This is a genomic window from Pseudomonas sp. 910_21 (genome assembly GCF_052850735.1).
This window is the reverse complement of the sequence record NZ_VXCY01000003.1, coordinates 227106-338080: the sequence shown is the minus strand read 5'-3', so window position 1 is coordinate 338080 and position 110975 is coordinate 227106. Positions and strand designations below refer to the sequence as shown.

The following is a 110975-nucleotide window of genomic DNA, read 5'->3' as shown; positions in this document are numbered from 1 at the left end:
GATTTGCAGCACCACCTGTTGCCGTCGTCGTGGCGAGGGCGGCAACAGGAAACAATTAAATGACAGAAAGTTTTGCTGGATTGGTTTATCGAGGGTAAGTTGCGCGCCGGTTTTGTTGCTGGGCAGCTCGGAGGCTGTCAGGTAGCGCGGGGCAACTTGGGCCCAACTATTTAAGAGGACCTCCACTTGCCTATTTCTTTATTTCGCAAAGCCATGCTGGTCGCCGCCAGCCTGACGCTGGTGGCTGGCGCGCAGGCTGCACCGACCGTGCATATTTATAACTGGTCCGACTACATCGGTCAGAACACCCTGGCCGAATTTGAAAAAGCCACGGGCATCAAGCCGGTGTACGACGTATTCGATTCCAACGAAACCCTGGAAGGCAAGTTGCTGGCCGGTCGCACCGGTTATGACGTGGTGGTGCCGTCCAACCACTTCCTGGGCAAGCAGATCAAGGCTGGGGCTTTCCAGAAGCTCGACAAGAGCTTGCTGACCCATTATTCGAACCTTGACCCGGCCCTGCTCAAGCGCCTGGAAATGAACGATCCGGGCAACCAGTACGCGGTGCCGTACCTGTGGGGCACCAACGGCATCGGCTACAACGTCGACAAGGTCAAGGCGGTCCTGGGTGTGGACAAGATCGACTCCTGGAGCGTGTTGTTCGAGCCGGAGAACATCAAGAAGCTCAATAGCTGCGGCGTGGCCTTCCTCGATTCTGCCGATGAAATGATGCCCACGGTCCTCAACTACCTGGGGCTGAACGCCAACAGCACCAATCCCCAGGACTACAAGAAGGCCGAAGCCAAGTTGCTGGCGGTGCGTCCTTACGTGACTTACTTCCATTCGTCCAAGTACATCTCGGACCTGGCCAACGGCAATATCTGCGTGGCCATCGGTTTTTCCGGCGACGTGTTCCAGGCCAAGGCCCGGGCCGCCGACGCCGGCAAGGGCGTGAACATCGCCTACGCGATTCCGAAGGAGGGCGGTGCTCTGTGGTTCGACATGCTGGCGATCCCCAAGGATTCGAGCAACGTCAAGGAAGCGCACGCCTTCATCAACTATTTGCTGCAACCTGAGGTGATTGCCCAGGTCAGTGACTACGTCGGTTATGCCAACCCCAATCCCGGGTCGGACAAGCTGATGGAGCAATCCATTCGCACCGACGAAGCGGTTTATCCACCGCAGGCCGTGCTCGAAAAGACTTACGTGTCCACCGAGTTGCCACCCAATATCCAACGCTTGATGACCCGCAGCTGGACCAAGGTCAAGACGGGTAAGTAGTTCCACAGGCTCAAACTATCCAAGGTCCGTCCACGTGGGACGGGCTGCAAATTTTGTTGGGAGTTTCGCAAATGGCAGTTGCCTCCGGCGCCTATAAGAAAGCCCTCGAGGGCGACCAGACACCTAAGCAGGTGCTGGTCAAAATCGACCGGGTCACGAAGAAGTTCGACGAGACGGTTGCCGTGGACGATGTGTCCCTGGAAATCAAGAAAGGCGAGATATTCGCTCTGCTCGGCGGCTCGGGTTCGGGCAAGTCCACCTTGTTGCGGATGCTGGCCGGTTTCGAACGGCCAACGGAGGGGCGAATCTTCCTCGATGGCGTGGACATCACCGACATGCCGCCCTACGAGCGGCCGATCAACATGATGTTCCAGTCCTACGCCCTGTTCCCCCATATGACCGTGGCGCAGAACATTGCCTTCGGCCTCAAGCAGGACAAGATCCCTGCCGCCGAGATCGACGCCCGGGTGGCGGAGATGCTCAAGCTGGTGCAGATGAGCCAGTACGCCAAGCGCAAGCCGCACCAGCTGTCCGGCGGCCAGCGCCAGCGCGTGGCCCTGGCCCGCTCCCTGGCCAAGCGTCCCAAGCTGCTGCTGCTGGACGAACCCATGGGCGCCCTGGACAAGAAGCTGCGCTCGCAGATGCAGCTGGAGCTGGTGGAGATCATCGAGCGCGTAGGCGTGACCTGCGTCATGGTGACCCACGATCAGGAAGAGGCCATGACCATGGCCGAGCGTATCGCCATCATGCACCTGGGCTGGATTGCCCAGATCGGCAGCCCGATCGATATCTACGAGACCCCGGTCAGTCGCCTGGTGTGCGAGTTCATCGGCAACGTCAACATCTTCGAAGGTGAGGTGGTGGACGATGCCGAAGGTCACGCGCTGATCACCTGCAAGGACCTGGACCGCAATATCTATGTCGGCCACGGCATCAGCACCTCGGTCCAGGACAAGTCGGTGACCTACGCGATCCGTCCGGAAAAGCTCCTGGTCACCGCCGAGATGCCGACCTGCGAGTACAACTGGTCCAGCGGCAAGGTCCACGACATTGCCTACCTGGGCGGTCACTCGGTGTTCTACGTCGAGCTGCCGAGCGGCAAGCTGGTGCAGTCCTTCGTGGCCAACGCCGAGCGTCGTGGCGCGCGGCCGACCTGGGGTGATCAGGTCTACGTCTGGTGGGAAGACGACAGCGGCGTGGTACTGCGCTCATGAACATGCGAAAGCTCAAGCGCCGACTCGATCGAATTATTCCCGGTGGCCGTCAACTGGTCATCGGGGTTCCGTTCATCTGGCTGTTTCTGTTCTTCATGCTGCCGTTCTTCATTGTCCTGAAGATCAGCTTCGCCGAAGCGGACGTGGCCATTCCGCCCTACACCGAGATCTACAGCTACGTCGATCAGAAGCTGCAGGTGCTGCTCAACCTTGGCAACTACGCGATGCTGGGGGACGACGAGCTGTACATCGCCGCCTACCTCGGCTCGCTGAAGATGGCGTTCTTCAGCACCATCCTCTGCCTGCTGATCGGCTACCCGATGGCCTATGCCATCGCCAGCGCCCGTAAAGAGCTGCAGACCGTACTGGTGCTGCTGATCATGATGCCGACCTGGACTGCGATCCTGATCCGGGTCTATGCCTGGATGGGCATCCTCAGCAACAACGGCCTGCTCAATGGCTTCCTGATGTCGATGGGCTGGATCAACGAGCCGCTGCAGATCCTCAATACCAACATCGCGGTGTACATCGGCGTGGTCTACTCCTACCTGCCGTTCATGATCCTGCCGCTGTACGCGAACCTGGTGAAACACGACACCAGCCTGCTGGAGGCCGCGGCCGACCTGGGCTCGAGTACGTTCAACAGCTTCTGGAAAATCACTGTACCGCTGTCCAAGAACGGCATCATCGCCGGTTGCATGCTGGTGTTCATCCCGGTGGTGGGCGAGTTCGTGATTCCGGAACTGCTGGGCGGCCCGGAAACCCTGATGATCGGTAAAGTGCTCTGGCAAGAGTTCTTCAACAACCGTGACTGGCCGGTGGCATCCGCCCTGGCAGTGGTGATGCTGGCGATCCTGATTGTGCCGATCATTCTGTTCAACCGCAGTCAGGCCAAAGAAATGGAGGGCAAGGAATGAAGCGCTTCAGTTTCTCGAGCATGATGCTGGTGCTGGGCCTGTTGTTCATCTATCTGCCGATGCTGATCCTGGTGATCTACTCGTTCAACGCCTCGAAACTGGTGACGGTATGGGGCGGCTGGTCGATCAACTGGTATATCGGCCTGCTGGATAACACCCAGCTCATGGGTTCGGTCTTACGTTCCCTGGAGATCGCCTGCTACACCGCCGTTGCCGCGGTGGCCCTGGGCACCTTGGCGGCGTTCGTCCTGACCCGGATCACTCACTTCAAGGGACGCACGCTGTTCGGTGGCCTGGTCACCGCGCCGCTGGTGATGCCTGAAGTGATCACCGGCCTGTCGCTGTTGCTGCTGTTCGTAGCCATGGCCCAAGCCGTCGGCTGGCCTCAGGAACGCGGGATCGTCACCATCTGGATCGCCCACACCACGTTCTGCGCCGCCTATGTGGCGGTGGTGGTGTCGGCTCGCCTGCGCGAGCTGGACCTGTCCATCGAAGAGGCGGCCATGGACCTGGGCGCGCGGCCGTGGAAGGTGTTCTTCCTGATCACCATCCCGATGATCGCGCCGTCCCTGGCAGCGGGGGGCATGATGTCCTTCGCCCTGTCCCTGGATGACCTGGTACTGGCGAGCTTTGTCTCTGGCCCGGGGTCCACCACCTTGCCGATGGAAGTGTTCTCGGCGGTGCGCCTGGGGGTCAAACCGGAGATCAACGCTGTGGCCAGCCTGATCCTGCTGGCGGTGTCCCTGGTGACCTTCCTGGTCTGGTTCTTCAGCCGTCGCGCCGAAGAAGCTCGCAAGCGTGCGATTCAGCAAGCCATCGAAGAGAGTGCTGCCGACTCCTGGAAGCAGCCGGACGTACGTCGGGCTCAGGCGCCGGAAGCTGCCTGACTCCAGGCTCGCGCTACCTTAGGTACGCAACAAAAAAACCTCGCCCCGGTAACCGGGAGCGAGGTTTTTTATTGCCCCACGCCGACTCCCGCCGTAGGAGCCGGCTTGCCGGCGAAGGCGATCCTGAGAGGTATGCCGGGCTTGCGGGCCTCTTCGCTGGCAAGCCAGCTCCTACAATAGGCGCTCAGGGGCGGCGGGCCGGCAGCAGCTTCAGGGTACTGCGGGTGTTGGCGCTGACTTCTTCGTCGCTGAAGTGCGCCTGTTGGTAGACCCCTTCGATGTAGGCCTCGGCCTGGTCGTCGTAGTGCTTGTCGAACAGCACACCGCTCTGGCCCACGGGGTTGATGGTCAGGCTGTGGGCCGGGTCGGCGAAGTCGATGATGCGCCGGGTCGAGGGGCCATACACCACGGACCAGGGCGCCGGGCCGATCTTGGCGGTGAGGTTGTTCGGCACTTCATGGCTGCCCGGGGCATCCAGGGGGCCGACGTTGAATACCCGGTCCAGGGGCTTCTGCATCCCTAGCGGATGAGCGTGGGTCAGGGTATGGGCGGTGCCCCAGCGCCATTGCGCGGGGTTGGCGCCCAGGGTGCGCTTGAGGTGGTCGATACTGGCGCGCCAGGCCACCTTGACCGTGTCGGCTCGGCTTTCACGCTGGGGCGTCGTGCGGTTGTCCCACCAGGGGGAGTCGGGATCGGCCGCCAGCCGGGGCAGGGCGGCATCCACCACCCGGGCTTGGATCAAGGCGTCGAAGTAGGCGTCGCCGAGCTTTTCATGAAAGGTGGCGTCGGCCAGGTCGAACAGGAACTGGTTGAACAGGGTGGCATTGGTGGAGTCCAGGGGGTAGTCGCCCTGCCACTTTGCCAGTTGCTCCAGCAGTTTCAGTTCTTCGGGATCGCTGACCACTTCCCGCAGCACTGGCAGCAAGGGAGCCAGCAGACGCGGGCCGTAGGCGGTGGTGGTGCCCAATTGCAGTTTCTGGGTGTTTTCCAGGTCCCATTTCACGCTTTTGTCACTGAGCTGACGGTCCAGTTGCTGGCCCCGGTCGGCGAGGTTGTAGTAGCCGGGGATCTCCATGCCGGTCGGGGAGACGGGCTGGAAGTTGGCGGAGACGATATAGCCCCGGGCCGGGTTCTCTTCCTGTGGGTTGGCGCTGAAGGGGTAGAAGCCCTCCTTGTCAGCCATGGCGGTGCTGCCATCGAGAATGAACGCCGGTTTGGCCCCGGCCGGACGCTTGGGCAGCAGCGCCGCTGCCCACCAGCCGATATCACCCTTGGCGTTGGCCCAGACAATGTTCAGTCCGGGGGCGTGGACTTTGGCGGAGGCCGCGCGAACCTTGGCCAGGGTATCGGCGCGGTTGAGCTGGTAGAAACCATCGAGGATCGGGTTGGGGGTTTCCAGAAACCCCCACCACATGGCTACGGGGGCCTTGCCCACGGTGGTGCCGAGCATGTCGTTGATGATCGGGCCGTGGGGCGACTGGCGCAGGGTCAAGGTCACCGGCGCCTGGCCCTTGACCGCAATCTGTTGCTCGCTGCTGATCAGGTCGACCCATTTGTCATGGAACCAGACCTGGTTGGGATTCTCCGGGTTGACCTTCTCGGCGATCAGGTCGAGATCGTCGTTCTGGAACATGGTCAGGCTCCAGCCGAAATCCAGGTTGTGACCCAGGAAGGCGAAGGGCACCAGGGCCTGGTGATGGCCGTAGAGTTCGAAACCCGGAGCCGAAAGTTGCGCCTCGTACCACACCGACGGCAGGGAGTAGCGAATGTGTGGGTCGCCGGCCAGCAGTGGGCGTCCGCTCTTGGTCCGAGCGCCGGCCACGGCCCAGGCGTTGCTGCCTTCGAATTGCGGCAGTCCGGCCTCGCTCAGGGCTTGCAGGCTCAGGAGGGCGATCTGCCCCAGGTCCTGCCAGTCGACAGCGGCCAGTGGCAGGGACGGTTGCGGCTTGCCCTTGGCCAGCACGCCCTTGGGCTGCCAGTCGAGGTCGAAGACTTTCAGGTAATCGTTGCCCAACTGGTCGCGGATATAGGTCAGCAGCGGTTCGGTACGAAAGGCCATGGCGAAGCTGTAGGCCATGAAGCCGGCAACGCTGACGGTGTCTTCTGCCGTGAATGACCGCTTGTGGATGCCCAGGACATCGAACTCCATGGGGCTGGCGTGACTGTCCTGATACTGGTTGATGCCGTCCAGATAGGCTTCCAGGGCCTTCCACGCGGGAGACTGACGGTCGAGCCCGGCCACATAGCTGTCGGCGCGCTCGCGGATGCGCAGGCTGCGGAACAGTTTGTCGGTGTCCAGCAGCTTGGGCCCCAGAACCTCTGCCAGTTCGCCCCGGGACAGGCGCCGCAGGACTTCCATCTGGAACAGCCGGTCCTGGGCGTGGACGTAACCCAGGGCGCGATACAGGTCGGCTTCGTTTTCCGCGCGGATATGGGGCACGCCGCGCTCGTCGTAACGCACAGTGACCGAGCCCTGCAGGCCGCGGACTTCCACCTGGCCCTGACGCGTCGGCTGCTTGCTGTAGAGATAGCCGACGACACCCGCCAGCAGGGCGAGGATCAGGACGGCAACGACGGTCAGGCTGCGTTTCATGCGGGCTCCTTGCTGTTGTTTTCAGTGCCGCCTTGGAAGAGCTGCAGAGATTTAGCACAAGTCATGGGCATCGCGCAGGAGGCAGTCCTTGAATAGGCGCGAATGCCTTTAATTGGCAGTGGCTGGCCAGGGACAGTAGCAGCCTACCGCCAGGGTGTGGGTGGCATTGATCTGGCGATGGTTCTCCAGCGCCTGGAGGATGGGCTCGATAAAGCTGTTGCTGGAGTTGCAGGTCAGGCCTTCGCTGTAGGGCCCGAAGTAGGCCAGCTTGCCGTTGCGATCCCAGATCGCCACCGCCGGACTGGCGGGAATCTGTTCGGCACCGGGCAGGCTGTCGAGCGGCTTCAGGCGGCCCAGGGTGGCAGGCAGTTGGCCGTGGCTGCCGGGCTTCTGCACGGAATAGAACTCCACGCCCCGCGGGCCATAGGCTTCGATCAGCTCGGCCAGGTGCTGCTGGTTGCCGACGTTGCAGGGGCAGGCCGGGTCCCAGAAGTGCACCAGGCGGATGGCGCCAGGGCCGGCCAGCTCGGCGGGCAGTTGCAGTGGGTCGCCGGAGAACACCGCCGTGTGTTCACTGAAGGCCCGCAGATAGCGTCCCTGGAACCAGTCGTAGGCGCACCACAGCACCACGGCGCAGATCAGGACGAGCAAGCTGGCAATCAGGGGCGTGCGGTAAGACTGGCGCATTTAGATCGGTCCTCGAAGGTCGCGTAGCTTGCCATGCTTGCCGCGACAGATGAATATCGCAGGCCTAGAAAGCCTGTTTTGTCCTCGGTACCCCCCCGTTTTGGAAAACTCCATGTCCGTGACCTTCGACCCCGACCACCTGCGCGCCAGTCTGCAACCCCTGGTGGCTGGGCAGCCCTTGTCGGTGGAGGCTCAGGCCTATCAGCGCTTCTATGGGCTGGACTTCGCCGGGCGTGCGCTGGTGCCACGCAGTCGCCTGGGGCGCTTTCACGTGGAGGGCTACGAGGTGGTCACGCAGGTGTGGTGGCCGGAACAGCCACAGGCAACGCTGTTTCTGTTCCACGGCTTCTACGACCACATGGGCTTGTACCGGCACGTGATCGAGTGGGCCCTGCAGCGCCGCTTCGTGGTGATTTCCTGTGACCTGCCCGGGCATGGCCTGTCCAGTGGCGAGCGCGCCAGCATCAATGATTTCGCGGTGTATCAACGGGTACTGCAAGGCCTGTTCGCCCAGGCGCGGTCCCTGGACTTGCCCCAGCCCTGGCACTTGTTCGGGCAAAGCACCGGTGGCGCGATCATCATGGATCACCTGCTCAACCAGGGCGCCGAGAGCCCGGCCCAGGGGCAAGTGGTGCTCCTGTCACCCTTGGTGCGACCTCGTGCCTGGGGTTGGTCGATGCTCAGCTATTACCTGCTGCGGCCATTTGTCAGTGGCATTGCCCGGCGCTTCAGCGAGAACTCCAACGATGCGGATTTTCTCGCCTTCCTTCAGGCCGACCCGTTGCAGCCACAACGTTTGCCCACTGCCTGGGTCGGCGCGCTGGCACGTTGGATCAAGCAGTTGGAAGCAGCTCCGCGCAGTTCAAGGCAGCCGCTGATCGTCCAGGGGCAGGCGGACATGACGGTGGATTGGGAGCACAACCTGCAAGTGATTCGCGGCAAGTTCACCGCACCTGAGGTCTTGATGCTGCCGGAGGCGCGGCATCACCTGGCGAATGAAATTCCCTTGTACCGCGATCAGTACTTCGCCTTTCTTACCCAGCACCTTTGATCCGCGTGCCCGGCCGCGCCGCCGTGCAGCCTGAGCCCAGGGGTCAGGGCGTGAGGCTGGAGGTGCTCTGGCCGACCGCCAGGCCGGCGCGAATCGCTGCCAGGGCTGCCTGGTAATAGGCCTTGCCCTCACTGGATTCGGCGAAGGTCGCGAATTCTTCCAGCTCGGTGTCGGACAGGTCCCGATAAACGTACAGCAGGGTGTTGTTCAGGTCGTTGCCGATCTGCTGCATCAATCGCTGGCGCTGACCGTTGAGCATGCCCTGGGCCTGCCCCCCTCCCAGCAGGCCGGGAATCATCTGGCTCAGGCTGTCTGCGGCGACTCCGGCGATCGCCAGGCTGACTTCCGCGCCGGCTTCCTTGGCCGGTAGCGCCTGGGCCAGGTGGCCGATGATCAATTGGCGGTTATCACTGACCTGCATCTTCGGCAGGCCCTGGGCATTCTTGGCCAACTGGTCGCGACGGGTGGCCAGCAATTCGGCGGCGACGATCTTGCGGCCCAGGGGCGACTGGAAGAAGGCCAGGGCGGGAGCGGGATTGGCGAGATGCTGGCGCAGTTGCTCTTCGGCGCGACGGTCCACGGCCTGGGGCGCGAAGCGCTGGTTGCTGTTGTCCACCAGGGCCTGGTAGACCGCTGGCGGCAAGCTGTTCTGGTAGCGCTGCTGGGCGGCGCTCAGGGCATCGTTGAAATGCGCGCGCTGTTCCGGCCAACCGGCGACCTTGTACAACTGGTCGTGGCTGTCTGCCCAGGCAGGCAAGGCGCAGAACATCAACAGTGAGAAAAGCAAACGGCGCATAAGGACTCCTGTCAGCAGGCGACTATTCTCCGGGGCAAGGCGATGGTTGTCGAGAATTCGTATCAGGATCGCCCGCTAAAGTAATGAGTGGAAAGTGCATTGGAAAAAAATGCGTAATCCTCCGCTCTGTGGCTCTGTCAGATTTATCTGATGCTGGATACTATGCGCGCCATGCAAATACCCTCTGATCATCCGCTGTTGTTGCGTATCGTCGACGACCTGGCCGCCTGTGGCTGGTCGCAGCAGAATGTTTTCCTGTCCGAGGGTCTGACCCTCGAACTGGCGGCTGAGTGCCGTAAACGTGCGATAGAAGGTGAGCTGGCGCCTGCGGCGGTAGGACGTGGCCCGGCTCAGGAAATACGCGAGGGTATTCGCGGCGACCATATCCAGTGGCTCGAGCCCGGCCAGGCCGAGGCTGTCGATACCTATCTGGGGTTGATGGACAGCCTGCGCGAGGCCCTCAATCGAGGCTTGTTTCTCGGGCTTGAGGACTTCGAATGCCACTTCGCAATGTACCCGCCGGGGGCATTTTACAAGCGCCACGTGGACCGCTTTCGCGATGATGATCGGCGCATGGTCTCGGCGGTGATCTACCTCAATGAGCAGTGGCTGCCCGATCACGGCGGGCAATTGCGCATGTACCTCAATGACCAGGGGCAATACGATGTGGTCCCTGTCGGGGGGCGGCTGGTGGTGTTTCTTTCCGGTGAAGTCCCCCATGAAGTCCTGCCCGCGACGCGGGATCGCCTGTCCCTGACCGGCTGGTTCCGGCGTCGTGGTAACGAGCCGTTCTGAATATGCACAAGATCCTGGTCAGCCGCTGCCTGTTGGGCCACCGCGTGCGCTACGACGGCGGTGCCAGCGGCCCGTTCGATCAACTGGCCGCCTGGCTGCAAGAGGGGCGGGTGGTTGCGCTGTGCCCGGAGGTGGCCGGCGGCTTGCCGACGCCACGGGCGGCGGCGGAGATTCCTGGTGGGCAAGGCGTCGATGTGCTTGAGGGCCGGGCACCGGTGATGACCACGGAAGGCGAAGATGTCAGCGCCGAATTCCTCTCTGGTGCTCGGCAGGCCCTGGAGTTGGTGGAAAAGCACGGGATCCGCATCGCCGTGCTCAAGGCCAACAGCCCGTCCTGCGGCAATGTGCTCACCTATGACGGCACCTTCAGCGGCATCAAGGTTCAGGGCGAGGGCGTGACTGCGGCGCTATTGCAGCGCCATGGCGTGCAAGTCTTCAGTGAGCTGCAGTTGCCCGAGGCTACTGCTGCCCTGGCCGCCCTGTAGCCGCAGCTTGCGGCGGCTATCGGGCAAGGATTACTGCCCGGCTTCAGCCTTGGGCGGTTTGCTCGCATCCATGCCGAACCACTTCTCCGACAGGGCCATCAGTCGCCCATCTGCCTTGATCCGCTGCAGGGCGCTGTCCAGGCTCGCCTGGAACGCCGGGTTGCCTTTCTGGAAGGGAATCGCCAGGCTCAGGGTCGGGCCCACCTTGGCTCCTTCCTTTACCGGCAGGCGACTGTCGCGAATGGCGTAGGGAATCAGCAGGCGGTCGCTGATGGCCGCGTCGATCTGTTTGTCCGCCACATCCTTGATCGGTTGCTGGGCATCGGCATAGCTGCGCAGGTTGATGCCTTCCACGGTCCGTGCCTGATCAACGAACTGGCTGCCCTGAGCCACGCCCAGCGCTTGCCCACGCAGGGCCTGGAGGGAAAACAGCGGGCGTTGTTCTTCCTTGCGCACGATCAACTGGGCACTGGAATAGCTGTAGGGCTCGCTGAAGTCGAAACGATCCTTGAGTTCCGGGGTCACTGCTATGTGGTTGATGGCCACGTCGAACTTGCCGCTCTCCACACCTGGCAGCAACTCGGCCGCCGCAGTCACCACGAAGTCCGCGCGCACGTCCAGTTCACTGGCCAGCAACTGCCCCAACTCCACCTCGAAACCGGTGAGTTTGCCGTCATCCTTGAAGTTGAAGGGCGGCGTATCGGCTTCCAGGGCGATGCGCAGTTCCCCGCGGTCATTGATGTCGTCCATCAGTTCGGCTTGAGCGTAAGTGCTCACAAGGGGCAGCAAAAGTAACAGGCCAGGCAGGAAACGCATGGTCACTCCTTGAATTTATATGAGCGATGCGCCGTTCAGGCTCGCTTTGCTAAGGTGTTGAGTGCCTTCGACAACGAATCGCCACGAAGTTGTCATAACCGTAAAAGATTTGCGGAAAAACTGGAGAAGATAATGAAAATTTTTATGTCGCGTGCTGCATTGGCCGGTCTGTTGCTGGGAGCTTCGATGCTGGCCGGCGCAGCGGAAATTCCTCGTACTGAGGCACCAGCGGGCGCCAAGGTGTTTATCGTTTCCCCGGCCGATGGGGCCACCGTCGACAAGACCTTCAAGGTCAAGTTCGGCGTTGAAGGCATCGCCCTGGCCCCTGCCGGCGACCAGACCGCCAACACCGGCCACCATCACCTGCTGATCGATGTCGAGCAACTGCCAGCGGAAAACCTGCCAATCCCAATGGATGCCAATCACCTGCATTTCGGCAAGGCGCAGACCGAAACCGAAGTGACCCTGACTCCGGGCAAGCACACCCTGCAGTTGGAGCTGGGTGACAAGAACCACGTGCCGTTCAACCCGGCAATCGTCTCCAAGAAAATCACAGTGACAGTGAAATAATCGTAAACGCGATAAAAAAGGGAGCCCAGAGGGCTCCCTTTTTTGTGCCGCCAAGACTTCTTAGAACAACACGCGGCAACGGATGGTGCCGTTGATGTGCTGCAGCTTCTCTTGCGCCAGGTCCGAGTACTCGGCGTCGACGTCGATCACCACGTAGCCGACCTTTTCGTTGGTCTGCAGGAACTGACCGGAGATGTTGATACCGTTTTCGGCGAAGACCTTGTTGATCTCGCTCATCACGCCCGGGATGTTCTCGTGGATGTGCAGCAGGCGGTGCTTGCCAGGGTGGGCAGGCAGCGCCACTTCCGGGAAGTTGACCGAGGAGACCGAAGTACCGTTGTCGCTGTACTTGACCAGCTTCTCTGCCACTTCCAGGCCGATGTTGGCTTGGGCTTCAGCGGTGGAGCCGCCGATGTGCGGAGTCAGGATCACGTTGTCCAGGCCGCGCAGCGGGCTTTCGAACTCTTCGTCGTTGGAGCGCGGTTCAACCGGGAACACGTCGATGGCTGCGCCGATCAGGTGCTTGTCCTTGATGGCGTCCGCCAGGGCGTCCAGCTCGACCACGGTGCCACGTGCGGCGTTGATCAGGATGCCGCCTTTCTTGATGGCACGGATTTCCTTTTCGCCGATCATCCACTGAGTGGCCGCAGTTTCCGGCACGTGCAGGGTGACGATGTCGGACATGCCCAGCAGCTCGTGCAGGTTGCCCACCTGAGTGGCGTTGCCCAGTGGCAGCTTGGTCACGGTGTCATAGAAGAACACCTGCATGCCCAGACCTTCGGCCAGGACCGACAGCTGAGTACCAATGGAGCCGTAACCGACGATACCCAGCTTCTTGCCGCGGATTTCGAAGGAGTTGGCTGCGCTCTTGATCCAGCCGCCACGGTGGCAGGAAGCGTTTTTCTCAGGGATGCCACGCAGCAGCAGGATGGCCTCGGCCAGTACCAGCTCGGCGACCGAACGGGTGTTGGAGTAAGGCGCGTTGAACACCGCGATGCCGCGCTCGCGAGCGGCGGACAGGTCAACCTGGTTGGTGCCGATGCAGAAGCAACCCACTGCGACCAGTTTCTTCGCGTGGTCGAAGATCTCTTCGGTCAGTTGAGTGCGGGAGCGAATACCGATGAAGTGTGCATCGGCGATCTTTTCCTTGAGCTGGGCTTCCGGCAGAGAACCGGTGAGGTACTCGATGCTGGTGTAGCCGGCGGCCTTGAGGACGTCGACAGCGGATTGGTGGACGCCTTCGAGGAGAAGGAACTTGATCTTGCTCTTATCGAGAGAAGTCTTGCTCATCTGCGTAAACCTGTGTCCCGGAGAAAAATGGCAGGGAAATGGACAGCTTGAGCTGACCTGGACGGCATGAAACCGCCACCGCAGAAAGGCCCTTGGGCACTCTCCTGCGGGGGCGGTATGCTAGCATACGCGCCCCGCTAAACACTCATTCCTGCGACGTGAAGCGTTCTCAGGATGACCATGAATTGTTCGAGAGTTCTGTCGATGACCAATCCTGCCCTGATTGATGAGCTGAAGACCCTGGTTGAGCCTGGCAAGGTGCTGACCGACGCTGACTCCCTGAATGCTTACGGCAAGGATTGGACCAAGCATTTCGCCCCGGCCCCCACGGCCATCGTATTCCCCAAGACCACCGAGCAGGTCCAGGCCATCGTGCGCTGGGCCAATCAGCACAAGGTTGCGCTGGTGCCTTCTGGCGGGCGGACCGGGCTCTCGGCCGCTGCCGTGGCAGCCAACGGCGAAGTGGTGGTGTCCTTCGACTATATGAACCAGATTCTCGACCTGAACCTGACTGACCGCACTGCGGTGTGCCAGCCGGGGGTGGTCACCGAGCAACTGCAGAACCTGGCGGAAGAAAACGGCCTCTACTACCCGGTGGACTTCGCTTCTGCCGGCTCCAGCCAGATTGGCGGCAATATCGGCACCAATGCCGGCGGGATCAAGGTGATTCGCTACGGCATGACCCGCAACTGGGTGGCCGGCATGAAGGTGGTCACCGGCAAGGGCGACCTGCTGGAGTTGAACAAGGATCTGATCAAGAACGCTACTGGCTACGACCTGCGCCAGTTGTTCATCGGTGCGGAAGGCACTCTGGGCTTCGTGGTCGAGGCCACCATGCGCCTGGACCGGGCGCCGAAGAACCTCACCGCCATGGTGCTCGGCACCGCCGACTTCGACTCGATCATGCCGGTGCTGCACGCTTTCCAGAGCAAGCTCGACCTGACTGCCTTCGAATTCTTCTCCGACAAGGCCCTGGCCAAGGTCCTGGCCCGTGGTGATGTGCCGGCTCCATTCGAGTCCGACTGCCCGTTCTACGCCCTGCTGGAATTTGAGGCCACCACTGAAGAAGTGGCCAACCACGCCCTGGAAACCTTCGAGCATTGTGTCGAACAGGGTTGGGTGCTGGACGGGGTGATGAGCCAGAGCGAAACCCAGCTGCAGAACCTGTGGAAGTTGCGGGAATACATTTCCGAGACCATCTCCCACTGGACTCCGTACAAGAACGATATCTCGGTCACCGTTTCGAAAGTGCCGGCTTTCCTCAAGGAAATCGACGCCATCGTCGGCAAACACTACCCGGACTTCGAAATTGTCTGGTTCGGTCACATTGGCGACGGCAACCTGCACCTGAACATTCTCAAACCGGACAACCTGAGCAAGGACGAGTTCTTCGCCAAGTGCGCCACGGTCAACAAGTGGGTGTTCGAAACCGTCGAGAAGTACAACGGTTCGATCTCCGCCGAGCATGGCGTGGGCATGACCAAGCGTGATTACCTGACCTACAGCCGCTCGCCGGTTGAGATCGAGTACATGAAGGCGGTCAAGGCAGTATTCGATCCGAACGGCATCATGAACCCGGGCAAGATCTTCGCTGCTTGAATGCAAGCAGCGCCCTGATGAAGCACAAGAGCAGGAGTCGGTAATGAGCTATCAGCACCAGTATGTCGACGGTACCCGGATTCATTTCCCTCTGGGCAAGGTGGTATGCATCGGTCGTAACTACGCCGAGCATGCCAAGGAGCTGGACAACCCGGTTCCCACTGAGCCCCTGCTGTTTATCAAACCCGGCAGTTGCGTGGTGCCGCTGGAAGGTGGTTTTGCCATTCCCACCGAGCGCGGCTCGGTGCACTACGAGGCGGAAATTGCCGTGCTGATCGGCAAGCCGCTGTCTACCAATCCCAGCCGCGAAGAAGTGCTGGACGCCATCTCAGGCTTCGCCCCGGCACTGGACTTGACCCTGCGGGACAAGCAGGCCGAGCTCAAGGCCAAGGGTCTGCCTTGGGAAATCGCCAAGTCGTTCGATGGTGCGGCGGTCATCGCGCCATTCGTGGTGGGCAGCAGTTTTGCCGACCTGAGCGATATTGGCATTCGCCTGACCATCAATGGTGAGGTGCGCCAGGACGGCAACAGCCGCGATATGCTCAATCCCATAGTGCCGATGATCCAGTACATGGCCGGCTGCTTTTCCCTGCAGGCCGGCGATGTGATTCTCACCGGTACCCCGGTTGGCGTCGGGCCGCTGAATGTCGGTGATGAGCTGGTGCTGGAACTGCCGGGCGTCAGTCGCTTCACCAGCAGCGTCCGTTGATCGGGAACTTTCTGCGAGGGCCCGGGAATCCGGGGCGCCTCGTAGAAAGCTCATGGCCTTTAACCGTTTTTTCACATTCGTTCCGGATAATTCCTAAGTTTATGGTTCGCCGATCTGAAAACTGCGTGCTATTAACTATGGCCGACCTCTGGAACTCTTGTGATGGACGCCGCTCCTCTGACTAAGCCTCTTGGCAATCGTCTGTCGCGTATTCGCCTGCGCATGCGCTGGTATTCCTGGCTGCTGCTGGCGGGGGTGATCTGCTATGGCGTTGCCAGCCTCATGCATTGGGACGACCGGGGAGCGCTCTGGGTGCAGGAGCGGTTTGTCAGTTCTTCCGAGCGCAGCGCCAGCATCTGGCTGCCCGGTTATCGCGTGGTCATCGATGCCAAGGCGCTGCCTGGCATGGAGCGTGATGAAGCCTCCGATCTTTCCTACAACCCACAGACCAAGACCCTGTTCTCAGTGATGGGCAAGCATCCGTTCCTGGCGGAACTGACCCTGCAAGGCGACGTTCTGCGCAAGATCCCCCTAGTGGGCTGGAGCAACCCTGAAGGGGTGGCCGTTCTGGAGAACGGGCTGCTGGCGATTGTCGACGAGCGCGAACATTCGCTGGTGATCGTCAAGGTCGATGCGGATACCAAAGAGCTGAATATCGCGGCTTTCCCCAAATACGACCTGGGCCCTTCGGAAGACCAGAACAAGGCTTTCGAAGCCATCGCCTGGAACCCGCGCAAGCAGCAGCTGCTGTTGGGAGAGGAGCGTCCACCGGCACTGTTCACCTGGAACAGTGATGGCAGTCAGGTGCTCACGGGCAGCAAGCAGAAGCTCTCCAGCGACGAACTCGACCTGCGCAACCTCTCGGCCTTGGGCATCGATCCGCGTACCGGTCATACCCTGGTGCTGTCCGCCGACTCCCATCTGCTGCTGGAGTTGGACGAGCAGGGTGAGCAAGTCAGCTTCATGGCCCTGCTCGGCGGCTTCAACGGCCTGCAGAACACCATTCCCCGGGCCGAAGGCGTGGCCATGGATGAGGCCGGCAACCTGTATATGGTCAGTGAGCCCAATCTGTTCTATCGCTTCGAGAAGCAATGATCTGCTGGTCCGGCGCCTTTGCCGGACCGTCGATTAAGCTTGAATTCAGACGGCTGTGATATTTCATCAGCCTGTCCTGATTTCGAGTTCGCCCGCAATGTTTCGTCTGACCCGCTTGCAACCTCTCTACCTGATCCTCTGCCTGATGGCCGTGCTGCTAGCCGCATTTGCCCATAACCATCGGTTGTGGCAGCGCGCCTGGTTCGATTGGCAATCCTACTGGCAAGTGACGACCCCCCTATCCCTGGGCCTGGGTGACTATCGAGTGGTGCTGGAGGCGCAGCCTATTGAGGGGCTGGATGAGGTTTCGGCGCTGACCTACGATCCGCTGCGCAACAGCCTGTTCACCGTGACCAACAAGAATTCCGAGCTGGTCGAGCTGTCCCTGGACGGGCAGGTCCTGCGGCGTATTGCTCTGCTGGGCTTTGGTGATCCGGAGGCAGTGGAGTTCATCAGCGCCAATACCTACGTGATCAGCGATGAGCGGCAGCACCGGTTGATCAAGATTCAGCTGGACGATGAAACCACCGTGGTGGATGCGGCAGAGGCGGAGCAGATCACGCTCGGCGTGCACCTTTCGGGGAACAAGGGCTTTGAGGGCCTGGCTTACGATTCACAAGGCCAGCGTTTGTTCGTCGCCAAGGAGCGCGACCCGATGCTGATCTATGAGGTGCAGGGCTTTCCCCATCACGATCCGGAAAAGTCCTACGGGGTGCATGTACTTAACAACCCCAAACGGGATGCCGGGCTTTTTGTCCGCGACCTCTCCAGCCTGCAATACGATGAGCGCAGCGGTCATCTGCTGGCCTTGTCGGACGAGTCGCGTCTGGTGGTTGAGCTGGACGTCGAAGGGCGCCCGCTGAGCACCCTGGCATTGGGCAAGGGCCGCCAAGGCCTGAGCAAGGCCGTGCCTCAGGCCGAAGGGATGGCGATGGATGACGACGGCACCCTGTATCTGGTGAGCGAACCGAACCTGTTCTACGTCTTCAAGAAACCGATGTAGGAGCTGGCTGGCCAGCGAAGAGGCTTGCAAAACCGCCTTCGCCCGTCCGCCGGCTCCTTCCCGCAGGGCTGGCTCAGGCCTTGAGGGTTTTTACCCCTTCGGCTGTACCCAGCAGCAGTACATCCGCAGGGCGCGCGGCGAACAGGCCATTGGTGACCACGCCGACAATCCCGTTGATCTGGCTTTCCAGCTCCACCGGGTTGGTGATCTGCATGTTGTGCACGTCGAGGATGATGTTGCCGTTATCGGTGATCACCCCTTCGCGGTACACCGGGTCGCCGCCCAGTTTCACCAGTTCGCGGGCCACGTGACTGCGGGCCATCGGGATCACTTCAACAGGCAGTGGGAAGTTGCCCAGGACCGGTACCAGCTTGCTGGCGTCGGCGATGCAGATAAAGGTCTTGGCCACGGCGGCCACGATCTTTTCCCGGGTCAGGGCTGCGCCGCCACCCTTGATCAGGTTCAGGTGCTCATCGCTCTCGTCGGCACCGTCGATGTAGAACTCCAGGTCGCTGACGGTATTGAGTTCGTACACGGGAATCCCGTGGCCCTTGAGGCGTGCGGCGGTGGCTTCGGAGCTGGCTACGGCGCCGTCGAAGGCGCCCTTGTGCAGGGCCAGGGCATCGATGAAGCAGTTGGCGGTGGAGCCGGTACCGACCCCGACGATGCTCTTGTCATCGAGTTTCGGGAGGATAAGGTCGACGGCGGCCTGGGCGACTGCCTGTTTGAGTTGATCCTGGGTCATGCGGGCTCCGAAGCGGGCAAGGGGGGCACAAAGGCCGGCATTATAGGCGCCGCGGCAGATCAGGTCATTGCCCGTTTGGCTTCTCGGCTCGTTCGGGGCGCGGCTAAAACCTCTGTATTCGTGTGGTCGTGCAGACAAACGCTGGGTTAGACTCCCTGGCCCTGCCCAACCCGCTCAGTGATGCTTTCCGATGCTCGAACAGTACGTCAAGAAGATCCTCACCTCGCGCGTTTATGACGTTGCCGTAGAAACCCCATTGCAGACTGCCCGCCAGCTCTCCGAGCGGCTGGGCAATCAGATCTGGCTCAAGCGTGAAGACTTGCAGCCGGTGTTCTCGTTCAAGATTCGTGGCGCCTACAACAAGCTGACCCAGCTCAGCGATGCCGAGCGCGCGCGCGGCGTGGTCACCGCGTCGGCGGGCAACCATGCCCAAGGCCTGGCCCTGGCGGCCAAGGTGCTGGGGGTCAAGGCCACCATCGTGATGCCCAAGACCACGCCGGAGATCAAGGTCGAAGGCGTGCGTTCCCGTGGCGGCAAGGTGGTGCTGCATGGCGACTCTTTCCCCGAAGCACTGGCCTATTCGCTGAAGCTGGTGGATGAAAAAGGCTACGTCTATATCCATCCTTACGACGATCCCCACACCATTGCCGGGCAGGGCACTGTGGCCATGGAGATCCTGCGTCAGCACCCGGGGCCGCTGGACGCGATTTTCGTGCCGGTGGGCGGTGGCGGGCTGATCGCCGGTATTGCCGCTTACGTGAAGTACCTGCGTCCTGAGATCAAGGTGATCGGTGTCGAGCCGGACGACTCCAACTGCCTGCAAGTGGCCATGGCTGCGGGTGAGCGGGTCGTGCTGCCGACGGTGGGCATCTTCGCCGACGGTGTGGCGGTGGCGCAGATCGGTCAGTACACCTTCGACATCTGCAAGGACTATGTGGATGAAGTGATTACCGTCAGCACCGACGAAATCTGTGCGGCAATCAAGGACATCTACGACGATACCCGCTCGATCACCGAACCTGCCGGCGCTTTGGGCGTGGCGGGGATCAAGAAGTACGTCGAGCAACGCGGTATCACCGGGCAGACCCTGGTGGCCATCGATTCCGGGGCCAACGTCAATTTCGACCGCTTGCGCCACGTCGCCGAGCGCGCCGAGCTGGGCGAGGGCCGTGAAGCCATCATCGCCGTGACCATTCCCGAGAAACCGGGCAGCTTCAAGGCGTTCTGCGAAGCGGTGGGCAAGCGTCAGATCACCGAATTCAACTACCGGTACAACACCGGCAGCGAAGCCCACATCTTTGTCGGCGTTCAGACTCACCCGGAAAACGATCCGCGCAGTGCTCTGGTCGCCAGCCTGACCGATCAGGGTTTCCCGGTGATCGACCTGACCGACAACGAACTGGCCAAACTGCATATCCGTTACATGGTCGGTGGCCATGCGGAGAAGGTCAGCGACGAAGTGGTGCTGCGCTTCGAATTCCCGGAGCGTCCGGGGGCGCTGTTCAACTTCCTCAACAAGCTGGGCGGGCGCTGGAACATCTCCATGTTCCATTACCGTAACCATGGCGCGGCCGATGGCCGAGTGGTCGCCGGCCTGCAAGTACCGGCCGATGAGCGTCATCTGGTGCCGGCGGCCCTGGAGCAGATCGGCTATCCGTACTGGGATGAAAGCGATAACCCGGCTTATCAGCTGTTCCTCGGCTGAACGACTACGCTGAGGATCGGAGCCTTAAGGAAGCGAGAACATGGAAATACTGACCACGCTGAAGACGCTTCATGTGCTGGCTACCGTGCTGCTCTTGGGCAGTGCACTGGGCCTGGCGATCTGGGTCTGGCGCCTGCGCCGCCAAGGTGATGCGACGGTCTACAGCCGCGTGCTGCACCGTCCGGGGTTGTTCGGCTGGTTGCTGCTGGCGGTGGGCTTGCTGACCCTGCCATTCAGCGGCTGGTGGCTGGTGCATCTGGTGGGTTGGCCGCTGGGGCAGACCTGGGTTCTGGGCTCCAGTGTGCTCTACACCCTGGGGGCTCTGGCCTGGCTATGGCTGATGGTGCGCCTCAACCGTCTGCGTCAGGCCAAGGCCGCCAGTGGCCTGACCTTCACCCTGGTGCTGGCGATCTTCAGTGCGGTGTGTTTCGTCACCATTGCCGGTCTCATGGGCGCCAAGCCGGTCTAACCCTTAAGGATTGCCATGAAGGTTGTTCTGGTGGGGGCTACAGGGTTTGTCGGCCGTCATCTGCTGGCGGCGTTGCACGCCGCCGGCCATCAACTCATTGCCACCAGTCGCCATCGGCAAACCCGGAGTCTGCCTGGCGTGCAATGGCGGCAACTGGACCTCGATCGCCTGGGGCTTGAGCCGCAGCCTTTTGACTTGCCTGCTGATACCGACCTGTTGATCAATGCTGCCGGGCTGTTGAGCAATGATGCCCAGGCACTGACTCTGACTCAGGACCTGGGGACCCGTGCGCTGTTCGATCTGGCGGCAGCCCGGGGTGTACGGGTGTTGCAGATTTCCGCCTTGGGCGCCGGCCAGCAGCCGCAAGTGCCGTTTCTGGCGAGCAAGGCGGCTGCGGATGATTACCTGCTGCGCCTGGGTATTCCGGCCGTGGTGTTGCGGCCATCCCTGGTGCTTGGCGCGGGTGGCGCCAGCAGTGGCTGGCTGGCCCGGCTGTCGCCCTGGCCGCTGATTCCATTGTTGTCCGCCAAGGCCCGAATGCAGCCCCTGCATGTGGATGACCTGAGTGCTGCCGTGCTTGCGTTGATCGGGCAATGGCCTGCGCAGTCCATGGTGCTGCCGCTGGTTGGCCCTGAACGGATGACCATGGCGCAGTTGCTGGATCGTCTGCGTGCGGCCCAGGGCTGGGCCCCTGCGCGCTATTTCCAGTTGCCCTCAGTCGTCCTGGCGCTGGTCGCAAGGGTGGGGGAGCGCCTGGGCTGGCGGGCCCTGAACCGGCAGAGCCTGAGCATGGCCCGTTGCGACAACCTGGGGGACCCTGAAGTACTGGCGTCGGTCTGCGGTTATCACGCCGCGCCCCTGGCAGCCCGGCTGCAAGACTGGCCACAGGCCGCACAGAGCACTCAGTTGGCGCTGCGACCGCTGCTGCTGGCGGTAATGGTGCTGATCTGGCTGGGTACTGCGGTGGTGTGTATCGGCCCTGGCTACGACTGGGGCTTGCGGATCATGGCCGAGGCCGGGGTGCAGGGCGCCTGGGCGGCATTGGCGGTGATCGTGGGATCGTTCTGCGACGCGGTGCTGGGTGTCGGTCTGCTGCTGCGGCGTTGGCGCCGGCGGGCTTTGCAGGCGCAGCTCGCACTGATGCTCGGCTATACCCTGATCATCAGTCTGATCCTGCCGCATTTCTGGTTTGACCCTTATGCCGCCGTGGCCAAGAACCTGGTGCTGATGGTGGCGACCCTATGGCTGTTGTGGACTGAACCCCGTCGATGAGCGCTTATCTGCTGTTGAAAACCCTGCATATCCTGTCCTCGACCGTTCTTTTCGGTCTCGGCGCGGGTTCGGCCTATTACGCACTGCGGGCCTGGCGCAGCGGCAAGCTGGAAGTGATTGCCGTGACATTCAAGCACTTGGTGTTCGCCGATTGGGCCTTTACTGCAACTACGGCGGTCTTCCAGCCATTGAGTGGGCTGGGATTGGTGCATCTGGCGGGTTGGCCGATCCAGCAAGCCTGGCTGATGTGGAGCCTGGGGCTCTATGTGTTGGCGGGCGTGTGCTGGTTGCCGGTGGTCTGGCTGCAGATCCGGGTGCACAAGATGGCTGAGCAGGCGCTGCGGGACGGTGTGCCGATGCCCTTGCGGGCAAACCTTTACATGCGCTGGTGGTTCGCCTTGGGCTGGCCGGCGTTTCTGGCCTTTATGGCGATTTTCTATTTGATGGTGGCCAAGCCGGTTTAGGAGCCTTCGCCGGCAAGCCGGCTCCTACGACCGCTTGTGCAGGAGCCGGTTGCCGCGAAGCGCTCAATCTCGCAGGCTGATCACCTGCCAGCCGCGTTTCAGAGCCTCGGCCCGCAGGTTTGGATCAGGGTCGACGGCCACTGGGGTGGCCACTTGCTCGAGCAGCGGCAGATCGTTCATCGAGTCGCTGTAGAAGTAGCTGCCTTCCAGGTCATGACCGGTTTCTTCCAGCCAGCGCTGCAGGCGGATGACCTTGCCTTCACGGAAGCACGGTACGTCGGTGCTGCGTCCGGTGTAGCGGCCGTCCTGCATTTCGCATTCAGTGGCGATCAGGTGTTCCACCCCCAGGCGCTCGGCGATCGGCGCCGTGATGAAACGGTTGGTAGCGGTGATGATCACCAGCTTGTCGCCGGCCTCGCGGTGCTGGGCCAGCAGGGCCTGGGCCTTGGGTAGCAGGATGGGCTCGATGCAGTCGCGCATGTAGTCGCGATGCCATTGTTCGAGCACGGCCATCTCGGTGCGGCCGAGGATTTCCAGGCAGAAGTTCAGGTAGGCGGCGTTGTCGAGTTTGCCGGCCAGGTAGTCCTGGTAGAACTCGTCGTTGCGGGTCTTGTAGGCGACGGCGTCGAGGAAGCCCCGCTCGCACAGGTAGTCGCCCCAGGCGTGGTCGCTGTCGCCGCCCAGAAGCGTGTTGTCCAAGTCGAATAAAGCCAGGCGCATTGCAGTTACTCGCTGAAAAGTCGCGGAAAAAGGTGCCCAGAATACGGTCTTTTCACAAGAGTGCACATAAGGTAAGCAGCCTCGTTGCTGCATTCCCAAGCTTTGTGGAACAATGCGGCGACATGCGTTTGCGAGGTTGTAGCCGTGATCGACCCCGATGGTTTCCGCCCCAATGTCGGGATCATTCTGACCAATGATGCCGGACAGGTGCTATGGGCTCGCCGTATCAATCAAGATGCCTGGCAGTTTCCTCAAGGGGGCATCAACCCCGACGAGACGCCGGAAGACGCCTTGTATCGCGAGTTGAACGAAGAAGTAGGGCTGGAGCGCGAAGATGTGCAAATTCTCGCCTGCACCCGGGGCTGGTTGCGCTATCGTTTGCCGCAGCGTCTGGTCCGGACCCACAGCCAGCCGCTGTGCATCGGCCAGAAACAGAAATGGTTTCTCCTGCGCCTGATCTCCAACGAGCAGCGGGTGCGGATGGATTTGACCGGTAAACCGGAATTCGATGGCTGGCGCTGGGTCAGTTATTGGTATCCGTTGGGCCAGGTGGTGACATTCAAGCGCGAAGTGTATCGCCGCGCTCTCAAAGAGCTTGCCCCGCGCCTTTTAGTGCGCGACTGACGACGGAGTTCGACCCCGAGCCATGCTCAATACGCTGCGCAAGATCGTCCAGGAAGTTAACTCCGCCAAGGATCTCAAGGCGGCGTTGGGGATTATTGTATTGCGCGTCAAAGAGGCCATGGGCAGCCAGGTCTGCTCGGTCTATCTGCTGGACCCGGAAACCAACCGTTTCGTGCTGATGGCCACCGAGGGCTTGAACAAGCGCTCCATCGGCAAGGTCAGCATGGCTCCCAACGAAGGCCTGGTCGGTCTGGTGGGCACTCGGGAAGAACCTCTCAACCTGGAAAACGCCGCCGATCACCCGCGTTATCGCTATTTCGCCGAAACCGGTGAAGAGCGTTACGCCTCGTTCCTCGGCGCCCCGATCATTCACCATCGGCGCGTAGTGGGTGTTCTGGTCATCCAGCAGAAAGAGCGCCGCCAGTTCGACGAGGGCGAAGAAGCCTTCCTGGTGACCATGAGCGCGCAACTGGCCGGGGTGATCGCCCATGCCGAGGCCACCGGTTCGATCCGCGGCCTGGGGCGCCAGGGCAAGGGCATCCAGGAGGCCAAGTTCATTGGCGTGCCGGGCTCCCCCGGTGCCGCGGTGGGCAGCGCGGTGGTGATGTTGCCGCCGGCCGACCTGGACGTGGTGCCGGACAAATACATCACCGACATCGACGCCGAGCTGGGGCTGTTCAAGACCGCCCTGGAAGGGGTGCGCGCCGATATGCGGGCGTTGTCGGAAAAACTCGCGACCCAACTGCGCCCGGAAGAGCGCGCGCTGTTCGACGTCTACCTGATGATGCTCGACGACGCCTCCCTGGGCAGCGAAGTGAAGACCGTGATCAAGACCGGGCAATGGGCCCAGGGTGCGTTGCGCCAAGTGGTCACCGATCACGTCAACCGTTTCGAGTTGATGGACGACGCCTACCTGCGCGAGCGTGCCTCGGACGTCAAGGACCTGGGGCGACGGCTTCTGGCCTATCTGCAGGAAGAGCGTCAGCAGACCCTGGTCTACCCCGACAACACCATCCTGGTCAGTGAAGAACTGACCCCGGCCATGCTCGGCGAAGTGCCGGAAGGCAAGCTGGTGGGGCTGGTGTCGGTGCTGGGGTCGGGCAACTCCCACGTGGCCATCCTGGCCCGGGCCATGGGCATTCCCACGGTGATGGGCCTTGTCGACCTGCCGTACTCCAAGGTCGACGGCATCCAGATGATCGTCGACGGCTACCACGGTGAGGTCTACACCAACCCCAGTGACGTGCTGCGCAAGCAGTTCGCCGATGTGGTGGAAGAAGAGCGGCAACTGGCCCAGGGCCTGGACGCGTTACGCGACCTGCCTTGCATCACCCCTGATGGCCACCGCATGCCGCTGTGGGTCAACACCGGCCTGCTGGCCGATGTGGCCCGGGCGCAGAAGCGCGGTGCCGAGGGCGTAGGCCTGTATCGCACCGAAGTGCCGTTCATGATCAACCAGCGCTTCCCCAGCGAGAAAGAACAGCTGGCGATCTATCGCGAGCAGCTGGCGGCCTTCCATCCGCAGCCGGTGACCATGCGCAGCCTGGACATTGGCGGTGACAAGTCGCTGTCGTATTTCCCGATCAAGGAAGACAACCCCTTCCTTGGTTGGCGCGGCATCCGCGTGACCCTCGACCACCCGGAGATCTTCCTGGTGCAGGCCCGGGCCATGCTCAAGGCCAGCGAGGGCCTGAACAACCTGCGCATTCTGCTGCCGATGATTTCCGGCATCCATGAACTGGAAGAAGCCCTGCACCTGATCCACCGTGCCTGGGGTGAAGTCCGCGATGAAGGCACCGATGTGCCCATGCCTCCGGTGGGGGTGATGATCGAGATTCCGGCGGCGGTCTATCAGACCCGGGAACTGGCGCGCCAGGTGGACTTCCTCTCGGTGGGTTCCAACGACCTGACTCAGTACCTGCTGGCGGTGGACCGCAACAACCCGCGGGTCGCCGACCTCTACGACTACCTGCATCCGGCTGTGCTGCAAGCGCTGCAGAACGTGGTGCGTGACGCCCATGCCGAAGGCAAGCCGGTGAGCATCTGTGGCGAAATGGCCGGTGACCCGGCGGCTGCGGTGCTGCTGATGGCCATGGGTTTCGACAGCCTGTCGATGAACGCCACCAACTTGCCGAAAGTGAAGTGGATGCTGCGTCAGATCAACCTGAGCAAGGCCAAGGAACTGCTGGACGAGATGATGACCATCGACAACCCGCAAGTCATCCACAGCTCGCTGCAATTGGCGCTGAAGAAGCTCGGTCTGGCGCGGATGATCAATCCGGCTTCGAGCAAGACCCTGTAATCGAGGTGTTTTCTTCGCCGGCAAGCCGGCTCCTACGAAGGCCTGTGTAGGAGCCGGCTTGCCGACGAACGCTTCACACCTTCAGCTCGACCTCTCCCAGGTGCCCGCCATAAGGGCCGAAACTGCGTTCCAGCAAATGCCGCGAACCGTCGGCGTTGACGATCAGTGCGGTACTGGCGCGAGTGCCGTAGCTGGGGCTGGCGATGAACACGCTGGACAGCAGGCTTTCAGTGGCCAACCCAACTCCAGTATCCGGCAGCTCGGCGAAGGGCGCGGTTTGCGGATCGCTCAGCAGCGCCAGCAGGGCCTGCGGTTGCGGATTGGGCAGCACTTCCTGCAGCGCGGCCTTGGCCTTGAGCAACTTGGGCCACGGCGTATCGAGTCCGGCATTGGACAGGCCGTAGACGCCGGGCTTGAGCAATTGCGGTTCCACATCCTGGGCGTTGTAGTGCCACAGTTGTTCTGCTGTGCCCAGCAACAGGTTGAAACCGGCGTACTCCACCGAGCGGCCCACCACATCGTGCAGATAGTCTTCCAGGGCCACGTCCCCGGCGAGAAAGCGCGCCACCAGTTCGCCCCGGGAGCGTCGTGCCGGGGGTTGATGAGGGTTGCGGATATTGGTCAGGGCGGCAAAGCGGCCATTGGCACCGACACCAAGCCAGGTGCCTCCCGCCTCCAGGTCGCGTCCGGCGTGGATCTGCGGCGACTCCGGCCATTGCCCCAGAGGCAGGCTGGGCCGGGCGTAGAATTCGTCACGGTTGGCCGCGACGATCAGTGGCTGAGCATGACCCGGCCGCCAGGCGAATACGATCAAGCACATTAAGGTGGCCCCCTGTGTGTTTTTGCCCACTTTACGCACAGATCCAATGGGTATCCATCGCCATCCAGTGGAGGCCGGGGCGGCGCATCCGTTACCATGCCGGTCTTATTTTCGGATGCTCCCATGGAATTTCTGCTCTATCTGCTGTTGGGCGCCTGCGCAGGCGTACTGGCCGGGCTGTTCGGCGTGGGCGGCGGGATCATCATTGTCCCGGTGCTGGTGTTCAGTTTTACCCTGCAAGGCTTCGATGCCTCGGTGCTGACCCATCTGGCGGTCGGTACCTCTCTGGCCAGCATCATCTTCACCTCGGTCAACGCCGTTCGCGAACACCATCGCCGTGGTGCGGTGCGCTGGCCAATCTTTGCGTGGATGGCCCTGGGCATTCTGCTGGGGGCCGGGTTCGGCGCGCTGACCGCCGAAGCGATTTCCGGCCCGCACTTGCAAAAAATCATCGGCGTCTTCGCCCTGGTGGTGGCCTTGCAGATGACCCTGGAGCTCAAGCCCAAGGCCAGTCGCCAGGTGCCCGGCAAGCTGGGTCTGGCGGCGGCCGGCGGGGTGATCGGCTGGGCCTCGGCGATCTTCGGCATTGGCGGCGGTTCGCTGACCGTGCCGTTTCTCACCTGGCGCAGCGTGCCGATGCAGCAGGCGGTGGCCACTTCATCGGCCTGCGGCTTGCCCATTGCCCTGGCCAGTGCCTTAAGTTTCATGATTCTGGGCTGGCATGATCCGCAGCTTCCGGCTCATAGTCTCGGCTACGTTTATTTACCGGCGCTGCTGGGCATCGCCCTGACCAGCATGGTGTTCGCCCGGATCGGTGCGCGCATGGCCCACACACTGTCGCCGCGACTGTTGAAGCGAATGTTTGCCGCGCTGCTGTTCTGCGTGGGGATCAGCTTCCTGTTCTGAACGGTGACGCAATCCTGGCTTAATCCTGGAGTGGCAGTTTCGCCCGGGAATCTAGAGTTCTAACCCTTACGAGGAGTCGCAATGCTGCCTTACCCGCAGATTGATCCGGTAGCGCTGGCCATCGGCCCGCTGAAAATCCACTGGTACGGCCTGATGTACCTGATCGGCATTGGCGGTGCCTGGTTGCTGGCGTCGCGCCGGCTGAACCGTTTCGATCCGACCTGGAGCAAGGAAAAGCTCTCGGACATGGTGTTCTGGATGTCCATGGGGGTGATCGTCGGTGGGCGGCTGGGTTACGTGCTGTTCTACGACCTCAGTGCCTACCTGGCCAACCCAACCCTGATCTTCGAGGTATGGAAGGGCGGCATGTCGTTCCACGGCGGTTTCATCGGGGTAATGCTGGCGGCCTGGTGGTTCGGCAAGCGCAACAACAAGAGCTTCTTCGAGCTAATGGACTTCGTCGCGCCCATGGTGCCGATTGGCCTGGGGGCCGGGCGTATTGGCAATTTCATCAACGCCGAGCTGTGGGGCAAACCCACCGACGTGCCTTGGGCGATGATCTTCCCGCCGTTCAGCGATCCGGCGCAGTTGCCGCGGCATCCGTCGCAGTTGTATCAGTTCGCCCTGGAGGGCGTGGCGTTGTTCCTGATCCTGTGGCTGTTCTCGCGCAAACCTCGGCCGACCATGGCGGTTTCCGGTATGTTCGCCCTGTTCTACGGTATTTTCCGCTTTGTCGTCGAGTTCGTCCGGGTCCCGGATGCCCAGCTCGGCTACCTGGCTTTTGGCTGGCTGACCATGGGTCAGGTTCTCTGCGTACCGATGATTCTCGGCGGCCTGGGCCTGATCTGGCTGGCTTATCATCGCGCTCCGGCCCAGAGCGCGGCGCAATAAATTCGAACCCCGGGGCGCCAGCCCCGGGTTCAAGGATGCAGGTAATTCATGAAGCAATATCTTGATCTGGTGGCCCACGTCATCAACAACGGCACCAAGCAGGCCAACCGCACCGGTGTGAACACCATCAGTTTCCCCGGGGCCATGCTGCGCTACGACCTCAAGGAAGGTTTTCCGGCCATCACCACCCGCAAGATGGCCTTCAAGTCGGCCATCGGCGAAATGGTCGGCTTCCTGCGCGGGGTGAACAACGCCGCCGAGTTCCGTGCCCTGGGCTGCAAGGTCTGGGATCAGAACGCCAACGAAAACGCCCAGTGGCTGGCCAACCCGTTCCGCCAGGGTGATGACGATCTGGGCGAGATCTATGGCGTGCAGTGGCGCAAGTGGCCGGCCTACAAGCAGATCAAGACCAGCAACCAGGCCGCCATCGACCTGGCGCTTAGCCAGGGCTACCGGCAGATCGCCGCAGGCGAGGAAGAGGGCCAGGGTTACGTGGTGCTGTACAAGGCCATCGATCAGGTCCGCCAGTGCGTTGACACCATCATCAACGACCCGGGCAGCCGGCGAATCCTGTTCCACGGCTGGAACTGCGCGCAGCTGGATGAAATGGCCTTGCCGCCGTGCCACTTGCTGTATCAGTTCCACCCCAATGTCGAGACCCGGGAAATCTCCCTGACCCTCTACATCCGCTCCAACGACCTGGGGCTGGGGACGCCGTTCAACCTCACCGAGGGCGCCGCGCTGCTGAGCCTGATCGGTCGCCTGACCGGCTACACGCCGCGCTGGTTCACCTATTTCATCGGTGATGCCCACGTCTACGAAAACCACCTGGACATGCTCAATGAGCAGCTCAAGCGCGAGCCGTTCCCGATGCCCAAGCTGGTGATTTCCGAGCGCGTGCCGGAGTTCGCCAAGACCGGCGTCTACCAGCCGGAATGGCTGGAGCTGATCGAACCGAGCGATTTCTCTCTGGAAGGCTATGAGCACCATGCGCCGATGACCGCGCCGATGGCGGTTTAAGTCTTTTAGCGCCTGCAACCAGGGGCCCCGAGGCCCCTGTCGATTTTTCCCGATGCCTTTATCGACCTTTGCCCGGGAGGTATTCCGGGCATCGTCGTGCCTGCCGGGCGACTAGCCTCTCAGGAGTGGTCCGGGAAAGCCTGGACGTCGTCCTTTTGATGTTGATCGCGAGCCCCTGAATGGAAGAACTCAATCGCAGCCTGTTCCTGGCCATCAATGCCAGCGCCGAGGCATCGCTGCCCATGCGTGAACTGGCGATCTTTATCGCCCAATGGGTGGTCCTTTGTGTCCCGCTGCTGCTCCTGGTGTTCTGGGTCTTTGGCGAGCGCCGGCAGAGAATGACCGTCCTGCTCGGGACCTCGAGCATTGTGGTCGCCCTGGCCTGCAATCTGCTGATCCGTGGCCTGTGGTTCCATCCGCGGCCCTTCATGCTGGAGTTGGGGCAGAATTTTCTCGCCCATGCGCCCGGAGCCTCTTTTCCCAGTGACCACGCCAGCGGCATGTTCGCCATGGCCTTTGCCCTGATCCTGGCGTCCCTGCGCAAGACCGGGCTGGCCATGCTGGCCCTGGCGGTGCTGGTGAGCTGGGCGCGGGTCTACCTGGGCGTGCATTTCCCCTTCGATATTCTTGGTGGTTGCCTGGTGGGGTTGTTCAGCGCGTGGCTGGTGCGTCTGGGCCTGGCCTGGCGGCAGCTGGATCAGCGGCTGCTGGATGTACTGGAGCTTGTATATCATCGATTACTGGCGGTGGCGGGGCGCCGGGGTTCCTGAAACCACGGCGCCCAGCTTCAGGCTCAATGCCCGTGGCTGCGGCCGACATGGGACGGCTCGGCCTCGCTGGGGGCCACCGAGCCGCTGACTTCCAGACGCTGGAGGATGCCGCAGTGATCCAGGTCCGGCCCTTCGCTGCAGCGCTGGCGCAGGTCCAGCAGTTGCTCCTGGAGCACCAGTAGCCCGTCGATGCGCGCCTTGACGTGATGGATGTGCTCGTCGATCAGGGCATTGACGCTGGCGCACTGGCCTTCGGGGCTGTCCCGCAGGTTGAGCAGGCTGCGGATTTCTTCGAGGGTCATGTCCAGGCTGCGGCAGTTGCGGATAAAGGTCAGGCGCTCGGTGTGGGCCTGGGTGTAGAGGCGGTAGTTGCCTTCGCTGCGGGCCGGTTCCGGCAGCAGTCCTTCGCGCTCGTAGTAACGGATGGTCTCGACCTGACAGTCGGTGAGTTTCGCCAGTTCGCCAATCTTCATTGCCGTCGTCTCCGAATGGGTGCTTGACCCTATAGTGGCTACAGGGTGTTCACTTGGCAACAAGCACCTTTATTCGGACGCGACCCCCTATGAGCGACTCCATTCACAACCCGCGCAAGCCCGACGCCCAGCACGTCCATGCTGATCACGATCACGATCACGATCACGATCACGATCACGATCATAGCCATGGCCACTCCCATGCACCTGTCTCTGCGGGCAAGCTGCAGCCGGTCAAGGCTCACGACCGCGCCGCCCATGGCAGTTCCTGCTGCGGTTCCGCCAGCCTGGCACCGTCCAAGGTCACCTTGAGCGAAAGCCCGACTGCCGGCGCGCGTCTGAGCAGCTTCCGTATCGAAGCCATGGATTGCCCCACCGAGCAGACCCTGATCCAGAACAAGCTGGGCAAGCTGGCCGGGGTTCAGGCGCTGGAGTTCAACCTGATGAACCGTGTGCTGGGGGTGACCCACGACCTGCCGAGCACCGCGCCGATCATTGCGGCGGTCAAATCCCTGGGCATGCACGCCGAGCCTCTGGAGCAGGACGGCGCCGAAGTCGCACCTGCCGCAGCGCCGGTGAAGAAAGCCTGGTGGCCGCTGGCCCTGTCCGGTATCGGCGCGCTGGCCGCCGAAGTCATTCACTTCACCAATGCCGCCCCCGACTGGGTCGTGGCGTTGGTGGCCCTGGTGTCGATCCTCAGCGGCGGCCTGGGCACCTACAAGAAGGGCTGGATCGCCCTGAAGAACCGCAACCTCAACATCAATGCCCTGATGAGCATCGCCGTGACCGGCGCCGTGCTGATCGGCCAATGGCCGGAAGCGGCGATGGTGATGTTCCTGTTTACCGTGGCCGAGCTGATCGAAGCCCGCTCCCTGGACCGGGCGCGCAACGCCATCAGCGGCCTGATACAGATGACCCCGGAACAGGTCACGGTGCAGCAGGCGGATGGCAGCTGGAGCGAACTGGAAGCTAAAAGCGTCGAACTGGGCGCCCGAGTGCGAGTCCGCCCGGGAGAGCGCATCGGTCTGGACGGCGAGGTCGTGTCCGGCAGCTCCACCATCGACCAGGCGCCAATCACCGGTGAAAGCCTGCCGGTGGAAAAGACCGTGGGCGACAAGGTGTTTGCCGGCACCATCAACCAGGCCGGCTCCCTGGAATATCGCGTCACCGCCGCGGCCAACAACTCGACCCTGGCGCGGATCATCCACGCCGTGGAGCAGGCCCAGGGCGCTCGGGCGCCGACCCAGCGCTTCGTCGATACCTTCTCGAAAATCTACACCCCGGCGGTATTCGCCTTCGCCCTGGCCGTGGCGCTGATTCCGCCACTGTTGATGGGCGGCGTCTGGTTTGACTGGATCTACCGCGCCCTGGTGCTGCTGGTGGTGGCCTGTCCGTGTGCCCTGGTGATCTCCACCCCGGTGAGCATCGTCAGCGGCCTGGCGGCAGCGGCGCGCAAGGGCATCCTGGTCAAGGGCGGGGTCTATCTGGAGGGTGGCTACAAGCTCGACTACCTGGCCCTGGACAAGACCGGCACCATCACCCACGGCAAGCCGGTACAGACCGACTTCCTGTCCCTGGACCCGTTGGCGCAGGACACTGCCCCGGCCCTGGCCGCGAGCCTGGCGGGACGTTCCGACCACCCGGTGTCCCTGGCCATTGCCCAGGCGGCTGTGGATAAGCAGCTGGCGCTGCACGCTGTGGATAACTTCGAAGCCCTGACCGGGCGCGGAGTGCGCGGCGAAATCAACGGCCAGCTGTATCACCTGGGAAATCACCGCCTGGTGGAGGAGCTGGGCCTGTGTTCTCCAGCCCTGGAAGAAAAACTCTTCGCCCTGGAGAAGCAGGGCAAGACCGTGGTCCTGTTGCTGGACAGCAATGGCCCCCTGGCACTGTTCGCCGTGGCGGACACGGTCAAGGAGTCCAGTCGCGAAGCCATCCAGCAGTTGCATGAGCTGGGGATCAAGACCCTGATGCTCACCGGCGACAACCCCCACACCGCCCAGGCCATTGCGGCCCAGGTGGGCATCGATCAGGCCCGGGGCGACCTTTTGCCCACCGACAAGCTGCAAGCCATCGAGGCGTTGTACGCCCAGGGACATCGGGTGGGCATGGTCGGCGACGGCATCAACGACGCCCCGGCCCTGGCTCGGGCCGAGATAGGTTTCGCCATGGCCGCGGCGGGCACCGATACCGCCATCGAGACCGCGGATGTAGCCCTGATGGACGATGATCTGCGCAAGATTCCGGCGTTTATCCGCCTGTCGCGCCAGACCTCGGTGGTGCTCAAGCAAAATATCGCCCTGGCCCTGGTCATCAAGGCGATCTTTCTTGGGGTAACCTTTGCCGGACTCGCCACCATGTGGATGGCGGTGTTCGCCGACATGGGCGTCAGCCTGCTGGTGGTGTTCAACGGTCTGCGCCTACTGCGCAAATAAGCAATGAGAGAACCCTGTGCTGAGTGCCGAGCTGAAGGCTTTTTACATGGTCGCCCGCCTGGGCAGCATCACCCAGGCGGCGAAGAAGCTTGGCCTCAGTCAGCCGACGGTGACCACGCAGATCCGCAACCTGGAAAGCCAGTATTCGGTGGAACTGTTCTACCGCGGCGGTCGTCGCCTGAGCCTCAGCGATGAGGGCGCGCGCCTGCTGCCCATGGTCAAGGACCTGTTGCAGCAAGAGGCTGATATCGAGTTCTTCCTGCGCAACAGCGGCCAGGTGCAGGGCACATTGCGCATCGCCGCCACCGCGCCGTACTACATCCTCGATCTGGTGAAGACCTTCCGCGAGCGACTGCCCCAGGTCGAAGTGTCGGTGGAAATCGGCAACTCCCAGCAAGTCCTCGAAGCCCTGGATGACTACCGGGTGGATGTGGCGGCCTCCTCGCAACTGCTGGAGGACGCGCGGCTGATCCGTCGGGTATTGGGCAGCGATCCGCTGGTGTTGGCGGTGCACCGCAACCACCCTCTGGCGGCGCTGGATCACGTGCCGCTCAATGCCCTGGCCGGGCATACCCTGTTGATGCGCGAACCCGGCTCCACCACCCGCAGCCTCACCGAAACCTTGCTCAAGGACGCCAACGTCAGCTTTGGCCCGCTGCTGGAGATCGGCAGTCGCGAATCGATCCGCGAGGCGGTGCTGCGCAATATCGGCATCAGCATCATTGCCCGTCAGGAAGTGCCCCACGATCCACAACTGCGGGTGCTGACCATCGAGCATGCACCGCAGATCGTCGAGTACCTGTACTGCCTCAAGGAGCGCAAGAACGCGCGCCTGCCGGCGGCGTTTCTCGGATTGGCGCAGGAAATGGCTCCCGCCTGAAAGACCTGCATCGGCCAGATCAGCCAGCACATGCCTGACAAGTGAACCCAAATCCCTGAATACCACTATCGGTCGTTTTTGCCTTACTGCCATATGACCGACGCATTACAACTCTAGGATTTGCCTCATCTGCTAGATGAGGTCCGTCCATGAACCACTCCACTGCAACTGCCCTGAGCAACCCCGGCGCGCCGATGAAGGTGCGGGGCGTCCAGAAGCGCTTTGGCGCCTTCACCGCCCTGGACAACGTGTCCCTGGATGTCGCAGCCGGCGAGCTGGTGTGCCTGCTGGGCCCGTCCGGCTGTGGCAAGACCACGCTGCTGCGTTGCATCGCCGGCCTGGAGCGCCAGGACCAGGGCGAGTTGTACCTGGGGGATCGGGACGTTTCGCTGCTGGCGCCGCAAGCCCGGGACTACGGCATCCTGTTCCAGTCTTACGCGCTGTTTCCCAATCTCACGGTAGAAGCCAACATCGCCTACGGCCTGGCCGGTAGCGGCCGTGAGGAAGTGCGCAAGCGTGTGGCGCAAATGCTGGAACTGGTAGGGCTGACCGGCAGCGAGAAGAAATATCCCGGCCAGTTGTCCGGCGGCCAGCAGCAGCGCGTCGCCCTGGCCCGTGCCCTGGCGCCGTCACCGTCGCTGCTGCTGTTGGACGAGCCGATGTCGGCCCTGGACGCCCGGGTTCGCGAGCACTTGTGCACCGAGCTGCGTCAGTTGCAACGGCGCCTGGGGATCACCACCTTGATGGTCACCCACAATCAGGACGAGGCCATGTTGATGGCCGACCGCATCGCTGTCATGAACAACGGCAAGGTCGAGCAGTACGCCACGCCCCAGGAAATCTACGATCGTCCGGCCACGCCCTTCGTCGCCGAGTTCGTTGGCCAGGGCAACTGGCTGCCCTTCAGCCGCAACAGCGACAGCCATGCCCAGGTCGGCGGAATGAATGTGCGCCTGGCCGACGGCTCGGCCAAGACCGCCTCGGGCCGGCTGTTCTGCCGTCCGGAGGCCATCAGCGTGAACCCGCTGGTGCATGAGGAAAACCTGTTTCCGGCCAAGGTCCGCGAGATCACTTTCCTCGGTAACCGCTGCCGCATGAGCTTCGAACTCAACCAACTGCCGGGGCATGCGCTGCTGGCTGAACTGGCACCGGAAGCCATGCCGCGTCTGGGGGCCCAGGACATCTGGGTCGCCTTGCCGCCGCGCAGCCTCCAGGTGTTTGCCTAAGATGAGCGTGCCAATGTCCCTGCCGCTACCTGCCAAGCGGGCGCGCCAGGCCTCTCGTGCCGAGATCGGCGACCGTATTTTTGTCGTCGGCGGCAAGGTTCTGCTCCTGCTCCTGCTGGGTGTAGCGGTGCTGTTGCCGCTGCTGGCGATCTTCTGGCGCGGTTTCAGTGCCGAAGCCGGACAGGGCGGTGGCTGGCTGGCGGCCCGTGAATTGGTGGCCAGCGCCAACTTCCACTGGTTGCTGGGCAACAGCCTGAAAGTCTCCCTCAGCGTGGCCGCCATCGTGGTGCCCCTGGCCTACCTGTTCGCCTACGCCCTGCAACGCACGCTGATTCCCGGCAAGGGCCTGTGGCGTGGCCTGTCGCTGTTGCCGTTGATGGCGCCGTCGATGCTGCCGGGCATTGCCCTGGTCTATCTGTTCGGCAATCAGGGGATGCTGCGTGGTCTGTTCGCCGAGAACATCTACGGCTTCTGGGGCATCGTCCTCGGCGAGGTCATCTACACCTTTCCCCATGCCCTGATGATCCTGCTCTCGGCCCTGTCCCTGGCGGATGCGCGGTTGTTCGATGCGGCGTCGAGCATGGGCGCCAGCCCCGCCAAGGCCTTTCGCAGCATCACTTGGCCGGCGACCCGGCAGGCGGTGTTCGCTGCGTTCTGCCTGGTGTTCACCCTGACCATCACCGACTTCGGTGTGCCGGTGGTGGTGGGTGGCGACTATCAGGTCCTGGCCCTGGAGGCCTACAAGGCGGTGGTGGGCCAGCAGCAGTTTGGCCGTGGCGCCCTGATCGGCATGGTGTTGCTGCTGCCGGCGTTGTTCAGTTTCGGCGTCGATGCCTGGTTGCGCCGCCGTCATGGCGATTCCATGAGCGGCCGCGCCCAGGTATTCAAACCGACGCCGTCGCGGCTGCGCGACGCTTGCTACCTGGCTATCGTGCTGCTGATCTGCGCGGCCTTGTTGCTGGTGTTCGGCATGGCGGTGTATTCCTCCCTGGTGAAATTCTGGCCGTACAACCTGTCGCTGTCGCTGAACCACTACCAGTTCAACGACACCGCAGGGGGCGGTTGGCTGGCCTACCGCAACAGCCTGACCATGGCCCTGTGCACCGCGCTGATCGGCAGTGTGGTGATCTTCACGGGGGCCTACCTGATGGAGAAAACCAGTGGCCAGCGTGGCCTGAACCTGGCCTTGCGCATGCTCAGTTTCGTACCGATGGCGGTGCCCGGTTTGGTGCTGGGCCTGGGCTACGTGTTCTTCTTCAACCTCAACGGCAACCCGCTGCATGTGTTCTACGGAACCATGACTCTGCTGGTGGTGTGCACCATCGCCCACTACCTGACCACCGCGCAGATGACCGCCACCACCGCCCTGCGCCAGTTGGATGCCGAATTCGAGGCCGCCGCGCTGTCCCTCAAGGCGCCGCTGTACCGGCACTACCTGCGGGTTACCGTGCCGATCTGCCTGCCGGCGCTGCTGGACATCGTGCGTTACCTGTTCGTTTCGGCCATGACCACGGTGTCGGCGGCGATCTTCCTCTACAGCCCGGACACCATCCTCGCCGCCGTCGCTGTGCTGAACATGGACGACGCCGGCAACGTCGGCGGCGCTGCGGCCATGTCGACCCTGATCCTGTTCACCTCCGCCGGCGTTTCGCTGCTGCTGGCCTGGGCTTCCCGCGGGCTGTTGCGCCGCTCCCAGGCCTGGCGGCAGACCGCGCCGGGCCACTGATGCCTTGCTCACTCACCCTCTGATCTGCACTCACTAAGGAACCGCACCATGTTCAAGCCCCTGGCTCTTGCCGCTGCCGTCCTCTCTGCTGTCAGCCTGAACGCTTTTGCTGCGAAAACCGAACTGACGGTCTACACGGCCCTCGAAGCCGAGCAATTGAAGTCCTACAAGCAAGCCTTCGAAAAGGCCAATCCGGACGTGGAGATCAAGTGGGTGCGTGATTCCACCGGGATCATCACCGCCAAGCTGCTGGCGGAAAAAGCCCGGCCACAAGCGGACGCGGTCTGGGGCCTGGCGGCTTCCAGCCTGGCGATCCTCGATCAGCAGGGCATGCTGCAAAGCTACGCGCCCAAGGACCTGGGCAAGATCGGCCCGAACTATCGCGACGCCGCCAACCCACCGGCCTGGGTCGGCATGGACGTGTGGGCCGCGACCATCTGCTTCAACACCGTGGAGGCGCAGAAGCAGGGCCTGACCAAACCGGTGAGCTGGCAGGACCTGACCAAGCCCGAGTACAAGGGCAAGATCGTCATGCCTAACCCGGCGTCCTCGGGCACCGGCTTCCTCGATGTCAGCGCCTGGCTGCAGACCTTCGGCGAGAAACAGGGCTGGCAGTACATGGATGACCTGCACCAGAACATCGGCCAGTACGTCCACTCCGGCTCCAAGCCGTGCAAGCTGGCCGCCGCCGGTGAGTTCCCGATTGGTATCTCCTTCGAGTACCCGGCCGTGCAGCTCAAGCGCCAGGGTGCGCCGCTGGACATCGTCCTGCCCAAGGAAGGCCTGGGCTGGGAAATCGAAGCCACGGCGGTGATCAAGGGCACCCCTCATGAAGAGGCGGCGAAGAAGCTCGCCGACTTCTCCGCCAGCCCCGAAGCCATGGAGCTGTACAAGGAAAACTTCGCTGTCCTGGCCCAGCCCGGCATCGCCAAGCCGCAGACCGAACTGCCGGCCGACTACGAGCAGCGCCTGATCAAGAACGACTTTGCCTGGGCCTCGAAGAACCGCGACGAGATCCTCGCCGAATGGCGCAAGCGCTATGACGGCAAGTCGGAAAAGGTCGCCAAGCAGTAACCGATCAATCGCCTTCGCCGGCCAGCCGCTTCTACCGGGTTTGTAGGAGCCGGCTTGCCGGCGAAGGCGCTCCCCATCCAGGACACAACTCATGACCCATCACAGCGATCTGCTGATCGTCGGCGCCGGCATCCTTGGTCTGTCCCACGCCTACGCGGCTGCCAAGCGCGGTCTGCGGGTACAGGTATTCGAGCGCAGCGCCACGCCCCTGGGGGCTTCGGTGCGCAACTTCGGCCAGGCCCTGGTCACCGGGCAACCGCCGGGCATCATGCTGGAACTGGCCCGTGCCAGCCGCGATATCTGGGCCGACTGGCAACAGCTGGCGGGCCTGCCACTCAAACGCAACGGTTCCTACCTGTTCGCCCGCAGCGAAGCCGAGGAGCAGTTGCTCGAAGCCTTCTGCGCCGGCCGCGCGCGCGAGCACGGCTACCGCGTCGATCTGCTCCAGGGCGCAGCCCTGAATGATCTGTACGGCGGTCAATTCCGCCATCACCGGGCGGCGTTGCACGGTCTGGACGACCAGCAGTTGTATTCCCGGGAAGCCATCCCGATGCTGATCGACTACCTGCGCCGCGACCTGGGGGTGCAGTTCCACTTTTCGACCCTGGTGCGTGACATCGCGCCGGGGCAACTGCACAGCACCGCCGGCAGCTTTCACGCGCCACGCATCGTGCTGTGTTCGGGGCACGATTATCAGACCTTGCTGGCCGAGCAGATCGCCGCCTTGCAACCGCAGATCTGCCGCTTGCAGATGCTTCGCGCCCGGCCCCAGGTCAATCTGAACCTGCAACATGCGTTGCTCACCGGGCTCAGTTGCGTGCATTACGGCGCCTTTGCCGATCTGCCGGAAGCCGCCGCCGTGCAGGCGCAGATCCTGCGTGAAGCGCCGCACCTGCATGAGCACGGCATTCACTTGCTGATCAGCCCGACCCCCTATGGAGAGGTGATCATCGGCGATTCCCATGATTACGGCAGCGATCCGTCGCCTTTCAATGGCGAGCAGGTGGATGACTGGCTGATCGAGCTGGCCGAGCAGACCTTGGGCTGCAAGGTCCAGGTGGTGGAGCGCTGGCAGGGCGTCTATGGTGCTCGCGGGCCCGGACCGTTCTCCTTCCTGGAGGCCGCCCCCGGGGTCCATGTGGCCCTGATGCACACCGGGGTGGGCATGAGCGTTGGTCCGGCCATGGCCGAGGGCAATATCGCCCGGGTGCTGGAGGAAGCGTGATGAGTCGGCAGCAGGTGATCGATGAGGTTTTCGGCTTGTACGAGCGCTTTGGCGATCACGACTACATCGGCGAGCCGGTGTCGCAGATCGAGCATATGTCCCAGGCGGCGCAGTTGGCCCTGGCGGAAGGTTATGACGACGAAGTGGTGCTGGCGGCGTTCTTCCACGATATTGGGCATATCTGTCAGCAGGATGCCGAGAACATGCACGGTTTTGGCGTGGTCAGCCACGAGCGCCTGGGGGCGGACTATCTGCGTCGGGCGGGCTTCAGCGAGCGTCTGGCGCAACTGGTGGAATATCACGTTCAGGCCAAGCGTTACCTGACCCTCAAGGAGCCGGGGTATTACCAGCGCCTGAGCGAGGCCAGTCGACGCACCCTGGAGTATCAGGGCGGGGTGATGAGCGCGGCAGAGGCGGCGGCCTTCGAGCTCGACCCGCTGTGTGCGGTGAGTTTGCGCATGCGCCACTGGGACGAGCAGGCCAAGGAGATGTGGGTGCCGGTGATGGACCTGCAGATCCTCAAGGACAAGGCCTTGGCGGTGTTGGCTTGAGCCCTTTCGCGGGCAAGCCGGCTCCTACAGAGCGCTGTAGGAGCCGGCTTGCCGGCGAAGGCGCTCTACGCCTGAACCACTAGGGTTTCGGCCAGGGCCTCGATCTGCTCCTGACGCTCGGCCTGGCTCAGGCGCGCATGGGGATTGAGCGACGACCACTGCGGATGCGCCCGAGCCTTGCTCAGGGCTTCCGGCAATTTGCCCTCGCGCCAGCTCTTATCCTCCGGCGTGGCCAGACGGATGCTGTCCATGGCTGCATGCCCGCGCCGGTCCAGCGCCTGTACCAACTGCCGCTGACGCAACGCCAACAGCCGTAGCACGCTGTCGTCCACGGTCAATTCGCGCTGGCCCTTGAGCTTGCCCAGCAGGCGACTGCCGTAGCTGCGGGCGGTCTGCAGGGCGCCGCCGGCAATCGCTCCGGCCAACGCCGCGGCGCCCAGGGTCAAGCCACCTACCAACAGATCCACGCCGGCCCCGGCTGCCGCTCCCGCGGCGATCCCGCCACCGACACGCACCCCCAACTGCTTGAGGGTTTCCGGATTGAACAGGTCGTCGCCCCAACGTCCGTCCAACAGCGGCAGATCACTGGCCGAGGCGTCCTGAGGGCGGAAAGCGTAGAGCTTGAGCAGGGCTTCGACACAGCGTTGCTCACGCTGACGGATGGCCTGACGGAGTTCGCCAATCGCCTGCTGCTCCTGTTGCGTGTCGCTGGCCACGCTGCGGCGGCAGGCGGCGCAGTCCACCAGCAGTTCGGCAATCAGCCGTGCCGCACTTTGCTGGCGCGCCAGGCGTTGTGCCTGCTGGTCGTCGATCAGCCGTTGCAGGGCCGGGCGGGCATGCTCCAGCAGCAGGGACAGGCTCTCATACAGCCGTCGTTCGCCGTCTTCCGGCGGCGCCACGCTGTCGAAGCGCACCAGGGCGTGCAATCCCTGGCGAGCCAGGGCTTCGCGCCAGTCGCCTTCGCGCTGTTCGTCGCTGCTGACGAAATTCAGCACCGGCAGCAGTGGCTTGCCACAGCCGCTCAGTACTTCAAGCTCATCCCGGTACTTGGCCAGCACCGGTTCCCGGGCGTCGATCACATAGAGCCCGGCGTCCGAGGCCAGCAGTTGGCGCAGGACCTTGGCTTCCTGCTCGAAGCGTTGCCGAGCCTCGCTGCCGTCGAGAAAGCGTGCCAGCCGGGCCGGGCCGTCCAGGCGTTCGCCGGGGCGTTCCAGGCGCTCCAGATAGTCCAGCAGGGCGATGGCGTCTTCCAGGCCCGGGGTGTCGTAGAGCTCCAGCAGGGGTTGGCCATCCACTGAGAGGCGAGCGCCTTCCACATGCCGCGTGGTGCTGGGGCGATGGGAGACTTCGCCAAAGCCCACGTCCCGGGTCAGGGTACGCAGCAGTGAGGTCTTGCCGACGTTGGTGTGGCCGACCACCGCCAGTTTCAGGGCCCGGTGGCGTGGTTCAGTCATGACCGGTCTCCAGCCAGTTGAGGGGCGCGCAATCGGCGAACGGCAGCTCAAGTTGCTCCAGGGCGGCGTGCCAGTCGCCCAGGCGAGCCGAGTCCAGCGCTTGACCTGGAGGCGCTTGCAGCAGCCAGATTCGCGTCGCGGCAGCGTTGCGCGCCAGCTCGGCAATCAGCCCCAGGCTGCCGCGATCCGGCGAGCGCCGAGGGTCGCAGGCAATCACCAGGCGCGCCGGGGGAAAGCGGCTCATCTGCTCCAGCAGACGGTTGCGTGACTCTCGGTTGTCGAGGATGCCGGCGTCCTTGATGCTGTCTGGCAGTTGCGGTGGCCAGGAGCGCTGATGGTCCAGTTCGATGGCCACCAACAGCGCGCCGCTGCTGTCCTGGGCGCTGACGCCGGCTTCGACTCGATGCAGTTGCTCGGGGGCCGCGTCATTGACCCCAAGGCGTTCGCTGCTGGGCATCAGGCGTTCACGCAACTGGCTGTAGCCCGGCAACTTGAGGTCCAGTTGCAGACGGGCCTGTCCGTGTTTCCAGCGCCAGCGGCAGAACAGCATCAGCAGCAGGCGCGGCAGCACGCCGTAGATCACCACTAGGACCACCAGCCAGATGGCCCAGGACTGACGGACCAGCTCGGTGTTGTAGACATCCCGGGTGCTGGCCTGGATGGTTGCCACGCTCGGCGCGCCGAGGCCCAGGCCTCGGGGCAGGGCGCTGATGGCGTTGGTAATGGCAACGAAGGCATCGGCGCCCAGCAGGGTGCTTTCCCAGACAAAGCTGTAGCGGTGGGTGGTCAGCAGCAACAGCAGCATGACCACGGCGCTGAACAGGGCCAGGCACCACAGGCCGTTGACCAGGGCGCCCAGGGCCCAGCGATTGAGCTTGCGCCGCTGGAGCAACAGCAACAGGGCCGGTGGTAACTGCGCGGCTTTGGCGTCGCGGGAGAATTTTTCACTCAGCCATAGCCACAGCCGGCCCAGGCTGGCGCTGTGCTCGCCGGCGAACAGCAGGCCGATCAGCCAACTCAGCAGCAGGATCAGGTTCAGGCCCAGCAGACTGCCCAGTGCCCAGAACACATTGACCGGTTGCTGGGTGTTGCCCAGGGCGCTGAAGGCCAGGCCGGCGCCACTGAGTACGGCCAGCAGCGCCAGGGCAAGCAACGCCAGGCGTGCGCCTTGCAGCCAGTGCAGCAACGCGCTGTGCAGACCGTCGCGCTGGGCCAGCCACAGGGCACGGGTCTGGATGCGGGTCGCCAGGTCGCCGCCCTGGTTGCGGGCCAGGCGGTTGGCTTCCTGATCGTCCAGTGGCCCGGCGTGTTCCTCGCGCAGGCGCACGGTTTCGGTCAGCCACAGTCGTTGCAGGGGAGTCAGTGCAGTCACGCGTCATTCCATCGCTCAAAAGTGCGCTGAGCATAACTGCTGCAGCGGCGGTCGGGTGAAGTTGCCAGGCTTGGGCCCTCTGGTATCCTCGCCGGCATGAAAAAATCTCTCCCTCTCAGCCTGATCGCGGCCCTCGGTGAAAACCGCGTGATCGGCGTCGACAACAGCATGCCCTGGCACCTGCCGGGGGATTTCAAATACTTCAAGGCCACGACCCTGGGCAAGCCGATCATCATGGGGCGCAAAACCTGGGATTCCCTGGGCCGGCCCTTGCCGGGGCGGTTGAACATCGTGGTCAGTCGTCAGACCGATCTGGTGCTCGAAGGTGCCGAGGTCTATCCGTCTTTGGCGGCCGCGGTAGCGCGGGCCGAGGAGTGGGCCCTGGAGCAGGGTGCCGACGAGCTGATGCTGATTGGCGGCGCGCAGCTCTATAGCCAAGGCCTGGAGCAGGCGGATCGCCTGTATCTGACGCGGGTGGCATTGAGCCCGGAAGGCGATGCCTGGTTTCCAGCGTTCGATCTGGACCAATGGCAGTTGGTGTCGGATGTGCCGAATCCGCCGGAAGGGGATAAGCCGGCGTACAGCTTCGAGGTGTGGGAGAAGCGTTAAGCGCTTCGCCGGCAAGTCGGCCCCCGTAGGAGGGGGCTTGCCGGCGAAGAGGTCAATCAAGCCTGAGCCAGTTCCTCGTGCTCATCGGCGTCCAGCAATGCCTTGTCGGTTTGCTGCATCACCTGGCTGGTGATGGCGCCGGCCGTCATCGAACCGCTGACGTTCAGCGCGGTGCGGCCCATGTCGATCAGCGGCTCCACGGAAATCAGCAACGCCACCAACGACACCGGCAGGCCCATGGCCGGCAGCACGATCAGCGCGGCGAAGGTCGCGCCGCCACCCACGCCGGCCACACCCGCGGAACTCAAGGTCACGATGGCCACCAGGGTGGCGATCCACAGCGGGTCCAGCGGGTTGATGCCCACGGTGGGGGCAACCATCACCGCCAGCATGGCCGGGTACAGGCCGGCGCAGCCGTTCTGGCCGATGGTGGCGCCGAACGAGGCGGCGAAGCTGGCAATGGACTGGGGAATGCCCAGGCGCCGGGTCTGGGCTTCGATGCTCAGGGGAATGCTCGCGGCGCTGGAGCGGCTGGTGAAGGCGAAGGTCAGCACCGGCCAGACCTTGCGGAAGAAGCGCAGCGGGTTGATCCCGGCCAGGGCTACCAGCAGGCCGTGGACCACGAACATCAGGCCCAGGCCGATGTAGGACACCACCACGAAACTGCCGAGCTTGATGATGTCCTGCAGGTTGGAACCGGCCACCACCTTGGTCATCAGCGCCAGCACGCCGTAAGGGGTCAGTTTCATCACCAGGCGCACCAGACGCATCACCCAGGCTTGCAAGGTGTCGATGGCGTTGAGCACTTTCTGCCCTTTGTCGGCGTCATCCTTGAGCAATTGCAGCGCCGCGACACCGAGGAAGGCGGCGAAGATCACCACGCTGATGATCGAGGTCGGCTTGGCCCGGGCCAGGTCGGCGAAAGGGTTCTGTGGGATGAACGACAGCAGCAACTGCGGCACGTTGAGGTCGGCAACCTTGCCCGCGTAATCGCTCTGGATCACTTGCAGGCGCGCCATTTCCTGGGTGCCGGCCACCAGCCCTTCGGCCGTTAGGCCGAACAGGTTGGTCAGGCCGATGCCCACCAGCGCCGCGATGGCGGTGGTGAACAGCAGGGTGCCGATGGTCAGGAAGCTGATCTTGCCCAGGGACGAGGCGTTGTGCAGGCGGGCCACGGCGCTGAGGATCGAGGCGAACACCAGGGGGATCACGATCATCTGCAGCAACTGCACGTAGCCATTGCCCACCAGGTCGAACCAGCTGATGGAGGCCTTGAGCACCGGGTTGCCGGCGCCGTAGAGGCTGTGCAGGGCGATGCCGAAGACCACGCCCAGCACCAGGGCCAGGAGGACCTTCTTGGCCAGGCTCCAGGTGGTGTGGCGGGTTTGTGCCAGGCCCAGCAGCAGGGCCAGGAACACCAGCAGGTTGAGGATCAGCGGCAGATTCATTGGGGCTCCGATAAGACTTGTGTCAATCGCGGCTCAGGGCGATTGCGAACCGGCAAGCCTAACAGCTTGAAATCTATTGAATTAATAACGATATCGCATGGCAACTGTCGTTTTTGGAATAAGCCGCTGACGCTCAGGCGCATGCGGTTGGCGCTCTCGGGACGCAAGCGGTCGCGTAGAGACGAGAACTGTCACAGGGATTTGTTAGCGTCGAACCTTTCACTCAGGGAGAAACCGCAGATGAAGTTCGCGCCGAAATTTCTAGCCGTTGCACTCTGCCTGGGCCTTGCCGGCCAGGCCTTCGCCACCGAGTTGAAGCACTGGCCGCAGGAGCAGGCCAAGCAACTGGACGCGATGATCGCGGCCAACGCCAACAAGGGTAACTTCGCGGTGTTCGACATGGACAACACCAGTTACCGCTACGATCTGGAAGAGTCCCTGTTGCCCTACATGGAAAACAAGGGGCTGATCACCCGCGAGACCCTCGACCCGTCGCTGAAACTGATTCCGTTCAAGGACACCGCCGAGCACAAGGAAAGCCTGTTCAGCTACTACTATCGCCTTTGCGAAATCGACGACATGGTCTGCTACCCCTGGGTGGCCCAAGTGTTCTCCGGCTTCACCCTCAAGGAGCTCAAGGGCTACGTCGACGAGCTGATGGCGTCCGGCAAGCCGGTGCCGAGCACTTATTACGACGGTGACGTGGTCAAGACCATCGAGGTCAACCCGCCCAAGGTCTTCACCGGCCAGACCGAGCTGTACAACAAACTGATGGAGAACGGCATCGAGGTCTATGTGATGACCGCCGCCTCCGAAGAGCTGGTGCGTATGGTCGCCTCCGATCCCAAGTACGGCTACAACGTCAAGCCGCAGAACGTGATTGGCGTGACCACCCTGCTCAAGGACCGCAAGACTGGCGCCCTGACCACCGCGCGTAAACAGATCACCGACGGCAAGTACGACGAGAAGGCCAACCTTGGCCTGGAGCTGACGCCTTACCTGTGGACTCCGGCCACTTGGATGGCGGGCAAGCACGCGGCGATCCTGACTTACATCGATGAGTGGAAGAAGCCGGTGCTGGTGGGTGGCGACACACCGACCAGCGACGGCTACATGCTGTTTCATGATGTGGACGTGGCCAAGGGTGGCATCCACCTGTGGATCAACCGCAAGGACAAGTACATGACCCAGCTCAACGGCATGATGGCCAAGCACGCCGCGGCCCAGGCCAAGGAAGGCCTGCCGGTGACGGCGGACAAGAACTGGGTCATCGTCAAACCCGAAGACATCCAGTAATCCGGCCCGCTGCACCGCCCCTCTGTAGGAGCCGGCTTGCCGGCGAACAGTCCTTTGGATCTGGCGTCGCCCTTGTGGACGCCTTCGCTGGCAAGCCAGCTCCTACGGTAAACCGGTCCGCCAAGCCGCCCTCATCCGTAGGCGTCGGCTTGCCGGCGAACAGGCCCTTGGATCTGGCGTCGCCCTTGTGGACGCTTTCGCTGGCAAGCCAGCTCCTACAAGGGGGGGCTGTCGTTCGGTGCGGAGCTGGCGTCCGCTATAGGCGGAGAATGTTTCAACTTGTGACTGCCGAAGCCCCTCTGCCATAATCGCGCCCGTTTCCACTCCTCCTGCCTGCTCTCCCTGTGCCGGGTTTGTCCCCGTCTGCACGTAATGGACTACGTTGTGAGCTATCTCTCGATCGAATTCGGCCTCTGCTTCATCCTGTTCTTCATTCTTTATTGGGGCCTGGGCTTCAGTCTGCGTCTGCAGAACGGCCTGCTGCTGGCCGCCAGCTACGCGATCCTCGCCAGCTTCAGCCTGAACTTCCTCTACATCCTGCTGGGCTACACGGCCCTGGTGTATCTGCTCGGTCTGTTGAGCCAGCGTTATCCCGGGCGGGGCTGGGTCAATGGCCTGATGTTGCTGCTGGTGCTCGGGGCTTTTTACCTGTTCAAGTACCAGGACTTCTTCACCAGCACGGTGCAGAGCGCCTTCGCCCAGTTTGGTGTTGAAGTGTCGCTACCGTTGCTGGAGGTGCTGTTGCCGGTGGGGCTGTCGTTCTATGCCTTCCACTCGGTCAGCTACCTGGTGTCGATCAACCGTCGCGAGCTGACGCCGGGCTCGCCCTTTGACCTGGCGCTGTACCTGGCGTTTTTCCCCAGCCTGATTGCCGGTCCCGTGAACCGGGCGATCCCCATGCTGGAACAGATCAACCCGCCGCAGTTGCGTCAGGTGCTGGAGCCGCAACGGGCCCTGGGCCTGATTGCCGTGGCGGTGGTCAAACTGTTCTTCCTCAGCTCCTGGCTGGCCAATGAATGGGTCGACCCGGTGTTCGACAGCCCGGTGGCCTTCTCGGCCGAGCAGATCCTGCGGGCGGTGTACGGCTATTCGTTCCTGATCTACTTCAACTTCAGCGGCTACACCGATCTGGTGACCGGTATCGCCCTGTTGCTGGGCTTTCGCCTGCCGTTGAACTTCAACTACCCCTATGCGGCGCGCAACCTCAAGGAGTTCTGGGGACGCTGGCACATCAGCCTGTCGACCTTTATCCGTGACTACGTGTATATCCCGCTGGGGGGCAACCGGGGGCCGGTGTGGCGCGGCAACCTGAACATGCTGCTGGCGATGCTGATCTCCGGCTTGTGGCACGGCGCCAGCGCCAACTTCATTATCTGGGGCGCGCTGCATGGCGTTGGCCTGGCGCTGTACAAACTGTGCAGCCCGTTGCTGGCCCGGGGGCCGAGCTGGATCGGCGCGGATCTGATGGCTCGCCTGCTGACCTTCCACTACGTGGCCTTTGCCTGGATCTTCTTCCGCTGCGCGACCTTGTCCGACGCCATGGACATGCTCAGTGGCCTGGGCGGCCTGTCCTTCAGCGGCCTGGCCGGCAGCGCCTTGAGCCTGTTGGGCTGCCTGTTGTTCGTCGCCTTCTACCCACGGATCGTGGCGCTGCTGCGCCGCCTGTTCGATGCGGCCACCGGCTTGCCGTGGCTGTTCTATCCAGTGCCGTTGGGGCTGTTCATCTGCGTGGTTATCTTCGCCTCACCGTCGGGCGTGCCGGGGTTCATCTATGCCAGTTTCTAACCGTTCGCCCTTGTCGGTCAGCTTCGGCAGCGCAGCCAAGGTGTTCTATGCCCTGGTGGTGACCAGCCTGTTGCTGGTGTGGTTCAACCAGCAGTCGATCCGTCTCTACTGCCAGCAGAAGTACCACGATGACTGCGAGATTCCGGGACTTTCGCAGAACCCGCAGTGGCGTTTTGGCGCGCAGCTCAACCAGGCCCTGGAAAATGCCCGGGTGGCCTTTGTCGGCAGCTTTGCCGCAACCGCCGACCTGAGCCTGGTGGCCCAGGCTGAAGCGGCCGCGGACGAAGAGCCTGCGCCGTTGCCGAAGGTCGCGGCCGCGCCAGAGCACCCGCCGCTGAGCACCGCTCACGCGGCCCCGGTCCATGTGGCTCCCCAGGCCCCGGTCCCGGTGCATCCGCAGCCAGTGGCCGTGGCTCCCGTGGTCAGCCATCCCCCCCAGGTCGAGCAGGGGCACGCGGCGCCGCTGATGGCCAGCCTGGCCACTGGGGATGAGGTGTTCTTCGTCGGTGATTCCCTGATGCAGGGCGTGGCGCCGCACATGGCCAACACCTTGCGCAAACGCTACAACGTCAAGAGCCTGAACCTCAGCAAGCAGAGCACCGGCCTTGCCTATCCAAGCTTCTTCAACTGGCCCAAGACCGTTGAGAGCACCTTGGCCAGCAATCCGAACATTCGCCTGATGGTGATCTTCCTGGGGCCCAACGATCCGTGGGACATGCCGGTGGTCAAGGGCAAGCCGTTCCTGCGCTTCAAGACCCCGGACTGGGAGGAAGCCTATCGCCAGCGCATCGATTCGATCCTCGACACCGCCCAGGCCCACAATGTGCAAGTGATCTGGGTCGGCCCGCCGAACATGGAGAAGCCCAAGCTGTCTACGGCCATGGCTTACCTGAGCGACCTGTACAAGAGCCAGATCGAGCAGTATCACCAGCATTTCGTTTCGGCCAACGAGATCCTTGGCTACCAGAGCGACGAATTTTCCTATTACCGCACCACCGGCGATGGCAAGAAGGTCAAGACCCGGGTCGACGACGGTATTCATTTCACCACCACTGGGCAGAAGCTGATCGCTGAGCGTGTGATCTCGCTGATCAACTTTCCCAGTCAACAATTGACGGAGCACTGATATGGGGCGACTGCAAGGCATTGCGCTGTTGCTGGGCATCACCTTGCTGAGCAGTTGCAGCCCGACCACCGAGGTCCAGGCCACACCGGCCTCGGCCCTGGCCAGGTCCGGAACCGGAGCGAAGAAGGTCGTGACCACTGGCAGCGACCCGAACCTGGCGTTGCTGGCACGCAAGTTCAGCACCTCCAACCGCACCCCCATCAACATTGTGCAACTGGGGGATTCCCACACCGCTGCCGACCTGTTCAGCGGTGAGGTGCGACGCCTGCTGCAAGCGCAGTACGGCGATGGCGGCATTGGTTTCGTGGCGGCAACACCGGTGCCCGGCACTCGCTATGAACGGGTGATCCTCGGGGCGGCCAAGCGTCAGTGGTCCCTGGTGTCGGCGCGTAACCAGCAGAGCACGCAGTTTCCCCTGGGGGGCTACCTGTCGCTGCCGATGACGCCGGGGGCTCGGGTGCATATCGCCGAGCGCCAGCCGAGCAACCAGCAGTACCGCATTTCCGCTCTGTACCAGGCGTCCAGCAACAACACCCTGACCGCCCGGGACAACCTCAACAAGAGCAGTCGCATGCTGGCCGCTACCGGTGGACAGTGGCGTTTCAGCCCGCCGTTCAACAACCTGACCCTGCCGCTGGACTTTAACGTGGCCAACAACCAGGGCCTGGCCCTGGGCGGCTGGAACATCCTCGGGCAGAAGAGTGCCGGGGTGATCTACTCCTCCCTGGGCATCAATGGCGCACGCCTGGATGTGCTGGACAAGTGGCAGCCCGGCTGGCTGGAAACCCTCAAGGCCCTGCGCCCGGACATGGTGGTGCTGGCCTACGGCACCAACGAGGCGTTCGATGACGATCTGGATCTGCAGCTGTACCGCAGTCAGTTGCAGGAAAAAGTCACGCTGCTGCGCAAGAACCTGCCCAAGACCGTGATCCTGCTGGTGGGCCCGCCGGACTCCATCAAGCGCCGCAATGCCGGGAGTTGTGCGGCATCGCAGCCGCAGCCGCTGCGGCAGATCGTGCAGATCCAGAAGGACGTGGCGAAGAACAGCCGCACGCTGTTCTGGGACTGGCAGGCGTTCATGGGCGGGGATTGTTCGATCAGCAAATGGCAGGGCAGCGACCTGGCGCGTAACGACTTGGTGCACCTGACCGCTGATGGCTATCGCAAGAGTGCCGATGGCCTGTACCGCTTCCTGCGCGGGCAGTTGGGCGAACGCATGCCCTGAGCCCCCGGCCACCGGCTTCAACGGTGGCGGCGCCACCACCCCGAATGCTGCTGTAGGAGCTGGCTGGCCAGCGAAGGCATCCGCAAGGGCGACGCAAGGCCAAAAAAATGCCCCGCACTTGGCGGGGCATTTTCATTTCAGGGCAATGCGATCAGAGGCCGTCGAGCATGGCCTTGTTGCGCACCGCACCCTTGTCGGCGCTGGTGGCCAGCAGGGCGTAGGCTTTCAGTGCCGTGGTCACCTTGCGTGGGCGTGCCTCCACCGGTTTCCAGCCTTTCTTGTCCTGCTCGACACGGCGGGCTGCCAGTTCCTCGTCGCTGACTAACAGGTTGATCGAGCGGTTGGGGATGTCGATCAGGACCTTGTCGCCGTCCTGCACCAGACCAATGGCGCCGCCGGCTGCCGCTTCTGGTGAGGCGTGGCCGATGGACAGGCCCGAAGTGCCGCCGGAGAAGCGGCCGTCGGTGAGCAGCGCGCAGTCTTTGCCCAGGCCCTTGGATTTCAGGTAGGACGTCGGATAGAGCATTTCCTGCATGCCCGGGCCGCCTTTCGGACCTTCGTAACGAATGATCACGATGTCGCCTGCTTTCACTTCGTCAGCGAGGATGCCGCGCACGGCGCTGTCCTGGCTTTCGAAGATCTTGGCGTTACCTTCGAAGACGTGGATCGACTCGTCGACACCGGCGGTCTTCACCACGCAGCCGTCCAGGGCGATGTTGCCGTAGAGCACGGCCAGGCCGCCTTCCTTGGAATAGGCATGTTCGACGCTGCGGATGCAGCCGTTTTCACGGTCGTCGTCGAGGCTGTCCCAACGGGTCGACTGGCTGAAGGCGGTCTGGGTCGGGATGCCCGCCGGGCCGGCCTTGAAGAAGTGATGCACGGCTTCGTCCGTGGTCTGGGTGATGTCCCACTGGGCGATGCCCTCGGCCATGGTCTTGCTGTGTACGGTGGGCAGGTCGGTGTGCAGCAGGCCGCCACGGGCCAATTCGCCGAGGATGCTGAAGATACCGCCGGCGCGGTGCACGTCTTCCATGTGGTACTTCTGGATGTTCGGCGCCACTTTGCACAGCTGTGGCACGTGGCGCGACAGGCGATCGATGTCCCGCAGGTCGAAGTCGATCTCGGCTTCCTGGGCAGCGGCCAAGAGGTGCAGGATGGTGTTGGTGGAACCGCCCATGGCGATGTCCAGGGTCATGGCGTTCTCGAACGCCTTGAAGTTGGCGATGTTGCGCGGCAGTACCGACTCGTCGTTGTCGCCGTAGTAGCGCTGGCACAACTCGACGATGGTGCGTCCGGCCCGCAGGAACAGTTCCTCACGGTCGCTGTGGGTGGCCAGTGTCGAACCGTTGCCCGGCAGGGCCAGGCCCAGAGCTTCGGTCAGGCAGTTCATGGAGTTGGCGGTGAACATGCCGGAGCACGAACCACAGGTCGGGCAGGCGCTGCGCTCGTACTCGGCAACCTTCTCGTCAGAAGCGCTGGAGTCGGCGGCGATGACCATGGCGTCCACCAGGTCCAGGCCGTGGCTGGCGAGCTTGGTCTTGCCGGCTTCCATCGGGCCGCCGGAGACGAAGATCACCGGGATGTTCAGGCGCAGGGCGGCCATCAGCATGCCGGGGGTGATCTTGTCGCAGTTGGAAATGCACACGATGGCGTCGGCGCAGTGGGCGTTGACCATGTATTCCACGGAGTCGGCGATGATCTCGCGGCTCGGCAGCGAATACAGCATGCCGTCGTGGCCCATGGCGATGCCGTCGTCCACGGCGATGGTGTTGAATTCCTTGGCCACGCCACCGGCGCGTTCTATCTCACGGGCGACCAGCTGGCCCAGGTCCTTCAGGTGCACGTGCCCCGGGACGAACTGGGTGAAGGAGTTGGCAATGGCAATGATCGGCTTCTTGAAGTCGTCATCTTTCATCCCCGTGGCGCGCCACAGTGCGCGGGCGCCGGCCATGTTGCGGCCGTGGGTGGATGTTTTCGAGCGGTAATCAGGCATGGAGCACTCCGGGCGGCTAATCAGGGAACAAATGGGGAGTGAGCTTCTATTGACCTCGGGAACACTCAGAAATGGCCGTGTGTCCGAAAGCTGCCGATGACGTCGCGGGATCGCCGCGCGCCTCAGCCTGAGCTCATAAACCCGCCGGGGGATGACTGGCGATGAATTTGCCGATTCTACACCGCTGGCGTCAGGAAGGAATGCCGTGGCCGCTCTGTGGCGTGCGATTGCCTGGATCTGACAGGGAGGCTGCCAGCCTGGCCGCTCCTGGTTTAGACTCGCCGCCCCTCGATCCCCTTCCAATGGAGCTGGAATGTCCGCGAACATGCGATCCCTGAGGTTCTACCTGGGCACTGGCCTGCTGCAGGGTCTGCTGCTGATGTGGCTGGTGCTCTACAGCGACTGGCCGGGCAGTGCCATGGCCGTGGTGGGCGCCGCGCTGCTGACGGGCGGCGGGTTCGTGCAACTGCTGGCCGGGCAACGCCGCCAGTGGCGCACCTGGCGAGCCGCCTTGCTGCTCGCCTTCGCGGCTGCGGTGCTGGTGCAGGCCTGCAGTGAATTGCCCTCCACCCGTGGGGTGATCTACAGCGTGGTGGTGCTCCTGCTGCTGATGACGCTGCTCAGCGCCACTTGGCTGCCGGGACGTGACGGTTTTAAACGACGGCTGTTGGGTGACGGAGCCTGGATGCTGGTGGCCCTTTCCGCTGCGTGGCTGGTGCAGGCGTTGTTCGATTTCTGGACCCACGAACACCATCTGGACCCCTTCAAGAGCGGGTTCCTGTCCTTGCGCTACTTCACCGGGCCACCCTTGGCATTCTCCTTTGTCCTGTACCTCAGGGATTTGTGCCGTTTGCGCGATCTTCAGACGCAAGCGCCCTGATAACGACGGTTGACCAGGCTGTTCAGGCCCAGGGCGGCAGCACTCAGCAGCAGAAAGCACAGGCCCAGCGCCGTCACCAGGTTGCTGCTGCTCAGGTTGATGAAGCCACTGATCAGGCCGCCACTGATAAAGATGATCATGTTGCCCGCCGAAGCCGAGGTTCCTGCGTTCTGCGGAAAAATGCCCATGGCCCGCGAGGTTGCCACCGGGCGGGTGATGGTGGTGCCGGCGGTGCAGATGATCATCGGCACCAGGACCGTGGCGACGGACCGCTCGAACGGCTGCAACAACAGCATCAGCAGGCCGGACAGGGCGATCAGCCCCAGGCCGGTGACGATCTGGGTGCTGGCTTGCAGGTAACGGTTCATCACCCCGGCGCCGATGCCGCCCAATACGTAGGCGGCTCCATACAGCAGCAGTGCCAGCGAGTACTGGTAGGGCGAGAGCTGCAACTGCTCCATGAAAATGATCGGTGAAACGACGATGAACGAGAAATGGCAGGCGAAGGCCAGTGCCGAGATCAGCCAGTAGCCGACGAACGACAGGTCGGCAAACACCAGCCGGTAGGCCGTGAAGATATTCCGCTGACGTGCCGCCGCCGTGCCTGGGGTGTTCTCCAGCAGGAAGCAGGCCTTGAGGATGACCAACAGGCTGAGGCCGACAAATACCTCGAAGCTGCCCTGCCAGCCCAGGTGGGCCTGCAGCCAGGTGCCTAACAGCGGTGACAGGGAAATGAAGAGACCGCTGGCGGTGACCATGGCGATGCGCAAGCGCTCCTGCTGCTTGCCGACGAACATGTCCTGCACCAGTGCCTGGGACAGCACGAAGCAGCCACAGCCGACTGCCTGGACCACGCGAAACAGCAGAAACCAGCTGTACTCACTGGCGGTCATGCAACCGAGCGCCCCGGCGATGGCCACGCTCATGCCTGCCAGTAGCAGCTTCTTTCGCCCTAGGGTGTCTGACAGCGGTCCGACCACCAACAGGGAAAATGACAAGCCAATGGCGAACAGGCTGATGGACAGCGCGATATCGACGCTGGAGGTCTGGAAGCGTTCGGCCAGGGCGGGAAAGGAGGGGAGGATGACGTCCAGCGGGAAAACCCCGAGCAGGGTCATGGTCAGCAGCAGGATGATCGCTGATGTCTTTTTCGCGGTGGCGGGGGAGTGGCCCATGGTGCGGCGTCTCGGTCCTTGAGAGGGGCCGAGAATCCAGTCGTGGCGTTGCAAAGTCAATCGGTGGCGCTGGCCATTCCCGCGCAGGGCGGGAATGGCCGTCGGCCCGGGCTCAGCTGTTGGGCAGCAGGCGGCAGGTGATGCTCTTGATGTAGCGGGTTTCCGGGATGGCTGGGTGCACCGGGTGATCCGGGCCCTGGCCGCCGCGTTCCAGCAGTTGGATATTGCGGTCCAGGTGGCGGGCACTGGTCAGCAGGATGTTCTGCAGGTCGTCCTCGGGCAAGTGCATCGAGCATGAGGCGCTGACCAGGATGCCGTCCTTGTTGAGCAGGCGCATGGCTTGCTCGTTCAGGCGGCGGTAGGCGCCTTCGCCGTTCTTCAGGTCTTTCTTGCGTTTGATGAAGGCGGGTGGGTCGGCAACGATCACGTCGAAGCGCTCTTCACTGGCTTTCAGCTCTTTCAGGGCTTCGAAGACATCGCCTTCGATGCAGGTCATTTTCTCGGCGAAACCGTTCAGCGCCGCGTTGCGCTCCACGCCATCAAGGGCGAAGGCCGAGGCATCGACGCAGAACACTTCACTGGCGCCGAACGCCGCGGCTTGCACACCCCAGCCGCCGATGTAGCTGTACAGGTCCAGCACGCGCTTGCCCTTGGCGTAAGGCGCCAGGCGGGCGCGGTTCATGCGGTGGTCGTAGAACCAGCCGGTTTTCTGGCCCTGGATCACCGGGGCTTCGAACTTCACGCCGTTCTCTTCCAGAGCAACCCACTCCGGTACCAGGCCGAACACGGTTTCGACGTAGCGGCTCAGGCCTTCGGCGTCACGGGCGGCGGAGTCGTTCTTGAACAGGATGCCGCTGGGCTTGAGCACCTGAGTCAGGGCCGCAATCACGTCGTCCTTGTGGGTTTCCATGGTCGCCGAGGCGATCTGTACCACCAGGATGTCGCCAAAACGGTCGACCACCAGGCCCGGCAGCAGGTCGGAGTCGCCGTAGACCAGGCGGTAGAACGGCTTGTCGAACAGCCGCTCGCGCAGGGACAGGGCCACGTTCAGGCGGTGCACCAGCAGCGACTTGTCCAGGGCCAGCTTGGCGTCCCGGGACAGCAGGCGGGCACAGATCAGGTTGTTCGGGCTCATGGCAACCACGCCCAGAGGCTTGCCGCCGGCGGCTTCCAGTACCGCCTGGTCGCCTGCCTTGAAGCCGTGCAGAGGGGTGGCGGCTACATCGATTTCGTTGCTGTAGACCCACAGGTGGCCGGCGCGCAGGCGGCGATCGGCGTTGGCTTTGAGGCGCAGGCTTGGCAGGGACATGACGTCGCTCCGGAAAAAAGGGCGCGATTATACCCCTTCGCGGGGCCCAAGCGATGGCCAATGGACCTGCGGCCAGGGCCGTGTAACCAAGTCGCGGGGTAAAGTTCCTGTCCGTTCGCCCAACATTGTGTGGTTAGGGGTTAGAATCGCCGCCTCAGCCAGAGTGTGTACTTATGTCCCAAGAGCTATCAGCCGAACAGATTCAACAGGCCCTGCAAGGCATCAGCGTGCCGCCTCAACCGCAAATCATGGTGGATTTGCAGATGGAGCAGTACATGCCCGACCCCGACCTGGAAGTGATTGCCAAGCTGATATCCCAGGACCCGGGCCTGTCCGGCGCACTGCTGAAGATCGTCAACTCGCCGTATTACGGCCTGAGCAACAAGATCGCCTCGATCCAGCGCGCGGTGAATCTCTTGGGCAGCCGCTCGATCATCAATCTGATCAACGCGCAGTCGATCAAGGGCGAGATGAGTGACGAAACCATCGTCACCCTCAACCGCTTCTGGGACACCGCCCAGGATGTGGCCATGACCTGCCTGACCCTGGCCAAGCGCACCGGCTCCCAGGCGGTGGATGAAGCCTATGCCCTGGGGCTGTTCCACGACTGCGGCGTGCCGCTGATGCTCAAGCGTTTCCCCGACTACATGACCGTGCTGGAAGAGGCCTATGGCAGCGCCGGGCCGGAGCAGCGGGTGGTGGACACGGAAAACCGTGCCTTCAATACCAACCACGCGGTGGTGGGTTACTACACCGCCAAGTCCTGGCGCTTGCCGGAACATGTGACCAATGCCATCGCCAATCACCACAATGCCCTGGCGATCTTCAGCGACGAGTCCTCGCGCAACAGCCAACTGAAGAATCTGCTGGCGATCCTGAAGATGGCCGAGCACATCTGCGCGTCCTACCGGGTCCTGGGCAACCAGGTGGAAGATCACGAGTGGAACAGCATTGGCCATCTGGTTCTCGATTACGTCGGTCTGTCGGATTACGACTTCGAGAACCTCAAGGAAACCGTGCGCGAGCTGGGCGCACACTGATCGTTCATTTCGTGATGATTGCCAGGGGCGGATATGCCTGAATTACCTGAAGTCGAAACCACCCGGCGCGGGATCGCACCGCACCTGGAAGGCCAGAAGGTCAGTCGGGTCATCGTCCGTGACCGGCGTTTGCGCTGGCCGATCCCCGAGGATCTGGATGTGCGCCTGTCCGGGCAGCGCATCGTCCAGGTGGATCGTCGGGCCAAGTACCTGCTGATCAATGCCGAAGTCGGCACCCTCATCAGTCATCTGGGCATGTCGGGCAATTTGCGCCTGGTGGAAATTGGCCTGCCGGCGGCCAAGCACGAACATGTGGATATCGAACTGGAGTCGGGCCTGGCCCTGCGCTACACCGACCCGCGGCGGTTTGGCGCCATGCTCTGGAGTCTGGACCCGTTGAATCACGAGCTGCTGGCGCGCCTGGGACCGGAACCGTTGACTGACCTGTTCGATGGTGAGCGCCTGTTCCAGCTGTCCCGGGGACGTTCCATGGCGGTCAAGCCGTTCATCATGGACAACGCGGTGGTAGTGGGGGTGGGCAATATCTATGCGACCGAGGCGCTGTTCGCCACGGGCATCGATCCGCGTCGTGAGGCCAAGGGCATTTCCCGGGCCCGCTATCTGCAGCTGGCGATCGAGATCAAACGCATCCTGGCGGCGGCCATCGAGCGGGGTGGCACCACCCTGCGCGATTTTATCGGCGGCGACGGTCAGCCTGGGTACTTCCAGCAGGAGCTGTTCGTCTACGGACGTGGCGGGGAGCACTGCAAGGTCTGCGGCACGGGGCTGCGGGAAATCAAGCTGGGCCAGCGGGCCAGCGTCTATTGCCCACGTTGCCAGAGCTGAGAAGCTTCGCCGGCAAGCCGGCTCCTACAGTTGTTTGTGGGAGCCGAAAGGGCGCCTTATCACTCAAGCCTTGCCGGTGATCTTCCGGTACTTGGCCATCAACTCTTCTTCGGTTTCCGGACGCGCTTCGTCCAGTGGAATGCAATCCACCGGGCACACCTGTTGGCACTGTGGCTCGTCGTAGTGGCCGACGCACTGGGTGCACAGGTTCGGATCGATCACGTAGATCTCCTCGCCTTGAGAAATGGCCGCGTTGGGGCACTCGGGTTCGCAGACGTCGCAGTTGATGCAATCGTCGGTGATGATCAGGGACATGGGGGACTCCGGCCTGGGCGGCAGGCCCTGGCATGTAAAAACGAATGCGCGCAATTGTGCCGTATTGACGCCCGCAGTGCACGCGGGCGCGATGGCTGACGCCTGGCAAGGGCCCCTCTGCGGGGCCGCACGGCTTATTTCTTGAAGCGCAGGGTCAGTGCATCGGCGACGGCCGGATGGACGAACTTGGTGATATCACCGCCCAGGGCCGCGATTTCACGAACCAGCGTCGAGGAAATGAACGAGTAGCGCTCCGACGGAGTCAGGAACAGGCTTTCCACGTCCGGCGCCAGTTGGCGGTTCATGTTGGCCAGCTGGAACTCGTATTCAAAGTCCGAAACCGCTCGCAGGCCCCGCAGAAAGACATTGGCGTTCTGCTCCTTGGCAAAGTGCGCCAGTAGGGTGGAGAAGCCGACGACTTCAACGTTGGGCAGGTGCTTGGTCACCTCTTGCGCCAGTTCCACGCGTTGTTCCAGGGGGAACAGCGGGTTTTTCTTGGGGCTGGCAGCAACGGCGATGATCACGTGGTCGAACAGCCGCGAGGCGCGCTCGACCAGATCGCCGTGGCCCTTGGTAATAGGGTCGAAGGTACCTGGGTACAACACTCGGTTCATCGCGTCGTCCTGGCGGGAATCCGTTGGGGAGTCGGATGGTATCGCAGCCTTCCCGGTCGGCCAAGTCGCCTTTTAGGGAAGAAAGCACTATAGACGACGAAAATACCCCGCTTTTTCACGCCGTTTTCAAGCGCTCCGCCAGGGCCGTGGCCAGTTGCGCCGTCAGGCCGTAGACCGACAGCTGTGGGTTGGCACCGATGCTGGTGGGAAACAACGAGCCGTCGTGGATCGACAGATTGCGCAGTTGATGGTGACGCCCGAGGCTGTCGGCCACGGCGTTCTTCGGGTCTTCGCCCATGGCGCAGCCGCCCATCACGTGGGCGCTGCCCAGGCGGGTGCGGTACAGCGCCAGGTCCAGGCCGTCGATCTGCGAGCGGACTTCATTCAGGGTCTTGGCGAAGCGGGCGTCGCTGTGCAGCGGCTTGACCGCCTTGGCGCCGCCGGCGAACTGGATCTCCGCCATGCTGTGGAAGGCCCGGCGCAGGCCGTCCCAGGCGTAGGGCGAGACCTGATAGTCGAGCGCCGGTGTGCCGTCGCTCCGCAGTTCGACGTTGCCGCCAGTGCTGTCGGGATGGAAGCCGTCCCGCAACAGGGCCAGCATGGCGTGGGTGTGGGGCAGTTGCTCCATGGACAACCCGCTCTGCGGCCCGAAACCGCCTAGCAGGGTACTGGCCAGGGCCGGTTGCAGGGGCGGCACTTCGAGTTTGTAGGACATCTTGCCGGTGGTGCCGTCCTGCCACTGGAAGTGGTCGGAGTAGATCGACTGGGGGGCGCCGTAGAACGGGTTGATCACTTCGTCGAACTGGCCGGCGGAGAAGTTTACCAAGTGCAGGAAGGTCCGCTTGCCCAGGCGCGAATGCGGGTCCGGGGCATCGGAGCGCAGCAGCAGGGCCGGACTGTTGATGCCGCCGCCAGCCAGCACGTAATGCTTGGCCTTGACGGTGATGGTTCGTCCGGTGGGCGCCACGCAACGGGCATCCATGGCCACACATTGCAGGCTGCTGACCTGGTCATCCTTGAGCTGCAGGCGATTGGCCCGGGCCAGGTACAGCAGCTCGCCGCCTTTCTCCAGGGTCGCTGGAATGGTGGTCACCAGCATCGATTGCTTGGCGTTGGTGGGGCAGCCCAGGCCGCAATAGCCCAGGTTCCAGCAGCCGCGGACGTTGCGCGGAATCACATGCCAGCTGTAGCCCAGGGCTTCGCAGCCCTTGCGGATCACGTCGTTGTTGGCGTTGGGTGGCATGACCCAGGGCGCGACCCCCAGGCGCTGCTCCATCTTCTCGAACCAGGGCGCCATCTCGGCTGAGCTGTGGCCCACCACCCCGTGTTCCCGGGCCCAGTGTTCCAGGGTCGGGTCGGGAGTGCGGAAGCTCGATGTCCAGTTGATCAGCGTGGTGCCGCCCACGGCGCGGCCCTGGAGGATGGTGATGGCGCCGTCCTTGCTCATGCGCCCGATGCCTTCCTGATACAGGCTGGTATAGGCGTGGTCCTCCAGCATCTTGAAATCGTCGCTGGTCTTGAGCGGGCCTTCCTCGATCAGCAGCACCTTGTAGCCGGCGGCGCTGAGGATTTCGGCGGTGGTGCCACCCCCGGCACCGCTGCCGATGATGGCGACATCGGCTTCCAGGGTCAGGTCCTGCTCCAGCTGCGAGCCGTTGTAGGTTTTCCAGCCACGCTTCAGGCCTTCGCGGAACAGATCAGGTACGGGCATATTCGGTGCTCTCTTATTATGGATGGTGCGCCGGGACGAGTCGGATCAGACCTTGGGCGGCCCGGGGTAGCCGCAGTGGGCCCAGGATTCGGGGCGGGTGTACCAGGCCATCATCACCAGTTGCAGCAACGAGGCATGGCCCATGCGCAGCAGGGCCAGGAAGCTGTTTTCCCAGCGGCTGAGGAAGTTGCGGATGGCCTCGGCGCTGGCGTTTTCCCAACTGCCCCAGATCCCCGTCAGCGGGCCGCGGGTGACTGCCATGCCCAGCACATCGAACAACTGCTGGGTGAGCTTGAACATTTCCGGTGACAGGTGATTGAGGGCGTTGTCCAGGTTGGCCAGGGTGCCGTCGATGGCGGCGGGCATCTTGTCCGCCGCCACGGCGCCTTCAAGCATCACCGGGATCAGCGCCCGCAAAAACGGCAGGTCATTGCTGCGCAACAGGGTAAAACCGCTGGCGGGCGTGCTGGCGGAGCAACCGCTGAGGCTCGCGCCCAGCCCTGCGGTGGCCAGGAAAGCACTGGCGCAAAGGCTGATTTTCAGCAGGCCGCGCCGTGACAGCGCGGGTGTTTCAGACAGGCTAGGGGTCATTGTTGTTATTACCCGGCGATGTACTGGTTGAGGTTCTTTAGCGGATGAACAGCTTTTGAATGAGCTTCTGGATCGACTTGCCGTACGGCGGATAGATCAGGCGAGCTGCATTGAAGCGCTGCTTGATGAACACCCCCTTGGCCTTGCTGAAGGTCAGGAAGCCTTCATGCCCGTGGTAGTGACCCATGCCGGAAGGGCCGACGCCACCGAACGGCAGGTCATCCTGTGCCACATGCAGCAGGGTGTCGTTGAGGCACACGCCGCCGGAGTGGGTTTCGTTGAGTACCCGCTGCTGTTCGGACTTGTCGTAACCGAAGTAGTACAAGGCCAGGGGGCGCGGACGCTGGGTGATGTAGGCGAGGGCCTGGTCCAGGGTCTTGTAGGGCACGATGGGCAGGATCGGGCCGAAGATCTCGTCCTGCATCACGGTCATTTCGTCGGTGACATTCAATAGCAGGCTGTGGCCCAGGCGCCGCTCCTGGCTCTGTTCGAACAGCGACACCAACAGCGCGCCCTTGCTGGTGGCATCACTCAGGTAGCCGTTGAGCCGCGTCAGCTGGCGCTGGTTGATGATCGCGGTGTAGTCGGGGTTGTCCGCCAGGGTCGGGAAGAAACCGCGCACCACCTGGCGATAGGCTTCGACAAAGGCGCCGATTCGATCTTCAGGTACCAGCACGTAGTCCGGGGCGACGCAGGTCTGCCCGGCGTTCAGGGTCTTGCCGAAGGCGATACGTTCGGCAGCGTCCTTGAGGGGCACGGTGTGGGACACGATGGCCGGGGACTTGCCTCCCAGCTCAAGGGTCACCGGGGTCAGGTTCTCTGCCGCTGCGCGCATCACGTGCTTGCCAATACTGGTGGCGCCGGTGAACAGCAGATGGTCGAAACGCAGCTTGGAGAAGGCCATGCCCACTTCGGCTTCGCCCAGCACCACGCACACCAGATCCTCGGGGAACACCCGGGCCAGCAATTGTTTGAGCAACTGGCCGGTGGCCGGGGTGGATTCACTGAGCTTGAGCATCACCCGGTTGCCGGCGGCCAGGGCCCCTACCAACGGCCCCATGCACAGGTACAGCGGGTAGTTCCACGGCACGATGACGCCCACCACCCCCAGCGGCTGATAGACCACCTTGGCCGAGGCCGGCTGGAAGGCCAGGCCCACGGCGCGGCGAGAGGGCTTCATCCATTTTTTCAGGTGCTTGCTGGCGTAGTGGATGCCATGCAGGCTGGGCATCAGCTCGGCCAGCAGGGTTTCATCGGCGCTGCGGTTGCTGAAGTCCTGGCTGATGGCGTCGATCAGCGCCTGGCGTTCGGTGTCGAGCAGATTCTGCAGCGATTTGAGCCATTGTTGGCGTTGTGCGGCCGGTGGCATGGGATTGGCGGCGAAGGCCCGGCGCTGGGCTTCGAACAGCTCATGCAGCTCGTCCTGTTGCTCAAGGGAATCCTGCAGGTAAGCGATTTCGGCAGACATGGACGGGCTCCGGTTTTTATAGGGTGGCTAGTTTTTTAGAGCTTATGCTCTAAATTGTCAAATACCATCCGGTGCCGGTCGCGATTTATCCTCAGGGGGATAGAACGTAAGATGCACCTCAGCCTTCTGATTAAAGCCCACGCCCATGGCCCCACGCATAAAAACCCGCGAACGCATCGTTCAGTTCAGTCTTGAGCTGTTTAACCAACAGGGCGAGCGCAACGTCAGTACCAACCATATTGCGGCGCACATGGAGATTTCTCCGGGCAACCTGTACTACCACTTCCCCAACAAGCAGGCGATCATCGCCGTGCTGTTCGCCGAGTACGAGAGCCTGGTGGACAGCTTCCTGCGCCCACCCCCCGGGCGTGCGGTCACCGTGGAAGACAAGCGCTATTACCTGCAGGCGCTGCTGGCGGCCATGTGGCGCTATCGCTTCCTGCACCGCGACCTGGAGCACCTGCTGGACAGCGACGCCGAACTGGCGGCCCGCTACCGGCGCTTCTCCCAGCGCTGCCTGATCCAGGGCATGGCCATTTACGGGCGCTTCGTCGAGGCCGGGATCGTCGCCATGGACAAGGTGCAGATCGAGTCCCTGACCCTCAATGCCTGGATCATCCTCACGTCCTGGGTGCGCTTTCTGTGCACCACCCGGGAGAGCTCCACCCACCTGAGCGAGGAAGCCATCAAGCGCGGCGTCTATCAAGTGCTGGTGCTGGAAGCCGGTTTTGTCACCGACCAGGCCCGGGAAGCGGTCAACGGCCTGTTCGAAGAGTTTTACGTGCCCCTGGCCCAAGCCCTGGAAGAAGTGCAGTAGGATCAACCTCCGACTTATTCACAGGAGCCCGCTATGTCCCTCGCGCAGTTGATCAGCCCGCTTGCCCTGGACCAGAAGAAACAGCAGCCCGGTCTGGTGATTCTGGATTGTCGCTTTGCTCTGGAAGACCCGGATTACGGCCAGCGCAGTTACGCCGACGGGCATATCGCCGGGGCGCATTTCGCCGATCTGAACCGGGACCTGAGCGCGCCGGTGATCAAGGGCGTGACCGGCCGGCATCCGTTGCCGGAGCCGGCGCAGTTGGTGCTGCGCCTGCAGGCCTGGGGCATCGATAACGACAGCGAGATCGTGCTCTATGACGACGGCCCCGGCTCCTACGCCGCTCGCGCCTGGTGGTTGTTGGCCTGGTTGGGCAAGCGTGATGGCGTATTCATTCTCGATGGTGGCCTGAAAGCCTGGCATGCCGCCGGCCTGCCCCTGAGTCTGGATGCTCCGGCCGGCGTTCCCGGACACTTCAACGGTCAACCCGACCACAGTCTGTTGCTGGATGCCGAGCACTTGCGCAAGCGCCTGGGCCAGGCAGACCTGACCCTGCTGGATGCTCGTGGCCTGCCGCGTTTCCGTGGCGACGTGGAGCCCATCGATCCGGTGGCCGGGCATATTCCCGGTGCCCAATGTGCGGCATTCACCGACAACCTGGGCGAGGACGGGCGCTTCCTTGCGGCCGACCAGCTCAAGCAGCGTTTCGCGCAAAAGCTCGCCGGGCGCTCCCCGGAGCACTTGGTGGCTTACTGCGGCTCTGGCGTCACCGCCTGCCACAACCTGTTCGCCCTGTGCCTGGCCGGCTACCCCCTGGCGCGGTTGTACGCGGGTTCGTGGAGCGAATGGATCACCGATCCCCAACGGCCTGTCGCCACTGGCGACTGACGGGCAGCACTCTGCCAGCCTCTTCGTTGGCAAGCCAGCTCCTAGGGCCCGCAGGGCCACGCCGACCTGTAGGAGCGAGCTTGCTCGCGAAAGCCGCGCCGCCCTACAGAAGAACGGCGCTGCGGTAAGCCGCCGGCGCCACCCCATACACCTGCTTGAACTGCCGGCTGAGATGGCTTTGGTCGGCAAACCCCAACTGCGTCGCCACTTCCAGCGGCAGGCAGCCGTCGCGCAGCAAGGCGCGGGCCTTGGCAATGCGCTGCTGCATCAGCCAGGTGTGGGGCGGAATTCCGGTAGCCCGGCGAAACACCCGGGCAAAGTGGAACGGCGACAGGTTCACTGCCGCCGCCAACTCCTCCAACGACGGTGGCGCCGTCAACTGCGAGCGCAGCAATTCCTTGGCCTGCACAATCGCCCGGTGCTCTTGCCCGGGTTCGCCCAGCGCCCGGACCCCGGCATGACGCTGTAGCAGCAACAGCAGCATTTCTCGCCACTGAGTCTGTTGTTGCAGGGCGGTGGCCGGGCTTTCCAGCAGGTGGTGCAGGCGGGCAAAACCCTGCACCAGATCCGGGTCCCGATACAGGGTGGCGCCAAAGGCCGGCAGGCTGCCGCTGGGCAGTTCCAGTTCATCCAGCAAGCCGAGAATCTGCCGGTTGTCCGGGTAAAAGGCCCGATACAGCCAGCCGTCTTCGACGCCCTTGGCCCCGGTGTGCAATTCATCCGGGTTGATCAGCACCAGGGTGCCGCTGCCCGCCAGGTGCTCGGCCCCGCGATAGCGGTAGCGCTGGGCGCCGGCCATGATCATGCCGATCACGTAACCCTCGTGCACGTGGGGCACGAAGCGCTGTTCGATATAACGCGCGGCCAGCAATTCGACCCCGGCCAGGGGCGCGGTCTGCCAGAAGCGGATCGACTCCCGGGCGGACTTATCCATGGCGGCCCAGGCCGGTCAGCCATTGCGGAATGCGTTGTTCCAGGTAGTAGCTCGGGTGTTTCAGAGAGCCCCCGACAAAGCCCACGTGACCGCCTTTGGCCTGCAGTTCGAATTGGGTGCTGGCGGACAGTTCGCCGGCCTCGGGCAGGCTGTGGGGGAACACAAAGGGATCGTCCGCGGCCTGGATGATCAGGGTTGGGGTGCGGATCTCGCCGAGGAAATAGCGACTGGAAGCACGGCGGTAGTAGTCCTGGGCATCGGCAAAGCCATGCAGCGGCGCGGTGACCCGGCCATCGAAGTCCCAGAAGGTGCGCATCTTGGTCAGGGGGCCCAGTTGCGCCAGGGTCGCCAGGCCTTCATGGCGGCCGTCGTGCTGGAACTGGCGTTGCTTGTTCTTGATGTAGGCCAGCATCTCGCGCATGAAGTGGGCCTGATAGACCTTGGAGAACCCCTGGCCAATGCGGTCGGCGCATTGGTCCAGGCGAAACGGCACCGACACTGCCGTGGCCCCTTGCAGCGGGCTGGCGCTGCCGCTTTCCCCCAGGTACTTGAGCAGCACATTGCCCCCCAGGGAGTAGCCCACCGCGTACAGCGGTGCCTGGGGGCGCTGGGCTCGCAGATGGGCAATGGTCGAAGCCAGGTCTTCGCTGGCGCCGGAGTGGTAGCTGCGGGGTAGCAGGTTGGGTTCGCCGGAGCAGCCGCGCCAGTTCAGCGCCGCGCTGGCCCAGCCCTGGCTGGCCAGGGCCTGTTGCAGGCCGGCCACATAAGGTGAGTTGGAAGAACCGGTCAGCCCATGCAGCACCAGCACCAGTGGGGCCTCGGCGCTATGGGGGCCGTGCCAGTCAAGATCGAGAAAGTCGCCGTCATCCAGCCATAGACGCTCGCGCTGGCGCTCAAGGTGGGTAGTCGGGCGCCACAGCGGGCCCCACAGCGTCTGCAGGTGCGGGTTGCCAAGGCCGAAGGCGGGGGTGAAACGATCAGGTGAGTTGGGCACGGGGTGGGTCTCGATGCGGCGCAGCGCAGCCCGGGCGGGCTGCGCTCCTTGTTCCGGCCGAGCGTAAACAGGTTCTACGCGGGGCTGTCTGCCATACGTTGCCACAAGGAGTAATACACCTGCCCGGATTTTTGTTCACGGTGCAGGCGCCAGCTCCCGGGCAGGCCCAGGGTCGACGGTGCGGTTTCGCTTTCGGTGTAGATCCAGGCGTCGTCCGCCAGCCAGCCGCGCTCTTCCAGCAAAGCGCAGGCAGCGGGCAGCAGGTTCTGGTTGAACGGTGGGTCGAGGAACGCCAGGTCGAACGGCGTCGCCGGCTGGGTTTCCAGATAGCGCAGGGCGTCGGCGGTCTGCGCCTGGCCCACCGTGCAACGCAGGGTGCCCAGGTGCTCGCGCAGGCTGGAGATCGCCACGCTGCTGCTGTCCAGGGCCAGCCCCGTGGCGGCGCCACGGGACAGGGCTTCGAGGAACACTGCACCGCTGCCGGCGAACAGGTCGAGGACCTTGGCCCCGGCCACATAGGGCGCCAACCAGTTGAACAGGGTTTCACGCACCCGGTCGGGGGTCGGGCGCAACCCCGGCAGGTCGGGGAAGCTCAGCTTACGGCTGCGCCATTCGCCGCCGATGATGCGCAGCTGGCCCACGCCATTGTGCTGGTTGTGGACGGGCTTCTTGCTGGGACGGGCTGGACGGGCCATTAATGCTCCGGAACCCCGAGCGGCTGCTCGGCGGGTTTGTCAGTGGGGGGCGGCAACGGCTTTTGCGCGACGGTCGGGCCGGCGCTGACGATGACCATCTTGTCGACGCCGAGGTGCTTGTTCATGGCGGCCTTGACCTGTTCCACCGTCAGTTCCTGGGATTGACGCATGAAGTCTTCCAGGTAGCTCAACGGCAGATTATAGAAGCCCATGGCGCCCAGCTGGCCGACGATATCGGCGTTGCTGGCGGTGGACAGCGGGAAGCTGCCGGCCAGTTCGCGCTTGGCGTCGTCCAGCTCCTTTTGGGTCGGGCCGTTCTTCAGGTAGTCGGCAAACACGTCCTGCACCAGCTTCAGGGTGCCTTCGCTCATTTCCGCGCGGGTCTGCAGGTTGATCATGAACGGGCCGCGGGCCTGCATCGGGGAGAAGCCCGAGTAGACGCCGTAGGTCAGGCCGCGCTTCTCGCGGACTTCGCTCATCAGCCGGGTGCCGAAACCGCCACCGCCGAGGATCTGGTTGCCCAGGGACACGGCGGCGTAGTCCGGATCGTCACGGTCGATCCCCAGTTGCGCCAGCATCAGGTTGGTCTGGCTCGATGGGAACTCGATATGGCCGATGCTGGCCTTGGGTTCAGTGGGTTGCTCGATCTTCGCCAGGGCCGGGCCTTTGGGCAGGGCGGCGGAGACTTGTGCGGCAATCGCCTCGGCGTCGCTGCGGGACAGGTCGCCCACCAGAGCGATCACCACATTACCGGCGGTATAGGCCTTGGCGTGGAATGCTTGCAGTTGCGCCAGGCTAATGCTCGGAACGCTCTTGGCATTGCCTTCGCTGGCATGCGCGTAGGGATGGCTGCCGTACAGGCGCTGCATCAGCTCCAGGCTGGCCAGCTTGCCAGGGTTCTGCTTCTGGTACTCGAAGCCGGCGAGCAACTGGTTCTTGATCCGCGCCAGGGAGTCGGCAGGGAAGGTTGGCTTGCCCACCACTTCGGCGAACAGCTTCAGGGCCGGTTCGCGTTTATCCACAGCGCTGAGGCTGCGCAGCGAGACCACGGCCATGTCTTTGTAGGCGCCGTTGCCGATATCCGCGCCCAGGCTTTCAAAGCCCCGAGCGATGGCGCCAACATCCTTGCCGGGCACACCTTCGTTGAGCATGGCGTTGGTCAGCAGGGCCAGGCCGGAAGTGTTGCCGTCCTGGCTGCTGCCGGCGGCGAAGATCAGGCGCATGTCGAACATCGGCAGCTCGCGGGCTTCGACGAACAGCACCTTGGCGCCTTCGGCAGTGCTCCAGGTCTGCACATTGAGGTTGCGGTGGCTGGGAGCCTTGCCATCCAGCTCGGCCAGGGACTGCAGCTTCTGGCTGGTCTTGGCGTTGTCCAGGGCCTGGCTGGCATTGCTCTCGCCGGAGCGCGACAGGTACAGGCCGCCGGCGGTGAGCAGGGCGACCAGGGCCAGGCCCAGCAGGACCGGTGAAGCATTCTTGCGCTTACTCATGAGCGGACTCCTCAGGCAGTACATGGGCCACGCTCATACGCTCCCGGGTGAAATAGGTGCGGGCGGCTTTCTGGATGTCTTCCGGGGTCACGCTTTGCAGTTCCGCAAGCTCGGTGTCCATCAACTTCCACGACAGGCCGACGGTTTCCAGCTGGCCGATGGCGCTGGCCTGGCTGGTGATCGAGTCACGCTCGTAGACCAGCCCGGCAATCACTTGGGCTCGGACCCGCTCCAGTTCCTCGGCGGACGGCGGGGTGGTCTTCAGCTGGTCCAGCAGGCGCCACAGCCCGGCCTCGGCCTGGGCGATGGTTTTCTTCTTCTGGCTGTTGGGGGTGGCCGAGAGCATGAACAGGCTGTCGCCCCGGCTGTAGGCGTCGTAGCTGCTCGAGCCGTTGGACAGCAACTCTTCGCCGCGCTCCAGCTGGGTCGGGATGCGGGCACTGTAGCCGCCGTCCAGCAGGGCCGAGGCCAGGCGCAGGGCGTTGACCGAACGCTTGTCTTCAGCCGTGGCGATGCTCGGCACGTTGAAGGCCAGCATCAGGCTCGGCAGTTGGGTCTTCACGTGCAGGGTGATCAGGCGCTCGCCGGGTTCGGCCAGCTCCAGGGGGATCTTCGCCGGTGGCACGTCGCGTTTGGGGATGGCGCCGAAGTAGCGCTGGGCCAGGGTCTTGACCTCATCCGGGGTGACGTCGCCCACCACCACCAGGGTGGCGTTGTTCGGCACGTACCAGGCTTGATACCAGTGGCGCAGTTCCTCGACCTTCATCCGGTTCAGGTCGGCCATCCAGCCGATGGTCGGCGTGTGGTAGCCGCTGGCGGGGTAGGCCATGGCCTTGAAACGCTCATAGGCCTTGGACATCGGCTTGTCGTCGGTGCGCAGGCGGCGTTCTTCCTTGATCACTTCGATCTCGCGGGTGAACTCGTCGGCCGGCAGGCGCAGGCTGGCCATGCGATCGGCTTCCAGCTCCAGGGCCACGCCCAGGCGGTCCCGTGCCAGGACTTGGTAATAAGCGGTGAAGTCGTCGCTGGTGAAGGCGTTCTCTTCGGCGCCCAGGTCCCGCAGGATCAGGGAGGCTTCGCCCGGGCCGACCTTCTCGCTGCCCTTGAACATCATGTGTTCCAGGGCGTGGGACAAACCGGTCTGGCCCGGGGTTTCGTAGCTGGAGCCGACCTTGTACCAGACCTGGGACACCACTACCGGTGCGCGATGGTCCTCGCGGACCACTACTTTGAGGCCGTTGTCGAGGGTGAATTCGTGGGTGGGTTGCGGGTCGGCAGCCAGGGCTGCAAGGGGCAGACAAACTGTGCTGAGCAGCAGGCCTGCGGCGCGGCGGGCTAGAGCATTCATTCGTTTTTAAACCTGTTGGGCTGCCCGCGTGTTCTTAGCGTCAGCGGGCGAGGAGGTGCTAGGATACTGATCCGTTTTACTGGCGGCCACGCCTATCAGGCTTGCACGGATCAGAGTGTGCTTGAGCAGGTTGTATGAGTTACCGGCAAAAAGCCTTGATTTGTCAGCTAAACTTCGACTTTTCGCCGATTTTGCCGTTCCAGTCCTTAAGTAAAATCGATCCTTGAAGTGCTTTTGGGCATTTCGACAACATGTTGCGCGTGAACAAGCTGGATGAAACACAGTCTGTTCTGCATCGAATATTTATTTACCGAAGCGCCCACTGGCGCATCGCTACCTTGAGATAGCCGTCTCCATGTTTGGTTCCAACGACGACAAAAAGACCCCAGCCGCGGCTGGCGAGAAGAAAGGCCTGTTCGGATGGCTGCGCAAAAAGCCGCAGGAACCCGTCGTCGAACAGCCGCAAGTGCCTGTCGAGCCGGCGTCGGCTCCTGCCATTGAATCCGCACCCAGCATCGCCCCGGCCGAACCGGTGGTGCTGCCGATCGCCGAACCGGTGTTGCAACCCCGGGTCGAGGCTGAGCCGGTAGCGGCCGCCGTGCTTGAGCTGCCGTTGATCCCACCCACGGAGCACAAGCCCTGGCCGCCTCTGCCGGTGGCGGAAGAGCCGGTGGCACTGGTGGAGGACGCTCAGGCGGAACATGTCACTCCACCGATTCCAGCCCTGACCGCTGCGCTTGAACCGCTGGTCGAAGCCCCGGTTGTCGCCCCGGCTCCGGTGTTCGAAGCGCAAATTCCGGTAGCACCGGTATTCGTTGCGCCGGAGCCTGTTGCTCCTGCTCCTGCTCCTGCTCCTGCTCCTGCTCCTGCTCCTGCTCCTGCTCCTGCTCCTGCTCCTGCTCCTGCTCCTGCTCCTGTAGCCGAGCCGGTTGCCGTGGCTGCGCAGGCCGAGCCCGTCGCCGAGCCTGTTCGCTCCAGTGAAGAGAGCAAGGTCGGTTTCTTCGCCCGGTTGAAGCAGGGCCTGTCCAAGACCAGTGCCAGCATCGGCGAAGGCATGGCCAGCCTGTTCCTGGGCAAGAAAGCCATTGATGACGAACTGCTGGAAGACCTGGAAACCCGTCTGTTGACGGCTGACGTCGGGGTCGAAGCGACTTCGGTGATCATCCAGAACCTGACCCAGAAGGTGGCGCGCAAGCAGCTCACCGACTCCGACGCGCTGTACGCCTCGTTGCAGGCTGAACTCACCGGCATGCTCAAGCCGGTGGAGCAGCCGCTGAAAATCGTCGCCCAGAACAAGCCCTTCGTGATCCTGGTGGTGGGTGTCAACGGCGCCGGCAAGACCACCACCATCGGCAAGCTGGCGAAGAAGCTGCAGCTGGAAGGCAAGAAAGTCATGCTGGCGGCCGGCGACACCTTCCGCGCCGCGGCGGTGGAGCAACTGCAAGTCTGGGGCGAGCGCAACAAGATCCCGGTCATCGCCCAGCACACGGGTGCTGATTCCGCCTCGGTGATCTTCGACGCCGTCCAGGCTGCCAAAGCCCGTGGTATCGATGTGCTGATCGCCGACACGGCGGGGCGCCTGCACACCAAAGACAACCTGATGGAAGAGCTGAAGAAGGTTCGCCGGGTGATCGGCAAGCTCGATGCCGACGCGCCCCACGAGGTGTTGCTGGTGCTGGACGCCGGTACCGGCCAGAACGCCATCAATCAGGCCAAACAGTTCAACCAGACCGTGGAATTGACCGGTCTGGCCCTGACCAAGCTCGATGGCACCGCCAAGGGCGGGGTGATCTTCGCCCTGGCCAAGCAATTCGGTCTGCCGATCCGTTATATCGGGGTCGGTGAAGGCATCGATGATTTGCGTACTTTTGAAGCAGAACCCTTTGTCCAGGCACTGTTTGCCGAGCGGGAGCGTTCATGATTCGTTTCGAACAGGTCGGTAAGCGCTATCCCAATGGCCACGTTGGCCTGCATGAGCTGAGCTTTCGCGTCCGTCGCGGCGAATTCCTGTTTGTCACCGGCCATTCCGGCGCCGGTAAAAGCACCTTGCTGCGCCTGCTGCTGGCCATGGAGCGCCCGACTACCGGCAAATTGCTGCTGGCGGGCCAGGACCTGGGGCAGATCAGCAATGCACAGATCCCTTTCCTGCGGCGGCAGATCGGCGTGGTGTTCCAGAATCACCAGTTGCTGTTCGATCGCACGGTCTTCAACAACGTCGCGCTGCCGCTGCAGATCCTTGGTCTGTCCAAGGCGGAAATCGCCAAGCGCGTGGATTCGGCCCTGGAGCGGGTGGCCTTGTCGGACAAAACCGATCTCTACCCGGGTGATCTGTCCACCGGTCAGCAACAGCGCGTGGGTATTGCTCGGGCCATCGTCCATCGTCCAGCTCTGCTGCTGGCGGACGAACCCACGGGTAACCTCGACCCGCGTCTTGCGGCGGAAATCATGGGCGTGTTCGAAGACATCAACCGCCTGGGCACCAGCGTGCTGATCGCCAGTCACGACCTGGCGCTGATCGCCCGCATGCGTCACCGCATGCTGACCCTGCAACGCGGCCGATTGATCGGCGACGGGGAGGCCGGCGTATGAGTGCCACACGTACCCCTAAAGTGGCGGAGCGCGTAGCGCCCAAGGCATCCGAAGCACCGCCACCGAAGAAAAAACGCGACGAGGATGACGGTCCGGATTTCGGCACCCTGCTACACGCCTGGATCGAAAGCCATCGTGCCAGCTTGCTGGACAGCCTGCGGCGCCTGGGCAAACAACCCATCGGCAGCTTCTTTACCTGTCTGGTGATGGCCGTGGCCCTGAGCTTGCCCATGGGGCTGTCGTTGCTGCTCAACAACGTCGAGCGCCTGGGCGGCTCCTGGCAGCGGGCAGCGCAGATTTCGCTGTACCTGGATCTGGGGGCTTCTGCCAGCGAGGGCGAGAAGCTTGGCGAAGAGATCAAGGGCCTGCCCGGTGTGGCGGATGCCGAGTTCATCAGCAAGGAAAAGGCTCTGGAAGAGTTCCAGCAGCAGTCCGGTTTGGGTGAGGCTTTGCGCGAGCTGCCCCACAACCCGCTGCCGGGCGTAGTGCTGGTAACCCCGAACGAAGTGGACAAGGCAACCTTGGAGGCCTTGCGCCAGCGGTTGTCGGAAATGCCCAAGGTGCAACTGGCGCAGTTGGACCTGGTATGGGTCGAGCGGCTGGCGGCCATCCTCAAGCTGGGGGACCGCTTTGTCTTCGGCCTGACGGTGCTCCTGGTTTCTGCATTACTTTTGGTGATAGGCAATACCATTCGTCTTCATATTGAAAACCGCCGCACAGAGATAGAAGTGATTAAACTCGTCGGCGGCACAGACAGCTATGTGCGACGTCCCTTCCTTTATATGGGCGCGCTGTATGGCTTCGGTGCGGGGATTCTGTCCTGGGGCGTACTGGCGTTCGGCTTGAACTGGCTGAACGACGCGGTGATCGGCTTGGCCGGCTTGTACGGCAGTGATTTTGCCCTTGCGGGGGTGCCGGTTGCCGATGGTCTATCGCTCTTGCTTGGTGCGGTGCTGTTGGGTTATATCGGTGCGTGGATTGCGGTGGCCCGCCACCTGAGGGAGCTGGCACCGAAGTAATGTCTTTTTGCTTGTATTGACCTTTCAGAATATTTGGGAACTTGTTTCGCGGTTTCCGGTCAATTTTCGCAGTGCTGAACTGCACGAGTTATGTGAGTCGGAGGTTTTTTCGTATGACCACTTCTTTGCAACCTGCTTACGCATTGGTTCCAGGCGCAAACCTGGAGGCTTATGTGCACACGGTGAACAGCATTCCATTGCTGACGCCCGAGCAGGAGCGTGAACTGGCCGAGAGTCTCTACTATGAGCAGGATCTTGAGGCGGCTCGGCAGATGGTGCTCGCCCACCTGCGTTTTGTCGTACATATCGCCCGTAGCTATTCCGGCTATGGGTTGGCCCAGGCTGACCTGATCCAGGAAGGCAACGTTGGCCTGATGAAAGCCGTGAAACGCTTCAACCCGGAAATGGGTGTGCGTCTGGTGTCCTTTGCGGTGCACTGGATCAAGGCGGAAATTCACGAGTTCATCCTGCGTAACTGGCGGATTGTGAAAGTTGCGACCACCAAGGCTCAGCGCAAGCTGTTCTTCAACCTGCGTAGCCAGAAGAAACGTCTGGCCTGGCTGAACAACGAAGAAGTGCATCGCGTGGCTGAGAGCCTGGGCGTGGAGCCCCGCGAAGTGCGGGAGATGGAAAGTCGTCTGACCGGCCAGGACATGGCCTTCGATCCGGCTGCTGAAGCGGATGACGACAGCGCCTTCCAATCGCCGGCCAACTACCTGGAAGATCATCGCTACGACCCGGCGCTGCAACTGGAAGATGCCGATTGGAGCGACAATTCCACCAACAACCTGCACGAAGCGCTGGAAGTGCTGGACGAGCGCAGTCGTGACATCCTCTACCAGCGCTGGCTGGCAGAAGAGAAAGCCACGCTGCATGACCTGGCGCAGAAGTACAACGTTTCGGCCGAGCGTATCCGCCAGCTGGAAAAGAGCGCGATGAACAAGCTGAAACTGTCCATCGCCGCTTGAGATTGCCAGGCACCACGCAAAACGCCCCGATCAACTCGGGGCGTTTTTGCTTGTGCGGTTGTCGTAGGAGCCGGCATGCCGGCGAATCCCCAGCCCAGCACCCAACTCGAACATGCTCAAGAAGAGCCGGCGCAAAGCCAGATCCGGGTTACTCCGCCCAGGGCGCCCTGCGCGACTCGTTCAGCCGATTCAGGTAATCGGCGCCACCCAACTGGCTCATCTGCCGCCGAACCCAGCCCGCCCGCTGCATCACGTAAGTGCTGGGCCGTGCTGCGCTCCACACCCTTGGATTGGGCAGGACAGCGGCCAGCAAGCTGGCTTGCTGGCGCGACAGGTTGGCCGCACTGACACCGAAGTGATGGCGCGCCGCGGCTTCTGCCCCGAATACCCCTTCATCCCATTCGACACTGTTGAGGTAGACCTCAAGAATCCGCTGCTTGGGCCAGAACACCTCGATCAGCGCGGTGAACCAGGCTTCCAGCCCCTTGCGCAGGTAGCTGCGGCCGGACCAGAGGAACAGGTTTTTCGACACTTGCTGGCTCAAGGTGCTGGCGCCACGGATCGAGCCGCCCCTTTCGTTGTGGATCAACGCTGCCTGGATTGCATCGATATCGAAGCCCCAGTGCTCGGGGAATTTCTGATCCTCGCCGGCGATCACCGCCACCTTGAGGTTGTCGGAGATTTCATCCCAAGGCTTCCAGGTGCGCTGCAGGTCGATGGGATCGTTGTCGATCCAGGACTCGACCTTGCGTTCCACCATCAGGGCGGTGCCCGGTGGCGGCACGAAACGGAACAGCAGCACCAGCAGCACGCTGCCGACCACGAACCACATCAAGGCTTTTACAAGGCGACGAAACAGATAACGCAGCATAGAGATGGCTTGGCCGAACCCGTTGAGCGCGCCATTATACAGACCCTTTGCGCTGAATCTGACTGGAGTTCCTCATGTTGCGTGGCTTCCTGATGTTGGCCGCTTTCTTCGGTTTCACCGGGGTCGCCCTCGGCGCCTTTGCCGCTCACGGTCTGAAAAACCGTCTGAGCACCGAGTACCTGGCTATTTTTCATACAGGGGTCACTTACCAGTTGGTGCATACCCTGGCGCTGTTCGGCGTCGCCTTGCTGGCGGCCCATATTCCAGGGCGGCTGGTGACTTGGGCCGGCGTTGCGTTCACCCTGGGCATTCTGCTGTTCTCCGGTAGCCTGTATCTGCTGACCCTGAGCGGCATCAGCAAGTTGGGCATCATCACTCCCTTCGGTGGTCTGGCGTTCCTCATTGGCTGGTTCCTGCTGGGCCTTGCCGCCTGGCGCTTGCAAGGTGCCGGCTGACGCTTGTAGCTGACCTTTAGGTCATGATCGGGCTAGAATGCTGGCCCCTAAAAATGATGGCGGCCTTGGCATGCGCATTCAGTTGAACGGTGAATCCTTTGAACTGCCCGACGGCTCGACCGTTGCGGCCCTGCTGAGCCATCTGGAACTGACCGGACGGCGGATCGCGGTGGAACTCAATCTGGATATCGTTCCGCGCAGCCAGCACGCCGAGACCGCTCTCAACGAGGGCGACCAGGTGGAAGTAGTCCACGCCATCGGCGGCGGCTAGTCACTGGCGTCAATCGCGCTGCCACTTACCTGTGCAGCGCTCTGGCCCGGCTCCGGGCCTCTTCCATGGAAGAAGCGTTCACCTGCCCCGGAATGAGGGCTCCAGCGCCCCGGGCCTGAAAAAGAATTCTGCAAGAACCTCACCCCAACAGAGGATTTCCGATGAGCAACGTTCGTAGTGACAAGCCTTTCGTCCTGGCCGGTCGGACGTACCAGTCGCGTTTGCTGGTAGGCACCGGCAAGTACCGCGACATGGAAGAAACCCGCCTGGCCATCGAGGCCTCGGGTGCCGAGATCGTCACCGTCGCCGTGCGCCGGACCAATATCGGCCAGAACCCGGGCGAACCGAACCTGCTGGATATCCTGCCGCCGGATCGCTACACCATCCTGCCCAATACCGCCGGCTGCTATGACGCCGTGGAAGCCGTGCGCACCTGTCGCCTGGCCCGCGAACTGCTGGACGGCCACAACCTGGTCAAGCTGGAAGTTCTGGCCGACCAGAAGACCCTGTTTCCCAACGTACTGGAAACCCTCAAGGCCGCCGAAGTGCTGGTCAAGGAAGGTTTCGACGTGATGGTCTACACCAGCGATGACCCGATCATCGCTCGCCAACTGGCGGAAATGGGCTGCATCGCGGTCATGCCCCTGGCGGGCCTGATCGGCACGGGGCTGGGGATCTGCAACCCGTACAACCTGCAGATCATCCTCGAAGAAGCCAAGGTCCCGGTGCTGGTGGATGCCGGTGTCGGTACCGCCTCCGACGCCACCATCGCCATGGAGCTGGGCTGTGAAGCGGTGCTGATGAACTCGGCCATCGCCCATGCGCAGCAACCGGTGCTGATGGCCGAAGCCATGAAACACGCAATTGTCGCGGGCCGCCTGGCGTACCTCGCCGGTCGCATGCCGAAGAAACTCTATGCCAGCGCCTCCTCGCCGCTGGATGGTCTGATCAAGTAAGAGCCATTGATGACTGAATCAAACGACACGCCAATCGAGCCGGAAGCCGGCGACGAGCGCCAACACCGCCGTATCAAGAGTTTCGTGATGCGCGCCGGGCGCATGACCGAAGGCCAGCAACGTGGCCTGGACCAGGGCGCGCCGCTGTACGTGCTGCCCCTGGCCGATGCCCCAGTGGATTACGACCAGGTGTTTGGCCGTTCGGCGCCGCGCTCCCTGGAAATCGGCTTTGGCATGGGCCACTCGCTGCTGGAAATGGCGGCGGCGGCCCCGGAGCAGGATTTCATTGGTGTGGAAGTTCACCGTCCGGGCGTCGGTGCGCTGCTCAATGGCGTGCTGACTCAGGGCCTGACCAACCTGCGGGTCTACGATTGCGACGCCATTGAAGTGCTCAATCGCTGCATCGCTGACAACAGCCTGGATCGGCTGATGCTGTTCTTCCCCGATCCGTGGCACAAGAGCCGGCACCACAAGCGCCGCATCGTCCAGGCCTCCTTCGCTGAGCTGGTGCGCAGCAAGCTCAAGGTTGGCGGCATTCTGCACATGGCCACCGACTGGGAGCCCTATGCCGAATACATGCTGGAAGTGATGAACGTCGCTCCGGGTTACCGCAACCTGGCCGAAGACGGCAAGTGCGTACCGCGCCCGGCCGAACGCCCGATCACCAAGTTCGAGCGTCGTGGCGAGCGCCTGGGTCATGGCGTGTGGGATCTGAAGTTCGAAAAGCTGGCCTGAGCCACGCGGACCCGCTGTTGTAGGAGCTGGCCGGGCGGCGTTCCGCTTGCCAGCGAAGAGCCCCGCAAGGACGCCTTCGCCAGCAAGCTAGCTGCTACAGGGCTTTGATGAAACTGACCGGCACCTGGTCGGTCAGCCACACCCCATTCTCTGCCTGATAGAAGGTGAAGCCCTGAGCCTGCATGGCCTGGGCGTCGATCTGCAGGATCACCACCTTGCCGTAACGCTGGCCCACGGCCTTGGCGGTTTCGATTTCCTGGGACAGGTGCACGTGGTGCCGTGAACCCGGGATCAGCCCTTTCTCATTGATCGAATCGATGAAGCGCGTGGCGGTGCCGTGGTAGAGCACGGCGGGCGGTTGCTTTGCCTCAAGCTGCAATTGCACGGTCTTGTTGGAATGCCCCTGAACGGCACGTATCCGCTGGCCGTCAGCCGAGAGGGCGAAGCGCTTCTTGTCGTTGCCTTCGACGACCAGCTCGATCAGTTCCCGGCTCAGTTGCCGGCCATCTCTGGCCGCACCCTCGATCAGCTGGCCGATATCCCCCCAGCCTTCGCTGTCCAGCTCAAGGCCGATGGCCTGGGGCTCGTGGCGCAGCACGTAGCTGAGGAACTTGCTGGTTTCCTCGATGACTTTCTTGCTCATGTTCTTCCTTGATAACGGGGGCAGCCGTTGGATTACGCTCGCCGGCAAGCCGGCGAAGGGGCCCTGCGAATCAGCGACGATCAGCGACCACGCCAATCAGCACCAGCACCACCAGCAGCACCGGCGCCAGGCTGTAGTTGTTGAACTGGCTCAGGCCGCGGACGATCCATGGCGTGGCATAGATCAGCGCCAGCCCGCTGCCTACCATGCACAGCAGGGCCATCAGCGGTACGCGCAGGGCACCGGCTATGCCGCCCAGGCGTTGCTCGACCCAGCCCTTGATGTCCGCGCCGAACAGCACCAGCAGGCAGCCCACCAATGCCAGGGCGATTTCCGAGAGGTTGCTGCGACTCCAGCGGGACACGGTGGCAAGCAGATCGAGTACCAGATCCATGTGATTTCCTTAGATCAGAAAGTATTGCAGCAGGTCATTGAGGAAGAGTTGCCCGCGGGCCGTGGCCGCCAGGCGTGACGGTTCGACCTGCAACAAGCCGCTTTGTTCGGCCTGGCGCCGACCTTCGGCAAGACTGGCCAGATCCAGGCCAGTGCGTTGGGCGAACAGCGCCGTGTCCACACCGTCGGTGAGGCGCAGGGCGTTCATCAGGAACTCGAACGGCAGCTCCTCGTTGCTCAGAGCCTTCTCGCCGGCCTTGAACGGCTTGGCCGGGTTCAGGTAATCCTTGGGCAGGCGGGTCTTCCAGGTGCGCAGAATGCGCCCGTCCGGGTGGCTGAGCTTGCCATGGGCACCGGCACCGATGCCGATGAAGTCGCCGAAGCTCCAGTAGTTCAGGTTGTGCCGCGCAGCGCGCCCGGGTTGGGCGTAGGCCGAGACTTCGTACTGGGCGTAGCCATGCTCGGCCAGCAGTGCCTGGCCGGCTTCCTGGATATCCCACAGGGTGTCGTCCTCTGGCAGCACCGGCGGCTGGTTCCAGAACACCGTGTTGGGCTCCAGGGTCAGCTGGTACCAGGACAGGTGGGTCGGCTTCATGGCGATGGCTTGGCGCAGATCGCCCAGAGCATCCTCCAGGGACTGATCCGGCAAGCCGTGCATCAGGTCCAGGTTGAAGTTGTCGAACCCGGCCTGGCGTGCCATGCCGGCGGCGCGTATCGCTTCGTCACCGTTGTGGATGCGGCCCAGGGCCTTGAGCTTCTGTTCCTGGAAGCTCTGGATGCCGATAGACAGGCGGTTGATCCCCAGGGCGCGATAGGCGGTGAATTTCTCTTGCTCGAAAGTCCCGGGGTTGGCTTCCAGGGTGATTTCGATGTCGCTGGCAAACGGGATGCGCTGTTCCACGCCCTTGAGCAAGCGGCCCAGGGCTTGGGCGCTGAACAGGCTCGGGGTGCCGCCGCCGAAGAAGATCGAACTCAGCTCGCGGCCATGGACGGCGTGCAGGTCCAGGTCGAGGTCGGCCAGCAGGGCGTCGACGTACTCTTCTTCCGGCAGCGTCGGGCTGGCGGCGTGAGAGTTGAAGTCGCAATAGGGGCATTTGCGTACACACCACGGGATGTGGATGTACAGCGCCAGGGGCGGCAATTGGGGCAGCGCCGCCCGGGGCGTTTGCGCGCCGCCGAGAATCAGCGGCGACGCGGATCGGTCTTGGCTCATTTCAGGCCCAGGCGTTGCCGCAGAATGGCCATGGCGCGGGCGCGGTGGCTGAGCTGGTTTTTCTCCACGGGGCCCAGTTCGGCGCTGGAGCAGTCACGTTCCGGCACCCAGAACAGCGGATCGTAGCCGAAACCGTGTTCGCCACTGGCGGCAGTGAGGATGCGCCCGTGCCACAGGCCTTCGCAGAGGATCGGCAGTGGATCGTCGGCATGCCGCACCAGGGCCAGGACGCAGACAAACTGCGCGCCGCGCTGCGCTTCGGGTACGTCCTTCAAGGCTTCGAGCAACTTGGCGTTGTTCGCCGCATCGCCCTTGCCGTCGGCATAGCGCGCCGAGTAGATGCCCGGCGCGCCGCCGAGGAAGTCCACCGCCAGGCCCGAGTCGTCCGCCAGTGCCGGCAGGCCGGAAATACGCGCGGCATTGCGCGCCTTGAGGATGGCGTTTTCGACGAACGACAGACCGGTTTCTTCCGGTTCGACGCTGCTGAACTCGCCGATCGAGCGCAGTTGCACCGAGGCGCCGAGCATGGCCTGGAGTTCTTTGAGTTTGCCGGCGTTGTGGCTGGCCAGTACGAGTTGCGTGAGGTTCATTATTCGCCCGGGAATAGCTCTTGGTTGAAGCTGAAGCTGTTGGTGTCACCACCCGTTTGCACAGTGATGGTGAACGTACGGTTTTCCTGCTGTTCCACCGGGAACTGGGCGATGTAGTAGATCGCGCCCTGTTCGGTGATCTGGCGGAACTTCAGCGGGATGCTCTTGCTGGTCAGGTCCTTGACCGTACCGCTGACCTGGCCGACCAGCGGTTTGCCGTCCTTGATCAGGGACACGTTGATCACGCCCTGGTTCTTGCTGCGGATCAGCTCCGCCGCCCTGGCGATGTCAGGCTGCAGGTAGGTGGAGTTGAAGGTGTTGTAGTGCACGGTGATGTCGCCAAAGACTTCCTGGCGCTCGCCCTTGATCGGGTCCGCGGCCAGGGCGCTGAGGCTCAGGCAGGCGGCCAATAGAAATGTAACCAGACGTCCCATGGTGGTTCTCCTCGATGCAACGTGGTTTATACCGCGACCTTGTGATCCTGCAGGCCGGGACTGCTGACGCGGTAGATGCCGATCTCTCCCAACAGATTAGGCCATAGCTTACTGGCCCACCCGTGGCGGTGTTGTTGATCGACGGCAAGTCGGTTGATCACCCGGGCTTCACGCTCGCGGCACAGCTCTTCGAAGTCCTCGAAGGTGCAGAAGTGGATGTTCGGCGTGTTGTACCAGGTGTACGGGAGGAATTCCGAGACCGGCATCCGACCCTTGCTGGCCAGGTACCAGCGGCAGCGCCAGTGGCCGAAGTTGGGGAAGGTGATGATGCACTGGCGGCCGACCCGGAGCATTTCGTCGAGGATCTTGTCCGGGTAGTGCACGGCCTGCAGGGCCTGGGTCATGACCACGATATCGAAGCTGTTGCTGGCGAAGTTGCCCAGGCCCTTGTCCAGGTCCTGCTCGATGACGTTGATGCCCTTGGCCACGCACTCGGCGATGTTGTCCGGGTCGTTTTCCAGGCCGTAGCCGGTGACTTGCTTGTGTTCCTGCAGCCAGCTCAGCAGCTCGCCGTTACCGCAGCCCAGGTCGAGGACGCGGCTGCCGGCGGGGATCCATTCCTGGATGATTTCCAGATCGGCTCTCATCGTGTCCTCACAAGGTAATGCGGTTCATGTAGTGACTAAACGCCTGCAGGTAGCGCGGGATCGGGATCAGGAAGGCGTCGTGCCCCTGGGGTGCGTCGATCTCCAGGTAGCAGACGTCCTTGCGTGCCGCCATCAGCGCGTCCACCAGCTCCCGGGAACGGGCAGGGGAGAAGCGCCAGTCGGTGGTGAAGGACATCACGCAGAACTTGGCGGTGGCATGGGCGAAGGTCTTGGCCAGGTCGTCGTCGCAGTTCGCCGCCGGGTCGAAGTAGTCCAGGGCCTTGGTCATCAGCAGGTAAGTGTTGGCGTCGAAACGCCCGGAGAACTCCTCGCCCTGATAGCGCAGGTAGCTTTCCACCTGGAACTCGACGCTGTGGAAGTCGTAGTTGAGCTTCTCGCTCTTGAGGCCACGGCCGAATTTCTCGCCCATGGAGTCATCGGACAGGTAGGTGATGTGCCCCACCATCCGCGCCAGCATCAGCCCGCGCTTGGGGATCACCCCTTGTTCCTGGAACGAGCCGCCGTGGAATTCCGGGTCGGTGAGAATCGCCTGGCGCGCCACTTCGTTGAAGGCGATGTTCTGCGCCGAGAGCTTGGGCGCCGAAGCAATGGCCAGGCAGTGCCGTACCCGGTCCGGGTAGGTGATGGTCCATTGCAAAGCCTGCATGCCGCCCAGACTGCCGCCGATCACTGCGGCCCACTGGCTGATGCCCAAGCGATCCGCCAGGCGCGCCTGGCTATGGACCCAGTCTTCTACAGTCAATACCGGGAAGTCGGCGCCGAAGGGCTTGCCGGTGTCCGGATTGAGGCTGCTGGGGCCGGTGGAACCGTTGCAACCGCCGAGGTTGTTGAGGCTGACCACGAAGAACTTGTTGGTGTCGATGGGCTTGCCAGGGCCGATGCAGCTGTCCCACCAACCGGGTTTGCGGTCGTCGACGCTGTGGTAGCCGGCGGCGTGATGATGGCCGGACAGGGCGTGGCAGATCAGCACCGCGTTGCTGGCGCTGGCGTTGAGCTCACCATAGGTTTCGTAGATCAGGTCGTAGGCCGGTAGCGCGCGTCCGCAGGCCAGGGCTAGAGGATCGCTGAAGTGCGCTATTTCTGGCGTGACCAGACCAACAGAATCGGGGGGAAAGGCAGTTGGCATCGACCCTGCTCTCATTTAAATGAGGCGTAAGTCTAAAGACCGCTGCTCCCAGCGGCAAGCAAAGCCCGGGGCTGTGTTTGGTTGGGAAAAATGGCGCGGGAGGTTCGCTGGCAAGCCAGCTCCTGCAGCGGACCTGGGGCGCAGGAGCCAGCTTGCCGGCGAATCAGACGGGGCGCCCCAGCCCCGGCAGATCCGGCAGCTTTTTCGGCGCTTGCAGGCGCACGCGCTTCTGCCGATTCAATTCGCCACTGACCAGGCTGACGTTGCTCTTGGGAATGCCGAAAGCCTTGGCCAGGAACGCCATCAAGTGAGCGTTGGCCTTGCCTTCCACTGGCGGGGCGGTGAGGCGGATCTTCAACCGCTCCCCATGCAGGCCAGCGAACTCGTCGCTGCTGGCCTTGGGTTGCAGGTGACAATCGAGGATCAGATCGTCACCGTCCCAGCGGAAATAGCTCATCAGATCAGCCCGAACAACTCAGGGGGCATGAAGGTGTAGAACGCCATGCGTGGAATCAGCCACTGCTGCACCAGCTGAATCACGATGAAGGCCAGGATCGGCGAGATGTCCAGGCCGCCCAGGTTGGGCACGATGCGCCGGAACGGGGCCAGCAGCGGCTCGCTGATCTGGTAGGCCAGTTCCGCGCCCGGGCTCTGGCTGCCAGGAGCGACCCAGGACAGGATCACGCTGATGATCATGGCGAAGAACCAGATCTTCAGGAACAGCGCGAAGATGCCGATTGGCGCCCACAGCAGCAGTCCCAGGGCATTGAAGGAGATGTGGCTGAGGGTAAGGATGATGGCGAACAGCGCCATTTGTACGATCAGGGCCAGGACCAGCGAGGACATGTCGAGCCCGAACATGCTGGGGATCACCCGGCGCAGGGGCTTGAGCAGTGGCTGGGTGGCACGCACGATGAACTGGCAGATAGGGTTGTAGAAGTTCGCCCGTACCACTTGCAGCATGAAGCGCAGCAGGACCACCAGCAGGTAAAGGCTGCCCAGGGTCTGAATCACAAAAATGGCAGCGTCGTTGAGTCCGAACATTATCGATTCCTTTGTAGGGGCGAGTTAACGACCGAGTTGTTCGGCCATTTCGGCCGAGCGGTGCGCGGCGGCACCCAATGCTTTTTCCACCAGGGCTTCAAAGCCGTTGGCCTGGAACGATTTGATCGCGGCTTCCGTGGTGCCGGCCGGTGAAGTCACGCGGCGGCGCAGCTCGGCGGCGTCGACGTCACTGGACACCGCCATGTGGGCCGCCCCCAGGGCAGTCTGCAGGGTCAGTTGGGCGGCGGTTTCCCGAGGCAGGCCGAGCTTTTCGCCAGCGGCGGTCATGGCTTCGATCAGCAGAAAGAAATACGCCGGGCCGCTGCCGGATACTGCGGTCACTGCGTCCAGTTGCTGCTCTTGATCCAGCCACAGGGCGATGCCTACGGCGGACAGCAGTTCCTCGGCCTGATGGCGCTGCTCGGGGCTGACCTGGGCGGTGGCATACAGGCCGCTGACGCCCTGGCGCAGCAGCGCCGGGGTGTTGGGCATGCAGCGCACGATCGGTTGCTCGCCGAGCCAGTGGTTCATGCTGGCGCAGGTGATGCCGGCGGCGATGGAAACCACCAGTTGGTGGGGCTGCAGGCTCGGGCGCAGGGCTTCGCACACGGCTTTCATGGCCTGGGGCTTGACCGCCAGGACGATCACGTCGACGCCGGCGATGGCTTCGGCGTTGTCGGCGAATACCTGGATGCCGTGTTCGGCAGCCACCTTGGCCCGGGTTTCGGCGCCGGGGTCACTGGCACGGATCTGTGCTGCCTCAAGGCCTTTGGCCCGCAGGCCACCGATGAGGCTGGCCGCCATGTTGCCGGCACCGATAAAAGCGATACGAGTCGTGTTCATGACAGGTCCTTATGAGAGGTCAGTGTCAGTCGCATCAGGACTGACTGTAGTCGCGGGCACCAAACAGCGCGGTACCGATCCGCACCCAGGTGGCGCCTTGGGCGATGGCCGCTTCGAGATCGTGGCTCATGCCCATGGAAAGGGTGTCCAGGGGCAGCTTGAGGCTGTCCCGCAGTTGGTTGTTCAAGGCCTGCACGGCAGCGAAGGCGGCTTCCTGGGCGGTACGGTCCTCGGTGGGCTCGGGAATCGCCATCAGCCCACGCAGTTGCAGGCGTGGCAAGGCGCTGATGGCGCTGGCCAGGGCCGGCAGGTCGGCCGGAGCACAGCCGGACTTGCTGGCTTCGCCACTGACATTCACCTGGATGCAGATGTTCAGCGGCGGCAGCTCGGCAGGGCGTTGCTCGGACAGGCGTTGTGCGATTTTCAAGCGATCCACGGAATGCACCCAGGCAAAATGCTCGGCAATGGCGCGAGTCTTGTTCGACTGAATGGGGCCGATGAAGTGCCAACTCAAGGGCAGGTCCGCCAGTTCCTGCTGTTTGCCCAGGGCTTCCTGAAGGTAGTTCTCGCCGAAGTCCCGTAGGCCGGCGGCATAGGCTTCGCGCAGGGCGGCGGCGGGTTTGGTCTTGCTGACGGCCAGCAGCAGGACGCTGTCCGGGGCACGCTGTACGGCCTGGCAGGCGCTGCGGATACGCTCGGCTAGCCGGGCAATGTTGTCTGCTATCGTGGACATTCGATTTCGTCTCAAAAGTACCGGCGACCGGGAGCCTGTGACCTTGGCCGCCAACCGCCGCATGAATCCACCAGACCCTGATTGTCGACCGGCCCGAGCATCGCTCGAGGGCCGCGCGGGTCATTGCCCGGGATAGCGGGCGGGTCTGAAGCTCGCGGCATTCTACTGGAATTGGGGGGCACTATGGACATCACCGAACTCCTGACCTTGAGCGTTTCCCGGGGCGCTTCCGACCTGCATCTGTCTGCCGGGCTGGCGCCGATGTTGCGCATTGATGGCGATATTCGTCCGCTCGACAGCCCGGCTCTGGATGCACAGCAGGTGCTGGCCCTGATGCATGGCCTGATGAGCGAGCCACAGCGGCAGGCGTTCGCCAGCCAGCAGGATCTGGACTTCGCCTACGAACTGCCGGGCGTGGCGCGGTTCCGGGTCAATGCCTTCCAGCATGCTCGGGGAGCGGGGGCGGTGCTGCGCTTGATTCCGTCACGGGTGCAGAGCCTGGAGGCGTTGGGACTGGGGCAAGTGTTTCAGCAGATTGCCGAGGCGCCCCGAGGGCTGGTGCTAGTCACCGGGCCCACCGGCAGCGGCAAGTCCACCACCCTGGCGGCGATGATCGATCACCTGAACCAGCATCGGCAGCAGCACATCCTCACCCTTGAAGACCCCATCGAGTTCATTCATCCGCAGAAAAGCTGTCTGATCCACCAGCGTGAAGTGCCGCGCGATACCCGCAGTTTCGCCACCGCCTTGCGTGCGGCGCTGCGCGAAGACCCTGACGTGATTCTGCTGGGAGAGTTGCGTGACCTGGACAGCATTCGCCTGGCCCTGACTGCCGCCGAAACCGGGCATCTGGTGTTCGCCACCCTGCACACTTCATCCGCGGCCAAGAGCATCGACCGGCTGGTGGACGTGTTCCCGGGGGAAGAAAAGGCCCTGATGCGTTCGATGCTGGCCGAGTCGCTGCAGGCGGTCATTGCCCAGGTGTTGCTGAAGAAGATCGGCGGTGGTCGGGTGGCGGCGCACGAAATCATGCTGGGCAATGCGGCGATCCGTAACCTGATCCGCGAGGACAAGGTGGCGCAGATGTATTCGGCGATCCAGACCGGTGGAGCCCAGGGCATGCGCACCCTGGACATGAGTCTCAAGGCATTGCTGGGGCAGGGGCTGATCAGTCGAGAGCAGGCGCGGGAGCAGGCACGGATGCCGGAGAGCTTTTGACAGGGCTGGAAATGCAATCGCCGGCAAGCCGGCTCCTACAGGTGGGCGTAGGAGCCGGCTTGCCGGCGAATGGGCGAATCAGCAGATTAGCGCTGCACGACCCGCAGAGGCGCGTGTTCCTTGGGCAGGACCCGCTTGGCAACCACGTAGTGGCTCTGCCAGTAGGGTTTCTTCAGGGTGTCGATGGTCACCGCCTTGCCGCGCCGCGGGGCATGGATAAAGCGGTCTTCGCCCAGGTAGATGGCGACGTGGTTGACCTTGCGGCTCTTGATGTTGAAGAACAGCAGATCGCCCGGCTTCAAGTCCTTGCGCTCGACCTTCTGTCCGTGGCCGCTGGCCATGGCGTTGGAGGTGCGTGGCAGGTCCACGGCGGCGACGTCATTGAAGGCGTAGCGCACCAGGCCGCTGCAATCGAAGCCTTTACTTGGGCTGCTGCCGCCCCAACGATAGGGGGTGCCCAGTACATTGACCGCACGGCTGAGGACAGTAGTGCTTGGCCGGCCGGCGTTGTTGGCCACCAGCTTGCTGTCGGCCTTGCTCAGGCGGGTGGGGTGTTTGATGGTGGTCTTGTTCTTGGCGGTGACCGTCGAAACATGGGATTTCGGGGTGTAGCCATTAACGTTGGGAAGTCGTTGCTCACGGTTGGTGGCGTGGGCGGCCAGTGGCATTAATAGGCAAATGGTTAGCCATGTCTTGAAAAATGGTCGCATTAGGCAAGGCTCTTATTTGGTTTGCGCGCAACTTTATAACAGCTTTCAGGTCACTTCCGTGGCCGTTTGTCGATTCAACCTTGGGGTCAACTTCGGCAAAGAGGTGGCAACTTGACGCAGAAAACCGTCAGAAGTCAGGCAGTACAAGGCTTTGACGGAACAGAAGGTAACATTGTCCACACGTCGAAAGCCTGTAAAAAAGTCACAAAGTTTTTAAGAATATTTATCTATCACCCAGCAAGAGGCTCTTAATGAACACCTATCGTCAGGATGCATCCACCCATGACACCCACAGCAAGGTAATCGGTTACCTGTTGTGGATTTTCGGTTTTACCGGCGCTCACCGCTTCTATTACGGCAAGCCGGTGACCGGGACCATTTGGTTCTTCACCTTCGGTCTATTGGGCATTGGCTGGCTGATCGACTTGTTCCTGATCCCGTCCATGGACCGGGAAGCGGACCTTCGGTTCACCGCAGGTCCTGTGGAATACAGCGTGGCCTGGATTCTACTGACCTTCCTCGGAGTCTTCGGCGTACACCGCATGTACCAGGGCAAGTGGCTGAGCGGGGTGATCTACCTGTTCACCGGCGGCCTGTTCTTCCTGGGAGTGCTGTACGACTTCTGGACCCTGAACGATCAGGTCTCCCTGGAAAACGCCAAACGCCGCTGACGGATCAAGCCGGCCCCACGTAGGAGCCGGCTCGCCGGGTGAACACAGGCGCTGCGGGCCTCAGCCCTGATAGCTGATATGCCCATCCACCAGGGTGTAACGCACCGTCCCCGGCAGGCTATGGCCGAGGAACGGGCAGTTCTCGCCCTTGGACAGCCAGCGCTCGCCGGCCACGGTGGAGCTGGCCGGGTCGAACAGCACCAGGTCCGCTGCACCACCTTCCACCAGCTTGCCCGCCGGCAGGCGCAATGCCTCGGCCGGACCGGCGCTGAGGCGCGCCAGCAGGGTCGGCAGGTCCAGCAAACCGTCCTGAACCAGGGTCAGGGCCAGTGGCAGCAGCAGCTCGACGCTGCTGATGCCCGGCTCAGTGGCACCGAATGGCGCCAGCTTGGCATCGCGTTCATGGGGCTGGTGATGGCTGGAGATGGCTTGCACCACCCCGGACTTCACCGCCTCACGCAGGGCATCACGATCGGCCCGCGAACGCAGCGGCGGTTGCACGTGATACAGGCTGGAGAAGTCGATCAGCGCCTCATCGGTCAGGATCAGCTGATACAGCGCCACATCGGCGGTCACTGGCAGGCCGCGGGCCTGGGCCTGGGCAATCAGTTCCACGCCCCGGGCGCTGGTCAGTTGGCTGAAGTGAGCACGCACGCCGCTTTGTTCCACCAGCAGCAGGTCCCGGGCCAGGGCCACGGTTTCCGCGCTTTCGGGAATCCCCGGCAAGCCGAGGAAACTCGCGGTGGGGCCTTCGTGGGCCAGGCCGCCTTCGGCCAGGTCGCGGTCCTGGGAGTGGAAGATCACTGTCAGGTCGAAGGTGGCGGCATATTCCAGGGCACGGCACAGGGTGCGGGTGCTGCGGAAGCCTTCAAGGCCATTGCCGAAGGCCACGCAGCCGGCGTCGCGCAGGGCAATCAGCTCGGCCAACTGTTCGCCTTCCAGGCCCTTGCTCAAGGCCCCGATGGGGAAGACTTTGCTGTTGCCGGCTTCCCGGGCGCGGTCGAGGATCAGTTCGGCCACGGCCGAGGTATCCAGTACCGGTTTGGTACGCGGCGGGCAGCACAGGCTGGTGACGCCACCGGCAGCGGCGGCGCGGGTTTCGCTGGCAATGCTGCCCTTGCGGCTGTAGCCCGGCTCGCGCAGGGCGACGCTCAGGTCCACCAGGCCGGGCGCGGCCACCATGCCCTTGGCGTCGATGCTAGTGACGGCATTGAAGCCGCCGGGCGCGGCGCCGATGGCAACAATCTTGCCGGCTTCCAGGTGTAGGTCGGTGGTTTGATCCAGGCCACTGCTTGGATCGATGACGCGGGCGCCGAGAATGCTGAGCTTCACTGGGCGTTCTCCTGCTCGAATTGTCGCTGGGCGGTCTGCCCGCTCATGGCCATGGACAGTACCGCCATGCGTACTGCAATGCCGTAGGTCACCTGGTTGAGGATCACCGAGTGCGGACCGTCGGCCACCGCCGACTCGATCTCCACACCGCGGTTGATCGGGCCCGGGTGCATGACGATGGCGTCGGGCTTGGCCCCGGCCAGGCGTGCGGTGGTCAGGCCGAACAGGCGGTAGAACTCGCCTTCGCTGGGCAGCAGACCGCCCTGCATGCGTTCACGCTGCAGGCGCAGCATGATCACCACGTCCACATCTTTCAGGCCTTCGGTCATGTCGGTGTAGACCTTGACCCCGTACTGTTCGATGCCGATGGGCAGCAGGGTTTTCGGTGCGATCACGCGAATGTCCGGGCAACCGAGGGTCTTGAGCGCCAGCATGTTGGAGCGTGCCACCCGCGAGTGCAGGATGTCGCCGACGATGGCCACCGAGAGGTTCTCGAAGCCGCCCTTGTGTCGGCGGATGGTCAGCATGTCGAGCATGCCCTGGGTCGGGTGGGCGTGACGGCCGTCGCCGCCGTTGATGATCGCCACCTGGGGGCACACGTGTTCGGCGATGAAGTGTGCGGCGCCGGAATCGCCGTGGCGTACCACGAACATGTCGGCGGCCATGGCTTCCAGGTTGCGCAGGGTGTCCAGCAGGGTTTCACCCTTGCTCGCCGAGGAGGTCGAGACGTTCAGGGTGATCACGTCCGCCGACAGGCGCTGTGCCGCCAGTTCGAAGGTGGTGCGGGTACGGGTGGAGTTCTCGAAGAACACGTTGCACACGGTCTTGCCGCGCAGCAGCGGGACTTTCTTTACCGCCCGGGCGCCGACTTCGAGGAAGGAGTCGGCGGTGTCGAGGATTTCTGTCAGCAGCTCGCGGTTCAGGCCGTCGAGGGACAGGAAATGGCGCAGCTGGCCCTGATCGTTGAGCTGCAGCGGGCGCTTGGCGTCTAGAGGCGTCATCGCAATGGACTCTTAAAAGGGCGAGTTAGAGGGCGAGGTCTTGGAGCTCGAGTTGAAGCGGCGCAGGACCGGACAATTTTACCCGCTCATGGGCGGCCAGCGACAGGGTTGCACCCACCACATTCGGACGAATCGGCAGCTCGGCGGCGTTCAGGTCCAGCAGGCAGACCAGGGTCACGCTGGCCGGGCGACCATAGTCGAACAGCTCGTTGAGGGCCGCGCGGATGGTCCGGCCGCTCATCAGCACGTCGTCGATCAGCACCAGATGCTGACCCTCGATCTCGAACGGCAGCTCCGAAGGGCGAACTTGCGGGTGCAGGCCGTTCTGGCTGAAGTCGTCACGGTAGAAGGACACATCCAGGGTGCCCAGGGGCGCGTCGCTGCCCAGGGCTTCCAACAGGGCCTGGGCCACCCAGACGCCACCGGTACGGATACCGATGAAGCGCGGCTCGCTGATGGCGCGCTGGGTCAGGTGGGCGTTGAGATCAGCGGCCATCTGGCTGATCAGGGCGGCGGGATTGGGCAGGCTCATGGTGGCTCCTTCGTGGGCTCGCGCCTGCTGCCGGGCAGCAGGGCACGGGAACTTACGGCTGGTGTTGGGCCAGGAGGCGCGCAGCTTGGGGCCGCGCATCTTCAGGATTCTGGGTCTCAGGTATTCAACAGCGTGGCGTTTTCGTCGAGCCAGCCCTGCAGTAGCAGGGCCGCGGCGATGGCGTCCACCGGGTTGTCGCGGTAGTTGCCTTTCTGCCCGCCCCGGGCCAGGCGTTCGCCCTTGGCCTCGAAGGTGGTCAGGCGTTCATCGTGGGTATAGAAGGGCACGTTGAAGCGGCCGTTCAGGCGCCGGGCGAACTTCTCGGCGCGCAGGCACATGTCGCTGGGGCTGCCGTCCATGTTCAGGGGCAGGCCCACCACCACGGCGTCGGGTTTCCATTCCTCGATCAGGGCTTGCACCTGATTCCAGTCGGGCACACCGTTCTGCGCCTTCAAGGTACACAGCTCCCGGGCCTGGCCAGTGATGGCCTGGCCCACGGCGACGCCGATCTGCTTGGTGCCGTAGTCGAAGCCGAGGATCAGTCGCAAGGCCATCAGGCGTGCCCCGCCTGGCTGGTGAGCAGGCTGAGGTTGACCCCCAGGTGCCGGGCGGCGGCTTCCAGGCGCAATTCGCTGCTGGTGTTGAACAGGATGTCGGCGTCGAAGGGGCAGGTCAGCCAGGCGTTGTCCGCCAGTTCGGCTTCCAGCTGCCCGGCTTCCCAGCCGGCATAGCCCAGGGCGATCAGGCTCTTGGCCGGGCCCACGCCGTCGGCGATGGCGAACAGCACATCCTGGGAGGTAGACAGGGACAGCCCTTCGAACTCCACCGTGGCCTGGTAGATCGGGCCGTTGGGGTGCAGGACAAAGCCGCGATCGGTCTGCACTGGGCCGCCGCTGAAGATCGGCACATGCTGGCACAGCAGCGACGGTTCTTCGTCGGGGCGCAATTGTTCAAGGATATCGGCCAGGCTCAGGTCCAGGGGCCGATTGATCACCAGGCCCATGGCGCCGCTGGCATTGTGCTCGACGATATAGGTCAACGTCTGGGCAAAATTCGGGTCGGCCATATGCGGCATGGCGATCAGGAAGTGATGCTTGAGATAGCTGGGGCTGACATTTTTCATGAGCGCTAGTGTGGCGGTGGCGGGCCCGGCTGACAAGCGCAACCCTGTGCAGGCGCTGGCTTGCCAGCGAATGCGGCATTGAGGTTTGTTTCGGTCTGGCGTGCCTCTTCGCCGGCAAGCCGACTCCTGCGGGGAGCGTTGGCGTTTATGCCTGCCCGGCGGGGGGATCAGTTGCTGGACAGTTTGTCGCCCCGGGCGAAGCGCCAGGTGCGGATGATTTCCAGGCGGTCGATGTCCGACAGGTCGCCGGTAAAGGGCGCGAACGGCGCCGCCAGGCGCACGATGCGTTGGGCGGCCTGGTCCAGCAGCGGCTGGCCGGAGGACTCCAGCACCAGCACTTCGTACAGGGAACCGTCGCGGTTGATCGAGACCATCAGCCGCAAATTGCCGTAGATCTGCTTGCGCCGGGCTTCCTCGGGGTAGTTGAGGTTGCCGATGCGCTCGACCTTCTTGCGCCATTCGTCCTTATACCAGGCGCCCTTGTCGCGCATGGTGGAGGCGGCGCTCAGGCGGTGGATGCGCGGGCGTTTGGCATACAGCTGCTGTTCGTTGGCCAGTTCGGCTTCCAGGCTGGAAATCTCGCTGGACAGTTGAGAACTGTCGAAGCTCGGGGTGTCGGCCTTGGGCGTCGGGTCCTTCTTGACCTCTTCACGCTGGGTCACGGTCTTTTTCGGCTTGGGCGCCGTCGTGGCGACGGCGGCCTTGGGCGCGGCTTCCTTGACTTCAGGTTTGACCGACGGCGGCGGCACGACCTTTTTCACCGAGTTGTCCTGGAAGGGGGCGACTTCGGTGGTTTTCGGAATGGCCTTCTTGTCCAGGGTGCCGCTGCCTTCCTGGTTGTCCTGGGCGAGGAAATCGGCCTTCTTCGGCTTGGTCTCGCTCTTGAAGGTGGCCAGGGTGATTTCCAGGGTCTTGCTGATCGCTTTGGGTTCGGCGAAGGAAAAGCCCAGGCCGAGGATCAGTGCCAGGTGCAGGAGCGCCGCCAGGAACAGGGTAAATCCCAGGCGATCGGCCGCGCGCACGCCGCTATGGGCCAGCTCGGGGGGCAGATCGGACGGGAGGCTCATCGACGGTTCGACATCACAGGAGGCATTACACAACCAACATCACGGTTTCACAGGCGGCGCATGATAACGCAATGTTGGTTGGTGCTTGGTTGTTCTACATCACTTGGCTTTGAGCTTCTGATCGATGGCATCCATCAGCAGTGCGCCGATGTTGGTGCCGAAGGCATTGTCGATTTCACGGATGCAGGTGGGGCTGGTGACGTTGATTTCCGTCAGGTGCTCGCCGATCACGTCGAGGCCGACGAATAGCAGACCCTTGGCCCGCAGGGTCGGGCCGACCTGGGCGGCAATCCAGCGGTCCTTGTCGCTCAGTGGGCGGGCTTCGCCACGACCGCCAGCGGCCAGGTTGCCACGGGTTTCACCGGCCGCCGGGATGCGCGCCAGGCAGTAATCCACCGGTTCGCCGTCGATCATCAGGATGCGCTTGTCGCCGTCCTTGATGGCTGGCAGGTAGGCCTGGGCCATGATCTGCTGGCTGCCGAGCATGGTCAGGGTTTCCAGGATCACCGACAGGTTCGGGTCGCCGGCGCGGTGACGGAAGATCGAGGTGCCGCCCATGCCGTCCAGGGGCTTGAGAATCACATCGCCATGCTGGGCTGCGAACTCGCGCAATACATCGGCGCGACGGCTGACCACGGTGGGTGGGGTGCACTGGGGGAACAGCGTGGCAAACAGCTTTTCATTGCAGTCACGCAGGCTCTGGGGCTTGTTCACCACCAGCACGCCGGCGCTTTCGGCCTGTTCCAGCAGGTAGGTGGAGTAGACGAACTCCATGTCGAAGGGCGGGTCCTTGCGCATCAGGATCACGTCCAGATCGCTCAAGGGGCAGTCGATCTCGGCATCCAGCTCGAACCATTTCTGCGGGTTGGCGAAGACTTGCAGCGGACGCATGCGGGCCCGGGCCACGCCGGCGCCCTGGTACAGGTCGCGCTGCTCCATATAGAAGAGGGTCCAGCCGCGCTCCTGGGCGGCCAGCAGCATGGCCAGCGAGCTGTCCTTCTTGTAGGAGATGCTGGCGATAGGGTCCATGACAATCCCGACGCGAACGCTCATGGGTGGATTCCTTTAAGAAAATGAGTGGAAGCAAGGCAAAAAAAGTGGCGTCAGAGTGGCGCTGACAGGGGCCTGGGTCAAGGAAAAACCACTGCCTGGCGTGGTCCATAGATTGCAGGGGGGAGAGTGTGCTAAAAAGGCTTGCATGCCGGGCCGAAGCCTTGAAGTTCAAGGGTTTGGGGCGTTGGCCAGCGGTACCGGATCAAATCATTCGCTGGGGCGATGGCAGAGCAGATATGGAACAGCATTCCAATGCCTTGAAGGTGATGGTGATCGACGATTCGAAGACGATTCGCCGCACGGCCGAAATGCTGTTGAAGAACGTCGGCTGTGAAGTCATTACCGCAGTGGACGGCTTCGAAGCGCTGTCGAAGATCGTCGACCACCACCCCGGAATCATTTTCGTCGACATCATGATGCCGCGGCTCGACGGTTATCAGACCTGTGCGCTGGTGAAGAATCACAGCGCGTTCAAGTCCATTCCCGTGATCATGCTGTCCTCCAAGGACGGCCTGTTCGACAAGGCCAAGGGGCGCATCGTCGGCTCCGATCAGTTTTTGACCAAACCCTTCAGCAAGGAAGAACTGCTGAGCGCAATCAAGGCCCACGTTCCGGACTTTGTCGCGCTTGCGCCACAGTAGACACGCACAACGGCGTCCGGCCAGCGGGCTGCGCGCCTATACCGTATGGGGAAGACCATGGCTCGTATTCTGATCGTCGATGACTCGCCGACTGAAATGTACAAACTCACCGGCATGCTGGAAAAGCACGGCCATGAAGTGCTCAAGGCCGAGAACGGTGCCGACGGCGTGGCCCTGGCCCGGGAAGAAAAACCCGACGCCGTGCTGATGGACATCGTCATGCCCGGTCTCAATGGCTTCCAGGCCACCCGCCAGTTGACCAAGGATGCCGAGACCAGCCACATCCCGGTGATCATCATCACCACCAAGGATCAGGAAACCGACAAGGTCTGGGGCACCCGCCAGGGCGCCAAGGACTACCTGACCAAGCCGGTGGACGAAGAGACTCTGATCAAGACCCTGAACAACGTCCTGGCCGGCTGACCGCCCCGGCCATGAGCGAATCCCAGACCGCCTTCGAGCTGCTGCTGGAGATCGACCAGCGCTGTCGCCTGCTGGCCGCCGACCTGCCGTCCCAGGAAACCCGCCAGCACAGTTGGAGCGGTATCGGTTTTCGCCTGGGCGAGCACTGGTATGTCGCGGCCATGGGCGAGATCAGCGAAGTCCTGCACGAGCCGCGTTACACCCTGCTGCCCGGGGTCAAGCCCTGGGTCAAGGGCGTGGCCAACCTGCGCGGACGCCTGCTGCCGATCATGGACCTGTGCGGTTTTTTCGGTCATGAACTGTCGCCCCTGCGCAAGCAGCGGCGAGTGCTGGTGGTGGAGTACAAAGAACTGTTCGCCGGCCTGCTGGTGGATGAGGTAGCCGGCCTGCAGCACTTTGCCCAGGACAGCCTGGAGCCCGGCCTTGGCGGGTTCTGCGACGCAGCGATCAATCCCTACCTGCAAGGGCAGTTTCGTCGTGATCAGGTCTGGCAGGTGTTCAGCCCCTTTGCCCTGGCCCGTTCTCCCGAGTTCCTGGAGGTGGCGGCGTGAATGCTTGCCCGGTGCCTGTGCAGCCCTTTTGCAGTGCCATGGCAGGCTCGTGCCTTCCTGGATCAACCCATGCTGCCCTGGCGATGCGTGCGTCCCGGGGAGCCGAATGCGGGACCGCCCGCTCGCCACAGGCCTGATCGATGACCAAAGCCAAAACCGGAAAGCCCCTGGAAGGCTCCCGCAGTCGCTCGCAGATCATCGTGCTGTTCATCGCACTGATCGTGTTCATCATGCTGCTGTTCGCCAACTTCGCTTACCTCAATACCCAGGCCACCTACGACAAGCAGTACATCGGCCATGCCGGCGAGCTGCGGGTGCTGTCCCAGCGCATCGCCAAGAACGCCACCGAGGCGGCGGCGGGCAAGGCCGCGGCGTTCAAGCTGCTGGGAGATGCGCGCAACGACTTTGCCCAGCGCTGGGGCTATCTGAAGAAGGGCGACCCGGCCACTGGCCTGCCCGGCGCCCCGGTGGTCCTGCGTCAGGAAATGCGCGCCGTGCAGCTGGACTGGGAAAAACTGCTGAAGAACACCGACGCGATCCTGGCCAGCGAACAGACGGTGCTGTCCCTGCATCAGGTGGCCGCGACCCTGGCGGAAACCGTGCCGCAGTTGCAGGTGGAATACGAAAAGGTGGTGGAGATCCTGCTCCAGCGCGGCGCCCCGGCTGCCCAGGTGGCCATGGCCCAGCGCCAGTCGCTGTTGGCTGAACGGATTCTCGGTGCGGTGAATACGGTGCTGGCCGGCGACGAAAACGCCGTGCAGGCCGCCGATGCCTTTGGCCGTGATGCCGCGCGTTTCGGCCAGGTGCTCAACGGCATGCTGCAAGGCAACCCGGGATTGAAGATCAGCCAGGTCGAAGACCCCGACGCCCGGTCTCGTCTGGCGGAGATTTCCGAACTGTTCGAGTTCGTTTCCGGTTCCGTGGACGAGATTCTCGAAACCTCTCCCGAGCTGTTCCAGGTGCGCGAGTCGGCGAGCAACATCTTCAGCCTGTCCCAGACCCTGCTGGACGAAGCTTCGTTGCTGGCCACCGGCTTCGAGAACCTGGCCGGCAGCCGCAAGTTGGACACCATTGGTGGCTACGTCCTGGGCCTGCTGGCGCTGGCGTCGATCATTCTCATCGGCCTGGTGATGGTCCGTGAAACCAACCGCCAACTGCGGGAAACCGCCGAGAAGAACGAGCGCAACCAGAACGCGATCATGCGTCTGCTGGACGAGATCGAGGACCTGGCGGACGGCGACCTGACGGTGACCGCCTCGGTCACCGAGGACTTCACCGGCACCATTGCCGATTCCATCAACTATTCCGTCGACCAACTGCGGGACCTGGTGGCCACCATCAACCTCACTGCCGGTCAGGTGGCCGGTGCGGTGCAGGAAACCCAGGCCACCGCCATGCAACTGGCGGAAGCCTCGGAACACCAGGCGCAGCAGATTTCCGAAGCCTCCACGGCGATCAACGACATGGCGCAATCCATCGACCAGGTCTCGGCCAACGCCGCGGAATCCTCGGCGGTGGCCGAGCGCTCGGTGGAGATCGCCAACAAGGGCAACGAGGTGGTGCACAACACCATCCACGGCATGGACAACATTCGTGAACAGATCCAGGACACTGCCAAGCGCATCAAGCGCCTGGGTGAGTCCTCCCAGGAAATCGGCGATATCGTCAGCCTGATCGACGACATTGCCGACCAGACCAACATCCTGGCCCTCAACGCGGCGATCCAGGCCTCCATGGCCGGGGATGCCGGGCGCGGTTTTGCCGTGGTGGCCGATGAAGTGCAGCGGCTGGCGGAGCGTTCCTCGGCGGCCACCCGGCAGATCGAGACCCTGGTGCGGGCGATCCAGACCGACACCAACGAAGCGGTGATCTCCATGGAGCAGACCACCACCGAAGTGGTGCGCGGTGCGCGTCTGGCCCAGGACGCCGGTGTGGCCCTGGAAGAAATCGAGGGCGTATCCAAGACCCTGGCGGCGCTGATCCAGAGCATCTCCAATGCGGCCCAGCAACAGACCTCCTCGGCCGGACAGATTTCCCTGACCATGAACGTGATCCAGCAGATCACCTCGCAAACCTCGTCCGGCTCCACCGCGACCGCCGAGAGCATCGGCAACCTGGCGAAGATGGCCAGCCAACTGCGTCGCTCTGTGTCCGGCTTTACCCTGCCGGCGACCCGGGGACCGGCCCCGAATGACAACCGCTGACGCTGGGAACCCGTTTGCGATCTGGCGAGCACAGAAGGTTTTGACTGGAGTGGTTATGGTTGACCGGCATGACTATGTGGCCCTGGAATGGGTCAAGGGCGAAATTGCCGAGACCTTGAAACAGGCCTATCAGGCACTGGAGCACCTGGCGGACGAGCCCCAGACCCTGGATGCCCTCGGCCAGTGCCTGGAGGGGATTCATCAGGTCCATGGCAGCCTGCAGATGGTGGAGTTCTACGGTGCCGCGCTGCTGGCCGAGGAAATGGAGAAACTCGCCCTGGCCCTGCAGCAACAGCGGGTAGCCCAGCGTGACGAAGCCCTGCGCCTGCTGCGCCAGGCCATCAGCCAGTTGCCCCAGTACCTGGACCGGGTGCAGAGCGCGCGGCGCGACCTGCCGTTGGTGGTGCTGCCGCTGCTCAACGACCTGCGCAGCGCCCGAGGTGAAAGCCTGCTTTCGGAAACCAGCCTGTTCAGCCCGCAATTGCCCATCCTGCCGCCTCTTTCCGACAAGGTCCTGATGGCCCTGGAACCCCTGGAGTTCCCGACCCAGTTGCGCAAGCTGCGACACATGCTGCAGACCGCGCTGGTGGACCTGCTGCGTGAACAGGACGCCGAAAGTTGCCTGGGCCATATGGCCAAGGTCTTCGAGCGCCTGGAGGCCCTGTGCCAGGATGCGCCGCTGGCGCCTTTGTGGCATATCGCCTCGGCCCTGGTGGAAGGCATGCGCCAGAACGAGATCGCCAACAGCCCGGCGGTGCGCAGCCTGCTCAAGGACGCCGAAAAGGAGCTCAAGCGGCTCCTGGAGCAGGGCATGCCCGGCATCAACCAGGCGGCTCCCGCCGAGTTGCTCAAGAGCCTGTTGTTCTACATCGCCAAGGCGCGCCATCCCACCCCATTGATGCTGACCATGAAAGAACGTTACGGACTGGACGACGCCTTGCCCGACAGCGCGGTGGTCGACGAGGAACGGGCCCGCATGGCCGGCCCCGATCGCGACGCCATGCGTTCGGTGCTGGCAGCGTTGTGCGACGGCCTGGTGCGGGTCAAGGAGCGCCTCGATCTGTTCGTGCGCAGCGATCGCCAGCACGCCGGCGACCTGGACAGCCTGCTGTCGCCGCTGCGGCAGATCGCCGACACCCTGGCGGTGCTGGGCTTCGGCCAGCCGCGCAAGGTGATCATCGACCAGTTGGCGGTGGTCCAGAGTCTGGCTCAGGGCCAGCGGGCGCCGGACGACGCGGTGTTGATGGACGTGGCCGGTGCCCTGTTGTATGTCGAGGCGACCCTGGCCGGGATGGTCGGCACTGTGGAGCCGGAGAGTCGTGAAGAAAGCCGTCTGCCCACCACCGACCTGACCCAGATCCACCAACTGGTGATCAGGGAGGCGCGGCTCTGCCTGCAGCAGGCCAAGGACCTGATCATCGAGTGCATCGAAGGTGACTGGGAGCGCGAGCCGCTGATTTCGGTACCGGAGCTGCTGACCCAGGTGCGCGGTGCCCTGGCTATGATTCCGCTGCCCCGTGCGGCCAGCCTGATGGAAGCCTGCAACCAGTTCATCATCGAGCATCTGCTGCTGGCGCAACCCCGCCCTGACTGGCAGCAACTGGACCATCTGGCTGACGTGATCACCAGCCTGGAGTACTACCTCGAGCGCTTGAGCGAGGACCATGAAGCCCCGGGGGAAAAGATCCTCGACGTTGCCGAGCAAGGCCTGGCCGCCCTCGGTTACGTACCGGTGGAACAGGTGCCGTTGCTGGATCAGCCCCTGAGCCCCGGCGCGGCCCAGGTGATGCAGGATCAGCAGGCGCTGGATGATCCCCAGGTGGTGCAGTCCCTGGGGGATGTGCTGGCGGTGCCGGTATCGGCCCTCAACCCGCCGGCCCTGATCACTCCGGGCAGCCTGCTGCCGCCACCTCGGGACGAGGAACCGGTGGACGACGAGTTGCGAGAAGTATTCCTCGAGGAAACCGAGGAAGTGCTGGAAGTGCTCCGCGAGTATTTGCCGCGCTGGGCCGCCGACCCCCAGGGCACGTCCGCCCTGAGTGAGTTGCGCCGGGCCTTTCACACCCTCAAGGGCAGCGGCCGCATGGTGCGAGCGCTGGTGCTGGGGGAGTTGGCCTGGGCGGTGGAGAACCTCCTCAATCGAGTACTGGAACATAGCGTGGCCCCCGGCACTGAGGTCCTGCAGCTGGTGGAGGACACGCTGCAGCTGTTGCCTGAGTTGATCGCCGAATTCGCCGTCCAGGCTCAGCGTCAGCGCGATGATGTCGATCGCCTGGCGGCGCGCGCCCATGCCCTGGCCAAGGGCGCCGAGGAGCCCGCCAATGTGCCGCTGGACGACGCCCTCGACCCGCAGTTGCTGGAGATTTTCCGCACCGAGGCCCAGACCCACCTGGACAGCCTCAACCGCTTTCTCGATCAGGCCGCCGAGCACGTGCCGCTGCAGGCCAGCGATGAACTGCAACGTGCCCTGCACACCCTCAAGGGCAGCGCCTCCATGGCCGGAGTGCTGCCTATCGCCGAACTGGCCGGGCCCTTCGATCAACTGGCCCGCGAGTACCGGGCGCACCTGATTCCCCTGGACCTGGACGAAGTGGAACTGTTGCTGGAGGCCGAAGGCCTGCTGCGCCGTGGCCTGCGGCAGCTGGACAGTGATCCGCTGGCGCCCATCGACGGTGCCCGTTCATTGGTCGGTCGCGCCCTGGCGCTGCTGGGGGAGCGTCTGGAGGCACTGCTCAACGCCCCGGACAGTGCCCCCCGGGCCAAGCGCGATCCGCAACTGATCAATAACTTTCTAGCCCAGGGCATGGACATCCTGCTGGATGCCGAAAGCCTGTTGCGGCGTTGGCAGCAGCATCCCGGCGAGCGCCAGGAGCTCAGCGCCTTGCTGGATGAACTGACCACCCTCGGCGAAGGCGCGCACCTGGCCGACCTGCATCCGGTGGATGAGCTGTGCGAGGCCCTGCTCGATCTCTATGGCGCCGTGGAGGAAAGCAGCCTGGCGGTCAGCGAGGGCTTCTTCCAGGAAGCCGAAAGCGCCCATGAAGCCTTGATCAACATGCTCGACGAACTGGCGGCGGGCCAGGAAGTCAGCCCGCGGCCGGAGCGGGTCGAGGCCCTGCGCGCACTGCTGCACCAGGGCCTCGATCCGTCCGCTACCGGTTTGATCAGGAGCGATGGCAGTCGCGTCTTGAGTATCAGCGAGCTGGGGGCGGCCACGGCTCGCCTGGAGCAGGTTTCAGCTCCTTCGCAAGCCGATGACGAGATCGTCGAAATCTTTCTCGAAGAAGCGGTGGATATCCTCGAAAGCGCCGATCAGGCCCTGCAGCGCTGGCTGGCCGATCCCGAAAATGCTGCACCGCTGTCGTCCCTGCAGCGGGACATGCATACCCTCAAGGGCGGTGCGCGCATGGCCGAAGTGGCCCCGGTGGCAGAGTTGGCCCATGAGCTGGAGTCGCTGTACGAGGGGCTGGTGGACCGACGCTACAGCCACAGTCAGCATCTGGGCCTGCTATTGCGCAGCAGCCATGAGCAATTGGCGCTGCTGCTGGAGCAATTGCAGGGGCAGCGGCCGCTGGACGATTCCCGGGCCCAGGTCGATGCCGTGCGGGCCTACCGGCAGCAGGCTGCGAGCCCTGCGGAGCCGGCGCCGAGCGCGGCGCAGGAAGACAGTGCCGGTCAGGACCCGGAGCTGCTGGAGATTTTCCTCGAAGAGGGCTTCGACATCATCGACAGCTCCGCCGCGGCCCTGGGTCGCTGGCAGGCCGACCCCCAGGCCCGCCAGGAAGTGGAAACCCTGCTGCGGGACCTGCACACCCTCAAGGGCGGTGCGCGGATGGTGGAAATTGCCCCCATCGGCGATCTGGCCCACGAGCTGGAATTTCTCTGCGAAGGCCTGTCCGCCGGCCTGCTGCAACCCAGCCCGGCGCTGTTCACCCTGTTGCAGAAAAGTCACGATCGCCTGGCGCAGATGCTCGACGCCGCCCGGGCCGGCCAGCCCATCGAGGCGGCGCAGAAGCTCATCGATGCCATCCACGACCTGAGCCATCCCCGTGTGCCGTCCACGCCTGGTGTGCCAAGCCCGTTGCCGGCGAGCAAGCCCGAGCCTGTTGCACCCGCTCCGGAAGCGGCGGCAGCCGGGGACATGGTCAAGGTATCGGCGGAGTTGCTGGACGATCTGGTGAACCTGGCCGGGGAGACGTCGATCTTCCGTGGCCGCATCGAACAACAGGTCAACGATGCCCGAGTGGCCCTCGGCGAGATGGAAACCACCATCGAACGGATGCGCGACCAACTGCGCCGCCTGGACACCGAGACCCAGGGACGGATTCTCAGTCGCCAGCAGGTGGAGGCCGAGCGCCTGGGCTACGAGGAGTTCGACCCCCTGGAAATGGATCGGCACTCGCAGTTGCAGCAGCTGTCTCGGGCCCTGTTCGAGTCGGCTTCGGACTTGCTGGATCTCAAGGAAACCCTCGACCGGCGCAACCATGACGCCGAGAACCTGTTGCAGCAGCAGGGGCGCATCAATACCGAATTGCAGGAAGGCCTGATGCGCACCCGCATGGTGCCTTTCGAACGCATGGTGCCAAGGCTCAAGCGCATCGTGCGCCAAGTGGCCGAAGAGTTGGGCAAGGACGTGGCATTCGTGGTGGGCAACGCCGAGGGGGAAATGGACCGCAACGTCCTCGAACGCATGGTCGCGCCCCTGGAGCACATGCTGCGCAACGCCGTGGACCACGGCCTGGAATCCGTCGAGGCGCGGCTTGCCGCCGGCAAGCCGCGACAGGGGCGGATCACCCTCGACCTGTCCCGGGAGGGCGGCGACATCATCTTCGACATGCGCGACGACGGTGCCGGGGTGCCCCTGGAGGCGGTGCGCAACAAGGCCATCAAGCGCGGCCTGCTGGACCCGCAGGCGCCCATCAGCGACCGCGAGGTGCTGCAGTTCATCATGCAACCGGGCTTCTCCACCGCCGAGAAGATCACCCAGATCTCCGGGCGCGGCGTGGGCATGGACGTGGTCCATGAAGAAGTGCGCCAACTGGGCGGCAGCATGAGCATCGATTCGGTTGCCGGCCAGGGGGTGCATTTCCGTATTCGTTTGCCATTCACCGTTTCGGTCAACCGGGCATTGATGGTGCAGTGCGCCGACGAGCAGTACGCCATCCCGCTGAACACCGTGGAAGGCATAGTCCGGGTCCTGCCGGGTGAGTTGGACGCCTACTACCAACTCGACCCGCCGCGCTATGAATACGCCGGCCAGCGTTATGACCTGTGCTACCTGGGGGAGCTGCTGCACACCGTGCCGCGACCCAAGCTCCTGGGCCAGGTACTGCCGTTGCCGGTGCTGCTGGTGCATTGCAACGAGCAGCGCATCGCGGTGCAGGTGGACACCACGGCCGGCACCCGGGAGATCGTGGTCAAGAGCCTGGGGCCACAGTTCGCGGCGGTGCAGGGCCTGTCCGGCGCGACCATTCTTGGCGATGGCCGGGTGGTGCTGATTCTCGACCTGCTGGCGCATATCCGCGCACAGCAGTTGCAGGCGCCCGTGCCGCGTCCGGCCGGGGAGGAGGCGGTCAGCGAGGTGGAGCCGCCACGGCCGATGCTGGTGCTGGTGGTGGACGACTCGGTGACCGTGCGCAAGGTCACCAGCCGCTTGCTGGAGCGCCACGGCATGAACGTGCTCACCGCCAAGGATGGAGTCGATGCCATGGCGGTGCTGGCCGAGCACACCCCGGACCTGATGCTGCTGGATATCGAGATGCCGCGCATGGACGGTTTTGAAGTGGCGATCCAGGTGCGCAACGACCCCCGTCTGCAGCGCTTGCCGATCATCATGATCACCTCCCGGACCGGTCAGAAACACCGCGACCGGGCCATGGCCATTGGCGTCAACGACTACCTCGGCAAGCCTTATCAAGAGTCGGTGTTGCTGGAAAGCATCGCCCTGTGGAGCAAGAACCATGCTTGATCACCGCTCCAGCACCCTCACCGGGCTGCTGCTGCCCCTGGCCGACCGCACCCTGATCCTGCCCAACGTGGCCGTGGCCGAGTTGATCGACTATCAGCAGGGCACCTTCGACCTGGATTCACCGCCCTGGTACCTGGGCCGGGTGCTGTGGCGCGAGCGGCGGATTCCGCTGATCAGCTTCGAGTCGGCCTGCGGCGGCAGGACCGTGATTGGCGAGCGGGCTCGCATCGTTGTGCTCAATGCCCTGGGTGGGCGCCCGGAACTGAAGTTCATCGCCTTGCTGGTGCAGGGCATTCCCCGCTCCTGCAAGCTCGACAGCCAACTGAGCTATGTCGACGTGCCCCTGGCGCCCCTGGAGAAAGCGGCAGTACAGGTGGCCGAGCTGGTGGCCAAGGTGCCGGACCTGCAGGCGCTGGAAGAGTTGCTGGTGGAGGCCCTTTAGGGGCTGTTCGCCGGCAAGCCGGCTCCTACCCAACACCGCCTGTAGGCGCTGGCTTGCCAGCGAACGCAGCGCCTCAGGCCGTACGCAACCTGTCCCGCACTTCCATCAGCGCATAGCCCAGCAGGTTCAGGCCGCGCCATTGTTCCGGCCGGCTGGCCTTGGCGTCGTCGGCGGCCAGGCCGATGCCCCAGATCCGGTCCACCGGGCTGGCTTCCACCAGCACCTGATCCCGGGTGGACCGCAAGTACTCACCCAGGGCCGAGTGCTGGCTGAACTTGGCCAGGTTGCCGCGCACCACGATGTCGAAGCGCGCCTCAGTCCAGCGGGCGTCGTCGAAGCCGCGCACCTCACGCCCCAGTTGCTTGACGTCAGCGGGTGTCACCGCCTTGAGAATTCGCCCGTGGGTTTCCCGGTCGTCGAACAGCAAGGCCTTGCCGGCCATCATGAAGTGCTCGGCGCTGGGATAGTGGATGCCCTCGATCTCGAAACCAGCGTCAAACCACTGGCTGAAGCAACTCGGGGAAATGCGCCCGTCCCGGGTCGGCTGGTGCCCCCAGAACATCAGGTAGTCGGGCTTCAGGCCGTGCGTGATCTGTTCCAGCAACGCCTGGTTCGAGCGAATCGGTGTGTCCATGCTGACTCTCATCATTGTCTGCTCAGGCCATGGGTTGGCCGGTCCGGTGGGCATTGTGTACCGAGAGCGAGAAACGGCGCCATTGGCGTGGCAATCGTTACGCTCAGCGTAACTATCCAGCGCCGGGCTTGATTGATGCCCCAGGGTTTCACTCCTATGGTGACTGCCACGACAGCGAACCCGTGGAGTGAGCATGACAACAACAATATCCCCCGACGCGCGCTGGTCGCGGCGGCGCAGCGAAAAGCAGCGGCGCCTCGAACAGGTGCGGGCCATCGCCGATGGCGTGGTGTTGCCGAGCGACAAGATTGTCGCTGCCCTGGAAGCCCTGATCCTGCCCGGCGACCGGGTGGTGCTGGAGGGCAATAACCAGAAGCAGGCGGACTTTCTGTCTCGGTCCCTGGCCAAGGCCGACCCGGCCAAGCTGCATGACCTGCACATGATCATGCCCAGCGTCGGTCGTGCCGAGCACCTGGACCTCTTTGAGCGCGGCATCGCCCGCAAGCTGGACTTCTCCTTCGCCGGCACCCAGAGCCTGCGCATCAGCCAGTTGCTGGAGGACGGGCTGCTGGAAGTCGGCGCCATTCATACCTACATCGAACTCTATGCGCGGCTGGTGGTGGATCTGATCCCCAATGTGGTGCTTTCCGCCGGGTTCATGGCCGACCGCGCCGGCAACATCTACACCGGCCCCAGTACCGAGGACACGCCCGCGCTGATCGAGCCGGCGGCCTTCAGCGACGGCATTGTCATCGTCCAGGTCAACCAGTTGGTGGATGACGTCAGCGAACTGCCCCGGGTGGATATTCCCGCGTCCTGGGTGGATTTCGTGGTGGTGGCCGACAAACCGTTCTACATCGAACCGCTGTTCACCCGCGATCCGCGGCATATCAAGCCGGTGCACGTGCTGATGGCGATGATGGCGATCCGCGGCATCTACGAAAAACACAATGTGCAGTCGCTGAACCACGGCATCGGTTTCAACACCGCGGCCATCGAGCTGATCCTGCCCACCTACGGCGAATCCCTGGGGCTCAAGGGCAAGATTTGCCGCAACTGGACCCTCAATCCCCATCCGACCCTGATCCCGGCCATCGAAAGCGGCTGGGTGCAAAGCGTGCATTGCTTCGGCACCGAACTGGGCATGGAGAACTACATCGCTGCGCGCCCGGACGTGTTCTTTACCGGCCGCGACGGTTCCCTGCGTTCCAACCGGATGTTCTGCCAACTGGCCGGGCAATACGCGGTGGACCTGTTTATCGGCGCCACCTTGCAGGTCGATGGTGATGGCCATTCCTCCACTGTCACCCGTGGCCGTCTGGCCGGTTTCGGCGGGGCACCGAACATGGGCCACGACCCGCGCGGGCGGCGTCACGGTACTCCGGCCTGGCTGGACATGCGCGTCGACCAGAGCGATGCACCCCAGGCCATGCTGGAACGAGGCAGGAAACTGGTGGTGCAGATGGTGGAAACCTTCCAGGAAGGCGGCAAACCGACCTTTGTCGAGACCCTGGATGCCGTGGAAGTGGCGCGCAAGAGTGGCATGCCCCTGGCGCCGATCATGATCTACGGCGACGACGTCACCCACCTGCTGACCGAGGAAGGCATCGCCTACCTGTACAAGGCCCGCTCCCTGGAAGAACGCCAAGCGATGATCGCCGCCGTGGCCGGGGTGACCGCCATCGGCTTGCGCCACAACCCCAAAGACACCGCCCGCATGCGCCGTGAAGGGCTGATCGCCTTGCCCGAAGACCTCGGCATCCGTCGTACCGACGCCAGCCGCGAGCTTCTGGCAGCGAAAAGCGTCGCCGATCTGGTGGAGTGGTCGGGTGGCCTGTACAACCCGCCCGCCAAGTTCAGGAGCTGGTAATGCACGCATTCAACCTGCAATCACACACCCTGAGTCTGGCCGAACGCCTGGCGGACCTGGCGGTGGACGCGCTGATCGATGAGGCGGACCTGTCGCCCAAGCCGGCCCTGGTGGACCGTCGCGGCAATGGCGCCCATAGCGACCTGCACCTGGGCTTGATGCACGCTTCGGCCTTGTCACTGTGGCCGGCCTTCAAGGAAATGGCCGAAGCGGCGCTGGAGTTCGGCGAAGTCGGCCTGCCCTTGCGCGAAGCCTTGGGCCGTATTGGCCGCGAAGGCGAGCAGGCCATGCTCGCCACCACGGCGGGGGTGAACACCCATCGCGGAGCGATCTGGGCCCTCGGCCTGCTGGTGGCTGCGGCCGCGCTGGAACCCCGATCCACAGGGGCCGGCAGCGTTGCGCTGCGGGCCGCGCGTCTGGCCCTGCTGGAGGATCGTTATGCACCACGGCCCTTGAGTCATGGCGCCCAGGTGGCGCTGCGCTACGGCGTGCGCGGCGCTCGGGAAGAAGCCCAGCAAGGCTTCCCCGCGGTGCTGCAACGGGGGCTGCCCCAGCTCAAGCACAGTCGTGCCCACGGCCACGGCGAACAGAACGCCCGGCTCGATGCCTTGCTGGCGATCATGAGCCGGCTGGCGGACACCTGCGTGCTGTATCGCGCCGGTGAACAGGGCTTGCAGGCCATGCAACAGGGCGCCCAGGCGGTGCTCGATGCGGGCGGCAGCGCCAGCCTCGCCGGTCGTCGGCGTTTGCATGAGCTGGACCTGCAACTGCTGACCTTGAATGCCTCGCCCGGCGGTGCCGCTGATTTGCTGGCGGCCAGCCTGCTGTTGGACCGGATTGAATCCGCCGACGCCTTTATCCAGGGAGCGCTGTAATGGAAACCTTGTCTTTTGAATTCCCCGCCGGCCAGCCTGGCCGTGGCCGCGCCCTGGTGGGCTGTGTCGGCTCCGGTGACCTGGAAGTGCTGCTGGAGCCGGGCCAGCCCGGCAAGCTGACGATCCAGGTGCAAACCTCGGTCAACGGCAGTGCTTCGCGCTGGCAGCACCTGTTCGAACGCATGTTCGACGGCCAGACGCCACCTGCGCTGCTGATCGACATCCATGATTTCGGCGCCACTCCCGGGGTGGTGCGCCTGCGCCTGGAACAGGGCTTCGAGGAGATCGGCCATGACTGACAGCGCAGGTTTGTTGAGCAAGCACAGCTTCGTCGAACTGGGCGCCCGGCAGCGGGCCCGGGCCTTGCTGGATGCCGGCAGTTTTCGCGAGCTGCTGGACCCGTTCCAGCGGGTCATGTCGCCCTGGTTGGCGCGTCAGGGCGTGGTGCCCCAGGCCGACGACGGCGTGGTAATCGCCAAGGGCAGCATCGCCGGTTTGCCGGTGGTGATAGCCGCCATCGAAGGCGCGTTCCAGGGCGGCAGCCTGGGTGAAGTGGGCGGGGCGAAGATCGCCGGGGCCCTGGAACTGGCCGCCGAGGACAACCGCAACGGCATCCCGACCCGCGCCGTGCTGCTGCTGGAAACCGGTGGCGTGCGCTTGCAGGAAGCCAACCTGGGGCTGGCGGCGATTGCCGATATCCATGCGGCGATCGTCGATTTGCGTCAGTACCAGCCAGTGATCGGTCTGGTGGCCGGTAGCGTCGGCTGTTTTGGCGGCATGTCGATTGCCGCCGGGCTGTGCAGTTATCTCGTGGTCACCCAGGAAGCGCGCCTGGGGCTCAACGGCCCGCAAGTGATCGAACAGGAAGCCGGGCTTGAGGAATACGACTCCCGGGACCGGCCGTTCATCTGGAGCCTGACCGGCGGCGAGCAGCGTTTCGCCAGTGGCCTGGTGGACCGTTACGTGGCCGACGATGTGGCGCAGATCCAGGCTCAGGTCCGCGAGTTGCTGGCCCTTGGCTTGCCCGAGCGGCAACGCAGCCGCGAGGCCGATCTCTACCTGCAACGTCTGGCCCGCCTGGACACGGCACCGCAGATCGATGCGGCGACGGTTCGCGATCTGTATCAAGGAGACCGCTCATGAGTGCTTGTTCCCTGAGGGGCCTGAACTGGCTCCAGGCCTTGAGTGGCAGCGCCGCTCCGGTTGCCGGCCTGCCCCCATCGTTGCGGGTGGCCGACGCCGAACTGGGTGGCCAGCCGGCCCGCTTTATCGCCGTGGTGGCCGACCCGGACAATCGTTTTCCCCGCGCCCGCCAGGGTGAAGTCGGACTGCTGGAAGGCTGGGGCCTGGCCAAGGCCGTGGAGGAGCTGATCAGCACTGACCGCGATCAGCCGCACAAGCGAGCGCTGATCGCCATTGTCGATGTGCCGAGCCAGGCCTATGGCCGTCGTGAAGAGGCCCTGGGCATCCATCAGGCCCTGGCCGCCGCTGCCGACAGCTACGCCCGGGCGCGGCTGGCCGGGCACCCGGTGATTGCCCTACTGGTGGGCAAGGCCATGTCCGGGGCCTTTCTGGCCCACGGTTATCAGGCCAACCGTTTGATCGCCCTGCGCGATCCCGGGGTGATGGTGCATGCCATGGGCAAGGCGTCGGCGGCGCGGGTCACCCTGCGCAGTGTCGAGGAGCTGGAAGCCCTGGCCGCCAGCGTGCCGCCCATGGCCTATGACATCGACAGCTACGCCGGCCTCGGGCTGCTCTGGGAAACCCTCTCGGTCAGGCAGATCGAACAGCCGACGGTGGAGGATCTGACGGTCGTCCAGGAATGCCTGCTGGCGGCGATTGCCGATGTACGGGCCAAGGGGGCCGACCTCGGCAGTCGCCTGGGTGCGGTGAACCGGGCGGCGTCGAGCCGGGTCCGTCAATTGCTGCGGGAACAGTGGTGAACGGGCTCGGTCCTTGGCTGCCCCACGATCTGCTCTGGGGCATGACCCCCGGGCAGCTGGCGGCCGATGCTCCGGACTGGGCCTTTGCGGTATTGGAGGCAGGGCAGCCGGTGGTGGTGCGGCGGGCCCTGGCTGCCCCCGGGTTGATCGCCGTGGGACTGCGGGGCACGTCTCGAGAGCAGCGCTATCCGGCGCTGCTGGCGCTGGAGTCGGTGCAGCGGGGCGTGCGTCCTGAGGATCTGTGCCATGTGCCTTTTTCACAGCCCTGGCCGGCGCTCCGGGCGCTGCAGCAACTGCGCAGCGCACTGGACGCTCTGGGCCTGGCTTGGGGCGTCAGTGGCAGCGCCGGTTTCGAGCTGGCCTCTGGAGTCCAGGCGTTGCATCAACTGAGTGATCTGGATCTGATCCTGCGCACCGACGAGCCTTTTACCCGGCTCCGGGCCTGTGAGTTGCTGGGGCTGCTGGACAGCGTCGGTTGCGCGGTGGACCTGCAATTGCAGGTGCCGGCCGGGGCCCTGGCTTTGCGCGAGTGGGCGGGATCGGCGCAACGCGTGCTGCTCAAGAGTGCCCGGGGCGCCAGGCTGGTGAGCGATCCCTGGTGCGCCCTGGAGTGTGCCGCATGAGTAGCTTGCTGGTGTTTCCCGGCCAGGGCGCGCAGCAGCCGGGGATGCTCCGGCGCTTGCCGCAGACTCCTGAGGTGCTGGCTTGCCTGCAAGAAGCCTGCGAGGTGCTGGGCGAGGATGCTCTGACTCTGGATTGCGCAGAGGCCCTGGCCACTACCCGCGCAGTGCAGTTGTGCCTGCTGATCGCCGGGGTGGCCAGCGCCCGGACCCTGCTGCGCTCGGAAGCCACGGTGAACTATGTAGCGGGCCTGTCCATTGGCGCCTATCCGGCGGCGGTGGTGGCCGGGGCCCTGGAGTTCGCCGACGCCTTGCGGCTGGTGAGCCTGCGGGGCGAACTGATGCAACAGGCTTATCCACAGGGTTATGGCATGACCGCGTTGATCGGCCTCGATCTGGGCGCGGTGGAAGGGCTGCTGGCCCAGGTTCACAGCCCGCAGAGGCCGGTGTACCTGGCCAATATCAATGCCGACAACCAGGTGGTGATCGCCGGCAGCGATGCGGCGATGCACGCCGTGGCCGAATTGGCCCGGGGTTGCGGGGTCGGTGTGGCCAGGCGCCTGGCCGTCAGCGTGCCGTCCCATTGCCCGTTGCTGGAACAACCGGCCCGGACCCTGGCCGCCGCTTTTGCCGCGGTGTCTTTGCAGGTGCCCAGGCTGGGCTACCTGAGTGGCAGTCGGGCGCGGCCGATGCGCTCGGTGGAGCAGCTGCGTGACGACCTGGCCTTCAACATGTGCCGGGTCGTGGATTGGCGCGGCACCGTACAAAGCGCCTACGAGCGCGGGGTGCGCCTGCAGATCGAGCTGCCGCCTGGTGCGGTGCTCACCGGACTGGCACGCCGGGTGTTTGAACAAGGTTCGGTGATCGCCTTCGACGGCGCGCGCCTGGACACCTTGCAGGCGCTGTTGCGTGAGGAGGGAAGCCGCGACCGATAGAGCACCGACTCAGGCTGACGAAGCACAAAAACAACAACTTCGACGATGCACTTTGAGGACAACAACAATGATTATCTACGGTGTGGCCTTGCTGGCGATCTG

Annotated in this window: 109 protein-coding genes (1 of these 109 only partly in view); 63 read left to right on the top strand and 46 right to left on the bottom strand. The window is 63.4% G+C overall.

Annotation, left to right across the window (positions count from 1 at the left end):
- Positions 1 to 186 precede the first annotated feature (186 nt).
- The 4 genes from FW796_RS11535 to FW796_RS11520 all read left to right on the top strand — a co-directional run bounded on the left by FW796_RS11535 (position 187) and on the right by FW796_RS11520 (position 4299).
- On the top strand, positions 187 to 1281 hold the full coding sequence (locus FW796_RS11535; protein ID WP_446439378.1) for a polyamine ABC transporter substrate-binding protein: 1095 nt from the start codon (positions 187 to 189) through the stop codon (positions 1279 to 1281).
- A gap of 71 nt (positions 1282 to 1352) precedes the next feature.
- The gene (locus FW796_RS11530; protein WP_346633298.1) at positions 1353 to 2495 is read left to right on the top strand and encodes an ABC transporter ATP-binding protein; all 1143 of its coding nucleotides are present in this window, start codon (positions 1353 to 1355) and stop codon (positions 2493 to 2495) included.
- A 35-nt stretch (positions 2496 to 2530) separates the two neighbouring features.
- On the top strand, positions 2531 to 3412 hold the full coding sequence (locus tag FW796_RS11525) for an ABC transporter permease subunit (RefSeq protein WP_170001853.1): 882 nt from the start codon (positions 2531 to 2533) through the stop codon (positions 3410 to 3412).
- On the top strand, positions 3409 to 4299 hold the full coding sequence (locus tag FW796_RS11520) for an ABC transporter permease subunit (protein WP_346633297.1): 891 nt from the start codon (positions 3409 to 3411) through the stop codon (positions 4297 to 4299). The genes FW796_RS11525 and FW796_RS11520 overlap by 4 nt, the downstream gene beginning before the upstream one ends.
- 184 nt (positions 4300 to 4483) lie before the next feature.
- Here FW796_RS11520 and FW796_RS11515 read toward each other — a convergent pair whose 3' ends face one another.
- Positions 4484 to 6892: a penicillin acylase family protein gene (locus FW796_RS11515; RefSeq protein ID WP_446439377.1), complete on the bottom strand. Its 2409-nt coding sequence runs from the start codon at positions 6890 to 6892 to the stop codon at positions 4484 to 4486.
- Positions 6893 to 7000: 108 nt separating this feature from the next.
- On the bottom strand, positions 7001 to 7579 hold the full coding sequence (locus tag FW796_RS11510) for a DUF6436 domain-containing protein (RefSeq protein ID WP_346633295.1): 579 nt from the start codon (positions 7577 to 7579) through the stop codon (positions 7001 to 7003).
- Positions 7580 to 7691: 112 nt separating this feature from the next.
- Between FW796_RS11510 and FW796_RS11505 the strand changes: the two genes are divergently transcribed.
- A complete protein-coding gene (locus FW796_RS11505) occupies positions 7692 to 8630 on the top strand; it encodes an alpha/beta hydrolase (protein ID WP_404937866.1) in 939 nt (312 codons plus the stop codon).
- A gap of 43 nt (positions 8631 to 8673) precedes the next feature.
- On the opposite strand, the gene FW796_RS11500 is transcribed toward FW796_RS11505, so the two are convergent.
- On the bottom strand, positions 8674 to 9426 hold the full coding sequence (locus FW796_RS11500) for a DUF2059 domain-containing protein (RefSeq protein ID WP_346633293.1): 753 nt from the start codon (positions 9424 to 9426) through the stop codon (positions 8674 to 8676).
- A 162-nt stretch (positions 9427 to 9588) separates the two neighbouring features.
- On the opposite strand from FW796_RS11500, the gene FW796_RS11495 reads away from it, so the two are divergent.
- Positions 9589 to 10221, top strand: coding sequence for a 2OG-Fe(II) oxygenase (locus FW796_RS11495; protein WP_346633432.1), 633 nt, complete (start codon positions 9589 to 9591; stop codon positions 10219 to 10221).
- A gap of 2 nt (positions 10222 to 10223) precedes the next feature.
- Complete coding sequence (locus tag FW796_RS11490; RefSeq protein ID WP_346633292.1) at positions 10224 to 10706, top strand: DUF523 domain-containing protein; 483 nt, start codon at positions 10224 to 10226, stop codon at positions 10704 to 10706.
- Between the two features lie 30 nt (positions 10707 to 10736).
- Here the strand turns inward: FW796_RS11490 and FW796_RS11485 are convergent, their stop codons facing one another.
- Complete coding sequence (locus tag FW796_RS11485; protein ID WP_346633291.1) at positions 10737 to 11522, bottom strand: transporter substrate-binding domain-containing protein; 786 nt, start codon at positions 11520 to 11522, stop codon at positions 10737 to 10739.
- A 132-nt stretch (positions 11523 to 11654) separates the two neighbouring features.
- Here FW796_RS11485 and FW796_RS11480 point away from each other — a divergent pair, with 132 nt between their 5' ends.
- Positions 11655 to 12092, top strand: coding sequence for a DUF4399 domain-containing protein (locus tag FW796_RS11480; protein ID WP_346633290.1), 438 nt, complete (start codon positions 11655 to 11657; stop codon positions 12090 to 12092).
- Positions 12093 to 12152: 60 nt separating this feature from the next.
- On the opposite strand, the gene serA is transcribed toward FW796_RS11480, so the two are convergent.
- Positions 12153 to 13382, bottom strand: coding sequence for a phosphoglycerate dehydrogenase (gene serA / locus FW796_RS11475; RefSeq protein WP_011064084.1), 1230 nt, complete (start codon positions 13380 to 13382; stop codon positions 12153 to 12155).
- A 204-nt stretch (positions 13383 to 13586) separates the two neighbouring features.
- On the opposite strand from serA, the gene FW796_RS11470 reads away from it, so the two are divergent.
- The 4 genes from FW796_RS11470 (at position 13587) to FW796_RS11455 (ending at position 17788) form a co-directional block, all read left to right on the top strand.
- Positions 13587 to 14981 carry an FAD-binding oxidoreductase gene (locus tag FW796_RS11470; RefSeq protein WP_346633289.1) on the top strand — a complete coding sequence of 465 codons (1395 nt, stop codon included), beginning with the start codon at positions 13587 to 13589 and terminating at the stop codon, positions 14979 to 14981.
- Positions 14982 to 15024: 43 nt separating this feature from the next.
- Positions 15025 to 15690 carry a fumarylacetoacetate hydrolase family protein gene (locus FW796_RS11465; protein WP_346633288.1) on the top strand — a complete coding sequence of 222 codons (666 nt, stop codon included), beginning with the start codon at positions 15025 to 15027 and terminating at the stop codon, positions 15688 to 15690.
- Positions 15691 to 15852: 162 nt separating this feature from the next.
- A complete protein-coding gene (locus tag FW796_RS11460; RefSeq protein WP_283988105.1) occupies positions 15853 to 16785 on the top strand; it encodes an SdiA-regulated domain-containing protein in 933 nt (310 codons plus the stop codon).
- Positions 16786 to 16882: 97 nt separating this feature from the next.
- On the top strand, positions 16883 to 17788 hold the full coding sequence (locus tag FW796_RS11455) for an SdiA-regulated domain-containing protein (protein WP_283988103.1): 906 nt from the start codon (positions 16883 to 16885) through the stop codon (positions 17786 to 17788).
- A 73-nt stretch (positions 17789 to 17861) separates the two neighbouring features.
- Here the strand turns inward: FW796_RS11455 and rpiA are convergent, their stop codons facing one another.
- Positions 17862 to 18533: a ribose-5-phosphate isomerase RpiA gene (gene rpiA / locus FW796_RS11450; protein WP_346633286.1), complete on the bottom strand. Its 672-nt coding sequence runs from the start codon at positions 18531 to 18533 to the stop codon at positions 17862 to 17864.
- A gap of 190 nt (positions 18534 to 18723) precedes the next feature.
- Here rpiA and ilvA point away from each other — a divergent pair, with 190 nt between their 5' ends.
- The 4 genes from ilvA to FW796_RS11430 are packed head-to-tail and all read left to right on the top strand — an operon-like array spanning position 18724 to position 22443.
- Positions 18724 to 20238 carry a threonine ammonia-lyase, biosynthetic gene (gene ilvA, locus FW796_RS11445; protein WP_346633285.1) on the top strand — a complete coding sequence of 505 codons (1515 nt, stop codon included), beginning with the start codon at positions 18724 to 18726 and terminating at the stop codon, positions 20236 to 20238.
- A 40-nt stretch (positions 20239 to 20278) separates the two neighbouring features.
- The gene (locus FW796_RS11440) at positions 20279 to 20707 is read left to right on the top strand and encodes a DUF2269 family protein (protein ID WP_346633284.1); all 429 of its coding nucleotides are present in this window, start codon (positions 20279 to 20281) and stop codon (positions 20705 to 20707) included.
- Between the two features lie 15 nt (positions 20708 to 20722).
- Positions 20723 to 21979 (top strand): SDR family oxidoreductase, encoded by a 1257-nt coding sequence (locus FW796_RS11435; protein ID WP_404937862.1) that lies wholly within the window; start codon positions 20723 to 20725, stop codon positions 21977 to 21979.
- On the top strand, positions 21976 to 22443 hold the full coding sequence (locus FW796_RS11430) for a DUF2269 family protein (RefSeq protein ID WP_346633282.1): 468 nt from the start codon (positions 21976 to 21978) through the stop codon (positions 22441 to 22443). Before FW796_RS11435 ends, FW796_RS11430 begins: the two co-directional genes overlap by 4 nt.
- Positions 22444 to 22506: 63 nt before the next feature.
- Here FW796_RS11430 and FW796_RS11425 read toward each other — a convergent pair whose 3' ends face one another.
- Positions 22507 to 23163: a histidinol-phosphatase gene (locus FW796_RS11425; protein WP_102862126.1), complete on the bottom strand. Its 657-nt coding sequence runs from the start codon at positions 23161 to 23163 to the stop codon at positions 22507 to 22509.
- 144 nt (positions 23164 to 23307) lie between these two features.
- Between FW796_RS11425 and FW796_RS11420 the strand changes: the two genes are divergently transcribed.
- Both FW796_RS11420 and ptsP read left to right on the top strand, forming a co-directional pair.
- Positions 23308 to 23787, top strand: a complete 480-nt coding sequence (locus tag FW796_RS11420; protein WP_011064073.1) for an RNA pyrophosphohydrolase — start codon at positions 23308 to 23310, stop codon at positions 23785 to 23787.
- A 22-nt stretch (positions 23788 to 23809) separates the two neighbouring features.
- A complete protein-coding gene (gene ptsP / locus FW796_RS11415; RefSeq protein ID WP_346633281.1) occupies positions 23810 to 26089 on the top strand; it encodes a phosphoenolpyruvate--protein phosphotransferase in 2280 nt (759 codons plus the stop codon).
- A 73-nt stretch (positions 26090 to 26162) separates the two neighbouring features.
- Here the strand turns inward: ptsP and FW796_RS11410 are convergent, their stop codons facing one another.
- Positions 26163 to 26909: an NRDE family protein gene (locus FW796_RS11410; RefSeq protein ID WP_346633280.1), complete on the bottom strand. Its 747-nt coding sequence runs from the start codon at positions 26907 to 26909 to the stop codon at positions 26163 to 26165.
- Between the two features lie 123 nt (positions 26910 to 27032).
- Between FW796_RS11410 and FW796_RS11405 the strand changes: the two genes are divergently transcribed.
- From FW796_RS11405 to FW796_RS11390, 4 genes are all read left to right on the top strand, one after another.
- Positions 27033 to 27815, top strand: a complete 783-nt coding sequence (locus FW796_RS11405) for a sulfite exporter TauE/SafE family protein (RefSeq protein ID WP_346633279.1) — start codon at positions 27033 to 27035, stop codon at positions 27813 to 27815.
- Between the two features lie 81 nt (positions 27816 to 27896).
- A complete protein-coding gene (lgt, locus tag FW796_RS11400; RefSeq protein WP_253128521.1) occupies positions 27897 to 28706 on the top strand; it encodes a prolipoprotein diacylglyceryl transferase in 810 nt (269 codons plus the stop codon).
- Between the two features lie 48 nt (positions 28707 to 28754).
- Positions 28755 to 29726 (top strand): thymidylate synthase, encoded by a 972-nt coding sequence (locus FW796_RS11395; RefSeq protein ID WP_102881199.1) that lies wholly within the window; start codon positions 28755 to 28757, stop codon positions 29724 to 29726.
- A gap of 179 nt (positions 29727 to 29905) precedes the next feature.
- Complete coding sequence (locus FW796_RS11390) at positions 29906 to 30496, top strand: undecaprenyl-diphosphatase (RefSeq protein ID WP_446439376.1); 591 nt, start codon at positions 29906 to 29908, stop codon at positions 30494 to 30496.
- 23 nt (positions 30497 to 30519) lie between these two features.
- On the opposite strand, the gene cadR is transcribed toward FW796_RS11390, so the two are convergent.
- Positions 30520 to 30969 (bottom strand): Cd(II)/Pb(II)-responsive transcriptional regulator, encoded by a 450-nt coding sequence (gene cadR, locus FW796_RS11385; protein WP_092308673.1) that lies wholly within the window; start codon positions 30967 to 30969, stop codon positions 30520 to 30522.
- 89 nt (positions 30970 to 31058) lie between these two features.
- Here cadR and FW796_RS11380 point away from each other — a divergent pair, with 89 nt between their 5' ends.
- The 7 genes from FW796_RS11380 to FW796_RS11350 all read left to right on the top strand — a co-directional run bounded on the left by FW796_RS11380 (position 31059) and on the right by FW796_RS11350 (position 40086).
- Complete coding sequence (locus FW796_RS11380; RefSeq protein WP_446439375.1) at positions 31059 to 33404, top strand: heavy metal translocating P-type ATPase; 2346 nt, start codon at positions 31059 to 31061, stop codon at positions 33402 to 33404.
- Between the two features lie 16 nt (positions 33405 to 33420).
- Positions 33421 to 34284: a LysR family transcriptional regulator gene (locus tag FW796_RS11375; protein WP_446439374.1), complete on the top strand. Its 864-nt coding sequence runs from the start codon at positions 33421 to 33423 to the stop codon at positions 34282 to 34284.
- Between the two features lie 149 nt (positions 34285 to 34433).
- Positions 34434 to 35510: a putative 2-aminoethylphosphonate ABC transporter ATP-binding protein gene (locus FW796_RS11370; RefSeq protein ID WP_346633275.1), complete on the top strand. Its 1077-nt coding sequence runs from the start codon at positions 34434 to 34436 to the stop codon at positions 35508 to 35510.
- Between the two features lies 1 nt (position 35511).
- Positions 35512 to 37236 carry a putative 2-aminoethylphosphonate ABC transporter permease subunit gene (locus FW796_RS11365; protein WP_346633274.1) on the top strand — a complete coding sequence of 575 codons (1725 nt, stop codon included), beginning with the start codon at positions 35512 to 35514 and terminating at the stop codon, positions 37234 to 37236.
- Positions 37237 to 37284: 48 nt separating this feature from the next.
- Positions 37285 to 38310 carry a putative 2-aminoethylphosphonate ABC transporter substrate-binding protein gene (locus tag FW796_RS11360; protein ID WP_346633273.1) on the top strand — a complete coding sequence of 342 codons (1026 nt, stop codon included), beginning with the start codon at positions 37285 to 37287 and terminating at the stop codon, positions 38308 to 38310.
- A gap of 91 nt (positions 38311 to 38401) precedes the next feature.
- The gene (locus tag FW796_RS11355; RefSeq protein WP_446439373.1) at positions 38402 to 39535 is read left to right on the top strand and encodes a TIGR03364 family FAD-dependent oxidoreductase; all 1134 of its coding nucleotides are present in this window, start codon (positions 38402 to 38404) and stop codon (positions 39533 to 39535) included.
- Positions 39535 to 40086 (top strand): phosphonate degradation HD-domain oxygenase, encoded by a 552-nt coding sequence (locus FW796_RS11350; RefSeq protein WP_346633271.1) that lies wholly within the window; start codon positions 39535 to 39537, stop codon positions 40084 to 40086. The genes FW796_RS11355 and FW796_RS11350 overlap by 1 nt, the downstream gene beginning before the upstream one ends.
- Positions 40087 to 40151: 65 nt before the next feature.
- Here the strand turns inward: FW796_RS11350 and FW796_RS11345 are convergent, their stop codons facing one another.
- Both FW796_RS11345 and FW796_RS11340 read right to left on the bottom strand, forming a co-directional pair.
- Positions 40152 to 41540: a GTPase/DUF3482 domain-containing protein gene (locus FW796_RS11345; protein ID WP_446439372.1), complete on the bottom strand. Its 1389-nt coding sequence runs from the start codon at positions 41538 to 41540 to the stop codon at positions 40152 to 40154.
- Positions 41533 to 42912, bottom strand: a complete 1380-nt coding sequence (locus FW796_RS11340; protein WP_346633269.1) for a DUF2868 domain-containing protein — start codon at positions 42910 to 42912, stop codon at positions 41533 to 41535. The genes FW796_RS11345 and FW796_RS11340 overlap by 8 nt, the downstream gene beginning before the upstream one ends.
- Positions 42913 to 43008: 96 nt before the next feature.
- Between FW796_RS11340 and FW796_RS11335 the strand changes: the two genes are divergently transcribed.
- Positions 43009 to 43521 carry a dihydrofolate reductase gene (locus FW796_RS11335; RefSeq protein WP_346633268.1) on the top strand — a complete coding sequence of 171 codons (513 nt, stop codon included), beginning with the start codon at positions 43009 to 43011 and terminating at the stop codon, positions 43519 to 43521.
- A 56-nt stretch (positions 43522 to 43577) separates the two neighbouring features.
- Here the strand turns inward: FW796_RS11335 and FW796_RS11330 are convergent, their stop codons facing one another.
- Positions 43578 to 44969, bottom strand: coding sequence for an L-cystine transporter (locus tag FW796_RS11330; protein WP_346633267.1), 1392 nt, complete (start codon positions 44967 to 44969; stop codon positions 43578 to 43580).
- Positions 44970 to 45209: 240 nt separating this feature from the next.
- Here FW796_RS11330 and FW796_RS11325 point away from each other — a divergent pair, with 240 nt between their 5' ends.
- The 4 genes from FW796_RS11325 to FW796_RS11310 all read left to right on the top strand — a co-directional run bounded on the left by FW796_RS11325 (position 45210) and on the right by FW796_RS11310 (position 50401).
- A complete protein-coding gene (locus FW796_RS11325; RefSeq protein WP_402892729.1) occupies positions 45210 to 46265 on the top strand; it encodes a haloacid dehalogenase-like hydrolase in 1056 nt (351 codons plus the stop codon).
- Between the two features lie 384 nt (positions 46266 to 46649).
- A complete protein-coding gene (locus FW796_RS11320) occupies positions 46650 to 48050 on the top strand; it encodes an MBOAT family O-acyltransferase (protein ID WP_446439371.1) in 1401 nt (466 codons plus the stop codon).
- Entirely contained in the window at positions 48037 to 49176 is a 1140-nt protein-coding gene (locus tag FW796_RS11315) for an SGNH/GDSL hydrolase family protein (RefSeq protein ID WP_346633264.1), read from the top strand. Before FW796_RS11320 ends, FW796_RS11315 begins: the two co-directional genes overlap by 14 nt.
- A gap of 1 nt (position 49177) precedes the next feature.
- Entirely contained in the window at positions 49178 to 50401 is a 1224-nt protein-coding gene (locus tag FW796_RS11310) for an SGNH/GDSL hydrolase family protein (protein WP_346633263.1), read from the top strand.
- Positions 50402 to 50552: 151 nt separating this feature from the next.
- On the opposite strand, the gene ilvD is transcribed toward FW796_RS11310, so the two are convergent.
- Positions 50553 to 52394: a dihydroxy-acid dehydratase gene (gene ilvD, locus FW796_RS11305; RefSeq protein ID WP_346633262.1), complete on the bottom strand. Its 1842-nt coding sequence runs from the start codon at positions 52392 to 52394 to the stop codon at positions 50553 to 50555.
- 313 nt (positions 52395 to 52707) lie between these two features.
- On the opposite strand from ilvD, the gene FW796_RS11300 reads away from it, so the two are divergent.
- A complete protein-coding gene (locus FW796_RS11300) occupies positions 52708 to 53274 on the top strand; it encodes a hypothetical protein (RefSeq protein WP_346633261.1) in 567 nt (188 codons plus the stop codon).
- Here the strand turns inward: FW796_RS11300 and FW796_RS11295 are convergent.
- Together FW796_RS11295 and FW796_RS11290 are read right to left on the bottom strand one after the other, a co-directional pair.
- The gene (locus tag FW796_RS11295; protein WP_346633260.1) at positions 53256 to 54449 is read right to left on the bottom strand and encodes an MFS transporter; all 1194 of its coding nucleotides are present in this window, start codon (positions 54447 to 54449) and stop codon (positions 53256 to 53258) included. The two genes, FW796_RS11300 and FW796_RS11295, sit on opposite strands and share 19 nt — an antisense overlap.
- Positions 54450 to 54561: 112 nt before the next feature.
- On the bottom strand, positions 54562 to 55758 hold the full coding sequence (locus FW796_RS11290) for a class I SAM-dependent rRNA methyltransferase (RefSeq protein ID WP_346633259.1): 1197 nt from the start codon (positions 55756 to 55758) through the stop codon (positions 54562 to 54564).
- 227 nt (positions 55759 to 55985) lie between these two features.
- Between FW796_RS11290 and FW796_RS11285 the strand changes: the two genes are divergently transcribed.
- On the top strand, positions 55986 to 56798 hold the full coding sequence (locus tag FW796_RS11285; protein WP_185073746.1) for an HDOD domain-containing protein: 813 nt from the start codon (positions 55986 to 55988) through the stop codon (positions 56796 to 56798).
- Between the two features lie 33 nt (positions 56799 to 56831).
- Positions 56832 to 57644 carry a bifunctional DNA-formamidopyrimidine glycosylase/DNA-(apurinic or apyrimidinic site) lyase gene (mutM, locus tag FW796_RS11280; protein ID WP_446439370.1) on the top strand — a complete coding sequence of 271 codons (813 nt, stop codon included), beginning with the start codon at positions 56832 to 56834 and terminating at the stop codon, positions 57642 to 57644.
- Between the two features lie 63 nt (positions 57645 to 57707).
- Here mutM and FW796_RS11275 read toward each other — a convergent pair whose 3' ends face one another.
- The 5 genes from FW796_RS11275 to FW796_RS11255 all read right to left on the bottom strand — a co-directional run bounded on the left by FW796_RS11275 (position 57708) and on the right by FW796_RS11255 (position 62343).
- Positions 57708 to 57959 (bottom strand): YfhL family 4Fe-4S dicluster ferredoxin, encoded by a 252-nt coding sequence (locus FW796_RS11275; protein WP_011064042.1) that lies wholly within the window; start codon positions 57957 to 57959, stop codon positions 57708 to 57710.
- Positions 57960 to 58093: 134 nt separating this feature from the next.
- On the bottom strand, positions 58094 to 58573 hold the full coding sequence (gene coaD / locus FW796_RS11270; protein ID WP_003195136.1) for a pantetheine-phosphate adenylyltransferase: 480 nt from the start codon (positions 58571 to 58573) through the stop codon (positions 58094 to 58096).
- Between the two features lie 115 nt (positions 58574 to 58688).
- On the bottom strand, positions 58689 to 60284 hold the full coding sequence (locus FW796_RS11265) for a GMC family oxidoreductase N-terminal domain-containing protein (protein ID WP_446439369.1): 1596 nt from the start codon (positions 60282 to 60284) through the stop codon (positions 58689 to 58691).
- A 45-nt stretch (positions 60285 to 60329) separates the two neighbouring features.
- Positions 60330 to 60875: a twin-arginine translocation pathway signal protein gene (locus tag FW796_RS11260; RefSeq protein WP_346633256.1), complete on the bottom strand. Its 546-nt coding sequence runs from the start codon at positions 60873 to 60875 to the stop codon at positions 60330 to 60332.
- A 37-nt stretch (positions 60876 to 60912) separates the two neighbouring features.
- Entirely contained in the window at positions 60913 to 62343 is a 1431-nt protein-coding gene (locus FW796_RS11255; protein ID WP_346633255.1) for a coniferyl aldehyde dehydrogenase, read from the bottom strand.
- Positions 62344 to 62488: 145 nt separating this feature from the next.
- Here FW796_RS11255 and FW796_RS11250 point away from each other — a divergent pair, with 145 nt between their 5' ends.
- Positions 62489 to 63160 (top strand): TetR/AcrR family transcriptional regulator, encoded by a 672-nt coding sequence (locus FW796_RS11250; RefSeq protein ID WP_161758648.1) that lies wholly within the window; start codon positions 62489 to 62491, stop codon positions 63158 to 63160.
- A 33-nt stretch (positions 63161 to 63193) separates the two neighbouring features.
- Entirely contained in the window at positions 63194 to 64048 is an 855-nt protein-coding gene (locus FW796_RS11245; RefSeq protein WP_346633254.1) for a sulfurtransferase, read from the top strand.
- A 103-nt stretch (positions 64049 to 64151) separates the two neighbouring features.
- Here FW796_RS11245 and FW796_RS11240 read toward each other — a convergent pair whose 3' ends face one another.
- From FW796_RS11240 to FW796_RS11220, 5 genes are all read right to left on the bottom strand, one after another.
- The gene (locus FW796_RS11240; protein ID WP_346633253.1) at positions 64152 to 64982 is read right to left on the bottom strand and encodes an AraC family transcriptional regulator; all 831 of its coding nucleotides are present in this window, start codon (positions 64980 to 64982) and stop codon (positions 64152 to 64154) included.
- Positions 64975 to 65976 carry a hydrolase gene (locus tag FW796_RS11235; protein WP_346633252.1) on the bottom strand — a complete coding sequence of 334 codons (1002 nt, stop codon included), beginning with the start codon at positions 65974 to 65976 and terminating at the stop codon, positions 64975 to 64977. Before FW796_RS11235 ends, FW796_RS11240 begins: the two co-directional genes overlap by 8 nt.
- Before the next feature lie 74 nt (positions 65977 to 66050).
- Positions 66051 to 66671, bottom strand: coding sequence for a 16S rRNA (guanine(966)-N(2))-methyltransferase RsmD (gene rsmD, locus FW796_RS11230; RefSeq protein WP_404937849.1), 621 nt, complete (start codon positions 66669 to 66671; stop codon positions 66051 to 66053).
- Complete coding sequence (locus FW796_RS11225; protein ID WP_404937848.1) at positions 66671 to 68161, bottom strand: M16 family metallopeptidase; 1491 nt, start codon at positions 68159 to 68161, stop codon at positions 66671 to 66673. Before FW796_RS11225 ends, rsmD begins: the two co-directional genes overlap by 1 nt.
- Positions 68154 to 69509 (bottom strand): M16 family metallopeptidase, encoded by a 1356-nt coding sequence (locus FW796_RS11220; protein ID WP_346633249.1) that lies wholly within the window; start codon positions 69507 to 69509, stop codon positions 68154 to 68156. Before FW796_RS11220 ends, FW796_RS11225 begins: the two co-directional genes overlap by 8 nt.
- Positions 69510 to 69864: 355 nt before the next feature.
- Between FW796_RS11220 and ftsY the strand changes: the two genes are divergently transcribed.
- The 4 genes from ftsY to rpoH all read left to right on the top strand — a co-directional run bounded on the left by ftsY (position 69865) and on the right by rpoH (position 74085).
- Complete coding sequence (ftsY, locus tag FW796_RS11215; protein ID WP_446439368.1) at positions 69865 to 71430, top strand: signal recognition particle-docking protein FtsY; 1566 nt, start codon at positions 69865 to 69867, stop codon at positions 71428 to 71430.
- Positions 71427 to 72098: a cell division ATP-binding protein FtsE gene (gene ftsE, locus FW796_RS11210; protein ID WP_011064030.1), complete on the top strand. Its 672-nt coding sequence runs from the start codon at positions 71427 to 71429 to the stop codon at positions 72096 to 72098. Before ftsY ends, ftsE begins: the two co-directional genes overlap by 4 nt.
- Complete coding sequence (ftsX, locus tag FW796_RS11205; RefSeq protein WP_346633247.1) at positions 72095 to 73117, top strand: permease-like cell division protein FtsX; 1023 nt, start codon at positions 72095 to 72097, stop codon at positions 73115 to 73117. The genes ftsE and ftsX overlap by 4 nt, the downstream gene beginning before the upstream one ends.
- 113 nt (positions 73118 to 73230) lie before the next feature.
- Positions 73231 to 74085 carry an RNA polymerase sigma factor RpoH gene (gene rpoH, locus FW796_RS11200; protein ID WP_068575472.1) on the top strand — a complete coding sequence of 285 codons (855 nt, stop codon included), beginning with the start codon at positions 73231 to 73233 and terminating at the stop codon, positions 74083 to 74085.
- A 148-nt stretch (positions 74086 to 74233) separates the two neighbouring features.
- On the opposite strand, the gene mtgA is transcribed toward rpoH, so the two are convergent.
- Positions 74234 to 74956, bottom strand: coding sequence for a monofunctional biosynthetic peptidoglycan transglycosylase (gene mtgA, locus FW796_RS11195; protein WP_346633246.1), 723 nt, complete (start codon positions 74954 to 74956; stop codon positions 74234 to 74236).
- A gap of 74 nt (positions 74957 to 75030) precedes the next feature.
- Between mtgA and FW796_RS11190 the strand changes: the two genes are divergently transcribed.
- From FW796_RS11190 to trmB, 4 genes are all read left to right on the top strand, one after another.
- Positions 75031 to 75411, top strand: coding sequence for a DUF423 domain-containing protein (locus FW796_RS11190; RefSeq protein ID WP_346633245.1), 381 nt, complete (start codon positions 75031 to 75033; stop codon positions 75409 to 75411).
- A 70-nt stretch (positions 75412 to 75481) separates the two neighbouring features.
- Positions 75482 to 75682: a sulfur carrier protein ThiS gene (gene thiS, locus FW796_RS11185; RefSeq protein ID WP_011064025.1), complete on the top strand. Its 201-nt coding sequence runs from the start codon at positions 75482 to 75484 to the stop codon at positions 75680 to 75682.
- Between the two features lie 161 nt (positions 75683 to 75843).
- Complete coding sequence (locus FW796_RS11180; RefSeq protein ID WP_007921204.1) at positions 75844 to 76638, top strand: thiazole synthase; 795 nt, start codon at positions 75844 to 75846, stop codon at positions 76636 to 76638.
- Positions 76639 to 76647: 9 nt separating this feature from the next.
- Positions 76648 to 77373, top strand: a complete 726-nt coding sequence (trmB, locus tag FW796_RS11175; RefSeq protein ID WP_346633244.1) for a tRNA (guanosine(46)-N7)-methyltransferase TrmB — start codon at positions 76648 to 76650, stop codon at positions 77371 to 77373.
- A gap of 94 nt (positions 77374 to 77467) precedes the next feature.
- Here the strand turns inward: trmB and FW796_RS11170 are convergent, their stop codons facing one another.
- From FW796_RS11170 to FW796_RS11120, 11 genes are all read right to left on the bottom strand, one after another.
- Positions 77468 to 78016 (bottom strand): RNA 2'-phosphotransferase, encoded by a 549-nt coding sequence (locus tag FW796_RS11170; RefSeq protein ID WP_446439367.1) that lies wholly within the window; start codon positions 78014 to 78016, stop codon positions 77468 to 77470.
- Positions 78017 to 78086: 70 nt separating this feature from the next.
- On the bottom strand, positions 78087 to 78410 hold the full coding sequence (locus tag FW796_RS11165) for a DUF3392 domain-containing protein (RefSeq protein ID WP_011064021.1): 324 nt from the start codon (positions 78408 to 78410) through the stop codon (positions 78087 to 78089).
- Positions 78411 to 78419: 9 nt separating this feature from the next.
- Entirely contained in the window at positions 78420 to 79622 is a 1203-nt protein-coding gene (hemW, locus tag FW796_RS11160) for a radical SAM family heme chaperone HemW (protein WP_446439366.1), read from the bottom strand.
- Positions 79619 to 80215: an RdgB/HAM1 family non-canonical purine NTP pyrophosphatase gene (rdgB, locus tag FW796_RS11155; protein ID WP_346633431.1), complete on the bottom strand. Its 597-nt coding sequence runs from the start codon at positions 80213 to 80215 to the stop codon at positions 79619 to 79621. Before rdgB ends, hemW begins: the two co-directional genes overlap by 4 nt.
- Entirely contained in the window at positions 80212 to 80646 is a 435-nt protein-coding gene (locus tag FW796_RS11150; RefSeq protein ID WP_123726660.1) for a DUF4426 domain-containing protein, read from the bottom strand. Before FW796_RS11150 ends, rdgB begins: the two co-directional genes overlap by 4 nt.
- Before the next feature lie 26 nt (positions 80647 to 80672).
- The gene (gene metW, locus FW796_RS11145) at positions 80673 to 81293 is read right to left on the bottom strand and encodes a methionine biosynthesis protein MetW (protein WP_123726659.1); all 621 of its coding nucleotides are present in this window, start codon (positions 81291 to 81293) and stop codon (positions 80673 to 80675) included.
- Between the two features lie 7 nt (positions 81294 to 81300).
- The gene (metX, locus tag FW796_RS11140; protein ID WP_346633240.1) at positions 81301 to 82440 is read right to left on the bottom strand and encodes a homoserine O-succinyltransferase MetX; all 1140 of its coding nucleotides are present in this window, start codon (positions 82438 to 82440) and stop codon (positions 81301 to 81303) included.
- Positions 82441 to 82603: 163 nt separating this feature from the next.
- Positions 82604 to 82897 (bottom strand): DUF167 domain-containing protein, encoded by a 294-nt coding sequence (locus FW796_RS11135; protein WP_404937845.1) that lies wholly within the window; start codon positions 82895 to 82897, stop codon positions 82604 to 82606.
- Positions 82897 to 83484, bottom strand: a complete 588-nt coding sequence (locus FW796_RS11130; RefSeq protein WP_123726657.1) for a YggT family protein — start codon at positions 83482 to 83484, stop codon at positions 82897 to 82899. The genes FW796_RS11135 and FW796_RS11130 overlap by 1 nt, the downstream gene beginning before the upstream one ends.
- Positions 83485 to 83508: 24 nt before the next feature.
- The gene (gene proC, locus FW796_RS11125) at positions 83509 to 84327 is read right to left on the bottom strand and encodes a pyrroline-5-carboxylate reductase (protein WP_346633238.1); all 819 of its coding nucleotides are present in this window, start codon (positions 84325 to 84327) and stop codon (positions 83509 to 83511) included.
- Between the two features lie 34 nt (positions 84328 to 84361).
- Positions 84362 to 85060, bottom strand: a complete 699-nt coding sequence (locus tag FW796_RS11120; RefSeq protein WP_404937844.1) for a YggS family pyridoxal phosphate-dependent enzyme — start codon at positions 85058 to 85060, stop codon at positions 84362 to 84364.
- Between the two features lie 183 nt (positions 85061 to 85243).
- On the opposite strand from FW796_RS11120, the gene FW796_RS11115 reads away from it, so the two are divergent.
- Positions 85244 to 86278 carry a type IV pilus twitching motility protein PilT gene (locus FW796_RS11115; RefSeq protein ID WP_446439365.1) on the top strand — a complete coding sequence of 345 codons (1035 nt, stop codon included), beginning with the start codon at positions 85244 to 85246 and terminating at the stop codon, positions 86276 to 86278.
- A gap of 86 nt (positions 86279 to 86364) precedes the next feature.
- Here the strand turns inward: FW796_RS11115 and FW796_RS11110 are convergent, their stop codons facing one another.
- Positions 86365 to 86988, bottom strand: a complete 624-nt coding sequence (locus FW796_RS11110) for a C40 family peptidase (protein ID WP_346633235.1) — start codon at positions 86986 to 86988, stop codon at positions 86365 to 86367.
- Positions 86989 to 87239: 251 nt separating this feature from the next.
- On the opposite strand from FW796_RS11110, the gene FW796_RS11105 reads away from it, so the two are divergent.
- Positions 87240 to 87659, top strand: a complete 420-nt coding sequence (locus FW796_RS11105; RefSeq protein WP_011064009.1) for an NINE protein — start codon at positions 87240 to 87242, stop codon at positions 87657 to 87659.
- A 60-nt stretch (positions 87660 to 87719) separates the two neighbouring features.
- Here FW796_RS11105 and FW796_RS11100 read toward each other — a convergent pair whose 3' ends face one another.
- The 7 genes from FW796_RS11100 to gshB form a co-directional block, all read right to left on the bottom strand.
- Positions 87720 to 88991: a dihydroorotase gene (locus tag FW796_RS11100; RefSeq protein WP_346633234.1), complete on the bottom strand. Its 1272-nt coding sequence runs from the start codon at positions 88989 to 88991 to the stop codon at positions 87720 to 87722.
- Positions 88988 to 89992, bottom strand: coding sequence for an aspartate carbamoyltransferase catalytic subunit (locus FW796_RS11095; RefSeq protein WP_011064007.1), 1005 nt, complete (start codon positions 89990 to 89992; stop codon positions 88988 to 88990). Before FW796_RS11095 ends, FW796_RS11100 begins: the two co-directional genes overlap by 4 nt.
- 25 nt (positions 89993 to 90017) lie before the next feature.
- Positions 90018 to 90524 (bottom strand): bifunctional pyr operon transcriptional regulator/uracil phosphoribosyltransferase PyrR, encoded by a 507-nt coding sequence (gene pyrR / locus FW796_RS11090; protein ID WP_346633233.1) that lies wholly within the window; start codon positions 90522 to 90524, stop codon positions 90018 to 90020.
- Between the two features lie 116 nt (positions 90525 to 90640).
- Positions 90641 to 91078: a Holliday junction resolvase RuvX gene (ruvX, locus tag FW796_RS11085; protein ID WP_446439364.1), complete on the bottom strand. Its 438-nt coding sequence runs from the start codon at positions 91076 to 91078 to the stop codon at positions 90641 to 90643.
- Entirely contained in the window at positions 91078 to 91647 is a 570-nt protein-coding gene (locus tag FW796_RS11080) for a YqgE/AlgH family protein (RefSeq protein ID WP_102862072.1), read from the bottom strand. Before FW796_RS11080 ends, ruvX begins: the two co-directional genes overlap by 1 nt.
- Before the next feature lie 167 nt (positions 91648 to 91814).
- Complete coding sequence (locus tag FW796_RS11075; RefSeq protein WP_346633231.1) at positions 91815 to 92714, bottom strand: energy transducer TonB; 900 nt, start codon at positions 92712 to 92714, stop codon at positions 91815 to 91817.
- Between the two features lie 99 nt (positions 92715 to 92813).
- Positions 92814 to 93767 (bottom strand): glutathione synthase, encoded by a 954-nt coding sequence (gshB, locus tag FW796_RS11070; RefSeq protein ID WP_346633230.1) that lies wholly within the window; start codon positions 93765 to 93767, stop codon positions 92814 to 92816.
- 236 nt (positions 93768 to 94003) lie between these two features.
- On the opposite strand from gshB, the gene pilG reads away from it, so the two are divergent.
- The 6 genes from pilG to FW796_RS11040 all read left to right on the top strand — a co-directional run bounded on the left by pilG (position 94004) and on the right by FW796_RS11040 (position 103996).
- Positions 94004 to 94408, top strand: a complete 405-nt coding sequence (gene pilG / locus FW796_RS11065; RefSeq protein WP_025131048.1) for a twitching motility response regulator PilG — start codon at positions 94004 to 94006, stop codon at positions 94406 to 94408.
- 57 nt (positions 94409 to 94465) lie between these two features.
- The gene (gene pilH / locus FW796_RS11060; RefSeq protein ID WP_011064000.1) at positions 94466 to 94831 is read left to right on the top strand and encodes a twitching motility response regulator PilH; all 366 of its coding nucleotides are present in this window, start codon (positions 94466 to 94468) and stop codon (positions 94829 to 94831) included.
- Between the two features lie 11 nt (positions 94832 to 94842).
- Positions 94843 to 95382, top strand: a complete 540-nt coding sequence (locus tag FW796_RS11055; protein ID WP_253128481.1) for a chemotaxis protein CheW — start codon at positions 94843 to 94845, stop codon at positions 95380 to 95382.
- A gap of 140 nt (positions 95383 to 95522) precedes the next feature.
- Positions 95523 to 97586, top strand: coding sequence for a methyl-accepting chemotaxis protein (locus FW796_RS11050; RefSeq protein ID WP_346633229.1), 2064 nt, complete (start codon positions 95523 to 95525; stop codon positions 97584 to 97586).
- A 55-nt stretch (positions 97587 to 97641) separates the two neighbouring features.
- A complete protein-coding gene (locus tag FW796_RS11045; protein ID WP_446439363.1) occupies positions 97642 to 103554 on the top strand; it encodes an Hpt domain-containing protein in 5913 nt (1970 codons plus the stop codon).
- Positions 103547 to 103996 (top strand): chemotaxis protein CheW, encoded by a 450-nt coding sequence (locus FW796_RS11040; protein WP_346633227.1) that lies wholly within the window; start codon positions 103547 to 103549, stop codon positions 103994 to 103996. Before FW796_RS11045 ends, FW796_RS11040 begins: the two co-directional genes overlap by 8 nt.
- A gap of 73 nt (positions 103997 to 104069) precedes the next feature.
- On the opposite strand, the gene FW796_RS11035 is transcribed toward FW796_RS11040, so the two are convergent.
- A complete protein-coding gene (locus FW796_RS11035) occupies positions 104070 to 104630 on the bottom strand; it encodes an NADAR family protein (RefSeq protein WP_346633226.1) in 561 nt (186 codons plus the stop codon).
- A gap of 193 nt (positions 104631 to 104823) precedes the next feature.
- On the opposite strand from FW796_RS11035, the gene mdcA reads away from it, so the two are divergent.
- The 8 genes from mdcA to madL all read left to right on the top strand — a co-directional run.
- Positions 104824 to 106500 (top strand): malonate decarboxylase subunit alpha, encoded by a 1677-nt coding sequence (mdcA, locus tag FW796_RS11030; protein WP_446439362.1) that lies wholly within the window; start codon positions 104824 to 104826, stop codon positions 106498 to 106500.
- The gene (locus tag FW796_RS11025; RefSeq protein ID WP_446439361.1) at positions 106500 to 107375 is read left to right on the top strand and encodes a triphosphoribosyl-dephospho-CoA synthase; all 876 of its coding nucleotides are present in this window, start codon (positions 106500 to 106502) and stop codon (positions 107373 to 107375) included. Before mdcA ends, FW796_RS11025 begins: the two co-directional genes overlap by 1 nt.
- Positions 107375 to 107674 (top strand): malonate decarboxylase subunit delta, encoded by a 300-nt coding sequence (locus FW796_RS11020; RefSeq protein WP_047289704.1) that lies wholly within the window; start codon positions 107375 to 107377, stop codon positions 107672 to 107674. The genes FW796_RS11025 and FW796_RS11020 overlap by 1 nt, the downstream gene beginning before the upstream one ends.
- Positions 107667 to 108518 (top strand): biotin-independent malonate decarboxylase subunit beta, encoded by an 852-nt coding sequence (locus FW796_RS11015; RefSeq protein WP_346633223.1) that lies wholly within the window; start codon positions 107667 to 107669, stop codon positions 108516 to 108518. Before FW796_RS11020 ends, FW796_RS11015 begins: the two co-directional genes overlap by 8 nt.
- A complete protein-coding gene (gene mdcE, locus FW796_RS11010) occupies positions 108515 to 109318 on the top strand; it encodes a biotin-independent malonate decarboxylase subunit gamma (RefSeq protein WP_446439360.1) in 804 nt (267 codons plus the stop codon). The genes FW796_RS11015 and mdcE overlap by 4 nt, the downstream gene beginning before the upstream one ends.
- Positions 109315 to 109941, top strand: coding sequence for a malonate decarboxylase holo-ACP synthase (locus FW796_RS11005; protein ID WP_446439359.1), 627 nt, complete (start codon positions 109315 to 109317; stop codon positions 109939 to 109941). Before mdcE ends, FW796_RS11005 begins: the two co-directional genes overlap by 4 nt.
- Positions 109938 to 110873 (top strand): malonate decarboxylase subunit epsilon, encoded by a 936-nt coding sequence (gene mdcH / locus FW796_RS11000; RefSeq protein ID WP_446439358.1) that lies wholly within the window; start codon positions 109938 to 109940, stop codon positions 110871 to 110873. The genes FW796_RS11005 and mdcH overlap by 4 nt, the downstream gene beginning before the upstream one ends.
- A 67-nt stretch (positions 110874 to 110940) precedes the next feature.
- Positions 110941 to 110975, top strand: the start of a protein-coding gene (madL, locus tag FW796_RS10995) for a malonate transporter subunit MadL (protein WP_123726637.1). 382 nt of this gene lie beyond the right edge of the window; only the first 35 of its 417 coding nucleotides appear in the window; the start codon lies at positions 110941 to 110943; its stop codon lies off the right edge, out of view.

What these genes read in the sequence shown, in the direction of transcription:
- FW796_RS11530 (WP_346633298.1), top strand. Translation starts at nt 1,353, where the DNA reads ATGGCAGTTGCCTCCGGCGCCTATAAGAAAGCCCTCGAGGGCGACCAG.
- FW796_RS11520 (WP_346633297.1), top strand. Translation starts at nt 3,409, where the DNA reads ATGAAGCGCTTCAGTTTCTCGAGCATGATGCTGGTGCTGGGCCTGTTG.
- FW796_RS11515 (WP_446439377.1), bottom strand. Translation starts at nt 6,892, where the DNA reads ATGAAACGCAGCCTGACCGTCGTTGCCGTCCTGATCCTCGCCCTGCTG.
- FW796_RS11510 (WP_346633295.1), bottom strand. Translation starts at nt 7,579, where the DNA reads ATGCGCCAGTCTTACCGCACGCCCCTGATTGCCAGCTTGCTCGTCCTG.
- FW796_RS11505 (WP_404937866.1), top strand. Translation starts at nt 7,692, where the DNA reads ATGTCCGTGACCTTCGACCCCGACCACCTGCGCGCCAGTCTGCAACCC.
- FW796_RS11500 (WP_346633293.1), bottom strand. Translation starts at nt 9,426, where the DNA reads ATGCGCCGTTTGCTTTTCTCACTGTTGATGTTCTGCGCCTTGCCTGCC.
- FW796_RS11495 (WP_346633432.1), top strand. Translation starts at nt 9,589, where the DNA reads ATGCGCGCCATGCAAATACCCTCTGATCATCCGCTGTTGTTGCGTATC.
- FW796_RS11490 (WP_346633292.1), top strand. Translation starts at nt 10,224, where the DNA reads ATGCACAAGATCCTGGTCAGCCGCTGCCTGTTGGGCCACCGCGTGCGC.
- FW796_RS11485 (WP_346633291.1), bottom strand. Translation starts at nt 11,522, where the DNA reads ATGCGTTTCCTGCCTGGCCTGTTACTTTTGCTGCCCCTTGTGAGCACT.
- FW796_RS11480 (WP_346633290.1), top strand. Translation starts at nt 11,655, where the DNA reads ATGAAAATTTTTATGTCGCGTGCTGCATTGGCCGGTCTGTTGCTGGGA.
- serA (WP_011064084.1), bottom strand. Translation starts at nt 13,382, where the DNA reads ATGAGCAAGACTTCTCTCGATAAGAGCAAGATCAAGTTCCTTCTCCTC.
- FW796_RS11470 (WP_346633289.1), top strand. Translation starts at nt 13,587, where the DNA reads ATGACCAATCCTGCCCTGATTGATGAGCTGAAGACCCTGGTTGAGCCT.
- FW796_RS11465 (WP_346633288.1), top strand. Translation starts at nt 15,025, where the DNA reads ATGAGCTATCAGCACCAGTATGTCGACGGTACCCGGATTCATTTCCCT.
- FW796_RS11460 (WP_283988105.1), top strand. Translation starts at nt 15,853, where the DNA reads ATGGACGCCGCTCCTCTGACTAAGCCTCTTGGCAATCGTCTGTCGCGT.
- FW796_RS11455 (WP_283988103.1), top strand. Translation starts at nt 16,883, where the DNA reads ATGTTTCGTCTGACCCGCTTGCAACCTCTCTACCTGATCCTCTGCCTG.
- rpiA (WP_346633286.1), bottom strand. Translation starts at nt 18,533, where the DNA reads ATGACCCAGGATCAACTCAAACAGGCAGTCGCCCAGGCCGCCGTCGAC.
- ilvA (WP_346633285.1), top strand. Translation starts at nt 18,724, where the DNA reads ATGCTCGAACAGTACGTCAAGAAGATCCTCACCTCGCGCGTTTATGAC.
- FW796_RS11440 (WP_346633284.1), top strand. Translation starts at nt 20,279, where the DNA reads ATGGAAATACTGACCACGCTGAAGACGCTTCATGTGCTGGCTACCGTG.
- FW796_RS11435 (WP_404937862.1), top strand. Translation starts at nt 20,723, where the DNA reads ATGAAGGTTGTTCTGGTGGGGGCTACAGGGTTTGTCGGCCGTCATCTG.
- FW796_RS11430 (WP_346633282.1), top strand. Translation starts at nt 21,976, where the DNA reads ATGAGCGCTTATCTGCTGTTGAAAACCCTGCATATCCTGTCCTCGACC.
- FW796_RS11425 (WP_102862126.1), bottom strand. Translation starts at nt 23,163, where the DNA reads ATGCGCCTGGCTTTATTCGACTTGGACAACACGCTTCTGGGCGGCGAC.
- ptsP (WP_346633281.1), top strand. Translation starts at nt 23,810, where the DNA reads ATGCTCAATACGCTGCGCAAGATCGTCCAGGAAGTTAACTCCGCCAAG.
- FW796_RS11410 (WP_346633280.1), bottom strand. Translation starts at nt 26,909, where the DNA reads ATGTGCTTGATCGTATTCGCCTGGCGGCCGGGTCATGCTCAGCCACTG.
- FW796_RS11405 (WP_346633279.1), top strand. Translation starts at nt 27,033, where the DNA reads ATGGAATTTCTGCTCTATCTGCTGTTGGGCGCCTGCGCAGGCGTACTG.
- lgt (WP_253128521.1), top strand. Translation starts at nt 27,897, where the DNA reads ATGCTGCCTTACCCGCAGATTGATCCGGTAGCGCTGGCCATCGGCCCG.
- FW796_RS11395 (WP_102881199.1), top strand. Translation starts at nt 28,755, where the DNA reads ATGAAGCAATATCTTGATCTGGTGGCCCACGTCATCAACAACGGCACC.
- FW796_RS11390 (WP_446439376.1), top strand. Translation starts at nt 29,906, where the DNA reads ATGGAAGAACTCAATCGCAGCCTGTTCCTGGCCATCAATGCCAGCGCC.
- cadR (WP_092308673.1), bottom strand. Translation starts at nt 30,969, where the DNA reads ATGAAGATTGGCGAACTGGCGAAACTCACCGACTGTCAGGTCGAGACC.
- FW796_RS11380 (WP_446439375.1), top strand. Translation starts at nt 31,059, where the DNA reads ATGAGCGACTCCATTCACAACCCGCGCAAGCCCGACGCCCAGCACGTC.
- FW796_RS11370 (WP_346633275.1), top strand. Translation starts at nt 34,434, where the DNA reads ATGAACCACTCCACTGCAACTGCCCTGAGCAACCCCGGCGCGCCGATG.
- FW796_RS11365 (WP_346633274.1), top strand. Translation starts at nt 35,512, where the DNA reads ATGAGCGTGCCAATGTCCCTGCCGCTACCTGCCAAGCGGGCGCGCCAG.
- FW796_RS11360 (WP_346633273.1), top strand. Translation starts at nt 37,285, where the DNA reads ATGTTCAAGCCCCTGGCTCTTGCCGCTGCCGTCCTCTCTGCTGTCAGC.
- FW796_RS11355 (WP_446439373.1), top strand. Translation starts at nt 38,402, where the DNA reads ATGACCCATCACAGCGATCTGCTGATCGTCGGCGCCGGCATCCTTGGT.
- FW796_RS11350 (WP_346633271.1), top strand. Translation starts at nt 39,535, where the DNA reads ATGAGTCGGCAGCAGGTGATCGATGAGGTTTTCGGCTTGTACGAGCGC.
- FW796_RS11345 (WP_446439372.1), bottom strand. Translation starts at nt 41,540, where the DNA reads ATGACTGAACCACGCCACCGGGCCCTGAAACTGGCGGTGGTCGGCCAC.
- FW796_RS11335 (WP_346633268.1), top strand. Translation starts at nt 43,009, where the DNA reads ATGAAAAAATCTCTCCCTCTCAGCCTGATCGCGGCCCTCGGTGAAAAC.
- FW796_RS11330 (WP_346633267.1), bottom strand. Translation starts at nt 44,969, where the DNA reads ATGAATCTGCCGCTGATCCTCAACCTGCTGGTGTTCCTGGCCCTGCTG.
- FW796_RS11325 (WP_402892729.1), top strand. Translation starts at nt 45,210, where the DNA reads ATGAAGTTCGCGCCGAAATTTCTAGCCGTTGCACTCTGCCTGGGCCTT.
- FW796_RS11315 (WP_346633264.1), top strand. Translation starts at nt 48,037, where the DNA reads ATGCCAGTTTCTAACCGTTCGCCCTTGTCGGTCAGCTTCGGCAGCGCA.
- FW796_RS11310 (WP_346633263.1), top strand. Translation starts at nt 49,178, where the DNA reads ATGGGGCGACTGCAAGGCATTGCGCTGTTGCTGGGCATCACCTTGCTG.
- ilvD (WP_346633262.1), bottom strand. Translation starts at nt 52,394, where the DNA reads ATGCCTGATTACCGCTCGAAAACATCCACCCACGGCCGCAACATGGCC.
- FW796_RS11300 (WP_346633261.1), top strand. Translation starts at nt 52,708, where the DNA reads ATGTCCGCGAACATGCGATCCCTGAGGTTCTACCTGGGCACTGGCCTG.
- FW796_RS11295 (WP_346633260.1), bottom strand. Translation starts at nt 54,449, where the DNA reads ATGGGCCACTCCCCCGCCACCGCGAAAAAGACATCAGCGATCATCCTG.
- FW796_RS11290 (WP_346633259.1), bottom strand. Translation starts at nt 55,758, where the DNA reads ATGTCCCTGCCAAGCCTGCGCCTCAAAGCCAACGCCGATCGCCGCCTG.
- mutM (WP_446439370.1), top strand. Translation starts at nt 56,832, where the DNA reads ATGCCTGAATTACCTGAAGTCGAAACCACCCGGCGCGGGATCGCACCG.
- FW796_RS11275 (WP_011064042.1), bottom strand. Translation starts at nt 57,959, where the DNA reads ATGTCCCTGATCATCACCGACGATTGCATCAACTGCGACGTCTGCGAA.
- coaD (WP_003195136.1), bottom strand. Translation starts at nt 58,573, where the DNA reads ATGAACCGAGTGTTGTACCCAGGTACCTTCGACCCTATTACCAAGGGC.
- FW796_RS11265 (WP_446439369.1), bottom strand. Translation starts at nt 60,284, where the DNA reads ATGCCCGTACCTGATCTGTTCCGCGAAGGCCTGAAGCGTGGCTGGAAA.
- FW796_RS11260 (WP_346633256.1), bottom strand. Translation starts at nt 60,875, where the DNA reads ATGACCCCTAGCCTGTCTGAAACACCCGCGCTGTCACGGCGCGGCCTG.
- FW796_RS11255 (WP_346633255.1), bottom strand. Translation starts at nt 62,343, where the DNA reads ATGTCTGCCGAAATCGCTTACCTGCAGGATTCCCTTGAGCAACAGGAC.
- FW796_RS11250 (WP_161758648.1), top strand. Translation starts at nt 62,489, where the DNA reads ATGGCCCCACGCATAAAAACCCGCGAACGCATCGTTCAGTTCAGTCTT.
- FW796_RS11245 (WP_346633254.1), top strand. Translation starts at nt 63,194, where the DNA reads ATGTCCCTCGCGCAGTTGATCAGCCCGCTTGCCCTGGACCAGAAGAAA.
- FW796_RS11240 (WP_346633253.1), bottom strand. Translation starts at nt 64,982, where the DNA reads ATGGATAAGTCCGCCCGGGAGTCGATCCGCTTCTGGCAGACCGCGCCC.
- rsmD (WP_404937849.1), bottom strand. Translation starts at nt 66,671, where the DNA reads ATGGCCCGTCCAGCCCGTCCCAGCAAGAAGCCCGTCCACAACCAGCAC.
- FW796_RS11225 (WP_404937848.1), bottom strand. Translation starts at nt 68,161, where the DNA reads ATGAGTAAGCGCAAGAATGCTTCACCGGTCCTGCTGGGCCTGGCCCTG.
- FW796_RS11220 (WP_346633249.1), bottom strand. Translation starts at nt 69,509, where the DNA reads ATGAATGCTCTAGCCCGCCGCGCCGCAGGCCTGCTGCTCAGCACAGTT.
- ftsY (WP_446439368.1), top strand. Translation starts at nt 69,865, where the DNA reads ATGTTTGGTTCCAACGACGACAAAAAGACCCCAGCCGCGGCTGGCGAG.
- ftsE (WP_011064030.1), top strand. Translation starts at nt 71,427, where the DNA reads ATGATTCGTTTCGAACAGGTCGGTAAGCGCTATCCCAATGGCCACGTT.
- ftsX (WP_346633247.1), top strand. Translation starts at nt 72,095, where the DNA reads ATGAGTGCCACACGTACCCCTAAAGTGGCGGAGCGCGTAGCGCCCAAG.
- rpoH (WP_068575472.1), top strand. Translation starts at nt 73,231, where the DNA reads ATGACCACTTCTTTGCAACCTGCTTACGCATTGGTTCCAGGCGCAAAC.
- mtgA (WP_346633246.1), bottom strand. Translation starts at nt 74,956, where the DNA reads ATGCTGCGTTATCTGTTTCGTCGCCTTGTAAAAGCCTTGATGTGGTTC.
- FW796_RS11190 (WP_346633245.1), top strand. Translation starts at nt 75,031, where the DNA reads ATGTTGCGTGGCTTCCTGATGTTGGCCGCTTTCTTCGGTTTCACCGGG.
- thiS (WP_011064025.1), top strand. Translation starts at nt 75,482, where the DNA reads ATGCGCATTCAGTTGAACGGTGAATCCTTTGAACTGCCCGACGGCTCG.
- FW796_RS11180 (WP_007921204.1), top strand. Translation starts at nt 75,844, where the DNA reads ATGAGCAACGTTCGTAGTGACAAGCCTTTCGTCCTGGCCGGTCGGACG.
- trmB (WP_346633244.1), top strand. Translation starts at nt 76,648, where the DNA reads ATGACTGAATCAAACGACACGCCAATCGAGCCGGAAGCCGGCGACGAG.
- FW796_RS11170 (WP_446439367.1), bottom strand. Translation starts at nt 78,016, where the DNA reads ATGAGCAAGAAAGTCATCGAGGAAACCAGCAAGTTCCTCAGCTACGTG.
- FW796_RS11165 (WP_011064021.1), bottom strand. Translation starts at nt 78,410, where the DNA reads ATGGATCTGGTACTCGATCTGCTTGCCACCGTGTCCCGCTGGAGTCGC.
- hemW (WP_446439366.1), bottom strand. Translation starts at nt 79,622, where the DNA reads ATGAGCCAAGACCGATCCGCGTCGCCGCTGATTCTCGGCGGCGCGCAA.
- FW796_RS11150 (WP_123726660.1), bottom strand. Translation starts at nt 80,646, where the DNA reads ATGGGACGTCTGGTTACATTTCTATTGGCCGCCTGCCTGAGCCTCAGC.
- metW (WP_123726659.1), bottom strand. Translation starts at nt 81,293, where the DNA reads ATGAGAGCCGATCTGGAAATCATCCAGGAATGGATCCCCGCCGGCAGC.
- metX (WP_346633240.1), bottom strand. Translation starts at nt 82,440, where the DNA reads ATGCCAACTGCCTTTCCCCCCGATTCTGTTGGTCTGGTCACGCCAGAA.
- FW796_RS11135 (WP_404937845.1), bottom strand. Translation starts at nt 82,897, where the DNA reads ATGAGCTATTTCCGCTGGGACGGTGACGATCTGATCCTCGATTGTCAC.
- FW796_RS11130 (WP_123726657.1), bottom strand. Translation starts at nt 83,484, where the DNA reads ATGTTCGGACTCAACGACGCTGCCATTTTTGTGATTCAGACCCTGGGC.
- proC (WP_346633238.1), bottom strand. Translation starts at nt 84,327, where the DNA reads ATGAACACGACTCGTATCGCTTTTATCGGTGCCGGCAACATGGCGGCC.
- FW796_RS11120 (WP_404937844.1), bottom strand. Translation starts at nt 85,060, where the DNA reads ATGTCCACGATAGCAGACAACATTGCCCGGCTAGCCGAGCGTATCCGC.
- FW796_RS11115 (WP_446439365.1), top strand. Translation starts at nt 85,244, where the DNA reads ATGGACATCACCGAACTCCTGACCTTGAGCGTTTCCCGGGGCGCTTCC.
- FW796_RS11110 (WP_346633235.1), bottom strand. Translation starts at nt 86,988, where the DNA reads ATGCGACCATTTTTCAAGACATGGCTAACCATTTGCCTATTAATGCCA.
- FW796_RS11105 (WP_011064009.1), top strand. Translation starts at nt 87,240, where the DNA reads ATGAACACCTATCGTCAGGATGCATCCACCCATGACACCCACAGCAAG.
- FW796_RS11095 (WP_011064007.1), bottom strand. Translation starts at nt 89,992, where the DNA reads ATGACGCCTCTAGACGCCAAGCGCCCGCTGCAGCTCAACGATCAGGGC.
- pyrR (WP_346633233.1), bottom strand. Translation starts at nt 90,524, where the DNA reads ATGAGCCTGCCCAATCCCGCCGCCCTGATCAGCCAGATGGCCGCTGAT.
- ruvX (WP_446439364.1), bottom strand. Translation starts at nt 91,078, where the DNA reads ATGGCCTTGCGACTGATCCTCGGCTTCGACTACGGCACCAAGCAGATC.
- FW796_RS11080 (WP_102862072.1), bottom strand. Translation starts at nt 91,647, where the DNA reads ATGAAAAATGTCAGCCCCAGCTATCTCAAGCATCACTTCCTGATCGCC.
- FW796_RS11075 (WP_346633231.1), bottom strand. Translation starts at nt 92,714, where the DNA reads ATGAGCCTCCCGTCCGATCTGCCCCCCGAGCTGGCCCATAGCGGCGTG.
- gshB (WP_346633230.1), bottom strand. Translation starts at nt 93,767, where the DNA reads ATGAGCGTTCGCGTCGGGATTGTCATGGACCCTATCGCCAGCATCTCC.
- pilG (WP_025131048.1), top strand. Translation starts at nt 94,004, where the DNA reads ATGGAACAGCATTCCAATGCCTTGAAGGTGATGGTGATCGACGATTCG.
- pilH (WP_011064000.1), top strand. Translation starts at nt 94,466, where the DNA reads ATGGCTCGTATTCTGATCGTCGATGACTCGCCGACTGAAATGTACAAA.
- FW796_RS11055 (WP_253128481.1), top strand. Translation starts at nt 94,843, where the DNA reads ATGAGCGAATCCCAGACCGCCTTCGAGCTGCTGCTGGAGATCGACCAG.
- FW796_RS11050 (WP_346633229.1), top strand. Translation starts at nt 95,523, where the DNA reads ATGACCAAAGCCAAAACCGGAAAGCCCCTGGAAGGCTCCCGCAGTCGC.
- FW796_RS11045 (WP_446439363.1), top strand. Translation starts at nt 97,642, where the DNA reads ATGGTTGACCGGCATGACTATGTGGCCCTGGAATGGGTCAAGGGCGAA.
- FW796_RS11040 (WP_346633227.1), top strand. Translation starts at nt 103,547, where the DNA reads ATGCTTGATCACCGCTCCAGCACCCTCACCGGGCTGCTGCTGCCCCTG.
- FW796_RS11035 (WP_346633226.1), bottom strand. Translation starts at nt 104,630, where the DNA reads ATGGACACACCGATTCGCTCGAACCAGGCGTTGCTGGAACAGATCACG.
- mdcA (WP_446439362.1), top strand. Translation starts at nt 104,824, where the DNA reads ATGACAACAACAATATCCCCCGACGCGCGCTGGTCGCGGCGGCGCAGC.
- FW796_RS11025 (WP_446439361.1), top strand. Translation starts at nt 106,500, where the DNA reads ATGCACGCATTCAACCTGCAATCACACACCCTGAGTCTGGCCGAACGC.
- FW796_RS11020 (WP_047289704.1), top strand. Translation starts at nt 107,375, where the DNA reads ATGGAAACCTTGTCTTTTGAATTCCCCGCCGGCCAGCCTGGCCGTGGC.
- FW796_RS11015 (WP_346633223.1), top strand. Translation starts at nt 107,667, where the DNA reads ATGACTGACAGCGCAGGTTTGTTGAGCAAGCACAGCTTCGTCGAACTG.
- mdcE (WP_446439360.1), top strand. Translation starts at nt 108,515, where the DNA reads ATGAGTGCTTGTTCCCTGAGGGGCCTGAACTGGCTCCAGGCCTTGAGT.
- mdcH (WP_446439358.1), top strand. Translation starts at nt 109,938, where the DNA reads ATGAGTAGCTTGCTGGTGTTTCCCGGCCAGGGCGCGCAGCAGCCGGGG.